Source organism: Acinetobacter sp. BZX-2 (assembly GCF_055179795.1).
In genome coordinates, this window is the sequence record NZ_CM143686.1 from 2,132,650 (window position 1) to 2,247,992 (window position 115,343).

The following is a 115,343-nucleotide window of genomic DNA, read 5'->3' on the forward strand; positions in this document are numbered from 1 at the left end:
GCATTGGGGAACAATTGCTGCAAAACCATCAATAAGGTATTTTCACGGCTGGATTTTAGAGAGCGATCAAAACCATTAATTTCAGCCATTCCCCCAACACGAATACGATCATCAAAACGGGTTAAGGCGATTTTATAGGTTTCATCGAGAATCGTTGAAACAGGTGATAATTCTGGATCAATAATTTTTGTGGTAATTGAATAACCTTTCAATGGATAAACAGGTGCATCTATTCCTAACTGTTTTAATATTTCATGGCTATAACTACCCAATGCAATCACATAAGCATCACCTTTTATTTTTGTACCATCTTTTAATTGAATGGCAGTAATTTGGTCTGCATTTTTTTCAATAGATTCTATAGTTGCATTAAATAAGAAATTTACACCCTGCTTTGCCGCCAATTCAGCAAGCTCAGTGGTAAATTTTTGACAGTCTCCTGTCTGATCATTGGGAAGACGTAAGCCACCAACAAAATCTACCGTAGCATGTGCAAGTGCAGGCTCGGCTTTGATTACACCCTGCTTATCCAATAACTCAAATGGGACACCTTCATGCTTTAAAACTTCGGTATCTTTACCTGCGACATCTAATTGCTCTTGCTTCCTAAATAATTGCAATGTGCCCAATTGACGTTCATCAAAATGAATCCCTGTTTCAGCACGTAATTCATCTAAACAATCACGACTATATTCAGAAATCCGAACCATACGTTCTTTATTGATCTGATAGCGATCGATATTACACTCAGCCAACATGCGTACCATCCACTGATATTGAAACATATCGCCTGTGAGTTTAATGGCAAGGGGTGAATGCGGTTGAAACATCCATTTAAAGGCTTTTAAAGGAATACCGGGAGCAGCCCAAGGAGAAGCATAACCGGGGGAAATTTGCCCAGCATTGGCAAAACTGGTTTCTAATGCGACATTTGGCTGACGATCAATGACTGTGACTTCATGTCCTGCTTGTTTTAAATAATATGCTGACGTTGTACCTATGACACCTGCACCAAGAACGACTATATGCATAATAAACCGATCCTTAAACGAATCATTCGTCTTATAATAAAAATTTATAACTAATGATAAATATATTTATCATTGTTTAAATTTAGCACTTTTCATCTTTTTCGCAATAAAGATTTAGTGATGAAGTGTCAAACATGATCAAGAATTATGATTATATGTAATTTTAATTTTAGAAAAAATTAAGGATATTAAACTGCCTCAATATCCTTAAAGTGCAATACTTATACTTTAATCTTTTAAATTAATAATATTTTAAATTAACGATGTGTATGGATCGACATCACAATGCCGAAACTGGCCAATAACGCAATAACCGCGGTTCCGCCATAGCTCATTAAAGGCAAAGGATCACCTGTTACAGGTAAAATACCGCTGACCATCCCCGAATTTACAAAGACATAGAAAAATAAAGATAATCCAATGGTCCCTGCCAATAAGCGACCATAGTTATGAAAGCAATTCAAACTGATCATTAAGCATCTAAAAATCATCGCTGCATAAAGTACAAATAAGAAGAAAACACCAATAAAACCAAACTCTTCAGCATAGGTCGACATAATAAAGTCAGTATGATGCTCAGGTAAATAACCCAATTGCGATTGTGTTCCTTCCAAGAAACCACGACCAGTAATCCCACCTGAACCTATGGCAATTTTTGACTGGATAATATTCCAACCTGCACCTAATGCATCCGACTCAGGATCAAATAAAGTCAAAATACGCTTCTTCTGATATGTCTGAAGAACAAAAGTCCAAATCACTGGAAATGCGAGTGCCAAAGCAGCTAAAGTTCCAATAATCAGCGTCCAAGACATTCCACTTAAAAACAGTGCAAACACGCCGCCAATGATAATACCAATCGCTAAATCGGGTTGTAATAATGCCAATACAAAAGGCACGAGCATGATGATCACAGCAACAACAATATGTCTAAACTTGGGTGGTAATGGATTACGAGCAAAGTACCAAGCCATCATCAATGGCATAGCAAACTTCATAAACTCACTCGGCTGCATACTGCCAATGCCTGGAACAGTTAACCAACGCTTAGCACCTAAACGTACATCACCAACCAGTAACACCAAAATCAGTAATAAAATGGCGAATAGATAAAACCATGGGCTGATTGCCTGATAAACTTTAGGAGGAATTTGCGCACAAATAAATAACAGTACAAATCCCACACCGAAGCTGATTCCTTGACGTATCACCATAGATACATCTTCTGACGATGCACTATAAACCATCAATAAACCAAGAACGGTATTGATCAATAGAAAACCAAGCAACCAAGGATCTAAATGTAATTTGTCCCATCTAGATACATTTTGATTAATGCTTATACCATCTCGAACAGATTGGCGTAAAAACTTATACTGGGGTGATGGCGTCATGGAAAAGATCTGTAGACATGCTTATTCAAGATAAAACGATAAGATAAATTTTAAGTAAGAAAATCTATCCACCAACAATAATTTTGATTTTACCCTATTTTCATTGCTGTGACTGTAAAATCAATTTTGCTAATTCAAGATCGTCTGGATAGGTTATTTTTATATTATCAGAACGCCCCATCACCACTTGTACAGGTTCATTGATGTACTCAAGCGCACTGGCTTCATCTGTAATGACAATATCATTCGCTAAAGCATGTTCAATTGCAGATTTGAGTTTTGCAAGTGTTGACACTTGTGGTGTCTGAGCTTGCCATAATTGGTCACGACTCACGGTTTTATCAATCTGATGTTCAGTTACTACAAATTTTAATGTATCGCGTACAGGTATCGCCAATATTGCACTGACATCTTGCTCAATTGCAGTATTCAGTAAATCGACCAAACATGCAGTTGTCACGCATGGTCGAGCTGCATCATGTACAAAAACGATATCTTGAGGATCTGCAATATGTGAAAGATAATTTAAGGCATTTAAAACCGAATCAACCCGTTCCGCACCGCCTTTGCAAAAGTGAGCAATTTCTTTATGGCTTAAATTGAGTGTTTGCGCAAAATCATCTTGTTCACCAACCGCTAAAATATAACCTGCTAATGGCAATTGATTCAGTCGGTCAATGGTATGTTCTAATACTGTTTTATTCTCAATGATTTGATATTGTTTAAGTTGTGTTTTAGAAAAACGACTCCCTGTACCAGCAGCAGGAATAATTGCCCATATTTTACGGTTGGTCTGGTGCAGGGTCGTCTTGGTCTTCATTGGTTCTTAAATCTGCATTTGGATCTATATAAATCGGTTTGTAATGGGTACTGATGGTACTCATTTGTACAAATGTTTCGTGTGGCTTCACTAGACCGAGGTCTAAACGTGCATGTTCTTCAATGGCTTCAGCACCATTTTTTAAATCATACACTTCCGCAGCGAGAATACGGTTTCTTTCTTTTAGGTCAGTGTTTACTTCAGTTTGTTGCTGAATTTGCTGAACTAAAGCTTGATGAGGGAAATAACCACCCTCACCAAACCAGAAGCGATACTGTAGGATTGCGATAATCAATATCGCAATCACTAAGATCACTTTACTTGAAGTTGTTTTAAATACTTCTAACATGAGTCATTCAAAGAATTAATTTAAACCTTTGAATTCAGCTTTACCGCGATAAGCTGCATGAGTCAATTCTTCAATACGAAGTAATTGGTTATATTTTGCAACACGGTCAGAACGGCATAGTGAACCCGTCTTAATTTGACCTGCAGCTGTACCTACTGCTAAATCAGCAATCGTAGAATCTTCAGTTTCACCTGAACGATGTGAAATTACAGTAGAGTAACCATTTGCTTTAGCAAGATAGATTGCATCTAGAGTTTCAGTCAAAGTACCGATTTGGTTATATTTGATTAAGATCGAGTTACCAACTTTCTCATCAATACCACGTTGTAAAATCTTAGGATTGGTTACGAATAAATCATCCCCCACCAATTGGATTTTATCGCCAAGGATAGATGTTAAATAAGACCAACCTTCCCAATCAGACTCATCTAAACCATCTTCGATTGAAATAATTGGATATTGATTAACTAGACCAGCTAAATAATCAGAAAATTGGTTGCTTGTGAATGCTTTGTTACCTTCACCTGCAAGAATATATTGACCATTCTTGTAGAATTCTGAAGATGCGCAATCAAGTGCAAGCATGATGTCAGAACCTGCTTTATAGCCAGTTTTGTCAATTGCTTCAAGAATAACAGTAATCGCTTCTTCGTTTGAACGTAAGTTCGGCGCAAAACCACCTTCATCACCTACAGCAGTATTTAAACCTTTTTTGTTTAAAACTGATTTTAGAGAATGGAAGATTTCAGCACCCGCACGTAACGCTTCTGCAAATGATGTAAAGCCTACTGGCTCAATCATAAATTCTTGAATATCAACATTATTGTCTGCATGTGAACCACCGTTGATGATGTTCATCATTGGCACAGGCATAGTTAATGTTGTTTGACCACGTAAGTCAGCGATATATTGGAATAATTCAGTTTTCTTTTCAGTTGCAGCAGCGCGTGCAGCAGCCAAAGAAACAGCCAAAGTCGCATTCGCACCTAATTTTTCTTTATTTTCAGTACCATCAAGCGCGATCATTTTGTCATCAAGCGCTTTTTGTTCAAATACGTTTTGACCTTTTAATAAGTCTTTGATTTGACCATTTACGTTTTGAACTGCAGTGCGAACACCTTTACCTAAGTAACGTGCTTTATCGCCATCACGAAGTTCTAAAGCTTCACGAGAACCAGTTGAAGCACCAGATGGTGCACATGCACGGCCAACAACGCCAGAGTCTAGGATTACGTCAGCTTCGATGGTTGGGTTACCACGAGAGTCCAAAATTTCACGTGCACGAATGTCAACGATTTGGCTCATGAATAATTCCTCAGTTGATTAAAAATAAGATGCCTTACTAAAAAGGCATCAATGTGTATCTAATTTTTTGAACCCTTTCACCAAGGTGTCCAATTCTTTTATTTGCGCCAAGAATGGTTCAAGTTGTGACATACGCAAAGCGCATGGTCCATCACATTTGGCTTTTTCAGGATCAGGATGACCTTCCAAGAATAGACCCGCTAAACCTGTTGCCATACCTGCACGTGCCAAAGTTGTGATTTGAGCACGACGACCGCCTGCTGAATCAGCACGACCGCCCGGTGTTTGCAACGCATGCGTCACATCAAAGAACACAGGGACATTCATTTCTTTCATGGTGTCGAAGCCTAGCATATCAACAACCAAGTTGTTGTAACCAAATGCAGAACCACGCTCACAAAGAATCAGTTTGTCATTTCCAGCTTCTAAACACTTGTTCAGAATATGACGCATTTCATGCGGTGCTAAAAATTGTGCTTTTTTGATGTTAATAATGGCTTGTGTTTTTGCCATTGCTTCAACAAGGTCAGTCTGGCGACTTAGAAATGCAGGAAGTTGAATAATATCCGCAACTTCTGCAACAGGTGCAGCTTGGTAAGGTTCATGTACATCAGTAATGATCGGTACATTGAAATGTTTCTTAATGTCAGCTAACCACTCAATTCCTTTTTCCAAGCCTGGACCACGGAATGAATGCAAACTTGAACGATTGGCTTTATCAAAACTTGCTTTAAACACATATGGGATATCTAAGCGTTTACAGATATCGACATAAGTTTCAGCAATTTCAAAAGCTAAATCTTTAGACTCGAGTACGTTCATTCCGCCGAATAATACAAATGGCAAATGATTTGCCATTTGTATATCGCCTAAACGTACAATTTCTTGTGGTTTTAATTGTGACATTTAAACTTCCTAGTTATGTTGCTACACACTTATTTACTATTTTGATGCTGTTTTTTTGCAGCGTCGATAAAGCTAGCAAATAATGGATGCCCATCACGTGGTGAACTTGTAAATTCTGGGTGGAATTGTACAGCAATAAACCAAGGATGTTCAGGAATTTCTACTGTTTCAACAAGGTGTTGTACCGCAGAGTAGCCTGAAATTTTCATGCCTGCTTGTTCAATTGCAGGAATGAAACGATCATTCATTTCATAGCGATGACGATGGCGTTCTGTGATTTCAGCTTTCGCATAAACTTCACGCGTCTTCGTGCCTTCAACCAATTCAGATGTTTGCGCACCTAAACGCATCGTTCCACCAAGATTTGACTCAGTGCTACGGTGTTGAATTTCACCACGCTCATCTAACCACTCAGTGATTAAACCAATCAATGGGAACTTCGTAGAACGATTAAATTCAGTTGATGTTGCTTCAGGCATACCCGCAACATGACGTGCAAATTCAATCACAGCCAATTGCATACCTAAACAAATACCAAGGAATGGCACACCATTTTCACGAGCAAACTGAATCGCCTTCATTTTGCCTTCAGTACCACGCTCACCAAAACCACCTGGAACTAAAATCGCATCCATATCTTTTAATACTTCAGCGACATTTTGAGTTTCAAGCTCTTCAGCATTGACATATTCAATTTGAACTTTAACGCGGTTTTGAATCCCTGCATGTAAAAGTGCTTCATTTACAGACTTATAGGCATCTGGTAATTCAACATATTTACCCACCATCGCAACACGTACAGTATATTCAGGGTTTAACAATGCTTCTACAACGTGATCCCAATCTGAAAGATCAGCTTCAGGTAAACCATCATAGCCAAAACGTTCACAGATTAAATCGTCAACATTTTGTTCATAGAATGTGCGTGGAATTTGGTAAATCGAACGTGCATCTTTACATACCACAACAGCGCGAGCTTCAACGTTTGTGAATAATGCAATTTTACGTGTCGTATCTGCATCAACATCGTGTTCAGTACGGCAAATCAAAATGTCTGGCTGAATACCAATCGACAATAATTCTTTTACAGAATGTTGTGTCGGTTTGGTTTTAAGTTCCGCCGCAGACTTGATATAAGGAAGCAAAGTCAAATGCATCAGCATGGTACGTTTATGACCAAGCTCAACCATTAACTGACGTACAGATTCCATGAATGGAAGCGATTCGATATCACCAACAGTTCCGCCAATTTCGACAATAGCAACGTCATAGCCTTCACCTGCACGAAGAACTCGTTCTTTAATATTGTCGGTAATATGTGGAATAACTTGTACTGTACCGCCAAGGTAGTCACCACGGCGTTCTTTATTTAAAACGTCTTGGTAAACACGACCTGAAGTAAAGTTATTCAGTTTGGTCATTTTTGCACGACGTAAGAAACGTTCGTAATAACCCAAGTCTAAGTCAGTTTCGGCACCATCCTCTGTGACAAAAACTTCACCGTGCTGGAATGGGCTCATAGTCCCAGGATCGACATTAATGTATGGATCCATTTTGACCATGGTTACTTTTAAACCACGGGCTTCTAAAAGTGCAGCAACTGAAGCAGCTGAAATACCTTTACCTAGTGATGATACAACACCACCAGTTACGAATATAAAATGGGTCATTAAGTTTCTCGTACAATGGAGCCTAAATTGGCCTACAATGTTGTGCGATTTTACTTTACTCTGTACCAAGAAAGCAAAGTCAATTCGCATCAATTCATAGAACAATAAACAATTGACTATTCTATCAGCATTTCCAATAAAAATTTAGCTCTTGATAAGATGATTTTCAAATATCATTTTGCTGTTATACTGCTACTATCTCTCTAATATGTATTGTTTTGAGTAATTATGAATAAGAAACTTTTAATTTGTGGTGCAATCGCGACTGTACTACTTGTATCTGCTTGTGTAAAAAAAGAAGCGCCTAAAGAAGATGAGCAAGTTGAGACCACTCAAACTGCAACATCTGAGCCTGCACAGTTCGAAAACCTACCAAGTGCTGAACAAAATAATACTCAACAGGCTGAAGCACCTTCACAAGTTGAAATTGAGCGTACACAAACTGAAAACACGACCACTGAAATTCGTCGTGAAACGCACGAAGCACATGCGACAACTCAAAATCAAGCAACTGAAACCAAACCTGCTGAAGAATCTAAGCCTGCTAAAGCTGAATCTGTAAAAGTAGAAACAAGCCAAGCTGCGCCTAAAGCAACAGCTGGCACTGCACAATCGGAAGATGATGCTGTTGCTGCTGCGATCGCTGCTGCGACACCTGCTTTGAAAAATTAATTTTAAATTTTTCATAAAAAACCAGTCATGATTGACTGGTTTTTTATTGGGTTACTCATCAGGTTGATGATTGAATTACAAATTAATACTGCTTTAAAAAATCGGCAATCAGTTTAGATGCCCACGATTTACTATTCAAACCTTCATAAAAACCGCAATGGCTTCCCTTCCTGGTCGTCACAACCATAATATTATCCATCTGTTGAATAATGTCTTTATAAGGTTCTAAATTCTTAATTGAGCATACAGGGTCATCTTCCGCATTTAAAATTAATAAAGGAATCTTCACATTTTCAAATACATAAACTGGATTAATGGCTTGGTCATAACTTTGATAATCAGTAAAACCTGCCATTTCATAATATGCAGTTTGAAATTCTTGTAAGGTCTTGGTTGTCAGTACTTTTTCAACTGAAGCAACAGCATTCCATGTGTTTTTATAAGGATAAACAAAGGCTTTGAATAACTTTTGTGTCATCATTTTACTATAAAAAGGATGTACATTTTCAAACCCAGTTTGCGTATTATAGCCTGGACACATTGCAAAAGCAGCTTCAAAAGGCGTATCTAAACCCTGCTCACCCAAATATCGTACCAATAAACCCGTACCAGCAGATGAACCAACAGCATAGAGCTTAGATTGCGGGAATACTTGTTGAATATGAGTTAATTGTTCTTTTAAGTCCGACGTTGATCCAAAAATCGACATTTGTGGAACAGGCATAGGCAAACCTGCATGTCCACGGCGTAAACACAGCGCAATTCTCCAACCTGTATATTCATGTAGATCTTTGACCAACTCACGCATACTTTCAGGAGTCCCTGTAATGGTATGCATCACCACAATTGTTGGTGTTTCTTTTGGTAAATCATAACCATACCATGCAATTGCAGTAACACCACCATCTTGCATCGTCAGTTGTTCAATACGGTCATATTTCAGCTTGATTGTTTTCTTCTTAATCACATCAAAATAAATTAAATGAATATGCTGATTACTTAACCACGGTGTAGGTCGGTATTTCTGTTGTAATTGAGGGAGTTTATCTACCAAATCTTTAAATTGCCCTTTTTGGTCATAGTACATTTTAGGCAGTTCAGCACCAGTCACCTGATCCAATACAGATTGTGCAAACTGAGTGAATTTATTGATGATTGACATGCTATAACTCTCTATTCAATACATTTAAAAATGATTCAATAACAACAATTTTATTATTACTTTGTATTTACAACAATGAAATACGCAGCAAGTTTCTCATGATCAATATTCACCATGAGAAACTTTTTTCAATCAAAATAATTATTTAGGTATAAATGCAGCCATACGTTGTCCCATTTGTGCTGCCAAAGCTTCCAAGCCACTTTTTGGACGTAACATCACTTCAAAATCAACGATTTTACCTTGCTCATTAAAACGGATCATATCAATCCCTTTTAATTTCTTTTCACCAACATTGGCAGAAAACTCAAGTACCACACTTTGCTGATCTTCTGTATAAAACTCACGGTGATACGTGAAATTTTCAAAAATCTGAATCACATTGCTTAAAATAAAAAATACCACTTGTTTGCCTTCATATGCGTTATAAGCCACAGGTGAACGGAATACCACTTCGTCTGCCAGTAACTCATTGAGAATATTCATATCACGGCTTTCTATCATCGTGTGCCATTTTTCGAGTGAAGTTTTTGTATTGATGTAGCTCATTTTTATATCCTTATTGAATCAAAATATTCACACCAAGATTAACGCAATGAATGCTCCTTATCCTTCAGGGATGAAGAATATAGTTCCGCAAGAGGATGAGAGGAAATTTGTATCTCAACTCATCATTTAATTCTAGGTACTCCTCCTTTTTTAAAGGGGGTTAGGGGGATTATTATCTAAAAAAACCTCTCCCTAACCCTCTCCTACAAGGAGAGGAAACCCATTAAATTTTCAAAGCGAATTGTCTTGGCAAATAAAATTAAATCACTGCTGCTAAATCAGCACCTTGGCGAATTGCACGTTTAGCATCCAATTCACCCGCTTCTTTCGCACCACCAATCAAATGCACAGATTTACCATCAGCTTTTAATTGATCAAACATTGCGGTGTAAGGCTCTTGCCCTGCACAAATCACCACATTATCAACATCAAGAATCATAGATTTATCACCTACAGTGATATGCAAACCTTGATCATCAATTTTGTCGTAGCTCGCACCCGGAATCATATTGACATGACGATGTTTTAAACCTGTACGATGAATCCAACCCGTTGTTTTTCCTAAGCCTGCGCCAACTGACGAAGTTTTACGCTGTAAGAGGTAAATTTCACGTGGAGACTGTTCAACTTCAGGTTGTTTCAAACCGCCCACATGTGCATAAGACGTGTCAATGCCCCATTCATCATAGAATTTTTGAGGATTCAAACTACCGCTTTCACCTTCGTGAGATAAATATTCAGCCGTATCAAAACCAATACCGCCTGCACCAATCACCGCAACTTTCTTACCAACTGGTTTACGCTCACGTAACACTTCGATATAAGTCAATACTTTAGGATGATCAATCCCTTCAATATCCAAATGACGTGGTGTGACACCTGTTGCAACCACAACATCATCAAAGTTTTCAGCACTTAATTCTTCATAAGTTGCAGTATGGTTGAGGACTAATTTAATTTTCGGTTGTAATTCAATTTTGCGTTTGAAATAACGTAAAGTTTCATAAAACTCTTCTTTACCTGGAATCGTTTTCGCAATATTGAACTGACCACCAATTTGATTCGATGCTTCAAAAATGGTGACGTTATGACCACGATCAGCCGCATAAGTTGCAAAGCTTAAACCTGCAGGGCCTGCGCCGATTACAGCAATATTTTTAGCGACTGTTGATTCTTTGAAAATAAGCTCAGTTTCGTAACATGCACGTGGATTCACCAAACATGTTGCAATTGTCATTGAGAAAATATGATCTAAACACGCTTGGTTGCAGCCGATACAGGTATTAATTTCATCTGCACGACCTTGTTCAGCTTTCAAAACAAATTGTGAATCTGCAAGCATTGGGCGTGCCATCGAAATCATATCTGCATCGCCTTGTGCTAAAACATGTTCAGCCATTTCAGGGGTATTGATACGATTTGAAGTGATTAAAGGAACATTCACAGAACCTTTTAATTTTTTAGTAACCCATGTAAATGCAGCACGAGGCACTTTAGTCGCAATGGTTGGAATACGCGCTTCATGCCAACCAATACCTGTATTGATAATGGTTGCACCAGCCTTTTCAATTTCTTTAGCAAGTTGAATGACTTCTTCTAAAGTAGAACCCCCTTCAACCAAATCCAACATTGAAAGACGATAGATAATAATGAAGTTTTCACCGACTTCTTCACGGGTACGTCTTACGATTTCGATCGGGAAACGAATACGCTTTTCATAACTTCCGCCCCATTCATCATCACGATGGTTGGTACGTGCTGCAATGAATTCATTGATCAAATAACCTTCTGAACCCATAATTTCAACGCCATCATAACCCGCGATTTGCGATAATTTTGCGCAATTAGCAAAGTCAGCAATGGTTTGATTCACTTCAGCAGAAGTTAGAGCATGTGGTTTTACTGGGTTAATCGGTGCTTGAATTGCAGAAGGTGCAACGTTTTCAGCCTGATAAGAATAACGACCTGTATGTAAAATCTGTAAAGCAATTTTACCACCTGCATCGTGTACTGCTTGGGTAATGACTTTATGTTTTTCAGCTTCTTCCAAAGTATCTAACTTAGAACCACCATGAAAAGTCACACCATGATCATTGGGTGAAATACCACCAGTAACGATCAGCCCAACACCACCAGCAGCACGTTCTGCATAAAATGCAGCCATACGATCATAACCACCTGGAACTTCCTCTAGACCAACATGCATTGAACCCATCAATACACGGTTTTTAAGTGTGGTAAAGCCCAAATCTAAAGGCGCAAGTAAATGCGGGTAATTAGACATATATACTCCTTGGCGTGCTTTCGCTGGCTGGTATGTGCATTTAATACAAAATTTAACGGATTAATTTAATGCAACAAGTTGCATAGTTTTTATATTTATAATCGAGATTTGATTTTTATGCAACATGTTGCATAATGACTCTACATCCATTTTATTTGCGAAATATTACCGAAATGTCATTAGCCCATGTTTTATTGACAAGTTTGATTGAAAAACCCAGTACAGGTTTTGAACTGGCGCGTCGTTTTGATCGTTCGATGGGCTTCTTTTGGAATGCAACACATCAACAGATTTATCGTGAACTCAACGGGATGCAAAAAAAGGGTTGGATTTCGACTTTAGAAGATCAAGCAGATACTGGACGTAAAAAAACCTATCAAGTTGAACAACTTGGGCGTATTGAACTAACAGAATGGCTGGTCAAGCAAGGACAACCTGCACAACTACGTGAAGAAATTATGGTGCGTTTACGTGTAGAAGCTCAACTCGGTGGTAATTCTGTATTACCAGAATTAGAGCGGCATTTAGAATTGCATCGTGAAAATTTAAAGCTTTATCAACAAATATTTGCCAAAGATTTTGCACATACAGATGACCAAGACCGTACTTTATATATTCATAAAATGATTTTACAATTGGGAATAGACTTAGAAAATGGTTGGATCAATTGGCTCAATCAAGTCATTCCACAACTTAAAACATTTGAAAATCAAGAAAATATATAAGGAACGCTATGCCACATTATACAATGCCTGATGGTGAGCTTTTGTTTGTACGTGAAATTGGTCAAGGTGAACCTGTCCTCGTACTTTCAGGCTTAGGTATGCAAAGTTGGCAATGGCTTCCCTTTTTATTACCCAATATAAATCACTATAAATTTCACATTCCAGATTGGCGTGGCTTTGGTGGATCGAGTCATTGTAAAATTCCACATGATCTCGATGCGATTCAAAATCATTGGCGTGATGTAGAAAGCCTAATTACACAAATCAAGCTAAAAGACTTTATTCTCATGGCTTATTCCATGGGGGCAACCACAGCCATGCATGGCATGCAATATGGAAATTTACAAGAAAAATTAAAAGCGTATTTGCACATTGACCAAACACCAAAAATTCCGACTGACGATACATGGGAGTTTGGGCTATTTGGGAATAAGTACTTTAAGTTTAGACGTTTACTTGAAGATTTTTCGGTTTTTCTACATCAATATTCAATGTACCGTTTTGTCGATGATTTACCTGCTGCGCCTAGAACTGAATTGGTTCAAATGTGGGCAAATTTTATTAAATTACAAGGGAGTAATAAAATCAGCCCTTTTATATTTAATTTGGCATTAAAACATCAACAATTACAAAAATATTTACTACCAATCAAACGTTTAGATTACCTCACATGGTATATCGATAATTACTTAAATCACGATGAAGATTATCGTGAAGCCATTTCAAAGCTTAATTGTCCAACGACTTTCTTCATTGGTGAAAAATCGACCTTGTACCCTGCGACAGGTCAAATCGAGATTTCAAACAGTATCAATCATGCAGAAAATATTATTTTCAAACGATCAGGACATACGCCATTGATCACTGAACCAGTTAAGTTTGGTCGTGAAATTTCTGCATTTTTAAAGAAAGTAACTTAAATAAGCTCGATAAAGCTTGTTTATTCTACTGTTCTATAAAAACAAATTTTGATTAGAAACAAAGCCATCAGTTAAAGGTGGCTTATAATCAAGCTCGTATAGAAATAAAATCAAAGTGTTATTTTTAATTCCATGTTTCATAAAACAAATCATTCAGCCACGCATCTACTCGCTTGCAAACTTGCTCATTCAAAACTCATATTCAGCAATACACCTAAATAATTTCTAAAATAAATATATTAAAAAATAGTAATAAACTTAAATAATTCTCACACTATGAAAATAAATACAAGAATAAATATGCATTAATTTTGAGAAAGACATGTTTTAAGCTGTATCTTTTTGTTCCAAATAAATAAGCCATAACGATTTAATCCTAAAATAAAAAAAGTTTGAAAAATCACTTTTATTTTCAAAGCGCACAAGATTGATCACAATGATAAGGATATTGTATGAGTGAAACACATAGCTATCAGCCACATGAAAAGCGTGATCGCGTCATGGCCATTGTTGGCGCGGCTTCGGGGAATTTAGTCGAGTGGTTTGATTTTTATATCTATGCCGCATTTGCGATTTATTTTACACATGCTTTAACTGCTCCAGACATGAGTGACTCCTCAAAGGCAATTTATGTATGGGGCGTTTTCGCTGCCAGTTTCTTTATGCGACCTTTGGGTAGTTGGTTATTTGGATGGATTGGGGATACTTATGGACGTAAAAAGTCGATGATTATCTCTATCACATTAATGGCAATCAGCTCATTTCTTTTTGCAGCCTTACCAACTTATGAGCAAGTTGGTATGGCCGCACCCTTTTTGCTCCTTGCTGTTCGTTTATTGCAAGGACTTTCTGTGGGTGGTGAATATGGAACTGTAGCAACCTATATGAGTGAGGTTGCACTTAAAGGACAGCGTGGTTTTTATGCTTCTTTTCAATATGTGACATTATCAGGTGGGCAGCTTTTAGCAAGTGCGCTCGGGGTAATCATGTTGGCATTTATGTCCAAAGAGCAGTTAATGGACGGTGGTTGGCGTATTCCATTTATTATAGGTGGGGTTGTTGCTATTTTATCTTTCTTTGCTCGTCGCCATTTGAAAGAAACGCTACCTGAGGATGAAGGTCAAAAAGAAGGTTCAGGTAGTTTAAAAGAGTTATTTAAACACAACTGGAAAACCTTCCTTTTGGTGGTTGGTTATACCTCTGCGGGTTCTCTTTGTTTTTATATCATCACGGTTTATTCAAAAACCTACATCACCAGTTTAGGTTTTGACGATAAAACTGTGGGTTATATGATGACCATCGCACTATTTGTGTTCATGTGTGCTCAGCCTTTGTTTGGAATGCTTTCAGACCGAATTGGACGCCGTGCTTCTATGATGCTTTTTAGTATCACTTGTGCAATTTTTATCTATCCAGTGATGGTTATTGCAATGCCGTATTTTCATGGCTCAGCTGTTATTGTGACTTTGTTATTGATATTTCTCATGTTCTTGTTGAGTTTTTATACCTCGATTAGTGGGTTGGTTAAGGCAGAAATGTTCCCGCCTTATATCCGTGCTTTAGGTGTCGGTTTTGCCTATGCTGTGGGGAATGCAATATTTGGTGGTTCAGCACCTGCTGTAGCTTTAAAACTGAAAGACTTAGGACATGAAAATACTTTCTTTGTTTATGTGATAGTTATGCTTATTATTTGTTTGTTCTGTAGTATGCAACTGCCGAAACAACCTAAATATCTACATCACGATCATTAATTTTCATACTGATCTAAATGCACTAAAGGTCTGCTTATGCAGATCTTTTTATTTATCGAATATAAATCTAGGTTGGATATATTAAGCTTCAGTATTTTTGATGAGGATTGCATGAACGCTATTCAGTTAGAGAGAAAAACTGTTTAGTTTTTGCTCAGCGCTTAAGTGAATTTCACTCGAATAATATGATAAAAATAACAATTTATTAGTCATAATAAAAACACTATTTATTATATATTTTAATTTCATATACAGCACTACAAAAGGAAATTCTATGAACGATTTATGGCTACCTACTTTAATTACAGCAAATCCACAAGAAGGCTTCGATTTAGCCGTCACATTAAGCCGTCGAAGTGTAAAAACCACGCAACCCGATGTAGAAGTACTTAAAAAACTACGTCCTGAATATTCTAACAACGCCGATTCACTGATCGCCTCTTCACAAGTTATCTCAACTTATTTTCAAACGATTGCAGCTGCAAATAACTATTGGAAATAAAGAGTAAACCGCGATTGTGAGTGCATAAACTATATTCCCTACTCAATGTAGGGAGCACAATATCTTGATGATTCAAATTTTCAATATTTATTGTTTCTTAAATAAAATTGCCATTCCTCCTATCGAAATAGGAGGGATGTTATAAAAATCAGAACTTTAAAGTAAATTAAACACTCAACATACTATTTAAAGTTTCACTGACATTTTTAGATTTCACTTGCGGTTTTAATGCTTCAAGTGCAACTTTAACTTCACTACGCTGTGGTTCTGCCAAAGTGTACCAGCGTGTTAAAGCTTGCAATAAACGAGAACCTAGAATTGGGTTTTTCTCATCTAAATACTTCGCCAAGTCTACAAAATGCTGAATACCAAAACTCCATGTATTTACAGGATTGGCATTTAAACCACCACTCACTGAACGAATACGGTTTGGTGTACCCAAATCATAGTCTGCATGTGATGTTAAATATTGAATGGTTTCAGCAGTCGCTTTCGGATGTGCAGCTTGAATCATAAACCACTGATCCATAGACAAGTCTTCATCTTTAAAACGATTGTAGAAATCTTGCAACGCATCTTTGGCTTGCGGTGCGTCATCCCAAACCAATACTTTTAATGCACCTAAACGTTCAGACATATTGCCCGTATTTTTATACTGCGCATAAGCCAAATCAAACACTTCTGTATCGCCTTGACGTGCCATAAAACTCAACATGATATTTTTTAGCGCGCGTACACCCATCGCTTGAGAAAATTCATTCTGAGTATCTGGATCAAGAGATAGATACGTTTCTTTAGCAAAATCACCTAAGATTTGAGCCAATTGATTTAACAAAGCCTCACGTGCTTCATTCACCACAACAGGATTATAATCAGTATCAATACGACTACCTAAATAGCCTTCTGTCGGCACATCGAATAGACGAGAAGCCAATAGTGGATCTTTGGCAATCACAGACGGTAAAGCTTGCTGAATCGCATTGATGTAAATTTGCGCATCATGACCGTTCAGTAATACACGCTCAAGCAAAGTTTGAGTTGCTTGCCATTGGTTAAAACCATTGGTTTCGTATTGCAATAAGAATGCAAGCTCTTCATCTGAATAGTTAAATTCAAGATTTACAGGCGCAGAAAAATTACGCAATAACGACGCAACTGGTTTTCCAGTAATACCCGTAAATTCAATCGTCGCTTCATCTTGATCAAATAGATACACACCATCTTTGACATCGTTTGCAACCAAAGCATCTGAATGAAGTGTATATTGCTCACCTGTTTCTGCATTGAATAACGCCAAAGCTACAGGAATCGGCACAGCTTTAAGGTTTGGATATTTTGGATGTTCTTTCAAACTTTGTTTAAAACTCAAACGATAAATTTGATTTGCTGCATCATATTCACCCTGCGCTTCTAGTTTTGGCGTACCCGGTTGGTTGTACCAAATGAGGAATGCAGATAAATCGACACCAGAACCCGCTGTTAAAGCTGCAACCCAATCTTCAACTGTTACAGCTTGACCGTCATGGCGTAAGAAATATTCATCTGTGCCCTTACGGAATTTTTCTTTACCCAGTAAAGTCGCCATCATACGGTTAATTTCTGCACCTTTGTCGTACACAGTCGCCGTATAGAAGTTATTAATTTCGACAAAATGATCTGGGCGTGGTGGGTGCGATAACGGGCCTGCATCTTCTGGGAATTGATGCCCTTTTAATATTGCAACATCATCAATACGTTGTACTGCAGCCGATTGTAAATCTTCTGAGAATGACTGATCACGGAAAACCGTTAAGCCTTCTTTTAAACACAATTGGAACCAATCACGACACGTAATACGGTTACCTGTCCAGTTATGGAAATACTCATGGGCAATCACAGACTGTACACGCATGATCGCCGAGTCAGTGGTATATTCTTCATCAGCTAAAACACATGCGGTATTGAAAATATTTAAACCTTTATTCTCCATTGCGCCCATGTTGAACTGGCTCGTTGCAACGATCATATAATTATCAAGATCATACGGACGTCCATAATGCTCTTCGTCCCAACGCATCGAATGTTTTAAAGCTTCCATGGCAATATGACACTTTGGAATATCTTTTTCTTCTGCATAGATTTCTAAAGCAACATCACGACCTTCTGAAGTGGTATAACGATCTTTGAGTACAGCCAAATCACCAATCACACAAGCAAATAAATAAGCAGGTTTTTTAGTTGGATCTTCCCAAATCGTATAATGACGATTGTTTTCCGCTTCACCTGCTTCGATCAAGTTACCATTCGCCAAAAGCACTGGATATTTTTTATCAGCTTCTACACGTGTGGTGAATACAGACAAAACATCTGGACGGTCTGGGTAGAACGTGATTTTACGGAAACCTTCAGGCTCATTTTGAGTAACAAATAAATCACCACCAGCAAGATACAAACCTTCAAGCTGTGTATTCGTTTCAGGATGGATCACGACACTCGTTTCAATAACAGCGTCATCAGGTGCATTTGTAATTACCAGTTGTTCAGAATCTAACGTGTACTCACTTTCAGTAAGTTGCTTACCATTGATAGAAATTGATTTTAATTCAAGATCTCGCCCCAACAAAATCAAAGCGCCAGCAGCTTGTCTTTGCATGACTAATTTCGAATTTACATTGGTGTGATCATCGTAAACTTGAATATCAAGCTGGATTGAGTCGACAAGAAAAGAAGGCTTTTGATAATCTTTTAAATATACCGTTTGATCTGCTTCAACTACTGGGTTTGCCGCAATGTTCATATAATGTCCTAATTCTGTTGTTTAGCTTAGACTTATGGTTGTGAAGTCGTTTGAGCATAAGTCAAATTTCACAATTTGTCTGTGCATCGTGCTTAATTTCTATATGGGTCTGCGTGAAATTAATTTCAATCTTGAAATGCAAAAATCATGCGAATTAAACTTTATTTATACAACTTTTTTGCAAAGAATCTCAATCATTCATACATATTCTTGTATAGATAAATCTGTTATTTTTATCTTTATTGATCATTTTTTATCTAATAGCAGATTTAACTAAAAACTTGGTATTTCACTTACTGGATATATTAACGTTAACGGATTTGATGTTAATGCAATAAAACCTAAGTTCTCGTAAAATGTCTTTGCCCTCTCATCTTTCGCATGTATCACAACAAAATTTACACCTATAATTTGAGCTACTTTTGAAATTTGCCTAAGTGCATGTGCTAAAAGCATCCTTCCGATGCCCTGACCTTGTGCCATCTGATCAACTGCAAAACGGCCAATAACAATACTAGGCAATGGGTAACGAGGTAATCGTTTAGTGTGCATATCATCCAACATATCAAAAGCAATAGAAGTACTAGATAGACAATAAAACCCTAAAACCTGTTCCTGCTGGTCAACTGCTACATACGTTTTGCTTGTACCCGTTTTTTGATGTTGAGAAGCATATTGTTTTATGAACTTATTTAAATCATCCTGCCCACAATTAAAGGTTTTTCTTTGATGATGAGCCCTTAAAACTTCAATTTTCATCGAATGAGCTCATCAGCTTTTTCATCGCCTCATTTGCAGGACGTGGATTTTCAAGTAAATTCATTAACATATCACGATCAGTATGATTTACTTTTAACTCACTCTCCGCTTTTAATAAGTCTTTTGCACGCTCAAAAGAGGATTGAATAATAAAAGAACTTACACTTAGTCCTAATAAATTAGCCGCCTGCTCAATTACATTTTTTGCATCGGCTGTTGTACGGACATTTATCCGTTCAGTTGCTAAATTTGTCATATCACACCCGCCAAAAAGTACATCATTATAACGTACAAATTATAACATACGATAATATTGCTTCAACGATTTACATTGTTTATTTTGACAAGGTTTAATTCATAAATGCAAAATCAACTTAGGCTATTTTCATTACAATATGTATATTTTCCGTACGTGTGGTGACAAAGATTTTTACAACTCATTTCCACTTCTCAAGCAACTAAAAGCGTAATACTGCAATATTGTTTAAAGTAATTTTTCCACTTTTGTCACTATTTAGTTCAACCTTGTGACAAAGAAAATTTATTTAACATTCATACTTAATATTGCTTAATTCTCACTAAGCAGAACTCGCATAAGCTAAAATTCTTATTAGAAAATATTAAATTAAGAATGATAAGTATTTATTACAAAGCTTTAATCAAGTGGGAAATTACATTAATAATCATATAAATAAATCAATAAAATTCAATTCACTAATCACCCTATAAAGAATGAATCTTGCAAAAAAGAATATGAGAGTATTACCAGAGTTCAGACCAATACTGTGAGGATATTCAATATTTTTCTCAATTTTTAGATTACATTCTTTTCAAACTGACTACATTTTGAGCACAGTTATTGCTTGTTTAAATGTGTGCAACACGCACAATAGTGAATCAAACAACATAATGAGGTGCAACATGATTTTTAAAGACCATATTGTCCGTATTGATAATATCAAAACGATGCAAATGTTGAATGCCGCAAAAATTGATCACCAAGTCATTGCCATGTTTATGACCTGTGAAGGTGTACCATTAGAAAAAGAAGATGTTTGTGCAATCTTGAGACAATATGATGCACTAGGACAGCACAAAGTATCCTATAAAAAAGCAAAAGCTTTAATTCAAGCCAAAATGAATCATTTTGAGGATTCAGAACTACCATGCCCTGCGGCTTATTAGTTCTTTATTTTTAATCATTTAATAATCAATGAACGAATGGGTAAAATCATTTAAAGGTAAATAGAATTATTCGTTGGTTCTATTTGCCGTCCTTCTATCTCATAGCTGAAAATACTTTTATTCTATATTGGCAATAGAGCCTTAAACCACTTGTATGAACAAATTTAATTGGTCATTCATTTACACTCATCAGCTTTCAACCACATAGACGTGTATAATCAAAAATTATGGTTTTTTTAATATTCAACTATGCTTCAAATTTTGCAAAAACAGCTTGATGAAAGTACCTATTGCCCACTGTGTCAGGCAAGTATGTACTATGTAGAAGCTGAAGAATTTGAAAAAGAAGTTAATTTTCATCAGTGTAGTCACTGTAGCCACCAAGTTTTTCAAAATGAACAACACACCTGTCATTGTGAAACGTGTCAAAACAAACGTAAAAAACTAATTAAAGAAACACGCCTGCAAGAAGCCCGAAAATATCAGAAAAAAGACCATTTCGAGTTTGCTTTAAATCAGTTGAGTTTTTTACATAAATTATTTTTATTGAGTATTTTAGATCATCAAATCCATGAAAATACAACACATCCCGAATTTATAGACTGGGAAGTGATTAAATATCACCCGATTACACCGAATTACTATTTTCAAAGCCAACTTTTAAATCAGTTGATCAAAGATAATGTGCTGACACCTAAAGACTTTAGTGATGATGCGCATCAATATTATATCAATGTCCGTTTAGATGGTTATTCAGAACCGAGCCTTTTTAGTATTACCACCCAGTTACGTCATTGGTTTTATGAAAATTTAAGTCTAGGGATTCCATTTAAAACTGCGGAAGAAGTCAAAAATGCGTTGTATGTGGTGTTGTATCAAGAAATTGTACAATTCACTCAACATTATTGTCGTACTTGGGGCATTCAAATTTCTGGAAATAAAAATTTCCAAGCTTTTTGCTATAAGTTAATGGATAGCTTAGCAGTGGGGCAAATCTTCTATCTCATTCAAACAGCGCTAGAATATCTGCATAAGAACAAAGCATTACAAGTTAGAAATGATAATTTTATTAATACCAATATTTTAAAAAAGACGGTTCAACAATACCGTGAGCGTGCTTTGGCTGAAAAATGGGAAACCACGACCCTACCACGACCTCCAAATATTCCTTTTAGCCGTATGAGTGAAATACTTTTTAATCGTTTTTTAGGCTACGATGAAAATATTTTCTTTCAACCTGTTTGGAAGTCTTGGAAAAAGATAGAATCGCGCTTAAATTTTTATTCACAAAAACGCTGTATGTACTGTGGTTCTAATGAATTGACGGTTGATTATGATGCAGAAAATTATGTGACTTTGTTTTGCCGCAGTTGTAAACATCAAGACCACTATTTTACACAGTAAGGACTTTCCATGAATCATCCTGAAAATATTTCGAGTTCTCAACTGGATCAGCTTCATATCCAAACTGATGTGATTTTAGAAAAAGTAGTCGAAGCATGGACTGAGCTACAAACCAAACAGCCTTTGGTTCATTGTATTACTAATAGTGTTGCAGCAAATTATGCTGCCAATGTTTTACTTGCCGCAGGTGCATCTCCTGCAATGATTGATAATCCTTTTGAAGCGGAAAGTTTTGCTTCTATTGCTGCGGCATTGAGTATCAATCTAGGAACACCAACCACTGAACAGATGCAGGCAATGCAAATTGCTGCACAAACAGTCGCTACAAAAGGCACACCGTGGGTACTTGACCCTGTCGGTTATGGTGCTTTTTTAAAATGGCGCAGTGAAATGGCAGATCAGCTGGTTTTACTCAATCCAACCATTATTCGTGGTAATGCCTCTGAAATCAGTACACTAGCAGGCAATCATGTTGAATCGAAAGGTGTAGACAGCACTATATCGAGCAATGAAGTTTATTTACAGGCTTTACCGCTTTTGGCACATTGCGAATGTGTTGCGATCTCAGGTGAATCAGACTTTTTACTTTCTAAAGAATTAAATGCTGTGATTCAAGTCAATGGTGGGAGCTATTTACAACCTAAAGTCACGGCGACAGGTTGTGCACTTGGCGCTTTAATTGCAGCGTATAGTGCGGTAACAACTCCAACAATCGCTGCAATTTCAGCTCATATTCACTTTGCGATTGCAGGAAAATTGGCTTTCGATAAATCACAAAGTGTTGGCAGTTTTAATGTCGCTTTCTTGGATGAAATCTATAGCATGACTGCTGATAAAATTGTGCAATATGCAGATATTGAAGTTTTAAAATAGTTCCAATTTCAAAAATGGATCTACTTTTCTTTCAATAGTAAAAAAATATCTGTCATTAGTTCATGTTCATCAACTTCATGAACAAAGTTTAGATATTGAAAATAGATGGGGAAATCACCTGCTTCCTCATCTTGATTAGGTAACCATTCACGGAAAATATAATATACGCTATCTTTTATCGATTCATGGCTTCCATAATGTCGAACCATTGCATATCTTCCCGCGGGCAACACCGCATTTTCAACAGAAAACTCATTTTCAGGAATACTATTCAATACGCTTCCAGCAATATCAAAGATAAAATCTTGGTGGGCTATGATTTCTGGATCTGAATATGGTATGCCATAAGTCTTACTTAATTTAACAGGTGATAAGCCTGTCTTTTTTCTCCATTCTATAAACCTTGCTGCTGTTTCCAATACTCGGTGTGGATCACCACGATGCCTTAAAAAAGCGATCTTTTCACTTGGTCTTTCAATCACATTTACAATCATATTCTTCTCAATTTTTGGGATATCATAATTAAACTGAAGATGCCAATATTGCCAATTGGGCGCTTGACGAAACTCAGTTGGGGTTTGATCGAAATGACGTTTGAATGCGCGTGAAAAACTTTCAGGACTCTCAAAACTGGCGTTTAAAGCAATTTCAATAATTCTTAAATCTTTTTCAAATGCCAATTGATATGAAGCACGTTTTAATCGAGCCATTTGAATAAATCGAATTAAAGTAATCCCTGTTTGAGCGGTAAAAATTCTGTGAAAATGGAACTTTGATAACAAAGCAATTTGACACAATTTGTCCACGTCTAATTCATCATCTAAATGTAATTGAATATAATCACAGACGAATTTGATTTTATATTCTACGTTCATTTTTCAGTTCACGTGTTTTTCGATAGATTTATTCTGTGTTTTATCGTGACTTCTATCTTGATTGAAATTGCTATTCTGATGCTCTGAATTGGCAAGAGTTAAATTTTTAGCTCTTGCCACTCACTTTATTTTGCTTTCACAATTACTTTTTTATAAATCTCTCTCGGCATTTCAGCAAATTCGACACAAAGCTGAATCTCTAAACCATCTGCTGAATAATTTTGAAAAGATTGTAAAAATTGTGATAAATTTTCAGTCATTAAGTCTTTCTGTTGCTCTGTTCGACCACTGAGACCTTGTAAACGCACAAAAATAAAGGCTTGCTTACTTTCCTCGCCATTTTCATCGCCAAAGCCAATCAAATAATCTGAAACTTCTTGGATGCGGGACTTGATATCATACTCATGTCCAACCAAGCCTGTATCAAACAAAGCATGATTTAAACCTAACATAAGCTTCTTTTTGTCTAAATTCTGAATATTGTCAGAATAATCAATAAACATTTGTGGCATGAGATTAACGGCAACTAACATGGTGAATAGTTAAAAAATTATAACAGCTCTCTACAGGAAAGAATGCTTAGGTTGGCTTTTAGCGATTAAAAAAACCACCCGAAGGTGGTTTGAATATCTCTAAGCAACCAGCCACAATTCATAAAATTCTTGTATATCGTGTTCAAGAAACTCGTCACAATCGCTGTCGTAAATAAATGTTTTTTCTTCTAATAAATATTCACCATCCTGCTCTATCAGATATCTTTTTAAAAAGACCTTGAAGCTATCGGCACGCTCAGGAAATACTTGTTCACCATCATAAATAATCATAATCGTTACCTCATTCTTTAGAGCAACTGGATTATGACTATATTTTAACTCAAAGGTAGACCACATCAAGTAAGATTTAAATAATGTTACATAAATCACACTATTGAAATTTATCCACTTCCCTTGGCAAACCAATTTATATTGCAGTGTGAGCTTGCTGATTACTCAACAAATAGCAAAGCCAAACGTACTTGGTCATAGCCCATCTTAGGATTGGTCAATTCAACGATTGGACGTAACTTAATTGCACCATCATCACTAAAATGATTTGGGTCTTGACGTTTTTTAAGTTTCTTATAAATATTCCGAATTTGTTCAACCACTTCTTCGCCAGGGTTAGCCACAGAAATATCTAAATTCTGCTCACGATGTAATCGAGCTAAATGATTAATAATTGTGGCTGGAGTAAGACCACGTTCAACAGCGATGTCTTGGATTCCATAACCATTTTCAAACAACTCACGTGTTTCATCCAATGTTGCAGAAGCATAATTGGTCTTACCTGCATTTCGAGCAATTTTCTTTTCATTACGCTCAATTTCAGTCGCATTCAATGTCCCACCACAATGGCGAATAAATGCATTGTGTTGCTGGGTTAGATCTGTATCTGCATAATGCTGTTCGGCTTCATTGGAAAGCTCTTGAAAACGGCGATCTGCTTTGATGGCTAAGCTGTCTAATTCTAAAGCTTGTTCATTAAAACCTAATAATCTCAAACCATTTATTGATTTAAGTCGTGACAGCGCAACATAGCCTTGCCCTTTTTCAAAAGTGTGGCTGAGGTTAATTTCAGCCGCTTCTAAAGTCATGCCTTGAGATTTGTGAATGGTAATCGCCCAAGCTAGGCGTAAAGGAACTTGTTGTAAACTGGCAATGGTTTTGCCACCTTCATTGTCTACAGACCATGTTTCTGGAGCAACCAATAAAGTCGTGCCATCCGTCATTTTGACTTTTGGCAACATTCCCATCTCATCATCTTCTTCAAAACCAACAACCTCACCCAGACTACCGTTGATATACCCCATATCGAAGTTGTTTTTGACAAACATCACTTTGGCATGTTTTTTAAGTGTTAATTCATCTGGAGCACGAACTGAAGACTTTAATGTTTCAATCAGTTTTTCATTGCCATCGGTCACCGCAACAAACTGATGGTCTGCACCTTCAATTGCATTTAGATGTTGAAAATTAATACTATCGACATCCATGTTATGGGTATATAAACGCGTAAACGTATCACCAATATCCTGATGACGAGTATCGTTTAAAGCTTGTATATGTTGTTGCTGAATATTTTGAGCACGGATCGCATTCAAAATATCATTCAGCGCAGAATCATCCTGACGGTGTTGTTCTGTTAAATAACACACTCGGAATTTCGCTTCGACCCATGCATTGGACATGAAGCAAAATTTATCCCGATTCTGTTCACTGTTTTTGCCTACAGGCGGCAACTGAAAGAAATCACCTGCTGCAATGACTTGAATACCACCAAAGGCTTCATCGGATTCTTTAAAGTATTTTAAAACCTGATTGACTAAATTCAGTTGCTTGGCATGTAACATCGAAATTTCATCGATAATTAACACTTGGGCATTTTCTAAATGCTCTTTTAAATATTTACGTTCTTTCATTCGTTTCAGATCATCATCTGAAAGCGTGTCTTTAATTCCAATCCCCGCCCAAGTATGAATCGTCATACCATTCATATGTGTTGCAGCAATACCTGTTGAAGCGGTGATCGCTACAGGTACTTTTCGAGCTTTTAAATAATTGATGTATTGATTCAAGGTATAGGTTTTTCCTGCACCTGCGGAACCTGTCAAAAAGACATTTTCACCCGCTTTCATCAGTTTTAGTGCAGTTTCTTGTTTCATAACAGTCTATTTTAGCTCAACAGAAGAGGACGGCTATAGCCTAACGATTTTTATCCAAAATGTTAAGTAGAATGCTACGCTCTGTTCATCATTCGTCGATGTTTACGACAGATTATGACTTTATAAAATGCCAATAGATCCTATAAATGCCCAAGCTCTTCATTGGGCTGAATGCTTGATTTCCACTTTAAATATTGATTTACATCATGAATAAAACGCATGGCTTGCAGCATATACGCATTATCGGGAATTTGATTATTCGGCAAACGGATTTGATCAAAAGACAATTGTCCGAGTTGATAATAACAGCCTAAAGTAAACTCTTGGCTTGGATCTTCAATATTCGACATATGAAAAGCCGCATATTCTTTTTCTATAATTGGTTTGGTATAGGACAAAGCTAGGCAATGTTTAAACACGATAGATTCTTGAATAATTCGTTTTAAACTATTCAACTCCTCATAACACCACCCTTCAAAATAGACTTTCTGCATGGGTGAAACACGATCCCAAGTTTCAATATCAACTTGCTGCTTAAGTCGTGATAATGTTTCATCAAAATACACTTGCTCATGCCAACGTTCAGCTTGGTGATATAGCCCTAACCATGTAACGTTTTTAGCAATGCCACGTTGTTGATTAAAGCAATCCATCAAATAATCTAAGACAAAACTATCAAAAATACTGTGTATAGGCATTCTCCGCGTTGGAACATGCTTAAACACTTTTCGGAAATCTTCGACTTTAATTTGATGTTTTTGTAATAGTCTAAAAAACTCAGGGTGTTGTTGATGTTCTGGATGAATAAAACTTAACAGTTCCTTCGGTAAATCGTGGACAATATTTTGCAAAAAAAGCATAAATGCCTGCATGACACGATTTATTTTGCTAAAAATCTTTTTGTATAACTGAGGATTTTCATTGGTCATAAAAGCGGTAAAGTCCAACCACTCTTCAACATATAAATAAGAATTGGCAATCACTTTTCGGTTTTTTTGTGGCTGAACATCTTTCTGATATAAATCATAACGATCATTTTTAGGATGATCCAACCATTGATGTTGTATTGCAAATGCATAACTTTCAGTCACAAACAATCTTGCAGAAATATTTTTAAAAAACTCCAGCACACTGACGATGACTTCCGCATCAATTTTAGAGGTATCCATAAAACTCAAAGCCGTAATGCTGATTCGAGTACTGACATGATTGACATGTGCAGCAACCCAATCATTCACCAAAGCATCTTGTTTAAACAACCAATTGACACTGCGTTTAGTCTGGCACAGTGGGAGTTTGAGAATTAAATCTTGGTCCCAGTAAGCCGTTTGCGCATTTAAAAAATGCTGTTTATTTAGTAAATCCAGATACTGCCAATAGCCTCGTTGCATCAACTTGGCATAAGCAAGCAAATGCGGTTGTTCTACTGCATGTTTAGCCAACAATTGATAACTATTAAAATGTTGCACAATATCTTTTAGTTGTAATGATTCTGAATGGAAAATCTTAAAAATTCGTAGAAAATGTGCTGGTATAAATTGATGCAATTGAAAACTCAACTGATGTAGTTTCGGCATCAATTCATATACTGCTAAAAACTCACTTCCCAATACAGAGTTAATTAAAAGCAAATGTTTGATATTGATCTCTACAGCAAGTGGAATTTCTTTGCCATGTGTTGCAAATTCAGAAACATAAGGATGATCAAAATAACCATATTTGATGAGCAATTGATCTATTTTTAAAGCTTCAGTTTGCTGAATATTATATAAATACTGCTCTACCCGATTTTCACCATCAACCCATTCAAAGACTTGTTCAATAAAAGTTTGCCTTAAAATCTGTGTTTTGGTTTTTAAATCGGTCGGATGAAAATCGTAAAATCGATTGGTATAAAAATAAATATCTTCTGTGATAAATCGAATGAGATGGTCTGCATTGAGTTGTCTATTTTCAAAGTTCAATTTAAAAACCAAACCCAAAGTCTCATCTAAAGAAACCTGCAAAAGTTGATTGGCAAGTCCTAAACTCAACTGCGTTTCATTCACTTCGAAAAAATTTTGAGGCGTAATATTTTTAAAATAATAAAGCTGATCCAAATAAATTTGACGTAAATCAGTTGAAATCAAAAGCAAATCTTGTGCAGCAAGCTGGTGGTTATTTTGCAGCTCATGCGAGATTAACTGCGCCATTTGTGCCTCGATCTTTCATATCATGCCGATGAATGGCTTATTCTATGATAACCACATCACAAGACCTATTACATTTGATTATCTTTTGCAATTTTTTGTTTATGTATCACAATATATTTTTACATTCAATGCTTTAATACAGCCACTTAAGAATCTCCCCTAACCCCTCTTTAAAAAAGAGGGGAACTACTTGATACTCCCTCCTTTGAAAAAGGTGAGGAGCATGTGCTCCGCAAGGGGGAGGATTTAAAAAGTCTTAACTGATCAGCATTCGTCTAACAAACTGCATTGACTCCCATTCGTTCTTCAATCAGGTCATAACACCATTGGAAAACAAAGGTATAAACTAGAATACAACTGGTCATCCCCAAATCCAGCAGAATCGCTTGTAGGATACTCATATCCATCGCATAAGCGACCATTGGAATGGTTGCAAGCATTAAGCCCCCCTCAAAACCAATCGCATGTAAAATACGAATTTTAATGGTTCGCTTAAACTTCTTTTTCTGCTCAATTTTTTCAAAGAAATGATTAAAAATCATGTTCCAGACGACAGATGTAACTGCCATGGCTACACCCAAAGTTCCAGTCACTTCCATTGGAACTTTAAAAATAAAACTCAATGCAATCGCTATGATCACCAATAGAATGATCTCATAGCTCAAAGCATGAATAATCCTTCTTTTAGAAATCACCATTTTAAAATACTCACTTTTCTTTACGTTGCTGACTTGTACATGAATGATTTGTTCATCATATAAAGACAGATATTGATTCGACTTCTTGCGATAAGTCGAGTTGTGATGAACATTTATTTTTAATGGAAGTTCCCTCTCCTTTATAAAGGATGAGCGTTATTACGCGCAAGAGGGAGAGGATTTATATGATAAATCTCCCTCATCCTAACCTTCTCCCAGAGGGAGAAGGGACTCTCAATCTTAATTTTCGATCATTTTGACTTTTGCAAGATATTGATTCGACAGATGCAGTATATTTTTATAATATTGATTAATCGAGTCAGATTCTTTCAGTTTTATTGAAAGATAAACAAAGATTGAAAGATAAAACCAAGCATGTCTGAGAATCATCATGAATATCAATCAAGAGCAGCTGAATATATTTAAGACCGTGATGGAAACAGGTTCATTTTCTGCTGCGGCTCGAAAATTAGGCAAAGTACCTTCCGCAGTGAGTATGTCGATTGCTAACTTAGAAATTGATTTAAACCTGAAACTTTTTAATCGAGTCGGTCGTGAACCCATTCCTACAACACATGCACATTTTTTATTTGAGAAGACTGAACAATTACTGGTTGAAATGAATCAATGGAAACAACAAGCCATTGCACTCAGCGAAGGTTTAGAATCTTCACTCAATATTGTGGTTGTTTCAGAACTCATTCATACCGATTGGACGGAATATGTTGCGCTGTTAGCTGAGCGCTTTCCAACATTGCAAATCAATATTTTTACTGCACCGCAAGAAGATGCATTGAAAATGTTGATTAACCAAACGGCGCAACTCGCACTCATGTTTGAACGTGAATTTTTGGAAAGTCGTGAACAATTTGTCGAATTTAAAAAAGAAACCTTAGTTCCTGTTGCGGCTATTGACCATGCTTTGTCACAACATAGCCAAGTCAGTTTTGAACAAATCTTACAAAGCCGACAAATTGTGGTGGCGAGTCGTGATCGAACCGTAAAACCTGAATTGCTCTATTCCAAGAACTATTGGCGAACCGATAATCATCATTCTGCATGCTCACTGATCTTAAAAAAGTTAGGTTGGGGCGTTCTACCTATACAAATGTTCAATGAAAACCCTGAACTGAGGAAGAAATTAAAAATTCTTGATTTGCTCGATTTCACACCAAAATTTGAATATTACGTCGATATTGTCTGGAATAAAGAGAGCAATCTCGGCTTAGCTGCTCGTTTTTTGATTAATCACATCAGAAAACAAAGAATTCATACAAAATAATATCGAATTCAGCCTATTTTTCACTTTTGCTAAATTTGCATTGTGTTATAAATAAATCACAAATATTTTAACTAAGAAATGAACGGCAATGACACAATCTGCATTAGATCAATTAAAACGCTTAACCACTATTGTTGCTGATACAGGTGATTTAAACGCTATTCAACAATTTCGTCCTTTAGACGCAACAACAAATCCCTCACTCATCACAGCTGCGGCACAACAACCTGAAAACCGTGAGCTGATTGAAGATGCTTATGATCAGGCTAAAAAAGAAGGTTACCAACTCGACCAACTTGTTGATCGTACCATTGATATTCTGACTGTAAAACTCGGCGTAGAAATTCTTAAACTGGTTGAAGGACGTGTTTCAACTGAAGTGGATGCTGCACTTTCTTATAATACCGATGAAACCATTAGCAAAGCCAAAGAATTATTGGCGCTGTATAAAGCATATGGTATCGACCAAGATCGTATTTTGATTAAAATTGCATCGACTTGGGAAGGCATTCAAGCCGCAAAAGTACTTGAAGCTGAAGGTATTCATTGTAATTTAACCTTATTGTTTGGTATGCACCAAGCCAAAGCCTGTGCAGATGCCAAAGTCACTTTAATCTCTCCATTTGTAGGTCGAATTTTAGATTGGTACAAAAAAGCTGAGAATGTAGAAAGTTACCCGATTGATCAAGATCCGGGTGTGCTGTCTGTTAAGCAAATTTATCATTACTACAAACAGCATCAAGTGAAAACTGAGGTGATGGGTGCGAGCTTCCGCAGTGTAGACCAAGTACTTGCATTGGCAGGTTGTGATCTACTCACTGTCGCACCTGGCTTACTTGAAAAACTTGAGCAAGATCAACGTGTGGTTGAATCTCAACTACAAACTGAACAAAACAATACTGCTGATCAGCCATACCAAGAAATTTCTAAAGCTGATTTTAAACAACAGCTTGAAAGCGATTTAATGGCGTTCCAATTGTTGCAAGGTGGTATCGATGGCTTTATCAAAGCACGTGAACAATTGGCCTTATTATTACGTCAATCTTTTGGTTTAGAAGCAGATTTTATCGACTAATGGTTTCAAGTTTGAATGTATTATTAAATCCTCAATTTAGTGGATTAATGCACTAAAATTGCTCACAATTTAAAACCGAGTTTGTTATGATACAGGCTCGGTTTTTTATTTCTTTGATCATCAAGTGAGTATTCTGTGTTTGGTATTACCGATATTGCAACCTATGTCCTAGGGGCTATTTTTATTGTAATTTTGCCGGGACCAAACTCGCTTTATGTGATGTCTATTGCCTCTCGATTTGGTGTCAAAACAGGTTATATCGGTGCTTTCGGGGTATTTACTGGGGATTTAATTCTCATTCTCTGCACAATATTTGGTGCTGCTTCATTACTGCATACATTCCCTTGGTTGTTTATTATTCTAAAAATTACAGGTGCTGCTTATCTTTCGTATCTAGGTATTCGATTGCTCATTGCCAGTGCCAAAACATGGATGAATAAACCCAAGAATATTCAAACAATTTCTGAAAATTCGACAGCTATTGAACAGTTTCATCCCTTTAGAACAGCATTGACCATTAGTTTGCTCAATCCCAAAGCGATTATGTTTTACTTGTCTTTTTTTGTTCAATTTGTAGATCCTAAATATCCTTATCCTGCAATTAGTTTTGCAGTTCTTTCAGTCATTTTACAAATCATCAGTATGGCTTATCTGACGATTCTGATTTTTTCAGGAATAAAACTGGCGAATTTCTTTAATCGTCGCTATAAAGTCGCTGCTGTAAGTGTCGCATGTGTCGGTCTATTATTCTGTGGCTTTGGGTTAAAACTGGCGACATCAACAATGTAAATCGTTGTATTGTGAATATTTCACCACATTGATTGAATTTAAAAATTAGATGATGAATGCGAATCTAAATTGATGAGCATTCAAGTTATTCAAAGCTTTTTGTAAAATAAATAATGCATGATGAATGAATACTTTAAGAATGTATAAAATGCTTTCATCATTATTATGAGAATATTTCATGTTTAAATTGCACGTTCTCGTGATTATTTGTATAAGCAGCAAATCGATCAGTGTATGATGATTAGTGTAACTTTCCACCATTTAGTCAAATTTGAAAGCTAGGGATCATGCAAAAACTACTCCAAGACTTTTCTATCCCTGCGGTATTTGCAGGTTTTATTACTTTTTTAATTGGTATCAGTGTTTCTGCTGTTCTTGTTATTCAAGCTGCGCAACTCCTAGGTGCAACAGCTGAACAAATTACCTCTTGGTTTTGGGCACTTGGTTTAGGTATTGGTCTTTCAGGGTTGATTCTGTCTTGGAAATTTAAATATCCTGTCGCAACCTCTTGGTCAACGGCTGGACTTGCTTTGATTCTTGCCACTGCAAGTGGCTACACGCTGTATGAAGCAATTGGTGCTTTTTTAGTGTGCGGCTTATTGACTGCTATTTTAGGTTTTTTAGGCATTTTTGAAAAAGTACTTGCCTACATTCCACAAAGCCTAACCAGTGCCATGCTTGCAGGTGTCTTACTCAAGTTTGGTATCGCCTTATTTGCCAGTATGCAAAATGATTGGCAATTCATTTTATCGTTGCTCGCCATTTATATTATTTCTAAACGTTTATGGACACGTTATTGCATTGTCATTACAGTTATTGCAGGAATTCTGATTTGTCCTTTATTTATGGAGTTTCATACGCCTGTTTTACATTGGAGTTTGGCAAAACCTGTATGGATGACGCCTAAATTCACATGGTCTGCTTTATTTGGGCTGGCTTTACCTTTATTTGTAATTAACATGGCTTCCCAATATTTACCGGGTATTGCCATGATTAAAAGTTATGGTTATCAACCACATGTCAATCAACTCATCGGTTGGACAGGTTTGACTCAAGCAATTTTAGCGCCGTTTGGATGTTATACCGTGAATATTGCAGCGATTAGTGCAGCTGTTAGCCTAGATGATCAAGTTCATCCTGATCCATCTAAACGCTACATTGCAGGAATCAGTTGTGGATTCTTTTATATTCTAATGGGGCTTTTTGCAGCAACATTAACCAGTTTACTGATGTCTTTTCCGCACTTATTTATTGTTGCACTTGCTGGAATTGCGCTTTTCGGAACGATTAGCCACAACATTGCCATCGCTTTCTATGAAGTAAAAGACCGTGAAGCTGCATTATTAACCTTCCTATTTAGTGCTTCAAGTGTACAATTCTTTGGTATTGGTTCAGCATTTTGGGGATTATTATTCGGATTTGTGGTGTCATTTATTTTAAATTTTAGAACTAAAAAATAAGTGATGATAACTTATGAAAAAGAAATTATTTACAGTTGGGATTTTAGCTTTAACACTAAATGCATGCACTTCAATTCAAGTAAAAAATAATGATGGATTTCAACCACAATCTGTAAAACAAATATGCGTTATTCATAACTCAAAAGTGACAATCGATGGGTTTGAACAATCTATTATTCGTAGTTTTACTCGATATGATATTCATGCACGAATTTACCCTGAAAATTCAAGACCCGTGATGTGTGAAACAACGATGAATTACACAGCGTTACGTTCATGGGATTTTGTGACGTATTTAACTTATGCAAAATTTACTCTCATGAAACAAGGACGAGTCGTTTCTGAAGCAGAATTTAGATTAAAAGGAAAAGGTGGTCTCGCTTTAAACAAATGGCGTAGCACGGATACTAAAGTTGATGAGTTGGTAAACCAATTAGTCAATCCTAAGCGTGAGTAATAAATGCTTATCTCAAGCTAATCTTTAAATACATACCAATATTACAGACAAAAAAAAAGCTTACCCTAAGATGGATAAGCTTGGAAACTTAATATTAAGTCAAATAAAGTAGAAACTACAGCTAGAATCTGAAACGCATAATACACATTGCTCATTATTTAAACAAATACATAAAAACGATTAAACACGTTATTTCGCATCAAAAAACAGATAACCCATTAAATTAATTGAATAGAAGTGTGATTATTAATACAAAAACATAAGATGTAAAAACAATTAGAACGTTATTGAAGCAAAATTCCTAGACCAAAGTTGTATACAGATTAAATTTCAGGATAAACCCCTGTTCCCTCTGGCCAAGGCGACAACAACTCAAAACCTGTATCTGTTACCGCGATCATGTGCTCCCATTGCGCAGATAAAGATTTGTCTGCAGTCACCACAGTCCAACCATCTTTAAGCTCTTTCACCTTTGCCTTACCTGCATTCACCATAGGTTCAATGGTAAATACCATGCCTTTTTTAAGCATTAAACCATGCCCTGCCTGTCCATAATGTAAAACATTCGGTTGCTCATGATAGACCTTACCGATGCCGTGACCACAATATTCACGAACAATCGAGTAACCTTCTTGCTCAGCAACGTGCTGAATTGCAGCACCTACATCGCCTAGCGTCGCTCCAGGTTTCACTGTATGAATCCCTGCCAACATGGCACGATAAGTTGTTTCCACCAATTTCTTGGCCTCAGGTTTTACAGTACCGACATAGTACATTCGACTCGTATCACCAAAATATCCATCTTTGATAATCGCAACATCGATATTGATAATATCGCCATCATTCAAAACAATACTTTTAGACGGAATACCATGACAAACCACTTCATTTGGAGAAATACAAGTGGTTTTGGTATAACCATAATAACCCACGTTTGCAGGAATTACTTTCAATGTATTGACGATGAAATCATTACACAAATCATCTAAATACTCTGTCGTCACACCCGGTTTAACGTGTTCACCTATCATCTCTAAAACCTGCGCAGCTAAACGCCCAGACACTCGTAATTTTTCAAGGTCATTTTCAGTTTTAATCGTGATAGTTGAAGCTTTCATCGTATCTGTCCGCAATGGTGAGCAAGCATTATAAGCTTTTTATTGACTGATTGCGCTTTTTCTTATCAATAACATAGAATTTTACAGTGTGAAATATCTCTCAATATTTACACAATCAGAGAAATAGACAAAAACAGCATAACAACACATTGAGAAAAATTTCCCAAGACACTTATCATGGCAATTATTTAAATTAAACCATTAATCATCTACATAAATATAACTCATATGGTTAATTGGTTAAAATTTATAAACTTCTGGAATGTTATTTATAAAATAAAATACAAAAAAAACGACTTTTCTACTAAAATCACCGTTTTTGTATCTCCAACCTCTCCTTTATGACGAATCTACGTACCAAGGATATTATTGCTTTAGGGTTTATGACCTTTGCCTTATTTATTGGGGCAGGCAATATTATCTTTCCACCTATTGTTGCTCAACAAGCAGGTGAACATGTATGGCTCGCAGCTTTGGGTTTTCTAATCACCGCTGTAGGCTTACCTGTACTCACCATCATGGCACTTTCAAAAACTGAAGGTTCTATTGCAATTTTAAGTTCACCTTTGGGTAAAGTCGCCAGTTTACTACTAACTGTCGTTTGTTATCTTTCAGTTGGGCCTTTATTTGCAACCCCACGTACTGCAACTGTTTCTTACGAAATCGGTTTTTCTACTTATTTTGGCAACAGCAGTTCATCATTACTGATTTACAGTATTATTTATTTTGCTTTTGTGACCGTTGTGTCGCTTTACCCAAATAAATTATTGGATACTGTAGGTCACATTCTTGCACCATTAAAAATTATTGCACTTGCTATTTTAGGCATTGCAGCCTTGGTCACGCCTACAGGCTCAATTTCCCCTGCAATCAATAATTATGTCAGCAGCCCAGTTTCTGAAGGTTTCGTGAACGGTTACCTCACTATGGATACTTTGGGTGCATTAGTTTTTGGTATCGTGATTATTCATGCGATTCATTCGCGTGGTGTAACCGATAAAAAACTCGTGACTAAATATGCAGTGATCGCAAGTTTAATTTCAGGTGTTGGTTTAACACTTGTTTATTTAAGTCTGTTTAAACTGGGTTTAGGCAGCCATGATGTTGCTCCAAATGCTGCAAACGGTGCTGTAATCCTACATGCCTATGTACAACATGCCTTTGGTGATTTAGGTTCATTATTCCTTACTGCTCTAATTTTTATTGCATGTATGGTCACTGCGATTGGCTTAACCTGCGCATGTGCAGAATATTTCTCTGAATTGCTTAAAATCCCTTATAAGATTTTAGTGGTCATTTTAGTTTTATTCTCATTGGTCATTTCTAATCTGGGTTTAACCAAGCTGATTGCGTTTTCAGTACCTGTTTTAAGTGCAATTTATCCGCCAGCGATTGTCGTAATTGTACTCAGTTTCTTCTGGAAAAAATTTAACCGTCCATCTTTGGTCATTGCACCAGTAACAGCAGTTTCATTTATTTTCGGTATTATTGAAGGCATTAAAGTCACCAGCTTTAAAGACAGCTTACCTGCAATCATCCAAAACTTGCCGTTAAATGAACAAAACTTAGCATGGTTGATTCCATCTTTAATTGTTTTAATTATTTGTGTCGTAATCGATAAAGTTAAAAAATAAATCTTTTTAACACGTCCTTAAAATTTGATTTTACCCAAATCATATTTTGAAAGTGATCAATAATTGTCGAGTTTACCCAACTGACTGTTATTGTTTGCGACACTTATACATCAATTTGCAAGTTTAGTTATTTCAAAAATAACAACTCAGCTCGTAGCTTTGATTAAATTTTAAGCAAATAAAACAACCACTCGCTTAAAGACACAAAATTTTACATTTACAAATCCGTTTTAATTTCTCATAATCGTTATAGCTAAGTTTTAGCCTAAATTTTTTATTAAATCATAAACTTTGGTCTTAGTTGCCTTTCATGGCTGAGCAACTTATTGTATTTTATAATGATAACTAGATCTCACTTCTCATCCAGCCCACCTTTATAATCGAATATTTATCAAACATATTTTTTAAATAAATGAAATATTCATATTTTGTCATAAATATGTCACATTTATTTATGAAAATAGTCATATTTTCACTTGAAATAATAATCAGATGTGGTACAACTAAATAAACCAATCCAGACCAAAACAATTAGGTTTTTGTCGAGCAGACAGGAGGTATGGAGATGTTACCAATACATTTCAATAAGCAAGTCTTCATTAATTCTTTGAAGGCAAACAAGAAAATGGTCACGTATCTAAGTACTACGTTGGCATTATTAGCGACATTGTTTATTCATGGGCTAATTCAAGGCAATTTAAAACCTGAATTCTTTGCTTATGCTCTAGTCGTATCAGCAGCCTTCTATGTATGGGACGTTGTCGACCATAAATCACGAAAGCTTGCAAAAATTACAGAATAAAAGATGGATGCAAAGCATCCATCTTTATCATGAAAATAAGACATCGAATAACATAAAAGCATAACAATTAAACACTTAAGCCTTATAATCATCCCTCAAAACAATCCGTTCAGCATTCCCAATAAAAGCCCTGTTGTTGCTGCAACTTCTCCAATGACCAACAAAATCATTGCCATACGCATCAGTATTTTAGGTAAATGCATTTTTCCTAATTGATGTGGTTGTTTAAATTGATTCGTTGTATCTTTTAAAAAGCCATGTAAGACATAGCTCAGAATTGCAAATGTAAAGAAAATTAAATTAATCACAATAAAAGCCAGATTGACCAATTCTGACCATGTAGAACAATATGCCATCACCGCTAAAATCAACGTTGCAGGCGCATAAAGCAAACTACTACGATGGGCAATATCGACATAATAATGCGCTCTTGCCAATTCAGAACGACTTATTTGGTAATACTTCCACACCCCTGTCAGCATTCCCACCAATAAATATATTCCACTGAATAATAAAGCTAATTTGACAGAAAGCGGTAAAAGATAAACATCCATTTTATTGTCCTATTTTATTTAACAGTCAAATCTAATACTCAAGCTATTCGAGTATAATGACTTTTTAGTCACATTTTAATTTAGTTTCTTTTTGGAACTCATTTAAAGTAAACATAACTTTAAACGTTATTGATTGACTATGAGTACTTTTGAAAATCTAACCATAAGTTGTGCAGATAGCTATGGCTTAAGCGCACGTTTTTACAAGGCGAAACATCCAACTCAGCAACTTCCTGTGTTGGTTTGCCCTGCAACAGGTATTACTCAAGGCTTTTATCACGACTTTATCGTATGGCTTACAGAACAAGATTTAGATGTTTTAGTCTTTGATTATCGTGGTATTGGAGAGTCATTACACGGCCCAATTCGTCAATCAAACGCAAGCATTCAAGACTGGGGACAACTTGATATTCCAGCGGCCATTCAAGCGCTGCTTGCGAAAACGGGTAAACAACAAGTTACCCTCATCGGTCATAGTGCGGGTGGGCAGCTACTGGGTGTTGTACCGAATTATGAGAAAGTCGCACAAGTAATTGCTATTTCAGGCTCAACAGGACATATCAAAGGCTTAAAAGGTCGTACCAAACAATTAGCGCCTGTTATGTTCAATTTGGTATTTCCAGTCTCTAGCTTATTCAAAGGCTATGGTGCAACAAAAATGTTAGGTATGGGCGAAAATCTACCTAAAAAAGTTGCACAACAATGGGCGCAATTTTGTAGCAAACCTGGTTATGTTATGAATGCGATTGGTAAAACCATTTTTGAAGATTATCACCAAGAAATTCAATGCCCTATTACTGTGTATTGGTCTTCTGATGATGAGATTGCAACCCAAGCCAATGTCCAAGACTTATTGCGTTTATACCCGAATGCAACCACTAATATGATTGAACTTAAGCCCAAAGCACATGATCATAAAGCCATTGGGCATATGTTAATGTTTAGAAAATCACATCAAAATTTATGGCCATTAATGACCGAAAACATTTTTAACTAAACCTTTTTTTGGTTTTAAGCACTTAAATACGTAATCCTGTTTAAGTGCTTTTTTTTATTTAAAAATATAAGGTTAATCAAAGTTCATCTGAATGATCGTTGAGCTAATCCTGAGAATACTTTTAGCAATCCTATGCAATTGATAAAAACGTAATTTAAGCCATACAATTCAAAAGCCTCTCTGATTCTGTGTTTTTTTAATTTCAATCTATTCTCAATAAAAGCAATTTTTACAGTATAAAATCCGTTAAATCATCTACTTTATTGATTTAAAATATTTTTAAATATCTACTTTTCACATCCATCGCTATCTTTATTCATTTATATTCTAAACTTAATTTTTAAATATGTTATGTTTAATACAAAATTTGTAGAATATACAACATGAACATTTCCTTGCTTATTTCAAGCCTCCCCACCCAAAGTACAGCAACGCGGATGAGGGTATGGCGATCTATCAAAAATTGTGGCGCAGCTACACTTAGAGATGGGGTCTATTTATTGCCATCCACACATGCAGATAAATTTGATGACATTTCTCAACACCATCAAAATGAAGAAGGCAAAGCCTATATTTTCAATTGCAACTGCCCTGAAAATATTGATTTGGTTAAATTATTTGATCGCAATGAAGAATACTTAGTATTTTTAAAGCAATTAAAAATACTTGAAAATGAACTCGATGTGACCAAAAAAAATGAACATTTAAAACACATCAGAAAATTAAAGAAAAGCTTAAATCAATTAATTCAAATCGATTATTTCCCACAGCCCATACAACAACAATCAATCAAGGTACTAAATGATCTTGAATATAAAATCACCCGTTTGGGGGAAATCGATGAACCTCAAATCAGCTTACAAACCATACAAGCATTAAAGATTGAGCATTTTCAAAATAAAGTTTGGGCAACCCGAAAACGTCCATGGATTGATCGACTTGCTTCAGCATGGTTCATTCAAAAATTTATTGATCCCTCTGCTCAATTCAAATGGTTAGACTCACCAACTGATTGCCCTACTGAGGCGATCGGTTTCGATTTCGATGGAGCAAAATTCACTCATATCGACAACTTTGTGACTTTCGAAGTTTTAATACATAGCTTTAAGCAAAGCAATTTTGCATTAAATAAAATTGCTGAAATTGTGCATTACCTCGATATCGGTGGTCACGAACCTGCTGAAGCTGTTGGTTTTGAGAAGGTTATTCATGGTTTAAAAACCACGATTTTAGACGATGACCAACTCTTAACACTCTCAAATCATATTTTTGATGGTCTATATGCAGATCTATTTGGAGAATCACTTGAGCACTGAAAATAATCAAACTCAAGCCGAAATGATCAGTTTTTGGCAAGCAGTATTGTTTTGGCTTAAACTTGGTTTCATTAGTTTTGGTGGCCCAGCTGGTCAAATTGCTGTCATGCATCAAGAACTGGTTGAGCAAAAAAAATGGATTTCTGAAAAAAGATTTATGCATGCTTTGAATTATTGCATGCTGCTGCCTGGACCAGAAGCACAACAATTGGCAACTTATATTGGCTGGCTGATGCATAAAACCAAAGGCGGTTTAATTGCAGGCATTCTATTTGTACTGCCCTCATTATTTATTTTAATTGCGCTGTCTTGGGTATATATCAAATTTGGCGATGTTCCAGTGATCGCTGGATTATTTTACGGCATCAAACCTGCTGTTACAGCAATTGTATTTCATGCAACCTATCGTATAGGCAGTAAATCATTAAAGAATAAATTTCTATGGTTTATCGCTGCACTGGCATTTATTGCGATCTTTATTTTTAATATCCCCTTTCCCATCATTGTTTTACTGGCTGCTTTAACTGGCTATTTTAGCAGTAAAAAATACCCTGAATTATTTTCAAACCAAACACATCCAACCAGTCATCAATCCTATGGCAAAGCTGTAATTGATGATGATACCCCTATTCCTGAGCATGCTGTATTCAAATGGTCACGTCTTGCAAAAATTGTAATCATTGCAGCCATTTTATGGCTTGTGCCATTCATCAGCCTGTTTTACATTTTTGGGTGGAATCACACCTATACGCAAATGGCTTTGTTTTTCACTAAAGCAGCCTTGATGACCTTTGGCGGTGCTTATGCGGTTTTACCATATGTATATCAAGGCGCTGTTAACTATTATCATTGGCTCAGCCCGACCCAAATGATTGATGGTTTAGCGCTCGGTGAAAGCACACCTGGCCCATTAATTATGGTGGTGGCATTTGTTGGTTTTATTGGCGCCTATAGCCATCAGATATTGGGAGAATCACAATTCATTACGGGAGTATTGGGCGCAGTGATCGTGACATGGTTTACCTTTATATTCTCATTTTTATTTATCTTGGCAGGTGGGCCAATCATTGAATCGACACATAATCAAATTAAATTTACCGCACCTCTCACTGCAATTACCGCTGCGGTTGTTGGGGTAATCCTGAATTTAGCATTATTCTTTGCTTATCATGTGTTATGGCCCAAAGGGTTTGCAGGCTCATTTGATTATATTGCAGCACTGATTACGATTCTGGCTATGTTCGCCTTATTTAAATTTAATCAAAGTGTTTTAAGGGTGATTGCTTTATCTGCCCTGATAGGTTTAGCCATTAAACTTTTATTTTAAAAACTGTTCTTTTAAAAATTGTTGTTTTGAAATATGTTCCAACGTTTGAATGAGTAGGAATAACTATTCCTACTCAATTAATATCAATGACAATGACGTTCACCCGTTTTGCTATTAGTGTGACAACCTTCTGAGTCTGTACCCCCTGAATGAGCATTGATATTTGTAGAGGCAAAAATAACTAAACATAGCATTAATAATTTTTTCACAATAATTCCTTTTAAATCAAATAAATATAAGAGAAATAATTTTACAATATTTTCCTACTTATTTAAAAAATTTTTAATGCAATTTAAAATCGTATGAAACCATCTTGGTTGAAAATAAATCCTAAGAATCTAAGTATTCGCTTCAAATATGTTTCTAGCAATAAAAAAAATGCCTCAATCAATGAGGCATTCTTGATACTTAAATTGTGAATATCACATCTTTGCGAATTCAAGCGAACTGTTCAGGACGAGTAATTTTGACTGTTTTGATTCGATTTTCATCCATCTCAACAACCTCAAACCAAATCCCCTCTTGTTCGATCTGCGTGCCTACTTTGGCTTCACCTTGAGTCTTATCCAAGATTAAACCTGCAACGCTGAAATAACCTGAATCTTCTTGAACCAGATCCAACATACCTAACTCCAATTCAAGCTGGTATAGATCTAACATTCCAGAAGCTTTCCAAGTGGTTTCATCTAGCTTGACCAATTCCAGTTGCTCATCCGCATCTGGGAATTCACCGGCAATCGCTTCGAACACATCCAGTGGAGAGATCAAACCTTGAATATTACCAAACTCATTACTCACCAAAACCAAAGAACCTTTTGAAGTTCTCAAGGTATGAATCGCATCAATCACCTTCATTTTCTCAAAAATAAAGATTGGACGATGACGTTTCAATAGAGTATTCAGCTGTTCAGGCTCATCCAAAACATCAATTAACTCTTTAGCACGTACCACAGTGACAACCTTATCCAATTGTCCACGACACACTGGAAATAAGCTGTGTGGCACTGCGAGTATTTGCTGGCGAATGCTTTCAGGATCATCGTCAAGGTTGATCCATGAAATCTGATTTCTCGGTGTCATGATCGATGCAACAGAACGCTCTGCAAGCGTTAAAACTCCACCAACCATATAACGCTCTTCATCACCAAAGGCTTTTTGTGCAGCCAAGGCTTCAGGCGTTTGCAACAAATCGGCGTCTAATTTACTGCCCATCATCTTGAGAATTGAATCTGCAGTGCGATGACGTAAAGGGATTTTGGACTCATGCTTTTCTGCATTTCGGCTTGAAAATTGGTTAAATGCTTCAATTAAAATCGCAACACCAATACCTGAGTAAATATAACCTTTTGGAATATGGAAGCCGAAGCCTTCTGCAATCAAACTCACACCAATTAACAATAAGAAGCTTAAACATAGAATCACCACTGTAGGATGTCTATTTACAAAGCTTGTTAATGGTTTTGAAGCAATTAACATTACGATAACAGCAATCGTTACCGCAGCCATCATCACATAAATATTATCGACCATACCAATTGCTGTAATCACTGAATCCAGTGAGAACACCGCATCAAGTACGATAATTTGTGCAACAACTGCCCAAAAACTTGCATAAACCACTGCGCCAGTGCTTTTCACTTCTGGCTTTCCTTCCATTTTTTCATGCAGTTCTGTCACTGCTTTATAAACAAGGAAGAGCCCGCCGAATAAGAGAATTAAATCTCTTCCAGAAAATGAAAAGTCAGCAAAGGAAACTAAAGGTTTGGTTAATGTAACCAACCAAGAAATGACAGACAATAAGCCTAGACGCATCAATAAAGCTAAAGACAAGCCAATAACACGCGCCTTATCTCGTTGTTCAGGAGGTAATTTATCTGCAAGAATGGCAATAAATACGAGGTTATCAATCCCCAATACAATTTCTAAAACAATCAGGGTTAAAAGACCAACCCAAATACCAGGGTCTAATAAAAATTCCATTATTAGATCTCCTGCTTTTTATTATAAAAAGAAGACAAAAATAAGTTTGACCTACACGACGACGGATCCATGAATGATACCTTTTCAACAATATTAGTTTAATTATGCACAATATCTAAGATTTGTAATTACTTTTCATGAAAAAATTACATTTTAGTCTTTTATAAATTTGGTAAAACTTGCGTAAACAATCATTGCTTATCAAAAATTATTCAACTTTAGTCTAAAAATGGCCCAAAATGACTATGACAAGTTTAACAATAAAAATTAGTATACATTGCAATGGATAAGCCCACATTTAAACGAGGCTTAATAATATTTATGAAAGATATACTTAGCCATTAATCACCTAATTTTTGTAATGATTTATTACACTTAGGGAATGTTACGTCACTCTTCAACTTTGCATCTTTTATCAATATTAAAAATGATTATTTTCAAATTGTTAAACCAATATTCACACAACAAATAAACAAACCTACACTTGTTATGACTATTGCGACAGAATTTTTTCATCATAAAGCCAAGTCTCATGCACTTAATTTTTCATTAGAATAAGACCACAGTCAGCATTGTTTAGTTATTGAACATTTTGACTCAGTCGCTTTAGTTTTTCATCACCACTAAAGCACGTAAAAGTGAATAGGATTAACCGCTATGACAAGTGTAAATGCATTGACTTTTAACAAGATTTCAAAAGCTATTGCAAATACAAGCTATGTAGGAACTTATATCAACCTTGATTCAGTCCTAGAACAGCATCTGGTCAAAGTCATGTTTACGCAAGAGAATAATCAGCAAGAATTGACCTACAATGTCTTTCTTGAAAATGCAGATCTGACAGCACAACTATCAGATACGAAAGCTACCAATTCTCAATTGCAAGAAGAAGCAACTAAATTTGCTCAAAGTATTGTTGCGTTTCATCAAGGTAACGACAGTTGTACTCTGTCTTTACTGGATGGCTCTGCTTAAGTTTATACTCCAAGGAAAATTTATATTTTATGGATTTTCCTTGTTTTTTTACTTTAAGCGATTAATCACGTGTTGATTCAACTATTCAAAATAAAATATTATTAGGCCTCAAGTTTGGCTATAATTACAAAAAATCAGGGTTACCTAATGACTAAGAAGTATTCAAAATTTTTGCCTTCCGCTGAAAATTTTAATATAGAAAGTTTTCCTTATTACTGGATTACTCAAGTACATGCGCAATACGTGTTAAACGTTGACCATGTTCTAAAGAAATATGGTGTTGACAACTCTAGACGTCGCCTATTGATTTCTTTAGAGGCAAAACCCAATGCCAGTGTTTCGGAACTGTCAGAAATGATTGTTTCTAAAATGTCGACAACCACTAAAATCGTGTATCGTTTAAAAGAAGAAGGTTTTGTTGAAACTTTTTCTTGTGAGCATGACGCACGTATTACTCGAGTCAAACTTACCGAGTCAGGCAAACAAATGACTCAAAAAATTAATGACTTAATGAGTGTGGTACTTGAGCAATCATTTGATGGTTTAACACCATTACAAATTGAAAAAATGATGGAAAGTTTAAAGCATATTTTTAAAAATCTTTCTCATTAGACCATAAAACTAGTCAAACATATTGATCTGTAGAGTGTTTTTGTTGTGCCGTTGTTTTGGGTAGTAATAACACTCAAACTCCTCTACAGGAAATCCTTCGATAAAACTCATTATATTCGGCTGTTTCAGCGACAGCCATTCTTCTAAACGGTGTTGTGGTATCACCACGATGGAACGCTTATCCGTTCTTGGTTCATGAAACTCTTTCATCATTTCGTGATGATGAGCATCCATACTCAGCATCGTTGCTGAACGTACAACTTCACCACTTTTCAATCGGGTAATTTCATACAGCGCTGCAATATAGAATGCTTGACCATCTTTACGCCTGACTGCCCAACGCTGTGGTTTACCATTGATATATTTTGATTCATAAAATTCACTTACAGGAATCACACCAAACTGACATTTAGCAAATGCTTCGCTAAAGCTTGGTTTTTCCATGACTGTTTCATTGCGAGCATTGTAGGTACGCTTAGCAACCTCCTTATCCTCTGCCCACTTCGGGATTAAACCAAAGTTTACTAAACGCCACTCTATTCCTTGGTTGGATTTGAAGAGCAATGGTGTTTGAAAGCTTGGAAATATTTCCTCTTCATATGCGAAAGGGATCATTGGCAAACGGAGTTGCTCAACTTGTATCAAATTAATCGGTTTAAAATTGGCACACATACAATTAAATAATTTTTTGTTTTCAGCTTTATCAAAGTGATACTAAAAATGGAGGCAAATCTACATTTACCTCCATTTAAATCAACCAAAAATCTTTTTCACTTTAGCACTTAAACCATGGAAAAACTTATGCTTCGCATTGGCTTTTTCGCTAGTGAGGAAGTTAATTTGAATCGACTGACGTTGCCCTTCATAAGGAATATAACCATGCCAACCATTATCTGTCACTTTAAAAGCAACCAATGAGCCGGGGCCCGCATTGATTTCCGCAACATAATTATTAATGTCTTTATCATCATTTAAAATACGTAAACGGCCATTAGGCGCATCCCACGATTCATTTAAATAAATAAGAATGGTTAATAGCTTACTTTTAGAGTCGCTATGAATACGACCATCTTTTTGACGTGAATAACCACGCAATGTAATCATCATTGGATGCTCCATCACATTCACATCAAACTTATCTGTCAAAATTTGGCGAAATTCAGGTGTATCTAATGATTTTAAGAATCGGTCAAAATTTGGCTTAATTTCAACATCTTCAATATTAAAACTTCCGCCTTGCTCAATCTTTGGAAATTCCTGAATTACAGATTGTACTTCGCTATCTGCTATTGCATTTTCAACGACAAAAAAAGGATATGGCGTGCTAGAAACTTCAGCATTTTTCAATGCATCTAATTTAAGAATTGATGACATTTATAATTCAACTTAAAGATTGATTCTTTTAAATTGTAGCAGAGATTTATGATTGTTTGAGTAATCTTACTGCTCTCACTACATAAATTCCATGACCGCAAACTAGTGCGCTCTAGTTTTATTAAAATACGATTGACTGGACGTGACTAAAAACAAAAAAACCTCCGAAGAGGCTTTTTTGACTTTATACCGCAGTGAAATTAATCACCTGTATAACCTTTTAACTTCAAACGTGAAGCATGCAATAATGGCTCAGTATAACCCGATGGTTGCTCACCACCTTTGAATACGAGGTCATATGCTGCTTTATACGCATAACCATCGAAACTTGGTGCCATTGGTGTATAAAGCGGATCGCTCGCATTTTGTTCGTCTACGATTTTCGCCATACGTTGCATAACTTCTTCAACTTGCTCTTTGCTTACGATACCGTGACGCAACCAGTTCGCAACGTGTTGTGAAGAAATACGTAAAGTTGCACGGTCTTCCATCAAACCAACGTTGTTAATATCTGGAACTTTCGAACAACCTACACCGAGATCAACCCAACGAACCACATAACCTAAAATACCTTGAAGGTTATTTTCAAGCTCTTTGGTTTTTTCTTCGTCAGTCCAATTTGTATCTGTTGCTAAAGGTGGCGTTAACAAATCATCAAGTGTCAATGCTTCAGTTTTCAACAATTCTTGTTGACGAGCTGATACGTTGCAATGGTGATAATGGATTGCATGAATTACAGCACCCGATGGTGATGGAACCCAAGCACAGCTCGCGCCCGCTTCTGGATGTTCACTCTTCGTTTTATACATGTCTAAAAGCATATCTGGTTTTGGCCACATGCCTTTACCAATTTGCGCTTTGCCACGTAAACCCGCTTGAAGACCGATCATAACGTTACGGTTTTCGTATGCTGGGAACCAAGTTTGAGACTTCACTTCGCCTTTACGAACGAATGGGCCTGCTTCCATAAATGTATGGATTTCATCACCAGTACGGTCCATGAAACCAGTATTGATGAAAATAGTACGGTCTTTTGCTTGAGCGATACAGTTTTTCAAGTTTACAGATGTACGACGTTCTTCATCCATAATACCGATTTTTAACGTTTTCGCAGGTAAGCCCAATGCTTGCTCAGCACGTTCAAATAATTCAACAGCAAATGCAACTTCTTCAGGACCATGCATTTTTGGCTTCACGATGTACATAGAACCTTTACGAGAGTTCTTGTTTTCGTTTTCGCCTTTAATATCTGCAAAAGACAATAATGGCGTGATCAACGCATCCATAATACCTTCGTAGATTTCAGCACCATCTACAAGGATCGCTGGATTCGTCATTAAATGACCAACGTTACGAAGAAGCATTAAAGAACGACCATGAAGTGTCGTTTCACCACCGATCAAGTTTTTATGCGTACGGTCTTTGTTCAATGTACGAGTAACAGTCTTGCCGTTTTTCTCGATAGATTCTTCCAAAGTACCTTTCATTAGACCTAACCAGTTACGGTAGCCTTCAACTTTTTCTTCTGCATCTACAGCAGCAATCGAATCTTCTAAATCTTGAATCGTTGTCAAAGCAGCTTCAAGAACTAAATCTTTAACACCAGCAGCATCTGTTTTACCAATTGGGCTATTCGCATCAATTTCGATAATAACGTGTAAGCCATTATTTAATAAAACGATTTCTGTTGGAGCTGACGCTTCACCATTAAAACCAACAAATTGTGCTTCTTTTGCTAAAGTCGATGTTGAACCATCTTTTAAGGTTGCAACAAGCTTTTTGCCTTCTACAGCATATTTAGTCACATCTGCATGCGCGCCAGTTGCTAATGGGAATGTTTCATTTAAGAAGTTTTTAGCAAATGCAACTACTTTATCGCCACGAACTGGGTTATAGCCTTTACCTTTTTCTGCGCCACCTTCTTCGGAGATCACATCAAAACCGTAAAGCGCGTCATAGAGTGAGCCCCAACGTGCATTTGCAGCATTTAAGCAGTAACGTGCATTACGCACAGGTACCACCAATTGCGCACCAGCCAATAATGCGATTTCTTCATCTACATTTTCTGTGCTGATGTGGAAATCTTCTACTTCTGGTACTAAGTAGCCAATTTCTTTAAGAAAAGCTTTATAAGCTTCTAGCTCAAATTTATTATTACGGTGCCATTCATCAATTTTAGCCTGAATGTCATCACGCTTAGCTAAAAGCGCTTTATTCTTAGGGCTAAGATCGACAACAACTTGCTCAAAGTTTTTCCAGTAAGTTTCACTGTCTAAACCAGAACCTGGTAGTGCTTCATTTTCGATGAAATCGTAAAGTTCTTTAGCAATCGCTAACTTGCCTTTCTGAATACGTGCAGTCATTGTCTTTCCTGATATTGCTACTTTTTATAACAAGAGTTTCTAGTATACCGATTTAAACCATGCTGAATAGTATTATCACATTGCTAAATAGTGATCATTTTAATTTAAATAAATGCGAGCATTCATTTTAAAAATAATGATTAAAAATGAGACAATATCATCAACTTGGATCGCTTTTTACAGTGTATAAAGTTTTTTAAATGTCGAAATTAGACTAAAGTGCCGAATAAGTGCTAATTGATCCATTTTTTAAATACACTTTATTTCCTCGTGCAAAGATTAAGCCACGAATACAACGAAATGTCGATAAAGCAAACTGACAATTATGTTTAAAATTATTGTCTTTTCTTGAATCAAAAAAAGCACTCATTTGAGTGCTTCCCTGCGCTAAATAACGTCGATTATTCAGCTTGTGATTCACCCGAATCTTTAATTAAACGATGTTCAGACTGCAAATACTCATCTGATTGCATTTCAAGTAGACGCGAACGAGTTCTCTCGATTTCAAAGGCCAGTTTCTCACCTTCATAGATTTTAATAATTGAATCTTCTGAGGTTAACAATAACTTCACACCACGGTCATAAAACTCATCGACTAAGTAAATAAAACGACGTGTTCCTTCTGAAAGTGTATCGGTTAAATGCGGAACATTACTCACCAAAACCGTATTATAAATATTGGCAATCTCAATAAAATCAGAAGGACTGCGTGGTTTCATACACAGTTCCCTAAATTCACACCACAACACATCTTCTGTATGTCCGATGGTTTCAACAACACGATTATTGATCTGAATCGGTTCTTCTGAAATAACTTGCGAACTGGTAAGCGCATTGAAACGTTTCGCCATCCAGACTTTATTATCATCACTTAATGGTGTTTTAAATAATTGGGCTTGTTTGAGTACACGCAACCGATAGTCCACACCTGCATCGACATTCAAAACCACGCAATGCGTATTGACCATTTCAATGGTGGGTAGAAAACGATCACGGTGAATACCATTCTTATATAAACCATCAGGTGCAATATTCGATGTTGCAATTAAAGTAATTCCACGCGTAAATAACTTTTGAAATAAGTCACTCAGGATCATGGCATCGGTTACATTAGATACAAAAAACTCATCAAAACAAATCACTACAGCTTCTTTGTAAATTTGATCTGCCACTAGATCCAATGGATTACGTTGTCCTGCAAGTTTATTCAATTCTTTATGTACATATTGCATAAAGTGGTGAAAATGCATGCGGGTTTTACGGCGAAACGGTATCGACTCGTAAAACTGATCCATCAACCATGTTTTACCACGCCCTACACCGCCCCACATATAGACACCACGTGGTGCAGTTTGGCGTCTAAAACGACGGAACGCTTTTTTCGAAGCTTTATACCGATTAATCAATTCTTGCCATACACGCTCCAACTCATGCACTGCATGTGCTTGCGCATCATCGGGTAAAAATTGCCCAGAAGATAAAGCTTTAGCGTAACGTTCTGCGGGTGATACGGGAGAAAATGCAGTATTGTTGGTTGAATTTTGATCTAACATATGGCTAAGGTACTTTTAATGGCTAGGGAGATTATATCGAATATTCATTTTTGATAAATAAAACTTTGGCATAATCTAGGTTAAATAATAAATCATCTTTTTCATACAATTTTTTCATACAATCATGGTTAGGCTATTTACCGTATTGCCTTGGGCTTTGCCCAAACCACCGTTTAAAGGCATGATTAAATGCGGCAGGTTCGGAATATCCCAACAACTCCGCAATCACTTCAATTGAATATTCTTTATATTCAATCAATCGCAAAGCTTTATGTTTTATAAGCTGCTCTCGAATTTGCTTATAACTGGTATTCAATTGTTGAAGCTGATGTCGTAATGTACGTTCTGGTAAATTTAAAGCTTGTGCAACCGCTGCCATTGAAGGAATAACGCCTTGTTGTAACTCTAAATAATCATTTACACGTTGAATTAAGGCAGGTACTTTTTCTTCTTCTGCATTTAACCGTGCCAGTTCTTCAACACATTTTACTTCATAAACCCGATGTGTAATCGGGTCTGCAGAAGGTATTTTAAGTTGCATCACATCGTGATTCAGCCAGAATGCGGCTTTGTCACAGCCAAAATGCAAGTCTGAACCATAATAGTCTTGGTATTGTTTTAACATTTCCGCATTTTGGGGTTGTGCAAAAGGTAACTCTATTCGAACACTTGGCGCAGTCAGCCCCATCATTTTATAAATATCATCTAAAAATTTATGCGTACCCGATATTTCACATTGCGCTCTTAATAGACCCATTTCTGAATCTAAATCAATTGGTTGATAAGTTAAAGCAATTTGATGTTCACTATTTTCAATACCCAATACACCATATAAATAGGTTAAACCTTGATATTGAATGCCTTTTTGAATGGCTTCATAAACAGTATTACAAGTCACTAACAGCATTAATAAAGGGCCATAACCTGCAAGAGAATAATGTTTACCAATGAATAATCCTGTTTCAGGCGCTACATCTTTACCAATAACTTTTAAAATATCCCACTCAAGACTTGGATGAATAATTGAACTTGGATCTAAAGCGTCCGCTTTGATGCCGATACTCTCAAGTCGTGAATTCACATCTATTCCTGCATTACGCATACCGTGAATTAAGTACATCAAGCCGAGTATTGATCGTTTCATCTTGTCTTCAAATATCGATTACAACAACTTTTTACTATAAAGAGCACGTTTTGGAAATTGCCGAATATATCAATATTCATGTCAAGGCAATCATTATTCTAAATGTGTATTTCAATTAATCTATGCAAAATTAAAGCATGCTGAGTTTATAACAATGGGCACAACGCAAACAACAACTGCACAGATTCAAAGCACTCAAGTCGCAATTATAGGATCAGGTTTTGGGGGATTAGCCACAGCTATACGTTTAATCCAAGCCAATATCCATGATTTTATTATTTTAGAAAAAGCCAACGATGTCGGTGGAACTTGGCGTGAAAATCAATACCCAGGTGCAGCTTGTGATGTGCAATCTCACATGTACTCTCTTTCTTTTGCGCCAAAACTAGATTGGTCAAAACGCTATGCTGAAGCGCCTGAAATTTTTGATTATATTCAAGATTTAATCCAAGAATACCGCTTAAAGCAATATATTCAGTTTAATCAAGAAGTCGTCACTGCACGCTATGATGAAGATGATTTAATTTGGCATTTGACCTTAAAAAATGGGCAACAAATCAATGCTCAATTTGTTATTTTTGCCTCTGGTCCATTGCATGTCCCACAAATTCCTAAAATCAAAGGCATTGAAAAATTCAAAGGTGAAGTTTTTCACTCCTCACAATGGAACCATCAATATAATTTAAAAGATAAAAATGTGGCTTCTATCGGCACGGGTGGCAGTGCAATTCAGTACATCCCTGAAATTGCAGATAAAGTAAAAAATCTTTATGTATTACAGCGAACTGCTGCTTGGGTCATTCCACGTGATGAACGTAGTTATAATACTTTTGATAAGAAATTATTTAATCGTTTTGATTGGTTTAGAAAAATACATCGTGCCCGCCTTTATTGGTCAAATGAGTCACGAGTTGTCCCAATCGTACAACCGCAAATCATGAAATATGGTCAAAAACTCGCAGAAGCATTTATTAAATTCCAAGTGAAAGATAAAAATATCGCGCAAAAACTTACTCCGGACTACGTCATGGGCTGTAAACGTATTTTGATTTCAAATAAATACTACCCTACTTTTAATCGTAAAAATGTTGAATTGCTTACTGATGCAATTCAAGAATTGACTGAAAATAGTATTATCTTTAAAAATGGTGAAGAACGCGCTATCGACTGCCTCATCTACGGTACAGGCTTTATCACCGACCCACGTATCTACCTAAAATCATTTGAATGTTATGGTGAAAATGGACTTGAACTTAAAGAAGCGTGGAAAGATGGTGCTGAAAGTTATTTAGGCATCAGCACCAAAGGTTTCCCAAATTTATTTCAATTACTTGGGCCAAATACAGTTTTAGGGCATAACTCTGTAATTTTTATGATTGAATCACAAGTGAATTACATTTTACAACTTATGCAAATGGTCAATAAAACCTCAACTCAAGCCATTGCTGTCAAACCTGAAGTTCAAGACCAATACAATGCGCATGTGCAACACATGCTAGAAGGAACAGTTTGGCAATCGGGCTGCGTGAGTTGGTACCAGCAAGATGGAGGCAAAAACTTTGCGCTTTGGCCAACCTATACTTGGAAATATTGGTTAAAGACACGTAAAGTTAATCCTGCCGATTTTCAATTACTTGGCAATCAACAAATCCAGCATAAAACATCCCGCGTAGCATAAACTTTGTCTATAATATGTAGGTATTTTCATATCTACATATTTTTATGCAATCTCTCTGGCTGATTTTTCAACTGTTGTTCTGCTTATTTATTGGTTTCATGTTGGCGAGACGTTTGCCGCAATGGCTAGAAAAAATTGCTTTTAAAATCCTGCCTTATTTCACCTATATTCTGTTAATTGCAATTGCGATTGAGTTTTCTCAAACCATTCATAGCCTTGCTAACCCGTCTATCATCCTAAGCAATGCCATCATCATTTCAATTGCGACTTCTATTGGCGCATTTTTATGTTGTTACCTGCTATTTAGAGGCATAGGTTACCAACCGTCTCAAGGTAAGGTTTCTGTAGCATTACTCACGAAATCTTTATTGAATATTAGTTATGCATTTCTAGCACTTGCAGCAGGTTACGGGCTTGCTGAGTTATTTAACTTATTTCACTATACTTTACATATCAGTACTTGGAATTTATTACTGATTTTTATGTTCTTGATTGGTCTGGATCTGGCTTATTCACCACTTGATCGTTCATGGCTCAATTGGAAAATTTTACTTGTACCTATCGCCTGTATTATTGGTTCAGTGCTTGGTGCAATCTTGGTTTCTTTTTTTATTCATAGCATCAGTCTTAAAGACTTGATTATGCTGTCACAAGGCTATGGTTTCTACTCTATGACAGGTATTGTCGTTACAGAATTGAAGAATGCCCAATTAGGCAGCATTGCTTTAATGAATGATTTATTTAGAGAAATTTTTGCGATTGTATTTATGTATTTAATCGGTTGGCGCTACCCTCGCTCAGCCATTTCTTCGGCAGGTGCAACAGCGATGGATGTCACCTTACCGATGGTTAAACAAGCCTGTGGTAATGAGTTTATTCCACATGCAATGGTCAGCGGTTTTGTACTTTCAGTACTCGCTCCTATTGCCGTCAGTATTTTAGCTGCATTATAGGACGCTTTTTCGTCATTTTTTGATTTTTAAGCTTTAAAATAGTTAAGCTTAAAATCTAAAACGTAACTTAATCAAAAAATGAGTGACAAAAAAATAGGGTAAATTACCCTATTTTTCATTTTAAATAAAATTATCTATTCAAAAATAAATATATATAAATTATAAGCTTGCTAAAATATCTTTCAACATTTGACTTGGATGTGCAGATTGCGTAATTGGACGACCAATCACCAAATGTGTAGAACCATCAAGCATAGCTTGTTTAGGTGTCACAATACGCTTTTGATCATCGGCATTAGCGCCCTCAGGACGAATACCAGGAGTCACTAAAGCAAAATCTTGACCTAAATCTTGACGTAGCATTTTTGCTTCTTGTGCAGAACATACGACACCATCTAAACCACTGTCTTGGGTCAATTTTGCCAAACGCTTTACCTGTTCAAAAGGTTCTACATCTAAACCTAAATCACGTAAATCTTCACGCCCCATTGAGGTTAAAACGGTCACTGCAATGAGTTGTGTCTTATAATTTCCAGCTTTTAAACGTTCAGCGCAGGTTTCCATCATTTTACGGCCACCTGATGCATGTACATTCACCATCCATACACCCAAGTCTGCCGCAGCACATACCGCTTGAGCCGTCGTGTTTGGAATATCATGAAATTTTAAATCGAGAAAAACTTCAAAACCTTTGTCATGTAAGGCTTTAACAACAGTAGGACCTTCATGCGTAAACAGTTCTTTGCCGACTTTTACACGGCAGAGTGATGGGTCAAGTTGATCCGCAATTGCTAATGCGTCATATTGGCTTTTAGCATCCAAGGCAACAATGATACTCAAGAGTCTACTTCCATCACACAAAAAGATGGCACATTATAAAGTTTTTCAAGGCGGGTACAAAGGTTTCTACAGAAGTTTCAAGCATTTTATCGCTAAATTTAGATTAACAATAAAATTCAAGTGAATATGATCTATTTTTGTAGATTTAAAATTCTGACTATTCAGGCTCAATCTTGAAACAAGGTATTATCTTTTGCTCAGGTTTACACTTCATTACTTAGAATAATTACTCTAAATATTTTTGTAATATATAATAAGGCCAATGAACGTTTAATCTATTTAAACTCATTTCATTTTGAAACATGATGAGATGAATAAATTATAAGCTAGAAATTATTTTCAATATATTGCCCTTCTATTTTCTTCTAAATCAGCAATGATTTTATTTAAAATACCTTAAATAACAGTTAAGTATATTTTAAATAATATTCAATTTTAAATTATTCCGTGATTAAATTGGCAAAAGGTGACACTTTTTGTCATTCCCTTGGAAATATATTTTAAAATGTATAATCACATAAAATATATTAAAAATTATAACTATATGTTTGTAATTACTAGATTATTTTTTCTTACAATTCGACATTAGCACAATTAACTTAGGATATAAACTAGCTTATTTACAAAAAAAGTGATTTTTATCACAATATTTATTGCCATTCGTCAGAAAAAACTTATATTAGGCATGAAATGTTTAGCTTTAAACAGAAATATTCCTTGTTAGAAATATGTGAATCAAGGAACTGTTCAATTATTTTTGAGAGAATCTCCATGAAAAAATTTCAATTAGGCTTAGCGGTAATCAGCTTAGGTTTAGCATCTTCTACTGTTTTCGCCGCGGCTGATGGAACTGTTACAATTACAGGAAAGGTTGTAGATCAAACTTGTAATGTTGGTGGTGCATCAGGCAATTATACTGTTGCTTTACCAACAGTTCTTGCATCAACATTACCTGCGAATGCAACAGCTGGTGATACTAAATTTACGATTAATTTAACCAACTGCCCTATTGGCAATGTTGGCGTATATTATGACAATACACATGCAAATATTACTGCAACAGGTCATTTAAAAAATACGATTGCAACCCCTACTGGTTCGAATGTAGAAGTTCAATTATTAAATTCTGCAAAAACTGCGATTGATCTAACTAAAGATCGTACTGGTCAAAACCTTTTAACAACAAATGTTGCAACTGCAAATGGTAGTGCAAATATTGATTTCTTTGCTCGTTATTTCGCACCTGCTGCTGCAACAAAAGGTGATGTAAATACAGCTGTAACTTATTATGTTGTTTATCCATAATAAAATTGTACTTTCAAAACATGCATAAGTCTGCTAAATAGCAGACTTATGCTTTCTACAAGGATTTGAAATGAACAAAAGACTCATCACTTCATCATTGTTGATACTCTCTAGCTTATTCTCCACTGTTCAAGCAGGTGTCGTGATTACAGGTACACGTGTGATTTATCCAAGTGATAAAGAATTTGTATCGGTACAGTTAAGCAATGTCGGTGACAAAGTTGCCTTAGTTCAGTCTTGGGTAGATACCAAAGATTCCACAGCAGATCCAACAACCACCAAAGCTCCATTTATTGTCACTCCCCCTATTACCACAATCGATGCCAATAAAGGGCAATCCTTACGTGTTATTTTCAATCAAAAAGAAAAACTTGCGACAGATAGAGAAAGTTTATTTTGGTTGAATGTTCTTGATATACCTGCTAAACCTGAAGCCGATGTGAATTATTTACAATTCGCAATTCGTAGCCGCTTAAAACTTTTTTATCGCCCAACGGGTCTTAAAATCGAACAGCAACAAGCTTTTGAAAAGGTTCAAGTACAGCGTACAGGTGATCGCTTAGAAATCAATAATCCGACGCCATACTACATAAATTTTGGTAAATCTAATTTGGTTTTAAAAAATAGTAATACGCATGAAATTACATCACTGACTTATATAGAACCTTTTGCAAAACAGCAAATTAATCTTGATCATTTAGAGAATGCTAAATCGATACAGCTTTCTTTTATCAATGATTATGGTTCACTATTTACTATAGAAAAGACTTTTTAATACCTTTTAATACTACGCAATTGGAGATCGTTTTTTGAAACATTTAAAACTTAGATATAGTGCTTTAGCGCTAAGCTTATATCTTTGTCATCAAAATGTTGTTGCGCAATCTCCTCAATTTGATAATAGTTTCTTATACGGCCAAAACAGTAAAAATATCGATGTCGAAAAATTAATTTCGAGCGATAAAGTTGCTCCCAATGATTATATTCTCGATCTTTATTTAAACGATCGCTATATCACGCGTTCTGTTGTACATATTACGGATGATCCTAACGACCCTCAAAAGCAGCGTTATTGTATTCCTAGAAATACGGTCAAGCAGTTAGATTTTAATACCAAATTGATTGATTTAGATAAAGTCACATCTGACTGTATCGACACTCGTCTAATGAATCATGTGGTTTTTTGGAAGCTTAATATTGCAGAACAACGCGTCAACATTACCAGCCCTCAAAATATGCTCAATGAAAGACCTTTAGGCTACATCGATCCATCATTATGGGAAAATGGCGGCAATAGCGGTTTTTTAAAATATTACTACAACTATTACAATTCTGATTATGGTCAGGATAATCAACAAGACTCTAGTTTTTTAAATCTTAATGCTGGAATTAACTTAGGTGAATGGCAATTCCGCCACTCAGGCAGTACCAGTTTTAGCAATGAAAATAATACTGAACAATATGTAAGCTATGAAAATAAACTCTTGCGTGTTTTACCCAGTATCAAATCACAACTGACACTTGGTGATTTTTATACCAATACTAAAACAATCAACAGTAATTCAAGTTTTGCTGTTCGTGGTGTGCAAATTGCGAGTGATGACCGCATGTTGCCAGTCTCTCTACAAAGTTATGCACCCAATATTACTGGCTATGCTAAAGGCAATGCCCTCGTTCGCGTTCGTCAAAATCAACAGATTATCCTAGAACGCACAGTACCTGCTGGTGCATTTAATATTACAGATCTACAAACACCGGGGACAGGCGGGACATTAAGTGTGGATGTGATCGAAGCCAATGGTGAAATTCATAGCTTTGACTTACCCTATAACAGCTATATACAAACCATCCGTGCCAATCAATTCAGGTACCAGCTTGCTTTAGGAAGTTTTCGCCAAAACGATAAAGCTTATGATGAACAGCTAATCAATGCATCTTTTGATTATGGTTTAAATAACTTTATGTCACTGAGCAGCGCGGGACTTATCAGCAAACATTATCAATCGTTTATTTTAGGCACAGCCTTAAATACTCAGATCGGTGGTTTTGCACTTGAAGGAAATTATGTAAAAGCTGATTTTAATGAATCCAATCAAAATTTGGATAGCTTTCTTATTAATATGCGCTACAACCTTGCACTAAATGCAGCAAAAACCAATATTAGTTTAAATAGTTCATATTATAACAATGATCAATATTATTCATTTGATGAGGTCATGCAAAGTCGTTATACACATAATAATGCATTCTCAATTGCACTGAATGGTCGCCCAAAAACTTCAAATTATATCCAATTGACACAAAACTTGGGTCAAACTTATGGCGCATTATCAGTCAATTACTCGCAATATAAATTCTGGCATACAGAGAATGAACAAAAATCATTACAGCTTAGCTATAGCAATAACTATAAAGGCATCAGTTATTACTTCGGCTTACAACGTATCGAAAATGACCAATATAAATCCGACAAAGATACTCAATACTTTTTAAATGTAAACATTCCACTTTCATTTAAAAAGCAAAATAGTAATCTTCGATTAAGCAGTGAACTCTACCCAGATAATAATGCACTCAATACCAATCAAATTGGATTATTTGGTAGTTTGGGCGAAAATCAACAGCTCGGCTACAATATAAATTATTCCAATAGCAAAGACACCGACTTATTGAGTGGCTCATTAAGTTATAAAACCAGCCCTGTCTATTTGGCATCGACGTATACCACAGATTTTGATCAACAACGCCAATACTCTGTTCAGGCGCAAGGGGCGATCGTGGCTCACCGCCATGGTATTACTTTAAGCAATGATCTAAATGATACTTATGCCATTATTCATGCAAAAGGGCTGGAAGGTATTAGTTTATTAAGTGGTAACAATATCAAAGTTGATCGTTGGGGAAATGCGATTTTACCTTACTTAAATCCATATCAATACAATAGTATTGCCTTAAACCCAAATACGATTCCTTTAAATACAGAAGTGAATGCGACAGAACTACAGGTCATACCAAAATCCAATGCCAGTATTTTAGTCGATTTTAAAGCACTGAAAAGCAATAAAGCATTAATTGAGCTCATACATAATGATTCAGTCATTCCAATGGGTGCTCAAGTGCTAAATGCATCAAATCATGTAATTGCTACCGTTGGACAAGGGCAACAAATTTTTATTTCTAGCCTTAATGCAGAAACCTATAGCATAAACTGGAATAATTCAAATGCTTGCCAATTTAACATTTCAGAGGAAATGCTAAAACAAAGTCAAAATCAAATTCCTTTTGCTAGTTTTAGCGCAGTATGCAAATAAAATCATTGGAGCGGCAGAATGTTGAAATATAAATTTTTATTTGCCTTACTTACCCTACCTGCGAGTTATTCTGCATTTGCAAATTGTAGTGTAGGAGGTAATTTTACAAATGGCTATACAATGCCAACAATGGCTGTGACGACCACCAATATCAATAAATATGAAACCAACTCTATTTTATCCAATACATCTTCACGAGGCGTAGCAACTGCGGATTCGACGATTTTTAATGTCTATTCTCCTTGTACCGTAGGGATCAATCGAACTGTTTTTGGTACTCTTTTAGGTAATAATGTTACACCTTTTAATTCAGATATTTACCGATTGAATGCTTATCCAGCACTTGGCATAAAAGTTGAAATGGGTGATGCACCTGCAGACAAGCCTTTAACAATCATTGGTACAACAGAAACTGCTATTTACTCCTATGCTGGTGATTCACATGGCGTAAAGCTAAGAGTCACTCTTTATGTTTTACCAAAAACAGCAGCAATGACGTCATATCCAACTTCAATCAATCTAAATAATTTAAGAATAGCCACGATTAGTTTAAAAAGAGTCAGTGGTGGCGCTCAAGCAGGTAATCCTATTCCAGTTTACTTGAATGCAACTGTAAATATCTCTGAAACCACTTGCACGCTTAGTCCTACCGATTATACGATCAACCTCCCTGATGTAAGCATTCGTCAATTAGGTTTACCTGGAAGTGAAACTTCACTGAGTAATAATACTGCAACGTTGAGTATTAATTGTGCCAACTTAAATAATGGTGGTGGTCGTGAAATAAAAGCTTATATGACTGATACACTCAATCAAGCCAATGCAAGCAATGTTTTACAAAATCAAACTGGTACAGGTTATGCTACAGGCGTGGGAATACGCCTACGTGATAAGAGTAATAATATTATTAGTTTAGATCCGAACCAGTCCGAAACAACAAATAAATGGACTTTTGGAAATATGAATACATCTACAATTATTCAGCACATTATTAAAGCCAATTACGTCAGAACCAACAATAACGTCACACCTGGAACTGTTCGTGCACAAGCTTATCTCAATATTGTTTATGACTAATTTATGATTTTATTTATAAAGCACTCTGAATAAAAAAGTATCTATTTTTCAGCTGTATAAAAACAAAAACTCCTTATTTTGACCAATAAGGAGTTTTTTGTTAGCACAGCGATTAAAGAGGATTAGAGTTTTTATCTTGAGCGTGTATATCTAATACCGTCTTTTCATGACGCACACTTGCAGCGGCTTCTGCTGCTGCCAATTGTGCAGTCTGAATTTGCTCTTTACGCAAATGATCAATATCTTTACGTAAGCGTCGAATTTCCCAGTTAGTTTGAAAAACACGGAAAACTTGAACACCAATCAGCAATCCTAGAACAATACCAATCGCCAAGGTCAGCAAAAGCAACAAACCTAAGCGCATAGCAGGAACTTGAGTAAACCATAAGTCTACAGGTAATTCAGTACCATTGATCAACACCAATGCTAATGAATAAACAAACACCGCTACCAATAGTAGCCCTAAGATAAAACGCATAATTACCCCATTCGAATTTTTTATTAGTTGGCAGATTCGTTTACTGCGTCACGTAGCGCCTTACCAGGTTTAAAGTGTGGCACAGCTTTTGCTGCAACTTCTACTGATTTACCTGTTTTCGGGTTACGACCGACACGTGGTTCACGGTGATGTAATGCAAAGCTACCAAACCCACGGATTTCAATTCGATCATCCGAAGATAATGATGCTATCATCTGGTCAATCATGATCTTAACAGCTTCTTCCACTAAAGGCTCTGCTAAATGTGGATTCTTAAGAGCAATTCTTTCTATTAAGTCAGACTTATTAAGTGCTTCAGTTGTCATTTATGACCTCATTAATTTTAATGCTAATTGACATACACTAGATAATATCCTTTTTAAATACAAAAAGGTAGCGCAGTAATCATATACTACGCTACCTTTTACAGTAATTGAATAAAAAATATTAATTAATTACATTAAATAATACTTCTTAACAATAACTTAGTGGTTCATTTGCGCTTTGATCAAGTCACCAATCGTCTTAGGACCATTTTCTTGACCATTTGCAGTTGTTTTCAAGTTAGCAACTGCTTCTTTCTCTTCAGCTTCGTCTTTCGCTTTAATCGACAAGTTGATAGAACGTGATTTACGATCTACATTGATGATTTTAGCTTCAACTTCTTGGCCAACTTCTAAGAATTTAGTTGCATCTTCAACGCGATCACGGTTGATTTCAGATGCTTTCAAAGAAGCTTCAACTTCGTCAGCTAACTTAACAGTAGCGCCTTTAGCGTCAACTGCAGTTACTGTACCTTTAACCAACGCACCGCGTTCGTTAGCAGCTAAGAAGTCATTGAACGGATCGTTGTTCAATTGCTTGATACCAAGGCTGATACGGTTACCTTCAGCATCTACAGATAAGATAACTGCTTCAACTGTGTCACCTTTCTTGTAACGACGAATCGCATCTTCGCCTTGTTCGTTCCAAGAAATATCAGACAAGTGAACTAGACCATCGATACCGCCTGGTAAACCGATGAAGATACCGAAGTCAGTGATTGACTTGATCGTACCAGAAACTTTTTCACCTTTGTCGTGTGACTTAGAGAATTCTTCCCATGGGTTCGCACGAGTTTGTTTGATACCAAGAGAAATACGACGACGCTCTTCATCAACTTCAAGAACCATAACATCAACTTCGTCACCGATCTGAACAACTTTAGATGGGTGGATGTTTTTATTAGTGTGATCCATTTCTGAAACGTGTACTAAGCCTTCAACGCCTTCAGCGATTTCAGCAAAACAACCGTAGTCAGTTAAGTTCGTTACACGCGCTTTAACGATAGAACCTTTAGGGTAACGGTTCATGATCGCTAACCAAGGATCTTCGCCTAATTGCTTAAGACCTAGAGATACACGGTTACGTTCTTTGTCAAATTTAAGTACTTTAACAGTAACTTCTTGACCCACTTCAACAACTTCTGAAGGGTGTTTGATGCGTTTCCAAGCCATATCTGTGATATGTAGAAGACCATCAATACCGCCAAGGTCAACGAATGCGCCGTAATCAGTAAGGTTCTTAATCGTACCTGTAACTGTTTGACCTTCTTCAAGTTGAGAAAGTAATGCTTCACGGTCAGCTGAAGATTCAGCTTCCATAACAGCACGACGAGATACAACAACGTTGTTACGTTTAGCATCAAGTTTGATTACTTTGAACTCTAACTCTTTACCTTCAAGGTGAGTCGTGTCACGGATAGGACGAGTATCTACCAATGAACCTGGTAAGAATGCACGAACTGGACCGATGTCAACAGTGAAACCGCCTTTAACCTTACCAGAAATAACACCAGTAACGATTTCGCCGTCTTCAAAGATTTTTTCAAGCTTAGTCCAAGTTTCAGCACGTTTCGCTTTTTCACGTGATAAAACTGTTTGACCCATACCGTTGTCAAGCGCTTCAACAACAACATCAACAGTATCGCCAACTTGAACTTCAAGTTCACGTTGTTCGTTTAAGAATTCAGCACGTGATACAACGCCTTCAGATTTAAGGCCAGTATCTACAGTTACCCAGTCAGAATCGATACTAACAACGATACCTTGGATGACTGCACCCTTTTCAACGTTGAGGTTTAATTCGCTTTCTTCAAAGAGGGCTGCAAAAGATTCGGTCATGATATACCTAGTAAAGTCAGCGGTCTTGGATCAGACAAGGCCGGTTTAGTTAAACATCCACATAATCCATATAAACTGATCAAGTTATGCTTCTGTTAATATTTGGTTAAATATTCGTTAGTTAGCTAATTTCGAGTCGACATAATCAGTCATTAACTGAAATACTTCATCAATATCCAAATTTGAACTATCAATGATATACGCATCAGTTGCTGGCTTGAGTGGAGCGACTGTGCGCTCCATATCTCGCTTATCTCGAGCTTGTATATTTGCTAAAATGTCGCTTATTTTAACATCCAGCCCCATAGCCTGCAACTGTTTTACTCGACGCTCAGCACGGGACTCAGCAGAAGCTGTCAAATAAATCTTCACTTGAGCTTGTGGGAAAATAGCTGTTGCCATATCTCGACCATCTGCAACCAAGCCCGGCGCTTGTGCAAATGCGTATTGACGATCGACCAAAGCCGCTCTAAGTGCAGGAATTGCAGCAACTTTTGAGGCAAACTCACCCACTCGTTCTGTACGAATTGTTTGAGTCACATCTTCACCATCAAGCAAGATTTGAGTGCCAGATTCTGAGCTTTTAAAGACAATATCTAAATTTGTTGTAATTGTAACGCTTTGTTGAAGTGTATCTTCATCATCCAAAGCATCCAAAAAACCTTTTTGATGTAATGACAATCCGAGCAATCGATATAACGCACCTGAATCAAGTAAATGAAATTGATAGTGCGCTGCAAGTTTGGCAGCAAGTGTCCCCTTGCCCGAACCACTAGGACCGTCGATCGTGATAATTTGAATTGTCATTGTATTCCCAATTAAACAAAAGATTTTGCGAGTTTCTTAAAACCAAGTGTAATCGCAAGTTTGAGCTGTGCAAGTATTAATTTACTTACAAATGGTGGACGTGCTTGTAATTCAATCGTATAGTTAACCAATGTTTTATTTGGAGAAATTTCACTAAACTCAATCATACCAATATGATGTTTAATCAGCGGATTATTGATCAATTTGTATTCAATACGCTTATTTACATCAAGCAATGTAATCTGCTCTTGAACAGGTTTAATCGGACCAAAACCCATTCGGCGAATTGAACCCAAACCATCAGGACGCTCAGGGTCTGCTGAGTCCTTTACACGTACAACTTGTACAGGTGCAAATGCAATATTATAAGTTGAGTGTTTTGAAAGTAATTCGAACACTTGCGCTACAGGTGCATCAAACGCTTGTTTCACTTGAATTGAGTTCATTTTATTCGCCTTTGCTCTATTTGCTTTTGAATGACATATTTAAAAAAATAGTTTTGACAATGATTATTGTCACTAAAAATCAGCATCATTCTAAATTATTTCTATCACTCATTTAATGACTTTTGTTGTAATTTTAGTTGTCTTTTTTGCTCACGGCGCATTTTAAAAAAGTCTGAAAGCTGCAATGAGCATTGCTCATGTAAGCATCCACCGTCAAATTTAAAAACATGATTATAGTATCCTGATTCCAACAACTGCCGGCTACTCACCAGTGAACCCGCCTTAGGTTCAGTCGCACCAAAAACTACACGCTGAACACGTGAATGAATTAATGCACCTACACACATCGTACAAGGCTCTAAGGTTACATAGAGTGTCGCATCTTCAGGAAGACGATAGTTTTGAATAGTTTGGCATGCATCTCGCAACGCCTGAATTTCAGCATGTGCTGTTGGATCATGTTGAGATATTGGATGATTATATCCTCGGCCAATGATTTGACCTTGACTCACGATCACCGCACCGACAGGAATCTCACCTATAGAAGCAGCGAATGCAGCTTGCTCGAAAGCTTGCTGCATCCATTGTTCATCAATGATGTGTTGTTGAATTTCTTCAGACATAACCGCTTAAATTACGCCATATTGACGTAATAATGCATTCCAACTCTCAATCGTAGTGACAGGTGGATTTTTGGCAAGGATTCCCGCCAATGTCATTGATTCCACTTGCTCCCATTCAGGAGATAAGTCTTTATCGACCAAACGAGCACGGACACCTTCAACAAAATCAGGATGGCGTATTTTCCAGTCAGAAATTTGCTTTTCTAACTCATAGACTTCCGCCCAAGCATGTACTTGACGCCCCCATTGCCATAACAACCATGTGATTGCTGCTGTACTTGGAGAACCTTTTTGCAAGTTTTCACTGGCTTGACGTAACCAATCACTACGCGCATCACTCAAACCAATGATTGCTTCATAGTCCTGTTGGAAATTTACACCACGGCAAACACTATGAATCACATCCAATGAGTTTTGTAACGGTCCAGGAGAAACAGGACGGTGCAAACTATTTAAAGTATCATCGATCGCACGGAAGTCTCCTGCTGGATAATGATCCCAATCGATATCAACAAGTTTTTGCAACACCACATCACGTTGCGTATCACAAATATGCGTCGCCCAACCAATTCCATAACCACCTGCTGCAGTCATGATTGAACCCGTTAAGCCAGTAAATAAACCAATTTGACCACGATCTGCTAAGAAGCGTGTCGCGCCAACATCTGGGTATAAACCAATATTCACTTCAGGCATTGCTAAGCGAGAGTACGGTGTCACTAAACGGAATGGCGCTGCCATAAACAAACCAAGCCCACCACCCATCACATAACCTTCACCCCACACCACAATCGGCTTAGCATAGTTATGTAATAACAAATCAAGTGCGTATTCTGTTTCAAAAAAGCGATTGGCAGCTTCAACCTCATTATTGATGACCAATTGACGAAGCTTACGAACATCACCACCTGCACAAAAAGCTTTTGGTGTTGTTGAATCTAACCAAATCGCTTTCACAGCATCATCATGGTGAAAATCTTCAAACAACTTCAAGAGCGCTGCAACAATTGACTCGTCAAGTGCGTGCAGAGATTTTGGGCGGTTTAAACGAATAATCCGCCATCCTTGTGCTGCTTCTTCAATAATCAGATCTGGGTGATAATCATTTGTTTCGGGAGAATTTGTCATGCGTCCAGCTGCCAGTCGATTGGCTCAATGCCATGTTGTTTCAGGTAATTATTTGTTTTAGAAAAAGCTTTACAACCAAAAAAACCACCACGATTTGCTGCCAATGGAGATGGGTGAGCAGCTTTTAATACAAGGTGTTTCGTTTGATCGATACGCTGTCCCTTTTTCTGAGCATAAGCACCCCAAAGGATAAATACGATATGCTCTCTGCGTTCGTTCAATACATCTATCACTTGATCGGTAAAATTTTCCCAACCTCGCTTTTGATGTGATGTCGGCTGTCCTGCCTCAACGGTCAGTACACTATTTAATAAAAGTACGCCTTGTTGTGCCCATTTGGTTAAATCACCATGTTTAGACACAGGTACAGCCAAATCCGTGTTCAATTCGTGAAAAATATTACGCAAAGATGGAGGTAGAGCCAATCCTTTCTGTACAGAAAAACTCAATCCATGCGCTTGATCTGGGCCATGATACGGATCTTGCCCCAAAATCACAACTTTGACATTGTACAAAGGTGTGATGTCAAAAGCATTGAAAATAAGCGAGCTTGGTGGATATATCAGCTTATTGGCATTCTTTTCTGCAATCAAAAAAGCTTTTAACTCATCCATTTGCGAACTGAGTAAAAAGTTTGCCAACCCCTCTTTCCAACTTTGATCTAATCGAACTTGATTTAATTTTGTTTGTTCGATTTCAGTCAATTGCATTTATCTTCATCCTAAATCTTTTATCAATGCGTAAAATAGTTTCTCTCTAAAACCATTCATTAAACTTTAACTTGTAAATCCACTTCAGGATTTTGGAATTGAATTCCTTGCTTTAATTTTTCATACATTTCAGGATCAGTCCATTCAGCTTGAACTTGTTCTGAAAATACGATTTGATCCAAACTCAACAAGCCCATTTGCGCATTTTCAATATCTTCTTGAAAGCTCTGCGCATAACCTGTATCTGTTTCATGCACAATGACTGAGTACACTTCTACATCACCTTCCCCGTTTTGGGTAATGGTTGATTTTAAAACTTCTTGAGCAAGAAAGAAAAACACTCTTGAAAATTGCTCTGCTGATGGGGAAACAGGTAAAGCAACCCAACGTGCGCTAAAAGTTTTACAGGCTTGGATATATTCTGCGTTATCGTCTTGCCAAAAACAGATTGCATGATCAAAACTGTCAAAAATTTCTTTGATTACACCTTTCAGCAAACCAAAGTCATAGACCATTTGACCATGATCAAGTTTCGAAGCTTTTAGCAATAACTCAACTTTATAGCTGTGCCCATGTATAGACCGTTTGCAACGATCCGAGGTGCAATTACGCACAATATGTGCATTTTCAAACTTGAATAACTTACGAATTAACATGTGCCAAATTTTACAAACAAAACTGTTTAGAATCTCGATTATAAAGCAAAAGTCACATGCTGAGCATTAAATTTACCGTTCAATGCAATAGGCAAAAGGTATTAAGTCCAAGAAAAATACATCATTCACGTTAATGATTTATTATTCCCTATACAACCAACCTTCCACCAACATTTATCAAGTTTTTGATTTGTTTTAAATATCTTGTCTAAAATGGCGCTAAACTGCGTGCATAAATAAACACTTGCCCTTTATCATTTCGCATCAAATCACTACTAAATTGACGCTTTCTGTTACTTAATAAAACGTCGATATGTGCTTTGAAATAATTGGATTTAACAGCAAAAATCTGTTCAGGGCTTTTCAATATTTCCGACTCTTTATCTTTTAAGCCGTCAAATGGTGGCATTTTTAATAGCTCACTCACGTTTGCAAAATACTCTAGCTTTGTTTGCCTCGCTTCCAACGCTGTTTTAACAGCATTTAGATCTAAGCTTTCATCCATGGCTGTCAGAACCATTGCAGGTGCAGTATTCACATTAATTTTTGTTGTAATATCAGGCAGTGCGGAAACATATTGCTCAATTAAATCAAAATTCTTTCCTTCGAAACCTCTTACCTGTTTTAATTCTTCAACATTGGCAAACTTACGATTTGCAGCCAAATATGGCTTTGTTAAACCTTGATAATAATTACTTTCAGCACCCATTGCACCGATAGTCTCTTCATCAGGATCTTGCCAATCAATCACTGATTGATACAAATCTGCAGGCAGCCCCACTCGAACCAACAGTTTAGAGAAATAAGCTTGAGCCACAGGATTAGGCTTATTTTCAGCATTTAACAAACTATTTAAATTAAACTTACCAGACTCATCAGTTAATTCTCCAGTCACATAACCATCTTCAACTGGAAATGCAGGCATCGGCTTTGCCCATGTTTCTTGTAAATAATCTGCTTCTTTACTGTTTTGACTGTCCTGTGCCAAGAGCTCTGCAAAAAAGGACTCAGCACTTTTTGCATAAAATACTGCCTGACTTTGGCGTTTTAAAAATGCTGTACTTTCATTGGTATAATTTTGTCTTTTTGCAATCGTTGCAGCAATAATAGTTGCCAATGCCACCATCACCAGTATGGTGATTAATGCAATTCCTTTTTGCTGCTTTATTTGCATAGCGATTTACCTAACGGTTTAAATACCTTAGCCTGCATTGCTAAGTGACCCAATGTTTTGAACATGCTTATATTTAAGAACTTTTATTTAAAAAATCAGTATTTAACAGATTAAAGATCCATTCATATTCCACATCTCGAATCATAACTTTAATTTTTAATCCAGCAGGTAGTTGATTGATATCATTTGCATTCTCACTTGGCCAACGCTCTAATTCATTTGGATTTAATACATCGATTTGAAACTGCTCTACATCAGTCAATAATACACTCGACAAGGGTTGCTCTGAGCGCACTCGATTAAGATTTGAATATTTTAAACGATATAATTTTTTTTCTTGTTGATTATAACTATATTCGACACGTTCGTAAGGTGATACACCTTGCTTAAGCGGGTCAGTGACACCAGCTTTACTAAACGATAAGCGCTGACGATCTAAGTACAATGCAGGTTCCATAGTGCCAGCATTGTTTGCTGTAACAGGGATCATTTGCAGTGTATCTCGCTGAATTTGTTGATAAGCACTTTGCAATTGACCTAAATTTTCTTCATGCATTGCATTGCGGTCTTTGACTTTGATCAAATAATCAAAAATTTTCCAGCCCAATGTAGAAAGTACCGCAAAAATCGCAATCGCTACCAATAGCTCGATTAAAGTAAAACCTGATCTTTTAGGTAAATATGAAGATTTTTTGTTATTTTGCATCTGTACTTTCACGATTGTTTTTCTTTAATAGGATAATTAAAAAACACCATATTGGTGATGCCCGCTTCGACTTTACCCGTATCATTATTAAAAAGACTGACTTGCACATCTATTTTTTGCACATCTGGGCTAATGGTCGCTTCCGCTGTTTTATCCACCTGCCACGTTTCGCCTTGTGCAGTAATCTGTTTAGAGGATGTTCCTGTTAACCATTCTTTATTAATGATCATTTGAGAAATTTCATTCTGTGCAACAAACTGTGCTTTGGTACGTAAAATTGAATTGGCTGTGGATTGTGTATATTGCATCGCTACTTTGGTTAGTGCCATTGCTGCAACTGCAAAGATTGCTAAAGCAACCACCACTTCAATCAAGGTAAAGCCTTTATTTTTCTTCATCTACTTTACCCAAATAATCAACACGTATTACATCACCCACAGGATTTTGATCATAATACATCTGAATGGTGACAGGTTTGGCTTCACCATTGCCAAACCAAATTAATTTAGGTGCATTATTTCCCAACAAATCAGTATTACTGGCATTTTCAAACTGATGATCTTCAGTTTCAATAACAAATGAAACATGATCAGGCAACGTTCTTTTTTGAAAATCCGTTACTTCTTTCCAAGGTTTATTTTCAACCACTTGAATTGAAGATCGTGCATCTGAACGCGTAGGAAGATACTCAACAATACCGTATTGTGCCGCAGTCACATCTGTTGCATTTTGAAAATCTAAAGCATAAATACGAGACTGATCACTGGATTCACGATTAATTTGTTTTAAATCAAGCAACAACATTTCACGTGCTTGCATTGCTTTACGTTGATCCAAACCATCGATATTGAGCACAATCAGCGATGCAATAATGCTGATAATCACAATAACAACCATCACCTCGATTAAGGTAAAACCTCGAACTGCATGAGATGACGGCAAAGACTTCATATAAATTATGCAACCTGCTCAGAAGATTGCGGATGTTTGGGGATCGCCAAAGCTTGGTCAATCAGTGCAACACGCAATGTATCACGACAACCTAAATAGCGTTGATAAAAACTTGAATTAAGAATAGCCGCAGCACCATGCGTGATTGACCAAATCGATGCCAAATAATCACGCACACTCATCAAACTTTGAATCGATTCTAAATAACTTTCAGTCATTCGAATAATAAGACGCAGACGCTGTTTACGTATTTGATAGAGTTCACTAAATAAATGATAGATACCCTGCCCAGTCGTAGACAAACGTTCCTCTATTTGATGGAACAATACCGCTCTTTCAGGATGATGTAAGTGATGCAACATAAAAAAAGCCAAATGTTCTGGAAATGCTTTTTCAGTGTCTTTAATCATTTCCAATAACATGCGTTCATTACGAATAATCAACAACATGTATAATTCATCTTTACTTTGAAAATGTTTATAAAGCGTTCCTTTTGCGAGATCAAGTTCAGCAGCGAGCGCATCTAGTGTCATCCCCGCTTCACCATTTTCTAAAAGCAATTGTTCAGCTACCTGAAAAATTAACGCTTCTCTTGCTCTAAATTGAGCCTGTCGATCCATCTTCACCCGATAAACTCTCTTCTTTATTCTATCCGTTAATCATTTGCCTACAACGCAAGCCTATTATGAAGTGTCCGCAGACGCTTCATTAGTTTTGTTTAAGCAGATTTTCAAAATTTTGTGTGGTAATAAAAGCCATTTCCTCTAGTGATTTACCATATACATCACTTAACGCTTTAGCGACATAAGGAACATACTTAGGCTCATTGGTTTTACCTCGGTACGGCATAGGCGCTAAATAAGGACTATCCGTTTCAATCAACACTCGATCCAATGGCACTTGTTTTGCCACATCTCTTAGGTCTTGAGCATTTTTAAACGAGACAATCCCTGAAAAAGAAATGTAATAGCCACAATCCAATACTGCTTTTGCAGTTTCCCAGTCTTCGGTGAAACAATGCAAAATTCCATGTGTGGATTGCTCAGCTCGAATTAAATCTACAGTATCATGCTTGGCCGAACGTGTATGCACAACCACAGGTTTTTTTACAATTTGCGAAGCATGAATATGGCGTGCGAAACATTGTTTTTGTTCAGCGATAAATTCTGTACTGTGAAAATAATCTAGGCCCGTTTCACCCAATGCCCAAGCTTTGTCTGCTTGCGCCAATTCAACTAGTTTTTCAACTGTTGCTCGTTGCATTACAGCTGGATCTTCACAAGGATGCACACCCACACTATAACCAACATCTGTATGTCGTGCTGCAATTTCAGCAAGTGCAATGTGATCATCCAAATCTACAGAAATTCCCATAAATTTAGATACACCACCCTCACGCGCTTGTTGCAATGCTGCATCAAGATTTCCATCATAAGGGCTTAGATCCAACATCGTGAGATGGCAATGCGTATCAACAAACACAATCTTTCCTAAATAGTTTTACAAATAATACTAAAACGTCTTACATGGTAAAGTTTGGACGGTCTAAAGACATACTTCCTGCAAGCATTTTTTCTGCTTCCATTTTGTAATATGTGCCTTTTTCACCTGATAATTGAATTGCAAAGCCCTGTGGTTTAATCCCATTTTGCTTTTGAGAAATCCAAATCACTTTTCCAGTTAAAGGTACTTTTTGTGATTGTTCTGGTAATCCTGCCAAAACAAACACTTCATCACCCATTTTTACTGCTTGTTTAGAGGGAACAAATAATCCGCCACCCTGAATATAAGGCATATAACTGGCTTGTAATGTCGCACGATCATTAATATTCACCTGAATTAAACCGTTCATACGTGGTGGTTGCATCATTATTTCCCTTTAATATTCAAATGCTATGACACATTCATTAACTGAATTGATAATTGATCAATAATTAGATTTGTTTGTACATTTTGCTCTACTTTTAACTTGGATTTTTGCAAATCCTCATAAATTAAAAATAAATTTTGCAAGGTATATTGCTCGGCAATGTGACTTAGATCTATATCATCATTTTTAACTGCTTGATTCAGCTTGACACAAATTATATCCGACAACAAGTATTCAAACATCTGTAGAAAATCAGAAAAGTTTAATTCTTTATTCCATTTGCTTGCAAACTGTAGTGGCATGCTCTTTTGTACAACCAGTCTTTGCCAATCCTGCAAAAATTCCGCACGGCGATTCAACCAATCTAACTGAGCAAGTGACAAAGCCTGTAAAGGCATATGATTTGACAAATTCAGCAGTAATGGAATTTTTGCATGCATTTCAACTGGGAGATACTGTTTTAAATAGGCTTCCGATTGAATAGGTAGAATACGATCCATTGCAAAATGTTGTAAACGACTACGAATCGTTGCAGGAAGTTTTAGATAATGATCGGCCAATAAGATGATCAGCACACGCTCACCCGGTTCTTCGAGTGTTTTCAAGAGTGCGTTAGCTGAAGCAATATTCAAAGCTTCTGCTGGCTCAATCACGATAACACGCCAACCATCTACAGTTTGTTGTACAAATGGCAATAAATCTCGGATCTTCTCGATCTTAATTTTGGCATTTTGTTTTTTATTATCTTCGTCGGTGGTGATATTGACATAATTAGGATGAGTATCGGACTTTAACCATTGACAACTACTACACTCACCACAAGCACCTACAGCTGTTTTATTTAAACACAGCACCCAAGACAAAAAATGCTGCGCAAAGGCATGTTTACCACACCCTTTTTTACCATAGAACAATAAGCCATGTCCCAATTGAGGGAACCGCCCTGTAAGCGTTTCCCAAACAGGCTGTTGCCATGGATAAACTTGAGAGTGCGTAGCATCCATTGATCATTAACCTACCAAAATCATTATTTAAAACCACGATGAATGTAAATACATTCATTTACATTAAAAAGATGATGATTCTTATGATGCAAAGGACGCTATATCCATTGCATTTAAACGATCCAAATCTGCCTGCGTGTCCACACCCGGTGGTAAGTTGACTTGAGCAACATCAATTGCAATACGGTGACCATTCTCCAACACACGTAATTGCTCTAGGCTTTCCAATTGTTCTAAATTTCCTACATCCCACGTGACGTATTCTTGCAACAATTTCACACGGTATGCGTACAAACCCAAATGACGATAAGCATGCTGATGCAACTTTTGCTCAACTTGTTTTGCAGCATCACGGTCATAAGGAATGGGCGAACGGCTAAAATATAGCGCTTCATTAAACTTTGACATCACCACTTTTACAATACTATCACGCTGAAATTCTTCAAGTTGATGTATCGGTTCGCACAAGGTAGACATTGAGCAATGCTGTTTTTCTTCCAACAACTGCGCGACTTGAATCACCAGTTCAGCAGGTAGCAAAGGTTCATCACCCTGTACATTAACAATAATGTCGTCTTCCGCCCAACCTTTAATTTGCGCAACTTCACTTAAACGGTCTGTACCTGAAGGATGATTTGGACTGGTAATCACCACATCAACGCCTTCCGCACGGCATAAATCCACAATACGTTGATCATCTGTAGCAACACACAAATCATCAAAGCCTTGTACTTTTCGAGCCTGATCGACAACACGTAAAATCATGGCACGACCATGGATTTCTAAAAGTGGCTTTCCAGGTAAGCGCGAGCTTGCAAAACGAGCAGGAATAACGATATGTTTCATCTAATAACCTTGTATTAAATCAATGCCAAGCTGAGTAAGTTGTTTGTTAAGTAACTGATAACATTGTTCAGATAATACCGCTTCAACTGGAACGATCCAAATTTCACGGTTAAATGAAGGATGATTTTTTAACAAAGGTAATATTTTAACAGCATCTTTTTCAGTTGTGATAATCGGTGTTAAATCTTCAAATTGTAAATCATCAATTTCATAATCATAATGATCTGGAAATTCATGGCATTGGAACTGATGTACACCAATACTTTCTAAAGTATCGTAAAACCGTTGTGGAAAACCAATCCCCACCACAGCATAAAAATCTTGATTTGCATCAAACCGTTCAGATTGATCAAAAAGTGGATTGAGCAAATAAGGTTCAGCAACTTGCAAATGCATATTTAGATCGGAATGTGGATGTTGTGCATGTTCAATTACTGTGCTGTGCTTTAAACGGCTGACAGGTTCACGCAGATAACCTTCTGGTAATATTTTCTGATTGCCTAAACCCCGGTTATTGTCCAAAACAATCCATTCAATCTGACGCTCCAAGGCCCAATGTTGCAAACCATCATCACTAATGATCAAGTCTAAATCATCGTGCTTAAGTAACAGTTCAATCGTCGCTTGGCGGTTGCCACCGACAGCCATTGGCACATTGGTGGATTGAACAATTAAACAAGGCTCATCCCCAACCACATCAGGTACAGATTCCAAACTCACTAAAGCAGGAAATGGGCCTTGCCCACCATAGCCACGACTAATAACACCGACTCGAACTTGATGTTGCTGGAGATATTTCACCAGTTGGATCAATAATGGGGTCTTACCACTACCGCCAACGGTAATATTACCAATAATCATCACAGGAACTGGTGCTTTAAATTTACGTTTTAATCCATACTGATATAATTTTTTATTAAGCGTAAACCCAAACTGATAAAGCCATGACAATGGGCGCAACACAATCAACCACTTGGCTTTCTTATTCCAAGCATCTTGAATGATTTGCGCAATAGCCATCTACAATTATTCCTCAAAATTACGTTGATGAAGCTGATAATAAGCACCTTGGCGTACCAACAACTCAGCATGTGTACCCTGTTCTACAATACGCCCTTTATCCATCACCACAATCAAATCTGCATTTTCAATTGTTGATAAGCGATGTGCGATCACGATTGTTGTACGATCTCGATCCTGCATTGCTGCATCAAAAGCTTTCTGAATAAAATGCTCAGACTCATTATCCAAAGCACTCGTTGCTTCATCCAAAATTAAGATAGGGGCATCTTTTAGAATAGCACGTGCAATCGCAATACGTTGACGCTGCCCACCTGACAAACTCAAGCCTTGAGCACCTAAAGGCGTATCATAACCTTGCGGCAAAGCCATAATAAACTCATGCGCATAGGCTGCTTTTGCAGCTGCAATGACTTGTTCATCTGTTGCTTTATTTAATTGCCCATACGCAATATTCTCACGCACAGTTCTATCAAACAGCACCACTTGCTGATTTACCATAGCGACTTGAGAACGTAAACACGTCAGTTCGATATCTTGGATTGGGATTTGATCAAGATAAATTTGCCCAGCGCTAATTTCCTGAAAGCGTACCAACATATTCACTAAAGAGGACTTTCCTGCACCTGATCGCCCAACTAAAGCGACAGTTTGCCCTGCTTGAATATCTAAATTAAAATCTTGTATTGCTTTAACATTATCTTTGTAAACCAAATCTACATGCTCAAATTTAATTGCACCATGTAAAGTCGGTTGCAGTGTTCCTGTATTCTCTTCCTGAGGCAAATCTAACAACTCAAACACTGAGTAGGCAGCAGCCATTCCACGTTGTAACTTTTCGTTAATATCAGTCAAACTTTTTACTGGCTTCGCCAATAAACCTGCCGCGGTAATAAATGCAACAAATTCACCTGCTGAAGTATCCCCTAAAATTTGTGGACGTAATGCCAACCAAATGATGATACTGAGCGCAAAAGCCATCACCAACTGCACAAGCGGACTGTTGAGGTTTTGTACCACCACCATTTTCAAGCCACGTTTTAAGTTTTCTTGAGATGATTTATAAAAACGTTGCTGTTCACTTTCCTCACCCGCAAAGCTTTTTACCACAGCATTTCCACTTACCGTTTCTTGCACGATGTGATTCACATCACCCATAGTATTTTGCACTTGCAAAGAAAGTTTGCGTAACCGCTTAGATGCTTTACGTACCAACAAACCAATAATCGGAACAAAAATAAAAATACACAGGGTTAAACGCCAATTGGTATAGAGCAGATAGCCCATTAAACCAAGTGTGATTGCACCATCACGGACCAAAATCTTTAACGATTCCGATGAAGCTGCTGTCAGTTGCTCCACGTTGTACATGATCTTTGCGGTAATATGACCCGATGAATTGTCTAAATAATATTGAGATGGAAGTTTTAAAAGTTTAGCGTAAATTTCTTGACGAATACTAAACACCAAACTTCTAGAGATGACTGCTGTAAAGTAGCCACCCATAAACAAACCTAGACCACGGAAAAAAATAAGCAACACAATTAAAACGGGAAACCAGTCCAAATCACCACGGTTACCACCTTGAATCGCATCAATGATAAATTTCAGTAATTTAGCAACAGAAACTTCCGTTGCTGCATTAATCCCAAATCCGATAACAACGAATAAGGCTATTCCCCAATATGGCTTTAAATACGATAAAAGGCGAATATAGACCTTAAAATCTTGTTTCACTGATTAATAACCTCGGGATGGAACTTTAGTACTAATATTGATATTAACGAAGCCGAGTTGTCCTGCGACATCCATAACACGTATAACATCTTGATGTGTTGCTTTTGCATCAGCAGCAATGATAAACATAAGATCGCGACGATCATTGGCTGCTTGTTTAATTGCAGTGCTTAAATCTGCACCTTCTTTACTCGAAAGTGCCTGACCATTGACAGCATAATGCCCTGTTGAGTCTACCATGACTTCAATCTTGTTTTGATATTCTTTTGGTGGAACACCTTGTGCATCTGGTAACGATAAGTTAATGCGACTCTGCTGGTTGAAAGTCGTAGTAAGCAACAAAATCACCAAAATAAACAGCAAGCAATCAATCATTGGTGTGAGATTGATATGAATATCTTCAACCGTTTTACGTCTAAATTTCATCTAAACACCCCTTATGAATGATTAACCAGCTTTCTTCTGATCTTTTTCATGGTGTTTTTGAAAAAATAAAGAGGCATGAAATAAAGTTGCTTGTTGTTCCAACTCAGCCACATATTCTTGAACTAAACGTTGGAAATAACGATACGCAAACAAAGCAGGAATTGCGATCACCATACCAGCCGCTGTGGTAATCAATGCTTTGGAAATCCCTGGAATCATCATGGTTGGATTTGCTGTAGATCCCAAATCGATGACCAAAAATGATTCAATAATTCCAACAACTGTACCTAATAACCCCAATAATGGCGCGACAGCGCTTAAGGTACCTAAAAAATTAATATTTTTTTCTAAATAACCAATTTCACGTGATGCAGTTGCTTCCATTTGCGCACGTGCATAATCCTCACCTTGAGAATAAGCATCTATGCCATCTTTAAAGATATACCCCAAAGACGTCTGACCAGCAGATTTATCTTGCTCTATAACATCCAGAACGTCATCTAAACTACGCCCTTTTTGCATCATTAACGATTTAGGGAGAACCAAAGACCGCTTTAACCGTATAAACCTCTCGATAGAGATTGCAACAGTAAAAATTGAACATAAAACCAATGGCAGCATTAACCAGCCGCCAGCCTTTACAAGTTCCCACATCTTCAGTTCCCCAATTTTATTTAAACCGTTTAAAAATTATTATTCCGCTAAGCAGATATTTAAAATGCCATCCAATTCATCCAATGAATTATAGCTAATGACTAATTTCCCTTTACCTTGTTTGTTGTAATCTAGTTTCACACTTGCACTAAAACGCTCAGACAACTTTTGTGTAAGCTGCTGTACATCAGGTGCTTGAGGATGCTTAGACTTTTCCTGTTTTGGCTCGTTCCAGTCACGAACCAATTGCTCGGTTTGACGAACGGATAAACTTTTTTCAATCACAATTTTGGCGATTTGTAATTGATCCTTGGCTTTCATGGTCAAAATTGCACGGGCATGCCCCATATCAATCTGACCTTGTTGCATCAACTCTTTAATTTCTTCTTCAAGGCTCAGTAAACGCAGTAAATTACTCACTGTTGTACGTGCTTTACCGACAGTATCTGCAATTTCTTGGTGGCTTAAACCAAATTCCTCATGGAAACGTTGCAATGCCAACGCTTGATCAATCGGATTTAAATCTTGGCGTTGAATGTTTTCAATTAATGCCAATGCGATTGCCACTTGATCTGTTAAATCACGGACAATTGCAGGAATCTCAGTGAGTCCTGCTAACTGTGCAGCTCGCCAACGACGCTCACCTGCAATAATTTCATAAGCAAATTCTTCATCATCCACAGGACGAATCACAATCGGTTGCATCACACCATGCTTTTTGATCGATGCTGCAAGCTCTTGCAAATCCTGCTCATTGATAAAGCGGCGAGGTTGATATGTCCCACGCTTCAATTGAGTGACATCAATTTGTTTAAGCTGACCATGATCAAGCGCTTGAACTTCAAGCTGTAATTTTTCTTTTTGGATTGAACCTAATAATGCATCTAAGCCACGACCCTTCGCCAAGCCTCTTTTTTTAACGGTCATGCTTTACTTCCTTTTTTCACTTTACTTTTTTTCAACATTTCAGCTGCTAAATTTAAGTACGCAATTGCACCTTTAGAGCTTTTTTCAAAATAAATAATCGGTAAACCATGTGCAGGCGCTTCTGCCAAACGCACATTCCTCGGGATCACTGTATCATAAAGCTTCTTACCGAAATATTGTTCCAACTCTGTCGAAACATCACGGGTTAAAGCATTACGTGCATCATACATCGTACGTAAAACACCAATGATTTCTAAATCTGGGTTGAGTGCTTGCTGAATTTTATCAATGGTTTGCGTTAGATCCGCCAAACCTTCCAAAGCATAATATTCACATTGCATTGGAATCATCACACTGTGTACGGCAGTCAAAGCATTGACTGTAATTAAGCTCAAACTCGGTGCACAATCGACAATGATATAGTCAAAATCTTTTTCAATTTTTTTTAATGCATCACGAAGAATAAACTCACGACCTTCTTGCTCAGCAATAACCAGCTCTACACCTGCCAAATCACGATTAGAGCCTAAAACCTTATAACCCACTTCTGCTTTACTAATCGCTGTTTCAATCGGTGTTTCACCCAATAAAACATCCGTTACAGAATATAATAGATCATTTTTTTGAATACCAGACCCCATCGTAGCATTGCCCTGAGAGTCCATATCCACCAATAACACACGTTTTTTTAAGACTGCCAAAGATGCAGCCAAATTCACTGCTGTCGTGGTTTTACCGACGCCACCTTTTTGGTTTGCGATAGCAATAATTTGAGCCATGGTAACCCCAATCCTTGTCTGTTTTTTAGATCTGTTTTAATAAAAGTAAATGACGCTGTTCATCTAATCGTGGTACATGCAACTCAATAATGTCACAACTCCATTGATCTTTTAATGCATCAATTTCATCACTTGGAATCAAACCTTTCATGGATGCAATAATACTGCTTGCATGCATATAAGGTTGTGAAGCTGCTACAAAATCAGTTAATGATGCAAATGCACGACTGGTGATCACATCAAATTGACCCAATTCATCAATGCTGTCTTCATTTTCAACACGCGTCTGAACTGCAATCACATTTTTTAATTTTAGGTCTGCAATAAACTGTTTCAGAAAACGAATTTTCTTACCATTTGAATCCAGCAACACACATTGGCGTTCAGGTTGGCATAATGCAATGATCATTCCAGGCATACCACCACCTGTACCAATATCCAGTAATCGGCCTGCTGGCAAATCATTTAAAATGCTCAAACTATCCAACAAGTGTTTAACTAACATTTCTTTTGGATCACGAATTGCTGTTAGATTATAAGCTTTGTTCCACAGTACTAGCGCATCTTGGTATTGCAACAACAATCCCAATGCTTCATCACTTAGTTTTAAGCCAAGCTTTTGACTGCCTTGCTTTAACTCTTGAAAAAATGGATGCATAATCAAATAACATCTCTAAAAAATTAGCTGGAAGTATACCGATTTCTAGCCCGTGGAACAGTAGTTAACGACGAGTTAATATGCACTTAAGCAGATTTATCTGTACTTATTAATGCAGTTAACCCTCACCCAACTTACACTTCAGCGTATTTACCCTGACGAATTTGTAAATCTAAAGCTGTTAAACGCTCAGGTGTACCTACATCAACCCAAGCCGCCTGCATTTTTTCAGCAGAAATTTTACCCTCTAACATGCCTTGTTTAAGCAATGGTGCAAGTGGTCGCTTACCAGTTTCCAAACCATCAAACATTTTAGGGTTAATCACCGCAACACCACTATAGGTGAGATTTTCACCTTGTTTTTCCTGATCAAAAGTATATGCACGATTATCTAGCAAGGTAAAATCGCCATTTGGATGCTGTTCAGGATTGCTTACAAAAACCAAGTGAGCTAAATCATCACCCAAATCTACATTTAATAATGAAGCAAAATCAAAAGTCGTCCAAACATCACCATTCACCAAAATAAAAGGCTCAACACCCAATAATGGTAATGCATTGATGATACCGCCTGCTGTTTCTAAGCCCTCGTCTTCACGTGTCCAACGAATAGTCACACCAAACTGCGAACCGTCACCTAATGTACCGATCAACTGATCCGCTAACCATGCAGAATTAATCACAATTTCCGTTACACCAATGGCTTTTAACTTTTCGATATGCCATACGATCAATGCCTTCCCACCCACTTCTAAAAGTGGTTTAGGTCGATATAAAGTTAATGGTCGCATGCGATTGCCTAAACCCGCAGCTAAAATCATTGCCTTCATTATGCTACAACCTCGTATTTTCCATATTTTTCTTCAAATTTAGGCAATACTTTAGCATTGATAAATTGCATAAAAGGTTGTAATTCTGCATATGGTTTCGATTCTTCAAGTAAATACCACATTACACGTGGTAAATCTTTGAGGTAGCCAGACTTACCATCACGTTCAAATAAACGCACAAATATGCCTAAAATTTTAATATGACGTTGAATCGCCATAAGATCTGCATCACGTTTAAACTGTTCAAAATCACGATCTTGTTTTGCAGTTGCAGGAAGTAAGTTATAAAACACTTCAAACCATTGATAAACTCGTTCCGCGTTCCACTGTACATAAGCATCACGTGTAATAGAGATCAAATCATAAGTATCTGCACCAATCACAGCATCCTGAAAATCAATCACACCTTGCTCAGTTTCGCCATTCAAAATCATCAAGTTACGACTATGAAAATCACGATGCACAATCACTTGAGGTTGTGCCAACGCTGCATTAGCAAGAATCGCAAAAGTACGTTTAATTAACGCAAGTTCTTCTGTAGTGGCTTGGATTTGTAATGAGGGCAATAACCAATCGGTCAGCAGTTCCATTTCCGAAATCAGTTTTTCATATGCATATTCAGGTAAATGCGAAGCCTCAGCGATTGATTGCAATTGCACCAATTGCTTAAAGCTTTGTGCATAATGTGCATCTACTGTTTGATCATTAAGCTGAGTCGACAGCAAAACATCACCAAAATCTTCCAACAACAGGAAACCATTTTCCAAATCTTTAGCAATAATATGTGGGACACGTACGCCATTTGTGTCAAAGAACTCATCAATAGACACAAAAGGACGACAATCTTCCTTCTCAGGAGGTGCATCCATCAGCATAAATGTTTTATTATTCAATATAATTCGTGCATAACGACGGAAACTCGCATCGCCTGCTAAAAAATGGATTTCAAATTGTTCTGAATTGAGTACTGATGTTAACCATGTTTGTATCAATTGTTCACGTTGTGTATTCATTTGCAATTTAATCTAATTCAGGCTGAATTTTTGAAGTGGTAAGTGTAGCTACTTATCGACTTTTTCTCTATGATGCGACAATAATTAATTGCGATTAGCATATTTGGTTAATGAGACAAATGAAGCATCAGTTTAAATTTAATCCTTTAGCGACTGCTATTTTGACACTTCTTTGCGGAAGTTCAGTATCCAGCTATGCAGAATCAACAAATACTGCCTCTGAAGTCAATAATACGCAACTCAATGCTGCCATCAAAGAAAGTTATGCAGGGCAAAACTTCTTTGAACAATATTATGTCGATAAAAATACCCCTGAAGCTCAATTACGCGATACGAATAGTCCAAACAATCGTTATTGTGAAGGGGTTTGGATTACCCCATTCAGCAGTGCCTCTAAAGCTGTAAATCCTCAAGATGGTTCATCTGTCATCACGGCAGATAAAGGCTATTACAATCCTAATGGCGACTCGATACTTTCAGGTGATGTGGTGATTGACCAATCTGGACGTATGATTCGTGCAGATGAAGTCACCATTGATAAAACACAAACTTTTGCCAAAGCCAAAGGTAATGTGCAGATGGCCCAAGGTGGCATCATTGCACAAAGTGATCAGATTGATTACAACCTAAAAGATGAAACAGGCCAATTAAACAATAGTTTTTATATTGCTGAAGTTACGCATGCACATGGCTATGCCAATAAAATCGAAAGAACTTCACCAACTAAAATTATTTTAGAAAATGCCAGCTATACCACTTGCCCTCCAGATGAAAAACCAACGTGGAAGATTCAAGCCAATCAAATTGAATTAGACCAAGATACGGGGCGTGGTGTAACACGTGGTACTAAACTCTATGTGAAAGATGTACCAGTTTTAGCTGTTCCTTATTTCAACTTCCCGATTGATGATCGTCGGACCACTGGCTTATTAAGTCCTGGTTTTGGTTTTACCAATGACGGTGGTTTTGAACTAGCTGTGCCTGTTTATTTGAACCTTGCACCCAATTATGACGCGACAATTACACCGAGATTGATTACAGATCGCGGCATATTCGCGCAAGGTGAATTCCGTTATCTCACTGAAAATTATGGTAAAGGTAGCGTTTGGGGAAGTTATCTTCCATCAGACCGTGAATATAACGATGAAGATCGTAAAGACTTCCACTTTTTGCATAATTGGCAAATTAACAACCAGTGGACAACCAATTTAGAATATAACTACGTATCGGATAAAGACTTCTTTTCTGATTTAGATAACAATCCAAACTCTCGCACAGAACTAAACCAAAGACGTGCATGGGAATTAAATTACGCACACGGTATTCCCGGCTTAAAAGCGCAGCTAAAAGTCGAAGATTTCCAGACTTTGGATGATACTATTCAAGATATTGATAAGCCGTATGCGCGATTGCCACAATTTTTATTAAATTATGTGACAGGTAATCCGCAAGGTTTGGAATACGAGTTTAATAACGATACCGCTTACTTCCAAAAAGATATCAATGATGCAACAGCGATCAGTCAACCCAGCGGTACGCGTTTATATAACCAATTTGCAACACGTTATAATTTCCGTAATCCATGGGCATTTGCAATTCCAGAAGTGTCTGTCCGTAGTTTAAATACATTCTACGATCAAGAAACTGAACAAAGACTCGGCTCAGACAACAAAACCAAGTCTATCGTGGTTCCACAATTCACTTTAGATACAGGATTAACCTTTGAAAAAGAAGGTAAATTCCTACAAACCATTACACCACGCGCATTCTATGCTTATGCACCGTATAAGAATCAAAAGGACAATCCTAACTTTGATTCAACCTCAGCATCTATCAGTTATGACCAATTATTTAGCCCATACCGCTTTTATGGACATGACCGTTTAGAAGACAATAACTTTTTGTCTTTGGGTTTAAGTTATAGCCTCTTTGATACTGTCGGTTTAGAACGTTTACGTGCCAGTCTTGGACAAAGTTATTATTTTGATGATCGCCGAGTGACTTTGCTGAACAGCACAGATAATATCGATACAGAGAAACGTACAGGGCCAGTGATTAGCCTTTCGAGTCAGCTCTCTCAGAATTTCACTTTGAGCACCAACTCGGCGTGGATGTCAAATGGTGATAGCGCTCAACATGATTTCCAGCTGTATTACACAGGTGAACAAGGCAATCTTTACAATGTCGGTTATTTCTATAGAAATAATCTTCCAGATCGTCAAGATAAGTACGATCAGGCTGTTGCATCATTTATGCAACCGATTAAAGACAATTGGCGCATCATGGGACATATTCAGTATGACCTTGATAATCATGTCGCACGTGAATATCTACTCGGTGTGAATTATGAGTCTTGTTGTTGGGGTGTATCTGTCTATGGTCGCTCTTATTTCAATGATCTTGACGATGTCACCGATTCTTCTGTTTCACCTAAACGTGCAGTGATGGCAGAACTAACCTTAAAAGGACTGGGTGGTCTAAACAACAAATTAAGCTCATTACTTCAAAATCGTATTTTAGGTTTTGACAAAGCAAATCAATCTTGGACACATTAATGAAGACGCAAAAATTTAAAAATTTGTTTAAAGCTTCAAGCTTGGCTTTATTCATTTCAGCTTCTACTTTCTCTTATGCTGCACCGAGCGATCAAATCGTCGCTATTGTTGGTACAACTGCAATTTTAAAAAGTGATTTGGACCAAGGTGTTGCTGAGGCAGTGCATAAACTTCAAGCACAGAAAAAAGACGTTCCGCCACAAAATATTTTACAAGTTCAAGTTTTAAATCAACTGATTACTCGTGATGCACAATTAGAACTTGTTAAAAAATACGCTTTAAAAGCAGATGAAAAAAGTTTAAATGAAGCTGTTTTAAAAATTGCTCAACAATCAGGTTCGAATTCATTAGAAGCGTTCCAACAAAAATTAGATTCTGTTGCACCAGGCACATACGAATTATTGCGTAATCGCGTTTCTGAAGACTTATTGATTCAAAAACTGAGTCAACAACAAGTGATGTCACGTATTAAAATCACTGACTTAGATGTTGAAAACTTCTTAAAATCACCTGAAGGTCAAGCGGCTGTTGGTAGTCAGGCGCATGTACTACATATGCGCATTGCAGGTGATGCACCTGTTGCTGAACTTGAAAATGTCGCTAAATCTGTTCGTGCTGACTTAAAAGACAGTAACGATGCCAATGCGATAGGTAAAAAATTTACCACAGCGCAAATTAAAGTAGATGGTGCAGATATGGGCTTCCGTCCATTATCAGACATCCCTGCTGAACTCGCTGCTCGCGTAAGCACATTACAAGCAGGACAAACCACCGACTTAATTCAAGCTAAAGATGGTATCCATGTCTTAAAGCTGATTGAAAAGAAATCTAATGATCAAAAAGCATTAATCCCGCAATTCAATACTCGTCATATTCTAATCAAAACCTCAGAAGTGGTGAGTCCTGAAAATGCTAAACAAATGATCGACAGCATTTATAATCGCTTAAAAGCGGGTGAAGATTTTGCAACCCTTGCTTCAACCTATTCAAATGATCCAGGTTCAGCACGTGATGGTGGTAGCCTAGGTTGGGTGAGTCCAGGCATGATGGTGCCTGAATTTGACAAAACAATGCAAAGTGCTACCGTTGGTGAAGTAAGCAAACCTTTTGAGACGCAATTTGGATGGCATTTACTATTGGTTTCTGAAACACGTAAGCAAGATATGACCAGCGAATACCAAAAACGTATGGCGCGTCAAATTTTAGGTGAACGTCAATTCGAATCAGAGTTTGACAGCTGGTTAAGAGAGTTGCGTGCAAATACTTATATCGAAATTAAAGATCCAAGCTTAGATCCTAAAAAGAACGAAAGTTAAAATTGAAACGTTAAAAAAACCAGTTATTTCAACTGGTTTTTTTATCACTTAAATATCATAAGCCGCCAAAACTTGACGGAGAATAAACCCAACCCAATTAAAAAATAACAGGAAAATAGCTGACCACCGATCATTTAAGTCAACCACTCGCCCATCCTATCTGAACCGCCAACTTGTAAAACACTAATTTGTTTTCACCTACTAAGCAGTGATCATCATTGATTTGTACTGTTTAAAATTAAAATACTCGATAACGTGAATAGTGACTTATTTATCCATTTTATTTACAGCTATCTCTATTTTTTATTGCACATATTCTTTAGGTATTTAAATCTCAAAACGGTCTATAACAAGATTTTAATATGCTCTATAGAGCTTTAAATCTCTCTCCAACATCTCTTTAATATCTCTTTAAAAAAGTCATATAAGCAAATATTTTGCATAAGCCAACGTTATTTGCATACTCATTTTTATTCTCATAGCACCGTTTTAGACTTAAGCCTAAGTCACATGTCGATTTAACATGAAGCTAGATAAAACAAAGCACAAAAAAAAGACGCCAATTCGGCGTCTTTTCATACAATTAGATTCTACAATCGCAAATTAACGATTGTTTTCATCATCTTGTGAATCTTCAAACTTAGTTTCGCCACCGAAGTCACCTTGACCACCGAAGCCACCTTGACCACCGAAGCCGCCTTGACCACCGAAGCCGCCTTGACCACCGAAGCCGCCTTGACCACCGAAGCCGCCTTGACCACCGAAGCCGCCTTGGCTACCGAAACCACCTTGACCACCAAAACCACCTTGTTGACCAAAGCCGCCTTGTTGACCGCCAAAGCCGCCAGTTTGACCACCGAAACCACCAGCAGCGCCGCCTTGAGCACCAGCAGGAGCACCAGCAGGACGTGGGTTACGTGCAGGAACTACAGTTGAAATGGCATGCTTATAAACCATTTGGCTTACAGTATTTTTCAACAAAACAACATATTGGTCAAAAGATTCAATATGACCTTGTAGTTTGATACCGTTTACTAAAAAGATAGAAACTGGAATGCGTTCTTTACGGAGAGAATTTAAGAACGGATCTTGTAAAGTTTGACCTTTAGACATTTTATACTCCAAAAAAAATTTTAAAATCAGCGCAAAAACTATCTTTATTTTTCAATTAAAATTTATAAAAAAGATAGTTGTTAAATTTTGCTTTATCCGTATAAGTTTCGCAAGTCTTCTTGCGCCTGCTTTATCGTAAAAAAAGTTTTAAATTGATGTAATTCTTGCAAAGAACGTAACCAAGTGTATTGACGTTTAGCTAATTGTCGTGTTGCAAATAAAGCCTTATCGCACATTTCTTGGTAATTTTCTTGACGCTTATCACTGTTTTTTAAGAAATCAATAGCTTGACGATAACCAACAGAGCGAAAAGCGGGCAAATTTTCATCGGGATCGTATTTTTTCATAAGATTCTCCACCTCATTTAAAAATCCGATTTCCCACATTTTTTCCAAACGCATCTCAATACGTTTATGTAATTCTACACGGTCTGGTAGCAATGCATAATTATGAAAATTGTAACGGTATGGTTGCTTTTGAGGTTGTTCCGCTTGTAGTTGTGTAATGGGACGTCCTGTAATCTTATAAACCTCCAATGCACGAATAATACGCTGCTTATCACTCACCTTAAATTTTTCACCTGCCAGCGCATCTACAGCTTTTAATTCATCATAAACAGCCTGCCAGCCTTCTGTTTCACCTTTAAGCTCAATCGCTGCTCGAATATCATAATCTGCGCTGGGTAAATTTGATGCCAAACCTTCCAACAAAGCTTTGAAATAGAGCATCGTTCCGCCCACCAAAATCGGTATTTTCCCACGTGCATGAATGTCATCAATCAAGCGGCACGCATCCTCAACAAATTCTGCTGCGGAATAAACTTCGAGTGGCGTAATAATATCAATCAAATGGTGTGGATAACGCGCTTGTTCTGCTTTTGAAGGTTTCGCTGTACCAATGTCCATATCTTTAAAAACCAGTGCAGAATCAACGGAAATTAGCTCATAATTGCCTTGTTCATATAGCTCACATGCCAAAGCCGTTTTACCGCTTGCAGTCGGCCCCATTAAATTGATGACAGGCAATTGATTTGACATGTACAACTACTCTCCTCGAGCAAATAATTTATCTAGTTGAGTCAATGGAAATGCACGCCATGTTGGACGACCATGATTACATTGACTCGCAAATTCTGTTTGTTCCATTTGGCGTAATAAAGCATTCATTTCAGAAAGGCTAAGCACACGATGTGCTCTCACCGCACCATGACATGCCATCCCCGCTAAAATATGATCACGCTTTTGTTGCAAAGCTTGAGCTTCATCATTTGGATCTAAATCATTGAGTAATTCAGGTACAAGTGATTCAAAATCAGCCTTATGCAATATTGCAGGTACGCCACGGACAATCACTTGTTCATCACCATATTGGTCTATATCTAGGCCCAATCTCTCTAACTGAGGTTTTAATTCATCAATACGTGTGGCTTGCATTCGGGTAATCGGAATCACTTTGGGAATAAGTAACTGTTGTGAAGTCCAAAACTCAGGTTTATCCCACGCCAATTTCATTTGTTGTAATAAAATTCGCTCATGCGCTGCATGCATATCAACAATAATTAAACCTTCAGTATTTTGTGCAAGAATATAAATTGCATGTAACTGAGCAATCGCAATCCCCAAGGGATATTCATCCACTCGAGGCGTAGCTTGCTGAGCAATGGCTTGTACTGAACGATGATAAGATTCTTGATCACTTAAACCTTGTGAGTTATCCCCTACTGCATGATTTGAATTGCTATGATCACTTTCACGTAAAGGCGCCAAATAACTTTTTAATGCATTATTAAGTTGCTGCGTACCTTTGTACTGCTGATTTGGATGGGCTTGATAATGCACAGTTTGCGGTTGCTTTGAATTAAAGTCTGTTAAACCATCATGCTGAAATTGGTTCGTGTGCAAACTATCCGCATTGCTTAGGCTATTTTCAACTTGAGCATCATTATTACCTTGTAGCTGAGTTGCGTCACGATGTAATTGAAATTGCTCTTGATAACGCGGTTGCGGTACTTGCCATGCAACAGCTTGCTCATCCTGTTTCATTGCGGATGATAATTCAACAGATGCCGTTTGAAACTGTGCCAGTGTTTCTTTGGCATAATGACGTACAAACTCATGTACTTCACGTTGATTCAGAAATCGAATTTCATGCTTTGTTGGATGAACATTGACATCGACATTTTCAGGATCAACTTCTAAAAACAATAAATAAGCTGAATGTTGATGACCATGTAGAATACCGTCATACGCCATGCGTAACGCATGTGAAATGGTTTTGTCTTTGACAATACGACCATTCACATACACATATTGCAAGTCTGCTTGCGAACGTGCATCTGAAGGATGTCCTAACCACCCCGATAAACGCATATTGATACTATCTGCATCAATCCAATAGGCATTTTCAGTAAATTGACGACCTAACAATTGCTGCACACGCTGAAAGCGCAATTCACCACTGTCTGCGATGGGTAAATTAAGTCGAATGTTTTCGTTATGTTCTAATACAAAACGGATATCGAAATGTGTTAATGCCATTCGGCGTACAATTTCTTCGATATGTCCAAATTCAGTGCTTGGCTTTTTTAAAAACTTACGTCGTGCAGGAACATTAAAAAACAAATCTTGAATACGAATATGTGTGCCTTGCTGTGCAGCAACAGCTTGAATATCTTGATGATCGAATGCAGTCCCATTCACTTCAAGTTGATAACCAACACCCGAATCATCTTGGCTGCTGGTCAATGTCAGTCGTGAAACAGCAGCAATAGAGGCCAATGCTTCACCACGAAACCCTAAACTTACAATCGCTTGCAATTCTTCCGCAGATTGAATCTTACTGGTGGCATGCCGTGTCACGGATAATGCAAGATCTTCAGCATGAATACCACGTCCATTATCAATGATTTCTATCAGCGTACTACCGCCCTGTGCAACTCGAATAATCAGCTCCGTTGCACCTGCATCGATCGAATTCTCAAGTAACTCCTTCACCACAGAAGATGGACGCTCAATCACCTCTCCTGCTGCAATCTGGTTTGCCAATGCAGGATCTAAAGTCTGGATACGTCTTAAACTGATATTTTCTCGTTGCATTCAATTAACCTAAATCATAATGATTTTAAAGAATGACAAAGACATGACTCTTGTTCATACCGTTGTATTCTATAAATCTTGTGTGCTAACAGGTGCTTCAAACTGGTTAAATCAGCTTGCTTTAATCAAATTTAATTTATTTTAAATAACATCGAAGTTAAAGAGCATTGAAGTAACGACCTCAATCTCAATAACCTTAATAACCCAAATCTTGTAATGCTGTAATCAACTTTGCTGAAATACTGCTGATCGTGACTTCACGAACCATTTCATCATCTGTTTTTTGAATATCAATCACATGATCTGCCTGCGGAATTTCTTCACCACCTTTCGATGGCCACTCAAATAAGAATAAAGCATGAGCAACATCTAAATAATCACGAATACCCATTAATTCAAGTTCATACGGATCATTTAAACGATATAAATCAAAATGAAAAATATCTTTTCCAGCAATATTATAGGGCTCAACCAATGTATAAGTTGGGCTTTTAACAGCACCCTGATGCCCTAAACTTTGTAACCAATAACGGCTCAGTGTCGTTTTACCTGCACCTAGATCACCAATAAGATAAATCACGCCTTCTGCAATATATTGCGCTAATTTTTGCGCTAGTTTTTGGGTATCTAACTCATTGCTTAGACTTAATTTACATGAATATTGCATAGCACTCACGACAGGTTTCAAACTAAGCCGTATAATAACATTGCAAAGCTTTCAATGTAAAAATAAGCGAAGAAATATCGACTTCACAATGAATCATGTAAAAAACTAAGCCAAAGAACATGAACAATATATCGATAAAACGCTCCTAATCGCGCATGCTTAGCATTTTTTTGCCACAATATCAGCGAGATCATTCACCAATTGTTCAATATTTTGCTGACTGAGCTCCGACAAAGTCATTCTTAACCCAAACTGTGTATTTTCAACAAAAAAATCCTCTCCTGTACGCACCAACCAACCTCTTTCGAGTAGTGCTTTTGCATAATATTGGGGTGTATCTAATTCCAACCACACATTTAAACCGTCAAATTGCGTAGCACATTTTAGTTGCTTTTGCTGCATCAAATGTACAAAAGCATGATTTTGATCTAAATAATACTGTTTGACCTGTTTTAAATGCTGTTCAAATTTTTCTGCGCTTAGTAATTGATAAACAATATTTTGTAATAAATGACTGACCCATGATGTGCCAGAATTCATTTTTTTGTCTAATAATGCAGAAGTATGCGGATCACAGCAAATAAAACAAAAACGTAGATCAGGACCTAAATACTTAGACACAGAGCGAAGGACTGCCCAATTTTGAGTTGTTTCAGGAATAATATGATAATACTCAGCATGAGAAATGACTGAAAAATGATCATCAATTAAAACCAATGTGTTCGGAAAACCACTTAAAATGTTTTTGATTAAAATGGCTTCATCACGATTTAAACTATAACCCGTTGGATTATGTGCACGTGGTGTAATAATCAAAGCTTTAACATTTTTATTTAATGCATTTTCAATATCGCTCAGGTTAAATCCTGCATGATTCACTTGAATTGAATGTATTTGAAAATGATTATTCTCAAGAATTTTTATACTATTTATAAATCCTGGGCTTTCAATCGCCACATGATCTTGCGCCAATAAATATGCAGAAAGAATACGCTCAATTCCATCAATCGCACCATAAGATAACGCTAAACATGCCTCTGGATGAATTGCGAAAATATCAGAAAAAATCTGAGTTTCAGCATATTTTTTGAGTTGCTGATGATAAATATCTTCACCATATAAACCTGCTCGAACATTTTTAAAGTTGATGCTTTGCAAGTTTGGAAGCATATCACGATTTGGATTTCCATGTGCAATATCAATCAGTTCAGGGCTTAAATTATGCTGACTCCCTTCACCACCTCGTGATTTGGAATAGCGAACTTGAGTGCCTAAACGTTTATTGGTTTGTATCACACCGAGTTTAGCCAACGCTGCATAGGCTGTAGAAATTGTATTTCGGTTAACGCTTAATTGCTTTGCTAATTCACGAATATTAGGCAAGGTGTCACCTTCTTGATAAACACCTTGTGAAATAAGAAACCGAATACTCTCTTGTATTTCTTTGGCATTCTTTCCTTGAATTTTCATAAAAATATCAATTCTACTTAGCAAGATTCACATTATATGTGACTTAAATTATTTAACCAATCTTTCAACATGAGCCGCCCTGCTTCGGTTAACTGTTCACCATAAGTGAATGCATCTTGCCTTAATTGATGAATATCAATATTGGCTTTATTTAACTCACAGGTATGTCCAATTAACCATTTTTCAATGTCTTTATAATTAACTTCTGGATGGAACTGAACGGCCAAGATTTGCCGACCTATGCAAAATGCCTGATTCTGATAATAATCTGAACTTGCTAAGTGTGCGCCTTGCATAGGTAAATCAAAAGTATCTCCATGCCAATGCAGAACATGTTTACCATCTAAAAACCTAAGTGGAGAAGCAAGACCTAAATCACTGATTTGCAAACGTCCCCAGCCAATTTCCTTGTGATGCCCTGCATATACATTTGCTCCCAGTGCATCAGCGATCAATTGAGCACCCAAACAAATACCAAAAGTTGCATAATTCAACGCCAAGCGTTGTTTGAGTAATGCGATTTCCGTTTCTAAAAATGGATATGTATCCACCTCATACACACCAATGGGTCCGCCCAGAATAAATAGCGGGTGCTTTGAAGCAAATGCAGGAGTTAAATCATCAACCCCTGCTTGGAAATAATGAATATCATAGCCTTCATTGTTTAAAAGCGCTGAGAATATACCTAAATCCTCAAAGCTTAGATGTTGAATCACATGAATTATTTTCATAAAAATTCCTTATTCCACGTCAATATTAAAATCTGAAAAAATTTGTATGGCTGAACCTTGATCAAAAAGACCAACGCTTTTACATAAATCAATTAAGTCGCCGCAATCAATCTTGTCCAAACCCACTTCATTGTCCTCACGACAATCATTGATTAACTCTTTATTTTTTCTAATATTGAGTTGAACTAGAATTCTGCTCCACAAATCAAAATCTTTATTTGCAAACCATAAAACTGATTGAGCCAACATTTTCACTAAAAATTCTTTTTGTGTTGCATCCAGTTTTACAATCATTTGTTTGGTGATTTCAGTGAAAATTTTGGAATGCGCTAATTCATCATTTCTATGCGCCGCAACCGTGGCTTGGTTAAAAGACTGAATGGTATTGTTCGAACTCAACTGTTCTAAATAATCACTGACAAAAATCTCTGAAACGATAGATGCTGCTAACTGAATAAGTCGTTTCTTCCATTCTTCAGGATGCTTTTGTTGTTCTCGTTTTAAATTATCGGCGAGAGAAAACTCCCCTAAATTAATATTTTTTAAATCTCGTTTATATTGGCAGATTAAATTTGCATTTTTGACCAATAATATATGATACGCTTCATCAACCAGAGTTTCACAAACCAACATATGTATAATCGGTGAAGATAATCCTGGTATTTTATTATTTAAAATATCATTACAACTCGGGGTAACGATATCGCTTTCTATACAAACTGTTTTTTCATTATAAACCAGCCAGCCACAGCTTAAAATTTTACTCTTTTCAGAACAATCTAATTCATTAAAAACATGGTGCTCAGAAAATGGTAATAACTCTTCAATAAAATCTGGTTTATTCACATCGTAACGCAAATAATCGGGAGTTTCCTTACCAACCATTGAACGTTGTCGCCAACTGTTGTGAATGGTTGATAAAATCTTAATTGAATTATTACTATCATTGGAGATATTGTCGATTAAAAAATTGTTCATTATTTTTTCTCACAAATTAAGGTTATTCTTCATGAAACAATACAAGTTATCGCAAAAATAATTGATATCACGCTCAGATAAAAAATATGAAGGCAACAATCTAATTATTTTATTTTGAGTCACATTAATTAATATCTTGTGATTAATTAATATTTGCTCTGAAATATTCACCACTTCTTCATCTAGTTCAATCGCAATCATTAAACCTATACCTCGGATAGATTTAATGCCTCGTACACTTGTAAATTTTGATTGTAATTTATTAATAAAATATTCTCCTTTTTCTCTATTTTTCTGAACAAACTGATCTCTTTCTATTATTTCTAATACTTTATATGCGACACGACAAACTAAAGGATTTCCTCCACATGTTGAACCATGCATTCCTGGTTTCAATAAGTTGTTGAGTTCTTTGCTCACTAGACATGCGCCTATGGGTAAACCATTGGCGAGACCTTTAGCCACAGTTAATACATCTGGAATAATTTCAGCTTTTTGATGATAAAACCAATAGCCTGTACGCCCTAAACCGCATTGCACTTCATCAAATATAAGCAGGCATCGATATTGATTACATAACTTTCTTAATTGTTTTAAATACAAAGTAGATGAAATATTAACCCCTGCTTCACCTTGTATGGGTTCCAACATCACTGCACATACATGATGCTGATTTAACTTGGCTTGAAGATCGTCAATATCATTAAACTGAACAAAGATAAAATCATCTAAAAGCTTTCCAAATTGTTCTTTATATTTATTATTACCTGTTGCAGATAATGCACCTATGGTTCTGCCATGAAATGCATGCTGCATGACAATAATTTTAGGGTCTTTTATCTTATTTTCATGGGCATATAATTTTGCAATTTTAATGGCTGTTTCATTGGCTTCAGCACCTGAATTACAAAAAAATGCAGCAGCTAAATTTGAGAGTTCAACTAACTTATCGCTGAGTTTTTTAGACCAGTGATTGGTAAATAGATTAGATAAATGAATATAGTGTCCAATTTGCTGATTAATTTCTCGATTGATTTCGTTATTCTTATGTCCAAGATTAGTTACACCCACTCCAGATGTCATATCTAAATATTGATTTCCAGCATCATCCCAAATATAACAACCCTCACCGTGGGTAAAATTTATATCTATTTTTTTATAGAAATTAATTAAACTACTCATTTATACCGCCTCAATATAATCATAAGGTTCTAATTCATAATTTGTTGAGAAAATCTTTGTCGTACCATTCTCAACCAAAAGAATCCTTTTTTCATTCGTGCCTTTATAAACTTTAATCTGTTGGTCTTTACCTTCTATAAGCCGAATAAATTCAGATAAATCTTTTTCTGGAAAATTATTTCCTGTAATAAATCGACCTAAAAGACGCTGTAGATGATAAATTTCTACTTGATAAACATAATCCATGCGATTCTCTTTAATCATTCAGGCCAATAATATGTATCTGGTAAATTTCTATGCCCAAAAATGGCTTGCCCAACGCGAATATCTGTTGCACCTTCCTCTATTGCGATTTCAAAATCACCCGACATGCCCATAGATAATCTTGAAACTGCTGGATAATTGGTTTGAGTTTCTATTAACAATTCTTTTAATGTTCTAAAACAACGTCTTATTTTTTGTTCTTCATGGCTATGAATAGCTAGGGTCATTAAACCTACGATATTCAAATGATTTAGTTTTTCTACTTCTGCTAAAAAATGAGTCAATTCATTGGGCGCTATGCCATATTTACTTTCCTCATTTGAAGTATTCACTTGAATAAAAACATCTAATTTTTTATCGATTGCAATCAGCTCATTGTTCAATTTATTTGCAAGTCGAATACTATCTAAGGCATGAAACTCAGAAATATATTGAACAACTTGCTTTACTTTATTGGTCTGTAAATGCCCTATTAATATCCAGTTAATTTTCTGATTCTTTAACTGCTCAGCTTTAGAAATAAGCTCTTGTACTTTATTTTCGCCAAACTGCGTCACGCCTAAGTCTATTGCATGCTGAATAGTCTCAAGTGGCTTGGTTTTGGTTACGGGAATCAGTCTGATTTGTTGTGGGCTTCTGCCCACTTTGAGACATGTACTTTGTATGCATTGCTCTAAATCAGCCAAATTCTTTCTTAAATACTGTACGTCCATTTCTTACTCAACATTTTTGACCTAGGTCAAAAATAATATAAATAATTTTTAAAAGACATCACTTCAAAACCACAAATGTAACCAAAAATTTCCAAAATTTAATCTAAAGAAAAGATTTCCGAAGGGTTTATATGAATATTATTTGAAATGATTTACTGTGCAAAAACGTGTTTTAATTTAAAATAGCGCATTTAAAATCTAAATCATTTATGAAAAAACCTTGCTTTAAATTTATTCCACCGATGATCAATGGCGTAAATGCAAGCCAAGTTTATCTACCCAAGCTGACAGAACAACCTGTTTCTTTATTTCACTTTTTATGTGAACAATTCCCACATATTTCTATAGATGAATGGCAGCAGCGTTTTGATGATGGACTCATTTTAGATATGCAAGGAAATGCGTTAAATTCATCTGCTGCATTTCAACAAAATACACATATTTTTTACTATCGCTTTTTAGCCCACGAAGTTCACGTACCATTTCAAGAAAAAATTTTATTTGAAAATAATGATTTGATGGTGATTGATAAACCACATTTCCTTACGATTAGCCCCACGGGTCAGTATGTTCAAGAAACTTTATTGGTTCGATTAAAAAAAACCACGAATAATCCTGATTTAACCCCGATACATCGTCTAGACCGTGAAACTGCGGGAATCGTCTTGATTTCTAAACAACCCGCTACGCGTGGCTTGTATCAACAAATGTTTGCAGAACGCAAAGTTCAAAAGCTTTATCACGCGATTGCGCCTTATCGTGAAACTTTAACATTTCCATGTGAGATCAGTTTACGTATGGAAAAAGGGCAACCTTTTTATACCATGCAGGTGGTAGATGGGATTGCCAACTCACAAACAGCAATTGAGATCATTGAACATGATCAATATTGGGCAAAATATCAACTCAAACCACTCACCGGTAAGCAACATCAGCTCCGTGTGCATTTGAACAGCTTAGGTATTCCCATCAAGCATGATCCTTTTTACCCCGAAGTCATGCACAAAACAGAAGATGATTTTAGCCAGCCATTGCAACTTTTAGCCAAGCAAATTGAATTTATAGACCCTGTAACACAGCAAGCAATGCGCTTTTGTTCTGAACACGAATTGACACTGTAATTCTTATGTAATGACAAATGTACGACTTTTTGATGATTAGACATTGAAATTCTAAATACTTTGATTAAAATAGACGTTCAAACTCAAATTTGTTTGGTTTAATCCATGAGAAAAACGGAAGTCTATCAAGTACGCCTTGATTCACAAGAAAAAAAACAGGCGTTTGCTGTATTCAAACAATTGGGAATCACCCCTGCCCAAGCGGTTCGTCTTTTTTTTAAGCAAGTTGTGATTACAAAATCAATCCCCTTCGCAATTGAAAATCAGAACATTAATATGGATCAATTGTTAAAATTGAGAAAAATTAAGCAAGAACAGCAAAACGGTCAGTTAAATAACACCGCTGACTTGGTCGATGACGATGAAGATCTTTTTGCGGAGCTGAATGCAATCTTGGGTGAAAGTGACAAAACTTAACAGTGTTGCATTTTAAAACAATTAATTAAGTTTACTGTTGATTTTTTTGGGTATGCTCTTTTACAAGGAAATATAAAAATTCATTGTCAGGGGTATATCAATGATCGTCAGACGAGCGACCAAAGAAGATTTAGAACAACTTGCTGTTTTATTTGATGAATACCGTCAATTTTATGGTGCTTCTTCCAATATCAAAGAATCATTCAACTTCTTAACTCAACGCTATGAAAATCAGGAAAGCGTCATTTTTATCCATGTAAAAGACGACGTTTTTACGGGTTTTGTACTTTTATATTTAGGTTTTTCTTCTGTTGCTTGCTCTACTTATTATATTTTGGATGACGTTTATGTCACACCTATTTTCCGTAGACAAGGTTCAGCAAAACAGTTGATTGACACTGCAATTTTATTTGCACGCCACGAAAATGCGCAACGTATTAGCCTAGAAACTCAAAAAAACAATTACCACTCACATCAACTTTATGAACAAATGGGTTTCGTAAAAGACAACGAATTTCAAACTTATCATTGCTTCTTAAAGTAATTCTTCAAATATACCATTTTGAAAATCGAACCATTTAATAAGCTGAATCCATTTTTCAGTATTTTAGCGTGAGATGACTTGAGCTTCTTAACCGATGTGAATTGCCGTTATGAAATAGCGTTTTACTGGATTAAATTTCCAATAATGGCTCAATACTTTGGTTCTTAGCTGCTAAAATCTGTTGTTCATTCAAGTAAATCCATTCACCTTCAGCCAATTGTGATAATTTTAATTGACCAATTTGAGCACGATGCAAACGCTCAACCTTATTCCCAACCGCTGCAAGCATACGTTTGACTTGATGATATACACCTTGATGAATGGCCATGCTCAATTCATGTTCAGCAATTTTCGTCACATCTGTTGCAGCAAAAACCCCCTTTTCATTGCGTAATTCAACACCCACTTCTAATTGCTGAATGTGTGTATCGTTGATCGGATCAGCCGTTTGCATTTGATAAACTTTCGCCACATGCTTTTTGGGATGCGTCAAAGCCTGTAAAAACTGCCCATCATCTGTAAGGAGTAACAAGCCTGTTGTATCTTGATCAAGACGCCCTACGCATTGCAAGCCCCGATTCATCAGCACATCATCAAACAAATCAAAAACACTATAATGATGTGTTGCCTGATGCGAACATTCATAACCTTGTGGCTTGTTTAAAGCAATATAGACCTTTTCACGGTACTGATACGTTTCACCGTACACTTTATATTCTAGATTTTGTAAATTCAGTTTAAATTTTGGATCTGAAACGATTTGATCTTGAATTGAAATCGCACCATTTTTGATCAGCTGCTGGCAGTGTTTTCGTGATCCAAAACCCTGTGATTGCAACATCTTTTCCAGCAACATATCTTTCACCCTATTTTCTAAGCCGATTATTTTACATGAGGATACTCAACATAGCGATGCATAAGGAATAGCAAACTCAAGATTCAAGATTCAAGATTCAAGATTCAAGATTCAAGATTCAAGATTCAAGATTCAAGATTCAAGATTCAAGATTCAAGATTCAAGATTCAAGATTCAAGATTCAAGATTCAAGATTCAAGATTCAAGATTCAAGATTCAAGATTATAGCTTGGCTTATATTATGATTGACTTTTCAATGAAATTTAACTGCTAAAAAAATACAGTGAATTCTTTTTTAATTATAAAATTCAATAGAATAAATAGTAATACTGTAGATGCTTTACAAAAGTACTGTGCCAGATTAGGATTTATTTTAAAATCCATAGCGCTATTTTCAGTATAATACAGCGGTATTTTTATTTTAAACGATGAACTTTGATGAGCTTTTCTAGCCTCGACCTTAATTTAATTGTTCTCCTGATTCTTCTCGCCTGCGGTATTTTTAGTCATAACACGGCTGTAACCATTGCAGCAGGTGTCCTGATTGTTTTTAGAATCACACCTTTAAGCCAGTTTTTTCCACTCTTACAAACACATGGTTTAGAAGTCGGCATTATTATTCTAACCATTGGTGTATTGACGCCGATCGCAAGTGGCAAGATTCCAGGTGAAGTGATTTTAAAATCGTTTATGCATTGGAAATCTTTAACAGCGATTGCCATAGGTTTATTAGTTGCATGGCTTGGTGGGCGTGGTGTCAGTTTAATGACCAATCAACCGAATGTCGTTGCAGGATTGCTCATTGGCACGGTTGCAGGTGTGGCATTATTACGCGGCGTTCCTGTTGGCCCGTTGATTGCGGCAGGAATTTTGTCGTTATTTATTGGAAAGTCTTAGTATATGGTTGAAAAAGATTGATTAAAAATATCAATGTGCAATCTTGCAAAACTGGATTAAAAAACATCACAGTTTGATTCAAAACAAGCCAATATCTACATTATTGTGTTTAAAAAAATTTCACAAATTTAATAAAAGCAATGCAGCAAAAACATTGCTTACAAACTGTAGTTCACACCTTTGCGAATACGTTTATTCTCATACATTTTCAAATCAGCAAATTCAATCAATTTATTGAGTTCTAAACCATCTTCTGGAAAGAGAGCAAGACCTACACTGGCGCCCATATCTAATTTTATATTTTCAAATATAAACGGGAGTCCACACGCTTCGACGATTCGGTTCATTGCTTTCTTGGCAATCTCTTGATTTGCAACACCGCTTAAAATCACCGCAAATTCATCACCACCCAAACGTGCTACAACATCATCTTGACGTGTCGCATTGACAATTCGTTTGCCAATTTCTTTTAAAGCTTCATCACCTAAACGATGTCCATATTGATCATTAATTGGTTTTAAACCATCCATATCAATCATTAATATGCCAAGTAATCGACCACCACGTTTGGCTTTATCCACGCCTTGTCTTAAACAATCTAGGAATAAAGCACGATTGGCAAGCCCTGTTAAATTGTCTTGTGTTGCGAGTTTATAAAGTTCTTGCGCACCATATTTAGTTGCGTGGTACATCGCTGCGGCAATCAGTTCAGACATTAAACTTAGCAAGTTAATGTCACTGTCTTTAAATGCATTGACACGTTCAGAATAAATTTTAAGGACGCCAATAGGTTCATCGCAATGAATTAACGGCACGACCGCCATTGAACGTAGCCCAACACGTCGACATGCTTCACGATCCACACGTTCATCAACTTCACTGTCTTTGCAATACAGTGTGGCATTTTGCGCTATACATAACCCTGATAGACTGGAATCCATTTTCAAACGTAAACCTAGAAAATCATTTGCACCGTTAGAAACAGCGCGATAAACCATGTCACCATCCTCAGCAAGTTCGACAATAGCGCCCTTTGCTTGGGTAATGGTTTGAATTTGTTCTGCGACAAGGGTCATCACCGCATTGATATCTAAACCCAATTTTGCAATTGCAGTTTGAGTCTGAATAACCGAGAGTAATTGTTTAGATGTCGGTTGCTTCGCTTTAGGCATACATCATCCTAGACGAGTTTAAATCATGAATTCCAATTCATATATTAAAATGATTACCACTTTATTTAAAGCACAATTCATAATTTGTATCACAGATAAATAGCGATAAAAATCAAAATTTAAAAGTTAATGCTGCATGATAAGTCAGATCTGTATGAATTTTAGCGCATTAAAATCCATACATTGTGAATAAATAGATTAACTCAAATAATATTGATGACGCTTTTGAGAGAATTTCTCTAACTGTTTTAAGAAACCCTCAAAGTAGCTTTTCTCTTTTTCTTCAATACGATAGCCTGCATATAATGTACGGCGTAAACCATTTGCAGATACACAATCCAAACGACGTGAAGTCACCCAGCCCTTTTGCTCGTATTCATTCACCACCCAATCGGGTAATGCGGCTATGCCTCGTCCACTTGCCACCAATTGAATCAACATCTGAGTTAAATCGGTCGTTCGGATTTGTTTAGGTTGAATATTTGCAGGAATAAATAACTTCGACATGATGTCCAAACGATGCTTATCTACTGGATAAGTAATCAACGTTTCTTCTGCCAACTCTTGCACAGTAATACGTTCAGCACGAACCAATGGATGCGTATTTGAAAGCACCAAACGTGATTCATATTCAAAAATTGGAAAATATTCAATTCCTTTTAAAGCAATCGGATCTGCTGTAATCAATAAATCAAATTCAGCATTTTGCAAAAGCTCGTGCGGATTCGACTCAAAACCTGAAGCAAAATCTAAGTCTACATCAGGATATTGTGAACGATATTGATTTAGTAAAGGCATTAACCAATCAAAGCAGCTATGACATTCTGAAGAAAAAATAATCCGCCCAGTCTGCCCATGCACAATTCGCGTAATGTCTGATTGTGCGATTTGGATTTGTGGAAGCACGTCATCGGCAAGTTTAAGCAAACGCTGTCCCACATTTGAAAATGACACTGGACGTGTACGGCGGTTTACAACCTCTACCCCATACCAATGATCTAACTCTTTCAATTGATGAGAAATTGCAGAAGGTGTTAAACACAGATCACCCGCAGCAGCGACCAGTGAACCATGCTCACGTAAAGCAGTTAAAGTTTTTAAATGACGAATTTCTAACATGAGTAAAGACCAGCAAAACAACGTTTTGTTCTTAAACCAAGCTTTCAAAGCTGCTGAATGTTTAAAGAACAATAAATACAAGCTTTGCTTGAACACAAAATGAGAAGCGCTACTTCAAATAAAGTTCAAGCAAAACATAATGGATAATCATTCAAACAATAAGCTCGCAAAAATTGAATGCGCATTACATTCATCTCTTCGTGTCTAAAACAATGAAAAGACAAATGAAATCACTTAAAAATGAATATAATTCACTATAACATGAATTTAATGAGTTTGTGTAATGATGAATTTTATTTAATGATTATATCAATAAATGAATTTAAATAATTTAACATCTGCACAGGGATTCAAATGTCGATTAAAACTCATATTCTTGGCTACCCTCGTATTGGTGCAAAACGTGAACTCAAGTTTGCAGAAGAAAGTTATTGGAACGGTGAAATTACACAAACTGAATTTTTAGCAAAGGCCCAAGCTGTTGAAGCTGCAAACTGGCAAGCACAAGTCGATGCAGGTCTATCGTTCATTACTGTAGGTGACTTTGTATTTTACGACAGTATTTTAACCCATGCTGTTCGTTTAGGTGTGATTCCGACACGGTTTGCCGAAGCCGCTCAACTCAACCATGTTGATCAACAATTTTACCTAGCACGCGGTCGTGCACCAGAATGTGCAGATGTTGCTGCACTTGAAATGACCAAATGGTTTGACACCAATTATCACTATCTTGTACCTGAATTAAATTCAACTCAAAAGTTTAAAGCTGATTTCTCTGACTTATTTGCACAAATTGACCGCGCAAACGCTTTCAAGCAACCGATTAAAGTTGTTGTTCCAGGTCTTGTCAGCTTCTTATACCTTTCTCGAATTGTCGACACAAATAGCACAGTGAATACAGCAACTGAAAAACATGCATGTGAATGTGCTACCGATCATGCGGAAATTGCTGCTGATCAAGCCACTTTAAAATTCATTGATGCCCTTATTCCAATCTACACAGCTTTATTTAATGAGCTAAAAGCACGTGGTGTGGAATATGTACAAGTCGATGAACCTGCATTGGTTCTCGATCTTGCCCCAGCATGGCAAGCCGCTTTTGAACGTGTTTATAATCTCTTACAACGTAAAGATGACTTAAAACTAATCATTGCCACTTATTTTGAAACGTTAGGAGCAAATTTAAACCTTGCCGTTAATCTGCCTGTCGCAGGTTTACACATTGATATCACAAGAGAAAAGCAAGGTGAATTCTTTTGGAAAAAAGTCATTGACCAACTGCCTACACATAAAATTTTATCTTTAGGTTTAATCAATGGTCGTAGTGTTTGGGCAAGTGATTTGGTTTATTTAAATCTGATTATCCAAACGGCTAAAAAATCTTTAGGTGATCGCTTATGGCTCTCTACAGGTTGCTCATTATTACATGTACCTGTAGATTTACGCTCTGAAACGATTCCTGCAGAAGTGAATGGTAAACTTGCCTTTGCCCGCCAAAAACTCAATGAATTGGCGGTATTAGCTTCTGGAAATATTTATCCAAATGAAAAATTATCTAAAGCAGCAGACAAGGCTTTTAATTTAGTCGGACAAGAACGTGCAGAAACATTTGAAGATCGCTTCAAAGTACAACAACAAAAATTCAACTTGCCATTGATACCGACCACAACCATTGGTTCATTTCCACAAACTGCGGAAATACGTGCAGCACGCTCAGCTTGGAACAATGGCGACTTAACCAACGATGCCTATGAAATCGCAATGAAGAAGGAAATTGCCTATGCAATTGAACAACAAGAACAATTAGGCTTAGATGTGTTGGTTCATGGTGAAGCTGAACGTACCGACATGGTGGAATACTTCGCGGGCTTACTGGATGGTTTTTGGCTATCTAGATTTGGATGGGTACAATCCTATGGGAGTCGTTGCGTACGCCCACCAATCATTGTAAGCGATATTACTCGTTCCAAAGCCATGACTGTGAAATGGATTAAATATGCCAATAGCTTATCTGACAAGATTGTTAAAGGCATGTTGACTGGCCCAGTCACCATTTTAAATTGGTCTTTCCCACCTGCACACCGTACACGTCGTGAAGTGTGTTTACAGCTCGCAGAAGCAATCCGTCAGGAAGTTTCAGATCTGCAAAATGCAGGGATTGAAATTATTCAAATTGATGAAGCTGCTTTCCGTGAAGGTTTACCCCTGCGCAAAGCGGAACAAGCTGAATATTGGGATTGGGCAGTTAAATCCTTCAAACACTGTTCAAGCAGTGCCAATATCGACACACAGATTCATACACACATGTGTTATTCAGACTTTAAAGACTGCTTGCCACAAATTACAGCGATGGATGCGGATGTCATTACCATTGAAACCTCACGTTCAGGTCTACAACTGTTAGAAGTATTTCATGAGCAAGGCTATCCAAATGCCATTGGCCCGGGTGTCTACGACATTCACAGTCCACGTAGCCCAACTGTAGACAATATGCGTACAGTCATTGATGGTGCATTAAAAACCATCCCTGCTGAGCGTCTTTGGGTCAATCCAGACTGTGGTCTAAAAACCCGTAACTGGGCTGAAACTAAAACAGCATTAGCTACTTTGGTAAAAATGGCCAAACAAGTTCGTGCAGAGCTTGAAGTCGCTTAACTTTGTAAATGGATTCTGAAAAATGCGTTATTAGAAAAACGATATCAATGACTTTAGAATAATAAATCCTAGAATAATAAAAATAACATCTTAGATAAATCAGCAGCCTCCATTTATGGAGGCATTTTTTTAATCTTTTAAAATTTGCTCACCTTTCAAATCAAAACCAATTCATCTACAAATAGAACAATAATTTAAGTAACCTGAGTTCGGGATAAGATATATTCCAACTATATGATACGCGAGAACGTCAGTCGCATTGTCTGAGGCATGAGGAATATATTCCGCAAGATCTGCAATATACTGTTTTTGCAATCTATTTGGTACTTGATAGTATCTGTCGAGTTGGCGACTGACAAATGGTTTTGCCCTTGCGTGGCAGTGCCACTCATCCCGAAAGCCTTGCGAGGTAGTACCTCTCAGGTCGAACCTGAACAAGATTGAAATATATTTCAAGCGAAGTGCAAGACGAAGTGGGTTAATTCTTACATTTGACTTTAAACGGTAAGACTCCGCTGTGCCTGATCTATCTTTTCAATAACTTACATCAGAATTTATCCCGAATTGGCGTTAAATAAATAAAAAACTCTAACCGCAAAAAATCTAGCAATGAATAACATGTTATTTCACTCTATCTTATTGATGAATGATAGATTTAACGATTTTAAAAATTCGGTTACATTTCAATATTGTTTATCTTTTAAGCTCAACATATTCTAAATAGGCAGGACTTAGCTCGTACTTTACAGGAGTAGAACAATGACAAGTGAAGCTATTCGTGATCCAAAAAAAGACATCTTACTTACACCTCAAAACGCTGCATTTATTTGTATCGATTATCAACCCGTCCAAGTCAACTCAATTGCCTCGATGGATCGTCAACTATTAATCAATAATATTGTAGGTTCAGCCAAAGCTGCTGTTGTCTATGGACTCCCTATTGTTCATTCAACTGTAAATGTAAAAACAGGGCTAAATAAACCGCCTATCCCTCAACTGCGCAAGGTATTACAAGATTACCCAACCTATGACCGCACCACGATTAACTCTTGGGAAGATGTAGAGTTCCAAGCCGCAGTAAAAGCAACAGGTCGTAAAAAACTGATTATGACTGCGCTTTGGACAGAAGCTTGTCTCACCTTTCCAGCTTTAGATGCCATCAATGAAGGTTTTGAAGTGTATGTGATTGCCGATGCTGTGGGCGGCACTTCTGTTGCAGCACATGAAGCCGCTCTTCGACGTATTGAACAAGCAGGTGGTAAATTAATCAGCGTAGTACAACTGTTTTGTGAATTACAGCGTGATTGGAAGCGTGCTGAGACTGTTCCGCAATTTATGAATTTGTTTATTGAAACAGGTGGTACGGCAGGGATTCAGTTCTCTTATGATAAATCAGAATAGATTTGCTTAACTATTTAAGAATATTAAGAATGATCATAAAATCAGGATGATAATACGTTTTATCTATCCTGATTTTTCATTTATGGATAATATTTTTAAAAATTATGAATAGTTTTTAAAAATTTAGAATCTAAATTTATTGCTTATTGAACAATACTCATAACATCATCATTTTTGATTGTGGCTTGTTTTACAGCAGGCTGTTCTAATGTCAATAATTTATAACTTTCAATATTGTCATTTTGATCAAAAAAGATTTCATAAGACATTTTCTTACCATTAAAAACGGTTTCCGTTGGCGTACCAATAATTTCCCATAAACCCACGGTAGCAACATCGGCCGCACCATGCCAAAAAGCACGACCGACTTTGCTTGCAGTAGAATAACCTTGTACAAAGGTATAAATCTCGTATCTCTTACCCTCTTTCATTTCAGAGATTACAGGCGCACCAAACTCTGCAACGACTAAACTTCTTGGTATTCCTGCATTTAACATTGTTGTATTCTTTTTTGAAGGTTGTTTACTTGCCATCACGACAGAACAACCCGAATTCATCAACATAGTAACTGCTACACCAGCAACAACTAATTTTTTAAACATTCTTTTTAAAATCCATGATCTACTATAAATATCGGCTTAAATATAAATGATTTAATCCATTTTTCAAGAGAATTAATCAGGCAATTTATGACCACAATGTGGGCAGAAACAGTACTTATTTTTTTCATGCTCAAGCGCTTCTTCTTTACGCTCTCGGATCAACTGCAAAATAATATCCCGTGTTTGCTCTGTGGAAAGCCCGATTTGCTTACGGATACTTTCAATTTTATCGACATCTTCAATTAAGTCTATTTCACTATTACTTAACAACTCTCTAAATCTGATCTCTAATTCTTGCTTTCTTTGTTCCAGTTCATTGGCTAATCCTGTTGCTAAAATACCTGCGGGTAAAGCAGCTAAGCCTACACCTAGAATAGTAATCAACGCACCTAAAAAACGTCCTAACGGTGTAATAGGAGTAACATCGCCATAACCCACCGTTGTTAAAGTGACCACAGCCCACCACATCGATGCAGGAATAGAACTAAATACAGTGGGCTGAGCACTACTTTCTACAACATAAATCCCTGCTGCGGCCATCACAATCATGATTAATAGAATAAAAATAACAGCCTGAAAAGATCCTTTTTCACGTTCTATTACCCGTAAAAGAATCTGTAAGGAGACAAAATAACGGGTTAATTTTAATAAACGAAGTAACCGTAAAACACGTAAGAAGCGTAAATCGATATGTACAAATAAATTGATATAAGCTGGTAAAATCGCCAATAAATCAATAATCGCTGCTCCGCTGGTAATATAATGCCAACGCTGTTTTGTCTCAGATTCTAGAGGGTTTTTCTCAACCACACTCCAAAATCTGAGCACATATTCTGCTGTAAAAATAATGATCGACAGGTTTTCAAAAATATTAAAGTAAACGTGATAAGCCTTATAAATTTCATTCACAGATTCAAGTAAAACTGCAATCACATTTCCACTAATCAGCACGATGAGAAAATAATTAATACATCGACTAAATAGTGTTTCATAATCATCATTATGCAAGTTGTTATATACAAAATGCCGTAACTTGTACCATGCCGTAATTCGCATCATTGCACTTTTTATTGGAATTAAAAGTGCATAGTAATACGCTAAGCCCTGTAAAGACAATCTTGTAAAGCTAAACAATTTGCTGCAAAACGGACTTCAAATCGTGCATCCCGAACATAGACTAATAAATTAAATTTTATAAATAGATAAAAATTTATTATATTAGTCACATATTTTTCAGCATCGCTGACTTTACAGTTTACGCACTTGTACACAGTACAACTCTCAAATATGGATCATTGATGTCTTCGCAACAAAACAGCCAGCTTAAACACGGCTTGAGCAATCGTCATATTCAATTGATTGCTTTAGGCGGTTCAATTGGCACAGGGCTTTTCTTAGGAATTTCTCAAACCATCAAACTTGCAGGGCCTTCCGTTATTTTAGGCTATGCAATTGCTGGCCTCATTGCATTTTTTATGATGCGCCAACTCGGTGAAATGGTGGTTGAAGAACCTGTCAGTGGTTCATTCAGTTATTTTGCATACAAATACTGGAGTCCATTTGCTGGTTTTATGTCAGGCTGGAATTACTGGGTGCTCAATGTCTTGGTTTGTATGGCTGAGCTGAGTGCAATTGGTCTTTATGTTCAATATTGGTGGCCCGAAATCCCAACTTGGGTGTCTGCACTCGCCTTCTTTATCTTGATCAATGTGATTAACCTTTTGCATGTTAAAGTTTTTGGTGAAATGGAGTTTTTATTTTCCATCATTAAAATTTTAGCCATTATCGCCATGATTGGTTTTGGTTCATGGTTACTGGCCAGTGGACATGCAGGTGAAACTGCTTCTATTTCAAACCTCTGGGCTTTGGGTGGATTCTTTCCGAATGGTCTGACGGGTTTAGTCATGGCAATGGCGATCATTATGTTCTCCTTTGGCGGGATTGAATTGGTGGGTATTGCAGCAGCAGAAACTCAAAACCCAACACAAACCATTCCCAAAGCTGTCAATCAGATTGTTTATCGTGTGTTATTGTTTTATGTATTAACCATCGTGGTTTTGCTGTCACTTTTTCCATGGAATCAAATTGCTGAAGGCGGTAGTCCTTTTGTGCTGATTTTTGATTCACTCGGTAGCCAAGGCGTTGCAACTGCACTTAATTTTGTTGTGCTTACTGCTGCAATTTCTGTTTATAACGGAACAAGTTATGGTACCAGTCGTATGTTGCTTGGATTGGCACAGCAAGGAAATGCACCACAATTTTTAAGCAAAATTAATAAACGTGGTATTCCTTATACAGCCATTTTGACTTCCGCTTTAGTGACTGCAATCTGTGTAGTGCTCAACTATATTTTCCCAGAGAGTGCTTTTAAGCTATTGATGAGTCTGGTGATTTCAGCAATTGTGATTAATTGGACAGTACTTTCACTGACCCATCTTAAATTTAAACGTAAAATGAATGCTTTAAATAAAGTTTCACTTTTCCCTGCGATTGCATATCCATTGGGTAATTATATTTGTGTCATTTTCATGTTGTGTATTTTGGCAATTATGTGGATGACACCTGATATGCGGATTGCTGTTATTTTAATTCCAATCTGGATTGGCTGTTTAAGTCTTGCATATTGGTTCAAAGTACGAAAAGTCTGAGGTCATGGACAGCATCTTTAATGGCACCCTTCCGCTAAAGATGCTGTCCATAGAATCAAAGCCAGTCTCCCAAATGTCTTTGATTCAATAAGATTATTTTAGCGTTTCATACAATGAAATGTTTCCCGAATTTGGTCTTGTTTTAAATACTTTCCGGAATGAAATTTCATGTTTCAGCTCATTTACGGAAAAAAATTCTGAGGTATAGCGTATGAATGACAGCCATTACAATTTAGACAAGATAGATCGCAAAATTTTATCTGCGCTTAGACAAGATGGTCGGCTTACTGTAGCTCAGCTTTCAGAAATGGTGGGTTTGTCTTCTTCACCCTGTTGGACTCGGGTTAAACGTCTTGAATCACTCAATGTTATTGAGGGCTATACCGCAACGATCAATGCTAAAGCAATTGGTATCAATGAATTGTTCTTTATTGAAATTACTTTAGAACGCCATGATGATGAAATTTTAGAGCAATTTAGTGAAGCACTCGGACAAATGCCTGAAGTTGTGGAAGCGCATTTAGTGACTGGCGATTACGATTATCTGGTTAAAGTTGCTGTAAAAAATGCTGAACACTATGAGCGCTTTTTACGTAAAAACTTATACTCGATGAAAGGCATTCGCCATACACGCTCGATTTTTGCTTTACGACCATTAAAATTAGAAAATAAATCAGATTTGATGATGATCGAATAAATAAAGCGTTCTTCTTTGTTTATTTACTCGATCTATTCAAATTGCTGTCTGCTTAGAATTGATATTGCAATGATAATGTTGCATTACGTGGTGCGCCATAATTCATACGGTTAGCACCAATACCCTCATAATATTCTTTGTCGAATAGGTTATCGATATTGAGCTGTACTTTGATATTTGGATCCACTTGATAGGCCAACATCGCACTGGCCAATACAACATCACCCTGTTCAATTTCCGTTGCTCCCGTCCCACTGGTAACTTTACTGCGATAATTTAAACCAACTCCTGCATTCCATTGATTTTGCATATATTTTACAAATAGATTTGCCATCGTTCGTGCATTATCAGTATTTACCTTAGTACCTTTGGCATCTTTAGCCTCAAAATTTGCTATACCAAAATTCACAGCCCATTGTTCGCTGATTTCGCCATCTACCTCAAATTCAAAACCTTTACTGACCACACCATCTACAGCACGATAAGCTTGCTCTGTTTTTGAATTTTCAACAAACTGACCATCAATCTTTTCTGCAACATTACTCTGCTCAATTCTAAATACAGATAATGCCGTATTTAAACGACCATCAAAAAATTCGCTTTTAACTCCTGTTTCATAATTTTTACCTAAAATAGGATCTAGATAATCACCTGTTGGCGTCCGATTATTTTGTGGTTTAAAAATATCGGTATAACTTGCATATACAGAATGTTGAGGCAACACATCATAAATAAAACCGATATAAGGTGTGAGTTCATCTTTAAACTCACGGCTTCCCGTCCCAGTTTCAATTTCATATTCCCAATTTGATAAACGCGCACCTGCAACCATTTTCAAACGATCTAATAGGTTAAATTTACCTGCTACATAAGCGCCTGATTGCGTGGTTTGATAAGGTAATAAACGATTTGTTGAGCTAATTGAACCCACAACTGAAGTATTTAAGTGATCAAAATCTAAAGTGTAGTTATCAATTATAGGATTCCCATAATAAGACTTTAACAACTCATTCCGATTCCAAGAACCACCAACAACGATTTCTTGCTCACGGTTTGCGATTGAAAATGGCATGTTTATATAGACATCAACATTATTTTCTTCTGTCGTCGCACGACTAGAATATGTTGAAGCTTTTATATTGCCCAAACCCGTTGTCTTATCTACCTTTCCACCAAAATAAAGTAATGCTGTATCTTTATCATCTCTACGGTATGAGTAGGCAACATTTAAATTCACATCATTGAATAGGTTTTGTTTCAGCGAGGCAAATACAGCCCGTGTATCAATATTCCAATAGGTCCAATCTGAAGTCACACTTAAATCACGGTCAAAATGGGTCTTTGTCCCATCTGTATAAAATGCGGGCATTCCACCCCAGCGGATACCGTTCCGTTCTAATTCTTGATATGTTGCTGCAAGTGAAAGGCTGGTACGATCTGTAACATCGTAATCTAAAGCGACATAAGCGACATTTCGTGATTTTTCATAATGATCCATAAAAGAGTCTTCATCTGAGTGTTTTACAAAAACTCGCCCTCTTAATGAACCATCCTCATTTAAACCTGATGAAAGATCGACTGAACTAGAATAATTGTCCCAAGAACCGCCAGAAGCTTGCAATGTTCCAGTCAGTTCTTTTGAATCCGCATGTTTACGGATCATATTTAGGCCCATGGCAGGATTCCCCGCGCCTGTCATTAATCCATTTGCACCTTTAACCACTTCCACACGATCAAAAATACTTAAATCTAAATCACCTTCTCCCAAACTCATGGTACTCGGCAATCCATCAATTAAATAATAATCAACCGAAAAACCACGTGCATAATTGTTTTGACGTTCGTCGGTACGTGATGCAGTAACACCTGTAATGTTATTCATTAAAGATTGAAAAGATGTAATGTTACGATCATCCAAATATTCTTTGGTATAGACTTTGACATTCTGTGGTGTTTCTCTTAACGCAAGATCAAGTTTGGTTGCTGTTTTTGCTTTATGATGTGTATAACTATTTGAGCTTTCGCTACTGCTGCTTTCTTGAGTCGCTTGCAAAGTAATGGTCTGTAATTGCTGTGTTTTATTTTCTTGTTCAGTCGAAATACTCCGATCTTCCTGCGCATCTATCGCAAAGACATTGAATGAAACTGATGTGAATGAAGATAGTATTGCGATTTTAATTGAGAGCGCCAAAGTCTTTTTAGCGTAATGTGAATAAAACATGAACAATTCCAGTCTAAAAATTTAAAGATAAAATACGGAATACATACTTAAATCCTGTACATTGCACATTACTTAGACATGGATCCAAAGATTTTGGACACACGCCACACTCCCCCGAGAACCAATAGATTAGGATAAATAATATGTTTTCTGTTTTGTGTTGTCGCAAAATAGTATAATTTTAATAATAATGCAAACCATTATCATTTATATTTAAATATAAACATGATGTTTCTACAATTTCCATGCTGTTTATTGGTTTACTTTTATGTTTTAATACGCACAGTATGAGATGAGCCTCTTACAGTATATGCCTCGATGCATATACGACTAGCCCCTAACCATGGGGCTTTTTATTGTCCAAATTTTCAATAGCATACCTTTCAAAGCATTTATTATTAAAACAAAAAAAGCGTTTACATAAGTTCACTATACCTGCTTATTTTGTACACTATTATTTAACAATAAATCGAAGTAAAAAAGGAATAACTATGAAGAAATTCTTTAAATATCTGCTCATCATCATTGCCATTCTATTTGTCATCGGATTGCTGTTTTTATTCCGCCCGATCGCCTCCAGTTCAGTAAGCACCAAAGCCGATGAACCTGTGGTAGATGTCGTGCTTGTCGGTGGCGGTATCATGAGTGCAACTTTAGGCACTTATTTGAGTGAATTGGAACCCTCATGGCAAGTACGCATGTATGAGCGTTTGGATCAAGTCGGTCAAGAAAGTTCAAAAGGCTTGAACAATGCAGGTACAGGACATTCAGGTTTTATGGAAATGAACTATACCCCTGAAAAAGACGGTAAAATTGATATCAAAAAAGCGATTGATACCGCTTCTCAGTTTGAAGTGAGTAAGCAATTTTGGTCTTATCAGGTTAAAAACGGTGTGCTCGGTCAACCGACTAGCTTCATTAATCCTGTTCCGCACATTGCATTTGTTTGGGGTGATAGCGTCAATTATATGAAAAAGCGTTATGAAGCGATGATTCAAAGTCCAATATTTGAAGGGTTAAAATATACTGATAATCCTGCTGAAATTAAACAATGGGCACCACTCGTGATGCAAGGTCGTGATGCAAATCAAAAAGTTGCTGCAACTCGTATGGATGTCGGTTCAGATGTAAATTATGGTTCTATTACCACGCAATTGGTCGATCATTTGAAAAAGCAGCCTAATTTCAAACTTGAGACATCAACTGAAGTGACTGGTATCAGTCCAAATGCAGATAAAACGTGGACAGTTTCATTTAAAAATCTTAAAACCAATGCAGAAAGTCATATCAAAACCCGTCATGTATTTATTGGTGCAGGCGGTGCTGCGATCAGATTATTGCAAATGACAGGTTTAGAAGAAACCAAACAATATGCGGGTTTCCCGATTGGTGGTATTTTCCTCATGACCGATAATCCAGCTGTCACAGCGCAGCATACTGCTAAAGTGTATGGTAAACCTGAATTAGGTGCTCCTCCAATGTCTGTACCGCACATTGATACGCGTTATATCGATGGCAAAAAATATGTGTTGTTTGGGCCATTTGCAACTTATTCAAACAAGTTCCTTAAACATGGTTCTCAGTTTGATTTGATTGATGCGACCAATAAAAATAATGTGATTCCAATGGCGACGATTGGTGCTGAAAATTTAGATTTGGTGGAATATTTGGTCAGCCAAGTGGCGATGTCAAAACAAGATCAGTTTAATGAGCTTAAAAAATATTATCCTGAGGCTAAAATTGAAGATTGGAAATTGAATCAAGGTGGTCAACGTGTTCAAATCATCAAAAAAGCACCGGGTAAAGAAGCGACTTTACAGTTTGG

General features: G+C 36.9%; 109 protein-coding genes (2 of these 109 only partly in view). 37 read left to right on the plus strand and 72 right to left on the minus strand.

The annotated features are described in order from the left end of the window. The 7 genes from ACY45D_RS10080 to ACY45D_RS10110 form a co-directional block, all read right to left on the minus strand. Positions 1-1,031: the 5' portion of a D-amino acid dehydrogenase gene (locus ACY45D_RS10080; RefSeq protein ID WP_463106625.1), read on the minus strand. It extends 238 nt beyond the left edge of the window; 1,031 of the gene's 1,269 nt are visible here — the first part of the coding sequence; it begins with the start codon at positions 1,029-1,031; its stop codon lies off the left edge, out of view. Between the two features lie 257 nt (positions 1,032-1,288). Further along, entirely contained in the window at positions 1,289-2,425 is a 1,137-nt protein-coding gene (gene rodA / locus ACY45D_RS10085; protein WP_463106626.1) for a rod shape-determining protein RodA, read from the minus strand. Positions 2,426-2,525: 100 nt separating this feature from the next. Next, positions 2,526-3,245, minus strand: a complete 720-nt coding sequence (gene ispD, locus ACY45D_RS10090; RefSeq protein WP_463106627.1) for a 2-C-methyl-D-erythritol 4-phosphate cytidylyltransferase — start codon at positions 3,243-3,245, stop codon at positions 2,526-2,528. After that, the gene (gene ftsB, locus ACY45D_RS10095; protein WP_463106628.1) at positions 3,208-3,594 is read right to left on the minus strand and encodes a cell division protein FtsB; all 387 of its coding nucleotides are present in this window, start codon (positions 3,592-3,594) and stop codon (positions 3,208-3,210) included. The genes ispD and ftsB overlap by 38 nt, the downstream gene beginning before the upstream one ends. Positions 3,595-3,609: 15 nt before the next feature. Continuing rightward, positions 3,610-4,899: a phosphopyruvate hydratase gene (gene eno / locus ACY45D_RS10100; protein ID WP_010111701.1), complete on the minus strand. Its 1,290-nt coding sequence runs from the start codon at positions 4,897-4,899 to the stop codon at positions 3,610-3,612. 48 nt (positions 4,900-4,947) lie between these two features. Then, positions 4,948-5,805 (minus strand): 3-deoxy-8-phosphooctulonate synthase, encoded by an 858-nt coding sequence (kdsA, locus tag ACY45D_RS10105; protein ID WP_010111703.1) that lies wholly within the window; start codon positions 5,803-5,805, stop codon positions 4,948-4,950. A gap of 29 nt (positions 5,806-5,834) precedes the next feature. Further along, entirely contained in the window at positions 5,835-7,475 is a 1,641-nt protein-coding gene (locus ACY45D_RS10110) for a CTP synthase (protein ID WP_463106629.1), read from the minus strand. 228 nt (positions 7,476-7,703) lie between these two features. On the opposite strand from ACY45D_RS10110, the gene ACY45D_RS10115 reads away from it, so the two are divergent. Further along, on the plus strand, positions 7,704-8,147 hold the full coding sequence (locus ACY45D_RS10115) for an internalin (protein ID WP_463106630.1): 444 nt from the start codon (positions 7,704-7,706) through the stop codon (positions 8,145-8,147). Positions 8,148-8,229: 82 nt separating this feature from the next. Here the strand turns inward: ACY45D_RS10115 and ACY45D_RS10120 are convergent, their stop codons facing one another. The 3 genes from ACY45D_RS10120 to ACY45D_RS10130 all read right to left on the minus strand — a co-directional run bounded on the left by ACY45D_RS10120 (position 8,230) and on the right by ACY45D_RS10130 (position 12,142). Then, complete coding sequence (locus tag ACY45D_RS10120; RefSeq protein WP_463106631.1) at positions 8,230-9,309, minus strand: YheT family hydrolase; 1,080 nt, start codon at positions 9,307-9,309, stop codon at positions 8,230-8,232. A gap of 141 nt (positions 9,310-9,450) precedes the next feature. Next, the gene (locus ACY45D_RS10125; RefSeq protein WP_463106632.1) at positions 9,451-9,858 is read right to left on the minus strand and encodes a nuclear transport factor 2 family protein; all 408 of its coding nucleotides are present in this window, start codon (positions 9,856-9,858) and stop codon (positions 9,451-9,453) included. Positions 9,859-10,117: 259 nt separating this feature from the next. Beyond that, positions 10,118-12,142 carry an oxidoreductase gene (locus ACY45D_RS10130; RefSeq protein WP_463106633.1) on the minus strand — a complete coding sequence of 675 codons (2,025 nt, stop codon included), beginning with the start codon at positions 12,140-12,142 and terminating at the stop codon, positions 10,118-10,120. Between the two features lie 173 nt (positions 12,143-12,315). Here ACY45D_RS10130 and ACY45D_RS10135 point away from each other — a divergent pair, with 173 nt between their 5' ends. The 4 genes from ACY45D_RS10135 (at position 12,316) to ACY45D_RS10150 (ending at position 16,040) form a co-directional block, all read left to right on the plus strand. Further along, a complete protein-coding gene (locus ACY45D_RS10135; RefSeq protein ID WP_463106634.1) occupies positions 12,316-12,867 on the plus strand; it encodes a PadR family transcriptional regulator in 552 nt (183 codons plus the stop codon). An 8-nt stretch (positions 12,868-12,875) separates the two neighbouring features. Continuing rightward, positions 12,876-13,787 carry an alpha/beta fold hydrolase gene (locus ACY45D_RS10140; protein ID WP_463106635.1) on the plus strand — a complete coding sequence of 304 codons (912 nt, stop codon included), beginning with the start codon at positions 12,876-12,878 and terminating at the stop codon, positions 13,785-13,787. A gap of 452 nt (positions 13,788-14,239) precedes the next feature. Beyond that, positions 14,240-15,538: an MFS transporter gene (locus ACY45D_RS10145; RefSeq protein WP_463106636.1), complete on the plus strand. Its 1,299-nt coding sequence runs from the start codon at positions 14,240-14,242 to the stop codon at positions 15,536-15,538. Between the two features lie 274 nt (positions 15,539-15,812). After that, complete coding sequence (locus tag ACY45D_RS10150; protein ID WP_463106637.1) at positions 15,813-16,040, plus strand: hexameric tyrosine-coordinated heme protein; 228 nt, start codon at positions 15,813-15,815, stop codon at positions 16,038-16,040. 166 nt (positions 16,041-16,206) lie between these two features. Here ACY45D_RS10150 and pepN read toward each other — a convergent pair whose 3' ends face one another. The 3 genes from pepN to ACY45D_RS10165 form a co-directional block, all read right to left on the minus strand. Beyond that, the gene (gene pepN / locus ACY45D_RS10155; RefSeq protein WP_463106638.1) at positions 16,207-18,816 is read right to left on the minus strand and encodes an aminopeptidase N; all 2,610 of its coding nucleotides are present in this window, start codon (positions 18,814-18,816) and stop codon (positions 16,207-16,209) included. 273 nt (positions 18,817-19,089) lie between these two features. Then, complete coding sequence (locus ACY45D_RS10160) at positions 19,090-19,575, minus strand: GNAT family N-acetyltransferase (RefSeq protein WP_463106639.1); 486 nt, start codon at positions 19,573-19,575, stop codon at positions 19,090-19,092. Then, on the minus strand, positions 19,565-19,831 hold the full coding sequence (locus ACY45D_RS10165) for a type II toxin-antitoxin system TacA family antitoxin (protein WP_463106640.1): 267 nt from the start codon (positions 19,829-19,831) through the stop codon (positions 19,565-19,567). Before ACY45D_RS10165 ends, ACY45D_RS10160 begins: the two co-directional genes overlap by 11 nt. 665 nt (positions 19,832-20,496) lie before the next feature. On the opposite strand from ACY45D_RS10165, the gene ACY45D_RS10170 reads away from it, so the two are divergent. The 3 genes from ACY45D_RS10170 (at position 20,497) to thiM (ending at position 23,037) form a co-directional block, all read left to right on the plus strand. Continuing rightward, complete coding sequence (locus tag ACY45D_RS10170) at positions 20,497-20,760, plus strand: hypothetical protein (RefSeq protein WP_463106641.1); 264 nt, start codon at positions 20,497-20,499, stop codon at positions 20,758-20,760. A gap of 249 nt (positions 20,761-21,009) precedes the next feature. Then, positions 21,010-22,164: a hypothetical protein gene (locus ACY45D_RS10175; protein WP_463106642.1), complete on the plus strand. Its 1,155-nt coding sequence runs from the start codon at positions 21,010-21,012 to the stop codon at positions 22,162-22,164. A gap of 9 nt (positions 22,165-22,173) precedes the next feature. After that, the gene (gene thiM / locus ACY45D_RS10180) at positions 22,174-23,037 is read left to right on the plus strand and encodes a hydroxyethylthiazole kinase (RefSeq protein ID WP_463106643.1); all 864 of its coding nucleotides are present in this window, start codon (positions 22,174-22,176) and stop codon (positions 23,035-23,037) included. 20 nt (positions 23,038-23,057) lie between these two features. Here thiM and ACY45D_RS10185 read toward each other — a convergent pair whose 3' ends face one another. The 6 genes from ACY45D_RS10185 to aceI form a co-directional block, all read right to left on the minus strand. Then, entirely contained in the window at positions 23,058-23,912 is an 855-nt protein-coding gene (locus tag ACY45D_RS10185) for an AraC family transcriptional regulator (protein ID WP_463106644.1), read from the minus strand. A 125-nt stretch (positions 23,913-24,037) separates the two neighbouring features. Continuing rightward, a complete protein-coding gene (locus ACY45D_RS10190; protein WP_463106645.1) occupies positions 24,038-24,445 on the minus strand; it encodes a 5-carboxymethyl-2-hydroxymuconate Delta-isomerase in 408 nt (135 codons plus the stop codon). Between the two features lie 99 nt (positions 24,446-24,544). Next, entirely contained in the window at positions 24,545-24,736 is a 192-nt protein-coding gene (locus ACY45D_RS10195) for a hypothetical protein (protein WP_463106646.1), read from the minus strand. Positions 24,737-24,897: 161 nt separating this feature from the next. Continuing rightward, positions 24,898-26,613: an AAA family ATPase gene (locus ACY45D_RS10200; RefSeq protein ID WP_463106647.1), complete on the minus strand. Its 1,716-nt coding sequence runs from the start codon at positions 26,611-26,613 to the stop codon at positions 24,898-24,900. A 140-nt stretch (positions 26,614-26,753) separates the two neighbouring features. Continuing rightward, positions 26,754-28,805 carry a hypothetical protein gene (locus ACY45D_RS10205; protein WP_463106648.1) on the minus strand — a complete coding sequence of 684 codons (2,052 nt, stop codon included), beginning with the start codon at positions 28,803-28,805 and terminating at the stop codon, positions 26,754-26,756. A gap of 275 nt (positions 28,806-29,080) precedes the next feature. Beyond that, positions 29,081-29,503, minus strand: coding sequence for a chlorhexidine efflux PACE transporter AceI (gene aceI, locus ACY45D_RS10210; RefSeq protein ID WP_463106649.1), 423 nt, complete (start codon positions 29,501-29,503; stop codon positions 29,081-29,083). Positions 29,504-29,894: 391 nt separating this feature from the next. Between aceI and aceR the strand changes: the two genes are divergently transcribed. The 5 genes from aceR to ACY45D_RS10235 all read left to right on the plus strand — a co-directional run bounded on the left by aceR (position 29,895) and on the right by ACY45D_RS10235 (position 34,566). Continuing rightward, on the plus strand, positions 29,895-30,785 hold the full coding sequence (gene aceR, locus ACY45D_RS10215; protein WP_463106650.1) for an HTH-type transcriptional regulator AceR: 891 nt from the start codon (positions 29,895-29,897) through the stop codon (positions 30,783-30,785). An 88-nt stretch (positions 30,786-30,873) separates the two neighbouring features. Beyond that, positions 30,874-31,860, plus strand: coding sequence for a transaldolase (tal, locus tag ACY45D_RS10220; protein ID WP_463106651.1), 987 nt, complete (start codon positions 30,874-30,876; stop codon positions 31,858-31,860). A 135-nt stretch (positions 31,861-31,995) separates the two neighbouring features. Then, positions 31,996-32,649 (plus strand): leucine efflux protein LeuE, encoded by a 654-nt coding sequence (gene leuE, locus ACY45D_RS10225; RefSeq protein WP_463106652.1) that lies wholly within the window; start codon positions 31,996-31,998, stop codon positions 32,647-32,649. A 287-nt stretch (positions 32,650-32,936) separates the two neighbouring features. Beyond that, the gene (locus ACY45D_RS10230) at positions 32,937-34,109 is read left to right on the plus strand and encodes a benzoate/H(+) symporter BenE family transporter (protein ID WP_463106653.1); all 1,173 of its coding nucleotides are present in this window, start codon (positions 32,937-32,939) and stop codon (positions 34,107-34,109) included. A gap of 13 nt (positions 34,110-34,122) precedes the next feature. Beyond that, positions 34,123-34,566 carry an Sbal_3080 family lipoprotein gene (locus ACY45D_RS10235; protein WP_463106654.1) on the plus strand — a complete coding sequence of 148 codons (444 nt, stop codon included), beginning with the start codon at positions 34,123-34,125 and terminating at the stop codon, positions 34,564-34,566. 323 nt (positions 34,567-34,889) lie between these two features. Here ACY45D_RS10235 and map read toward each other — a convergent pair whose 3' ends face one another. Further along, positions 34,890-35,684 (minus strand): type I methionyl aminopeptidase, encoded by a 795-nt coding sequence (gene map / locus ACY45D_RS10240; protein WP_463106655.1) that lies wholly within the window; start codon positions 35,682-35,684, stop codon positions 34,890-34,892. 341 nt (positions 35,685-36,025) lie between these two features. Here map and brnQ point away from each other — a divergent pair, with 341 nt between their 5' ends. Together brnQ and ACY45D_RS10250 are read left to right on the plus strand one after the other, a co-directional pair. Beyond that, entirely contained in the window at positions 36,026-37,318 is a 1,293-nt protein-coding gene (brnQ, locus tag ACY45D_RS10245) for a branched-chain amino acid transport system II carrier protein (RefSeq protein ID WP_463106656.1), read from the plus strand. 565 nt (positions 37,319-37,883) lie between these two features. Then, a complete protein-coding gene (locus ACY45D_RS10250) occupies positions 37,884-38,120 on the plus strand; it encodes a hypothetical protein (protein WP_463106657.1) in 237 nt (78 codons plus the stop codon). 95 nt (positions 38,121-38,215) lie between these two features. Here the strand turns inward: ACY45D_RS10250 and ACY45D_RS10255 are convergent, their stop codons facing one another. After that, on the minus strand, positions 38,216-38,674 hold the full coding sequence (locus tag ACY45D_RS10255; RefSeq protein WP_463106658.1) for a hypothetical protein: 459 nt from the start codon (positions 38,672-38,674) through the stop codon (positions 38,216-38,218). 139 nt (positions 38,675-38,813) lie between these two features. On the opposite strand from ACY45D_RS10255, the gene ACY45D_RS10260 reads away from it, so the two are divergent. The 3 genes from ACY45D_RS10260 to chrA all read left to right on the plus strand — a co-directional run bounded on the left by ACY45D_RS10260 (position 38,814) and on the right by chrA (position 42,314). Beyond that, positions 38,814-39,671: an alpha/beta hydrolase family protein gene (locus ACY45D_RS10260; protein ID WP_463106659.1), complete on the plus strand. Its 858-nt coding sequence runs from the start codon at positions 38,814-38,816 to the stop codon at positions 39,669-39,671. 383 nt (positions 39,672-40,054) lie between these two features. Beyond that, a complete protein-coding gene (locus ACY45D_RS10265; protein ID WP_463106660.1) occupies positions 40,055-40,987 on the plus strand; it encodes a chromate resistance protein ChrB domain-containing protein in 933 nt (310 codons plus the stop codon). Positions 40,988-41,009: 22 nt separating this feature from the next. Beyond that, complete coding sequence (chrA, locus tag ACY45D_RS10270) at positions 41,010-42,314, plus strand: chromate efflux transporter (protein ID WP_463109474.1); 1,305 nt, start codon at positions 41,010-41,012, stop codon at positions 42,312-42,314. A gap of 83 nt (positions 42,315-42,397) precedes the next feature. Here chrA and ACY45D_RS10275 read toward each other — a convergent pair whose 3' ends face one another. Beyond that, complete coding sequence (locus tag ACY45D_RS10275; RefSeq protein ID WP_463109475.1) at positions 42,398-42,508, minus strand: YHYH domain-containing protein; 111 nt, start codon at positions 42,506-42,508, stop codon at positions 42,398-42,400. Positions 42,509-42,752: 244 nt separating this feature from the next. After that, complete coding sequence (locus ACY45D_RS10280; RefSeq protein ID WP_463106661.1) at positions 42,753-44,294, minus strand: TerC family protein; 1,542 nt, start codon at positions 44,292-44,294, stop codon at positions 42,753-42,755. A 657-nt stretch (positions 44,295-44,951) separates the two neighbouring features. Here ACY45D_RS10280 and ACY45D_RS10285 point away from each other — a divergent pair. Then, positions 44,952-45,269, plus strand: coding sequence for a hypothetical protein (locus tag ACY45D_RS10285; RefSeq protein WP_463106662.1), 318 nt, complete (start codon positions 44,952-44,954; stop codon positions 45,267-45,269). Positions 45,270-45,416: 147 nt separating this feature from the next. Beyond that, entirely contained in the window at positions 45,417-45,881 is a 465-nt protein-coding gene (locus ACY45D_RS10290) for a MarR family winged helix-turn-helix transcriptional regulator (RefSeq protein WP_463106663.1), read from the plus strand. A gap of 9 nt (positions 45,882-45,890) precedes the next feature. Here ACY45D_RS10290 and ACY45D_RS10295 read toward each other — a convergent pair whose 3' ends face one another. The 5 genes from ACY45D_RS10295 to ACY45D_RS10315 form a co-directional block, all read right to left on the minus strand. Continuing rightward, positions 45,891-46,553 carry an SOS response-associated peptidase gene (locus tag ACY45D_RS10295; protein WP_463106664.1) on the minus strand — a complete coding sequence of 221 codons (663 nt, stop codon included), beginning with the start codon at positions 46,551-46,553 and terminating at the stop codon, positions 45,891-45,893. Between the two features lie 81 nt (positions 46,554-46,634). Further along, on the minus strand, positions 46,635-47,255 hold the full coding sequence (locus ACY45D_RS10300; protein WP_463106665.1) for a 2OG-Fe(II) oxygenase: 621 nt from the start codon (positions 47,253-47,255) through the stop codon (positions 46,635-46,637). A 200-nt stretch (positions 47,256-47,455) separates the two neighbouring features. Beyond that, entirely contained in the window at positions 47,456-49,618 is a 2,163-nt protein-coding gene (locus tag ACY45D_RS10305) for a malate synthase G (RefSeq protein WP_463106666.1), read from the minus strand. 401 nt (positions 49,619-50,019) lie between these two features. Beyond that, positions 50,020-51,171, minus strand: coding sequence for a cell division protein ZapE (zapE, locus tag ACY45D_RS10310; protein ID WP_463106667.1), 1,152 nt, complete (start codon positions 51,169-51,171; stop codon positions 50,020-50,022). Between the two features lie 133 nt (positions 51,172-51,304). Next, positions 51,305-52,315 carry an AraC family transcriptional regulator gene (locus tag ACY45D_RS10315; RefSeq protein ID WP_463106668.1) on the minus strand — a complete coding sequence of 337 codons (1,011 nt, stop codon included), beginning with the start codon at positions 52,313-52,315 and terminating at the stop codon, positions 51,305-51,307. Between the two features lie 154 nt (positions 52,316-52,469). Here ACY45D_RS10315 and ACY45D_RS10320 point away from each other — a divergent pair, with 154 nt between their 5' ends. Both ACY45D_RS10320 and ACY45D_RS10325 read left to right on the plus strand, forming a co-directional pair. Further along, positions 52,470-53,993 carry a flavin-containing monooxygenase gene (locus tag ACY45D_RS10320; RefSeq protein WP_463106669.1) on the plus strand — a complete coding sequence of 508 codons (1,524 nt, stop codon included), beginning with the start codon at positions 52,470-52,472 and terminating at the stop codon, positions 53,991-53,993. A gap of 44 nt (positions 53,994-54,037) precedes the next feature. Further along, positions 54,038-54,946, plus strand: coding sequence for a LysO family transporter (locus ACY45D_RS10325; protein WP_463106670.1), 909 nt, complete (start codon positions 54,038-54,040; stop codon positions 54,944-54,946). Between the two features lie 159 nt (positions 54,947-55,105). Here ACY45D_RS10325 and pyrF read toward each other — a convergent pair whose 3' ends face one another. Further along, complete coding sequence (gene pyrF, locus ACY45D_RS10330) at positions 55,106-55,786, minus strand: orotidine-5'-phosphate decarboxylase (RefSeq protein WP_463106671.1); 681 nt, start codon at positions 55,784-55,786, stop codon at positions 55,106-55,108. 771 nt (positions 55,787-56,557) lie between these two features. Between pyrF and ACY45D_RS10335 the strand changes: the two genes are divergently transcribed. From ACY45D_RS10335 to ACY45D_RS10350, 4 genes are all read left to right on the plus strand, one after another. After that, positions 56,558-57,091, plus strand: a complete 534-nt coding sequence (locus ACY45D_RS10335; protein WP_463106672.1) for a fimbrial protein — start codon at positions 56,558-56,560, stop codon at positions 57,089-57,091. A gap of 70 nt (positions 57,092-57,161) precedes the next feature. After that, the gene (locus ACY45D_RS10340; protein WP_463106673.1) at positions 57,162-57,866 is read left to right on the plus strand and encodes a fimbrial biogenesis chaperone; all 705 of its coding nucleotides are present in this window, start codon (positions 57,162-57,164) and stop codon (positions 57,864-57,866) included. 34 nt (positions 57,867-57,900) lie between these two features. Then, a complete protein-coding gene (locus tag ACY45D_RS10345; protein ID WP_463106674.1) occupies positions 57,901-60,402 on the plus strand; it encodes a fimbria/pilus outer membrane usher protein in 2,502 nt (833 codons plus the stop codon). 18 nt (positions 60,403-60,420) lie between these two features. Further along, the gene (locus ACY45D_RS10350) at positions 60,421-61,479 is read left to right on the plus strand and encodes a fimbrial protein (RefSeq protein ID WP_463106675.1); all 1,059 of its coding nucleotides are present in this window, start codon (positions 60,421-60,423) and stop codon (positions 61,477-61,479) included. 112 nt (positions 61,480-61,591) lie between these two features. On the opposite strand, the gene ACY45D_RS10355 is transcribed toward ACY45D_RS10350, so the two are convergent. The 27 genes from ACY45D_RS10355 to ACY45D_RS10485 all read right to left on the minus strand — a co-directional run bounded on the left by ACY45D_RS10355 (position 61,592) and on the right by ACY45D_RS10485 (position 83,084). Beyond that, positions 61,592-61,957, minus strand: a complete 366-nt coding sequence (locus ACY45D_RS10355) for a lipopolysaccharide assembly protein LapA domain-containing protein (protein ID WP_120382533.1) — start codon at positions 61,955-61,957, stop codon at positions 61,592-61,594. Positions 61,958-61,980: 23 nt separating this feature from the next. Continuing rightward, positions 61,981-62,283, minus strand: coding sequence for an integration host factor subunit beta (locus tag ACY45D_RS10360; protein WP_004720793.1), 303 nt, complete (start codon positions 62,281-62,283; stop codon positions 61,981-61,983). Positions 62,284-62,442: 159 nt separating this feature from the next. Then, positions 62,443-64,119 (minus strand): 30S ribosomal protein S1, encoded by a 1,677-nt coding sequence (rpsA, locus tag ACY45D_RS10365; RefSeq protein ID WP_463106676.1) that lies wholly within the window; start codon positions 64,117-64,119, stop codon positions 62,443-62,445. A 117-nt stretch (positions 64,120-64,236) separates the two neighbouring features. Continuing rightward, entirely contained in the window at positions 64,237-64,926 is a 690-nt protein-coding gene (gene cmk / locus ACY45D_RS10370) for a (d)CMP kinase (RefSeq protein WP_463106677.1), read from the minus strand. 11 nt (positions 64,927-64,937) lie between these two features. Then, entirely contained in the window at positions 64,938-65,372 is a 435-nt protein-coding gene (locus ACY45D_RS10375; protein WP_463106678.1) for an SRPBCC family protein, read from the minus strand. A gap of 104 nt (positions 65,373-65,476) precedes the next feature. Further along, complete coding sequence (gene tadA, locus ACY45D_RS10380; protein ID WP_463106679.1) at positions 65,477-65,995, minus strand: tRNA adenosine(34) deaminase TadA; 519 nt, start codon at positions 65,993-65,995, stop codon at positions 65,477-65,479. A gap of 6 nt (positions 65,996-66,001) precedes the next feature. Next, positions 66,002-67,123 carry an enoyl-CoA hydratase/isomerase family protein gene (locus ACY45D_RS10385; protein ID WP_463106680.1) on the minus strand — a complete coding sequence of 374 codons (1,122 nt, stop codon included), beginning with the start codon at positions 67,121-67,123 and terminating at the stop codon, positions 66,002-66,004. Next, complete coding sequence (gene ung, locus ACY45D_RS10390; protein WP_463106681.1) at positions 67,120-67,833, minus strand: uracil-DNA glycosylase; 714 nt, start codon at positions 67,831-67,833, stop codon at positions 67,120-67,122. The genes ACY45D_RS10385 and ung overlap by 4 nt, the downstream gene beginning before the upstream one ends. Positions 67,834-67,892: 59 nt before the next feature. Then, complete coding sequence (locus tag ACY45D_RS10395) at positions 67,893-68,489, minus strand: 6-pyruvoyl trahydropterin synthase family protein (RefSeq protein ID WP_463106682.1); 597 nt, start codon at positions 68,487-68,489, stop codon at positions 67,893-67,895. Positions 68,490-68,697: 208 nt separating this feature from the next. Continuing rightward, a complete protein-coding gene (gene gspK / locus ACY45D_RS10400) occupies positions 68,698-69,663 on the minus strand; it encodes a type II secretion system minor pseudopilin GspK (protein ID WP_463106683.1) in 966 nt (321 codons plus the stop codon). Between the two features lie 73 nt (positions 69,664-69,736). Further along, positions 69,737-70,369, minus strand: a complete 633-nt coding sequence (gene gspJ / locus ACY45D_RS10405; RefSeq protein ID WP_463106684.1) for a type II secretion system minor pseudopilin GspJ — start codon at positions 70,367-70,369, stop codon at positions 69,737-69,739. Between the two features lie 8 nt (positions 70,370-70,377). Then, a complete protein-coding gene (gene gspI, locus ACY45D_RS10410) occupies positions 70,378-70,767 on the minus strand; it encodes a type II secretion system minor pseudopilin GspI (protein ID WP_463106685.1) in 390 nt (129 codons plus the stop codon). Continuing rightward, complete coding sequence (locus ACY45D_RS10415; RefSeq protein WP_463106686.1) at positions 70,754-71,320, minus strand: prepilin-type N-terminal cleavage/methylation domain-containing protein; 567 nt, start codon at positions 71,318-71,320, stop codon at positions 70,754-70,756. Before ACY45D_RS10415 ends, gspI begins: the two co-directional genes overlap by 14 nt. A 5-nt stretch (positions 71,321-71,325) precedes the next feature. Continuing rightward, entirely contained in the window at positions 71,326-71,940 is a 615-nt protein-coding gene (locus ACY45D_RS10420; protein WP_089604952.1) for a TetR/AcrR family transcriptional regulator, read from the minus strand. 88 nt (positions 71,941-72,028) lie between these two features. Then, positions 72,029-72,802, minus strand: a complete 774-nt coding sequence (locus ACY45D_RS10425; protein WP_463106687.1) for a TatD family hydrolase — start codon at positions 72,800-72,802, stop codon at positions 72,029-72,031. A gap of 40 nt (positions 72,803-72,842) precedes the next feature. Then, positions 72,843-73,187 carry a PilZ domain-containing protein gene (locus tag ACY45D_RS10430; protein ID WP_463106688.1) on the minus strand — a complete coding sequence of 115 codons (345 nt, stop codon included), beginning with the start codon at positions 73,185-73,187 and terminating at the stop codon, positions 72,843-72,845. A 26-nt stretch (positions 73,188-73,213) separates the two neighbouring features. Further along, positions 73,214-74,194 carry a DNA polymerase III subunit delta' gene (locus ACY45D_RS10435; RefSeq protein ID WP_463106689.1) on the minus strand — a complete coding sequence of 327 codons (981 nt, stop codon included), beginning with the start codon at positions 74,192-74,194 and terminating at the stop codon, positions 73,214-73,216. Between the two features lie 81 nt (positions 74,195-74,275). Further along, positions 74,276-75,040: a 3-deoxy-manno-octulosonate cytidylyltransferase gene (gene kdsB, locus ACY45D_RS10440; RefSeq protein WP_463106690.1), complete on the minus strand. Its 765-nt coding sequence runs from the start codon at positions 75,038-75,040 to the stop codon at positions 74,276-74,278. Beyond that, a complete protein-coding gene (lpxK, locus tag ACY45D_RS10445) occupies positions 75,041-76,060 on the minus strand; it encodes a tetraacyldisaccharide 4'-kinase (protein WP_463106691.1) in 1,020 nt (339 codons plus the stop codon). A 6-nt stretch (positions 76,061-76,066) separates the two neighbouring features. After that, positions 76,067-77,797: a lipid A export permease/ATP-binding protein MsbA gene (gene msbA / locus ACY45D_RS10450; RefSeq protein ID WP_463106692.1), complete on the minus strand. Its 1,731-nt coding sequence runs from the start codon at positions 77,795-77,797 to the stop codon at positions 76,067-76,069. Between the two features lie 3 nt (positions 77,798-77,800). Further along, a complete protein-coding gene (locus ACY45D_RS10455) occupies positions 77,801-78,223 on the minus strand; it encodes an ExbD/TolR family protein (RefSeq protein ID WP_120382551.1) in 423 nt (140 codons plus the stop codon). Positions 78,224-78,244: 21 nt separating this feature from the next. Beyond that, complete coding sequence (locus ACY45D_RS10460; protein ID WP_463106693.1) at positions 78,245-78,877, minus strand: MotA/TolQ/ExbB proton channel family protein; 633 nt, start codon at positions 78,875-78,877, stop codon at positions 78,245-78,247. A 39-nt stretch (positions 78,878-78,916) separates the two neighbouring features. Continuing rightward, positions 78,917-79,804: a ParB/RepB/Spo0J family partition protein gene (locus ACY45D_RS10465; protein ID WP_463106694.1), complete on the minus strand. Its 888-nt coding sequence runs from the start codon at positions 79,802-79,804 to the stop codon at positions 78,917-78,919. Beyond that, on the minus strand, positions 79,801-80,583 hold the full coding sequence (locus ACY45D_RS10470; RefSeq protein ID WP_463106695.1) for a ParA family protein: 783 nt from the start codon (positions 80,581-80,583) through the stop codon (positions 79,801-79,803). The genes ACY45D_RS10465 and ACY45D_RS10470 overlap by 4 nt, the downstream gene beginning before the upstream one ends. Positions 80,584-80,608: 25 nt before the next feature. Further along, a complete protein-coding gene (gene rsmG, locus ACY45D_RS10475; RefSeq protein ID WP_463106696.1) occupies positions 80,609-81,241 on the minus strand; it encodes a 16S rRNA (guanine(527)-N(7))-methyltransferase RsmG in 633 nt (210 codons plus the stop codon). Positions 81,242-81,375: 134 nt separating this feature from the next. Then, positions 81,376-82,071, minus strand: coding sequence for an N-acetylmuramate alpha-1-phosphate uridylyltransferase MurU (gene murU / locus ACY45D_RS10480; RefSeq protein ID WP_463106697.1), 696 nt, complete (start codon positions 82,069-82,071; stop codon positions 81,376-81,378). After that, complete coding sequence (locus ACY45D_RS10485) at positions 82,071-83,084, minus strand: aminoglycoside phosphotransferase family protein (protein ID WP_463106698.1); 1,014 nt, start codon at positions 83,082-83,084, stop codon at positions 82,071-82,073. Before ACY45D_RS10485 ends, murU begins: the two co-directional genes overlap by 1 nt. Positions 83,085-83,203: 119 nt before the next feature. Between ACY45D_RS10485 and ACY45D_RS10490 the strand changes: the two genes are divergently transcribed. Together ACY45D_RS10490 and ACY45D_RS10495 are read left to right on the plus strand one after the other, a co-directional pair. Continuing rightward, positions 83,204-85,639 carry an LPS-assembly protein LptD gene (locus tag ACY45D_RS10490; protein ID WP_463106699.1) on the plus strand — a complete coding sequence of 812 codons (2,436 nt, stop codon included), beginning with the start codon at positions 83,204-83,206 and terminating at the stop codon, positions 85,637-85,639. Continuing rightward, the gene (locus ACY45D_RS10495) at positions 85,639-86,955 is read left to right on the plus strand and encodes a peptidylprolyl isomerase (protein WP_463106700.1); all 1,317 of its coding nucleotides are present in this window, start codon (positions 85,639-85,641) and stop codon (positions 86,953-86,955) included. Before ACY45D_RS10490 ends, ACY45D_RS10495 begins: the two co-directional genes overlap by 1 nt. Positions 86,956-87,558: 603 nt before the next feature. On the opposite strand, the gene hfq is transcribed toward ACY45D_RS10495, so the two are convergent. The 10 genes from hfq to ACY45D_RS10545 form a co-directional block, all read right to left on the minus strand. Then, positions 87,559-88,068, minus strand: coding sequence for an RNA chaperone Hfq (hfq, locus tag ACY45D_RS10500; protein ID WP_463106701.1), 510 nt, complete (start codon positions 88,066-88,068; stop codon positions 87,559-87,561). A gap of 92 nt (positions 88,069-88,160) precedes the next feature. Beyond that, complete coding sequence (gene miaA / locus ACY45D_RS10505) at positions 88,161-89,105, minus strand: tRNA (adenosine(37)-N6)-dimethylallyltransferase MiaA (RefSeq protein ID WP_463106702.1); 945 nt, start codon at positions 89,103-89,105, stop codon at positions 88,161-88,163. Positions 89,106-89,111: 6 nt separating this feature from the next. Further along, positions 89,112-91,163, minus strand: a complete 2,052-nt coding sequence (gene mutL, locus ACY45D_RS10510; RefSeq protein WP_463106703.1) for a DNA mismatch repair endonuclease MutL — start codon at positions 91,161-91,163, stop codon at positions 89,112-89,114. A 196-nt stretch (positions 91,164-91,359) separates the two neighbouring features. Next, positions 91,360-91,830 carry a tRNA (adenosine(37)-N6)-threonylcarbamoyltransferase complex ATPase subunit type 1 TsaE gene (gene tsaE, locus ACY45D_RS10515; RefSeq protein WP_463109476.1) on the minus strand — a complete coding sequence of 157 codons (471 nt, stop codon included), beginning with the start codon at positions 91,828-91,830 and terminating at the stop codon, positions 91,360-91,362. Positions 91,831-91,989: 159 nt separating this feature from the next. Next, positions 91,990-93,300, minus strand: coding sequence for an aminotransferase class I/II-fold pyridoxal phosphate-dependent enzyme (locus ACY45D_RS10520; protein ID WP_463106704.1), 1,311 nt, complete (start codon positions 93,298-93,300; stop codon positions 91,990-91,992). Between the two features lie 32 nt (positions 93,301-93,332). Further along, entirely contained in the window at positions 93,333-94,031 is a 699-nt protein-coding gene (locus ACY45D_RS10525; protein ID WP_463106705.1) for a glutamine amidotransferase, read from the minus strand. Between the two features lie 9 nt (positions 94,032-94,040). Then, positions 94,041-95,009: a diiron oxygenase gene (locus ACY45D_RS10530; RefSeq protein ID WP_463106706.1), complete on the minus strand. Its 969-nt coding sequence runs from the start codon at positions 95,007-95,009 to the stop codon at positions 94,041-94,043. A 9-nt stretch (positions 95,010-95,018) separates the two neighbouring features. Next, complete coding sequence (locus tag ACY45D_RS10535; protein ID WP_463106707.1) at positions 95,019-96,191, minus strand: aspartate aminotransferase family protein; 1,173 nt, start codon at positions 96,189-96,191, stop codon at positions 95,019-95,021. Then, positions 96,192-96,437: a hypothetical protein gene (locus ACY45D_RS10540; protein ID WP_463106708.1), complete on the minus strand. Its 246-nt coding sequence runs from the start codon at positions 96,435-96,437 to the stop codon at positions 96,192-96,194. A gap of 14 nt (positions 96,438-96,451) precedes the next feature. Then, positions 96,452-97,168 (minus strand): YggS family pyridoxal phosphate-dependent enzyme, encoded by a 717-nt coding sequence (locus tag ACY45D_RS10545; RefSeq protein ID WP_463106709.1) that lies wholly within the window; start codon positions 97,166-97,168, stop codon positions 96,452-96,454. A gap of 209 nt (positions 97,169-97,377) precedes the next feature. Here ACY45D_RS10545 and ACY45D_RS10550 point away from each other — a divergent pair, with 209 nt between their 5' ends. The 3 genes from ACY45D_RS10550 (at position 97,378) to ACY45D_RS10560 (ending at position 99,250) form a co-directional block, all read left to right on the plus strand. Further along, the gene (locus ACY45D_RS10550) at positions 97,378-98,289 is read left to right on the plus strand and encodes a pseudouridine synthase (protein WP_463106710.1); all 912 of its coding nucleotides are present in this window, start codon (positions 97,378-97,380) and stop codon (positions 98,287-98,289) included. A gap of 105 nt (positions 98,290-98,394) precedes the next feature. After that, positions 98,395-98,706, plus strand: a complete 312-nt coding sequence (locus ACY45D_RS10555) for a type II toxin-antitoxin system RelB/DinJ family antitoxin (RefSeq protein WP_463106711.1) — start codon at positions 98,395-98,397, stop codon at positions 98,704-98,706. Between the two features lie 100 nt (positions 98,707-98,806). After that, positions 98,807-99,250: a GNAT family N-acetyltransferase gene (locus ACY45D_RS10560; protein WP_463106712.1), complete on the plus strand. Its 444-nt coding sequence runs from the start codon at positions 98,807-98,809 to the stop codon at positions 99,248-99,250. A 130-nt stretch (positions 99,251-99,380) separates the two neighbouring features. Here the strand turns inward: ACY45D_RS10560 and ACY45D_RS10565 are convergent, their stop codons facing one another. Next, positions 99,381-100,106 (minus strand): pseudouridine synthase, encoded by a 726-nt coding sequence (locus ACY45D_RS10565; protein ID WP_463106713.1) that lies wholly within the window; start codon positions 100,104-100,106, stop codon positions 99,381-99,383. 438 nt (positions 100,107-100,544) lie between these two features. Here ACY45D_RS10565 and ACY45D_RS10570 point away from each other — a divergent pair, with 438 nt between their 5' ends. Then, on the plus strand, positions 100,545-101,003 hold the full coding sequence (locus ACY45D_RS10570; protein WP_089605476.1) for a DUF441 domain-containing protein: 459 nt from the start codon (positions 100,545-100,547) through the stop codon (positions 101,001-101,003). Positions 101,004-101,161: 158 nt separating this feature from the next. On the opposite strand, the gene ACY45D_RS10575 is transcribed toward ACY45D_RS10570, so the two are convergent. Both ACY45D_RS10575 and ACY45D_RS10580 read right to left on the minus strand, forming a co-directional pair. Then, entirely contained in the window at positions 101,162-102,175 is a 1,014-nt protein-coding gene (locus tag ACY45D_RS10575; RefSeq protein WP_463106714.1) for a diguanylate cyclase domain-containing protein, read from the minus strand. Positions 102,176-102,373: 198 nt separating this feature from the next. Then, the gene (locus ACY45D_RS10580; protein ID WP_089605612.1) at positions 102,374-103,294 is read right to left on the minus strand and encodes a LysR family transcriptional regulator; all 921 of its coding nucleotides are present in this window, start codon (positions 103,292-103,294) and stop codon (positions 102,374-102,376) included. A gap of 354 nt (positions 103,295-103,648) precedes the next feature. Here ACY45D_RS10580 and metE point away from each other — a divergent pair, with 354 nt between their 5' ends. Together metE and ACY45D_RS10590 are read left to right on the plus strand one after the other, a co-directional pair. Continuing rightward, positions 103,649-105,949, plus strand: coding sequence for a 5-methyltetrahydropteroyltriglutamate--homocysteine S-methyltransferase (metE, locus tag ACY45D_RS10585; RefSeq protein WP_463106715.1), 2,301 nt, complete (start codon positions 103,649-103,651; stop codon positions 105,947-105,949). 759 nt (positions 105,950-106,708) lie between these two features. Beyond that, positions 106,709-107,350 carry a hydrolase gene (locus ACY45D_RS10590; RefSeq protein WP_463106716.1) on the plus strand — a complete coding sequence of 214 codons (642 nt, stop codon included), beginning with the start codon at positions 106,709-106,711 and terminating at the stop codon, positions 107,348-107,350. Positions 107,351-107,493: 143 nt separating this feature from the next. On the opposite strand, the gene ACY45D_RS10595 is transcribed toward ACY45D_RS10590, so the two are convergent. Together ACY45D_RS10595 and ACY45D_RS10600 are read right to left on the minus strand one after the other, a co-directional pair. Next, positions 107,494-107,952 (minus strand): hypothetical protein, encoded by a 459-nt coding sequence (locus ACY45D_RS10595; protein ID WP_463106717.1) that lies wholly within the window; start codon positions 107,950-107,952, stop codon positions 107,494-107,496. A 72-nt stretch (positions 107,953-108,024) separates the two neighbouring features. Continuing rightward, positions 108,025-109,008, minus strand: a complete 984-nt coding sequence (locus ACY45D_RS10600; RefSeq protein ID WP_463106718.1) for an ion transporter — start codon at positions 109,006-109,008, stop codon at positions 108,025-108,027. Positions 109,009-109,250: 242 nt separating this feature from the next. On the opposite strand from ACY45D_RS10600, the gene ACY45D_RS10605 reads away from it, so the two are divergent. Next, on the plus strand, positions 109,251-110,600 hold the full coding sequence (locus ACY45D_RS10605) for an amino acid permease (protein WP_463106719.1): 1,350 nt from the start codon (positions 109,251-109,253) through the stop codon (positions 110,598-110,600). Between the two features lie 211 nt (positions 110,601-110,811). Then, positions 110,812-111,297 (plus strand): Lrp/AsnC family transcriptional regulator, encoded by a 486-nt coding sequence (locus tag ACY45D_RS10610; RefSeq protein WP_120384285.1) that lies wholly within the window; start codon positions 110,812-110,814, stop codon positions 111,295-111,297. A 52-nt stretch (positions 111,298-111,349) separates the two neighbouring features. On the opposite strand, the gene ACY45D_RS10615 is transcribed toward ACY45D_RS10610, so the two are convergent. Continuing rightward, positions 111,350-113,518 (minus strand): TonB-dependent siderophore receptor, encoded by a 2,169-nt coding sequence (locus ACY45D_RS10615; protein WP_463106720.1) that lies wholly within the window; start codon positions 113,516-113,518, stop codon positions 111,350-111,352. A gap of 491 nt (positions 113,519-114,009) precedes the next feature. On the opposite strand from ACY45D_RS10615, the gene mqo reads away from it, so the two are divergent. Then, positions 114,010-115,343, plus strand: the 5' portion of a protein-coding gene (mqo, locus tag ACY45D_RS10620) for a malate dehydrogenase (quinone) (protein ID WP_463106721.1). 310 nt of this gene lie beyond the right edge of the window; only the first 1,334 of its 1,644 coding nucleotides appear in the window; the start codon lies at positions 114,010-114,012; the stop codon falls past the right edge of the window.

Coding starts and splice junctions, on each gene's coding strand:
- rodA (WP_463106626.1), bottom strand. CDS start 2,425: ATGACGCCATCACCCCAGTATAAGTTTTTACGCCAATCTGTTCGAGAT.
- ispD (WP_463106627.1), bottom strand. CDS start 3,245: ATGAAGACCAAGACGACCCTGCACCAGACCAACCGTAAAATATGGGCA.
- ftsB (WP_463106628.1), bottom strand. CDS start 3,594: ATGTTAGAAGTATTTAAAACAACTTCAAGTAAAGTGATCTTAGTGATT.
- eno (WP_010111701.1), bottom strand. CDS start 4,899: ATGAGCCAAATCGTTGACATTCGTGCACGTGAAATTTTGGACTCTCGT.
- kdsA (WP_010111703.1), bottom strand. CDS start 5,805: ATGTCACAATTAAAACCACAAGAAATTGTACGTTTAGGCGATATACAA.
- ACY45D_RS10110 (WP_463106629.1), bottom strand. CDS start 7,475: ATGACCCATTTTATATTCGTAACTGGTGGTGTTGTATCATCACTAGGT.
- ACY45D_RS10115 (WP_463106630.1), top strand. CDS start 7,704: ATGAATAAGAAACTTTTAATTTGTGGTGCAATCGCGACTGTACTACTT.
- ACY45D_RS10120 (WP_463106631.1), bottom strand. CDS start 9,309: ATGTCAATCATCAATAAATTCACTCAGTTTGCACAATCTGTATTGGAT.
- ACY45D_RS10125 (WP_463106632.1), bottom strand. CDS start 9,858: ATGAGCTACATCAATACAAAAACTTCACTCGAAAAATGGCACACGATG.
- ACY45D_RS10130 (WP_463106633.1), bottom strand. CDS start 12,142: ATGTCTAATTACCCGCATTTACTTGCGCCTTTAGATTTGGGCTTTACC.
- ACY45D_RS10135 (WP_463106634.1), top strand. CDS start 12,316: ATGTCATTAGCCCATGTTTTATTGACAAGTTTGATTGAAAAACCCAGT.
- ACY45D_RS10140 (WP_463106635.1), top strand. CDS start 12,876: ATGCCACATTATACAATGCCTGATGGTGAGCTTTTGTTTGTACGTGAA.
- ACY45D_RS10145 (WP_463106636.1), top strand. CDS start 14,240: ATGAGTGAAACACATAGCTATCAGCCACATGAAAAGCGTGATCGCGTC.
- ACY45D_RS10150 (WP_463106637.1), top strand. CDS start 15,813: ATGAACGATTTATGGCTACCTACTTTAATTACAGCAAATCCACAAGAA.
- pepN (WP_463106638.1), bottom strand. CDS start 18,816: ATGAACATTGCGGCAAACCCAGTAGTTGAAGCAGATCAAACGGTATAT.
- ACY45D_RS10160 (WP_463106639.1), bottom strand. CDS start 19,575: ATGAAAATTGAAGTTTTAAGGGCTCATCATCAAAGAAAAACCTTTAAT.
- ACY45D_RS10165 (WP_463106640.1), bottom strand. CDS start 19,831: ATGACAAATTTAGCAACTGAACGGATAAATGTCCGTACAACAGCCGAT.
- ACY45D_RS10170 (WP_463106641.1), top strand. CDS start 20,497: ATGATTTTTAAAGACCATATTGTCCGTATTGATAATATCAAAACGATG.
- ACY45D_RS10175 (WP_463106642.1), top strand. CDS start 21,010: ATGCTTCAAATTTTGCAAAAACAGCTTGATGAAAGTACCTATTGCCCA.
- thiM (WP_463106643.1), top strand. CDS start 22,174: ATGAATCATCCTGAAAATATTTCGAGTTCTCAACTGGATCAGCTTCAT.
- ACY45D_RS10185 (WP_463106644.1), bottom strand. CDS start 23,912: ATGAACGTAGAATATAAAATCAAATTCGTCTGTGATTATATTCAATTA.
- ACY45D_RS10190 (WP_463106645.1), bottom strand. CDS start 24,445: ATGTTAGTTGCCGTTAATCTCATGCCACAAATGTTTATTGATTATTCT.
- ACY45D_RS10195 (WP_463106646.1), bottom strand. CDS start 24,736: ATGATTATTTATGATGGTGAACAAGTATTTCCTGAGCGTGCCGATAGC.
- ACY45D_RS10200 (WP_463106647.1), bottom strand. CDS start 26,613: ATGAAACAAGAAACTGCACTAAAACTGATGAAAGCGGGTGAAAATGTC.
- ACY45D_RS10205 (WP_463106648.1), bottom strand. CDS start 28,805: ATGGCGCAGTTAATCTCGCATGAGCTGCAAAATAACCACCAGCTTGCT.
- aceI (WP_463106649.1), bottom strand. CDS start 29,503: ATGGTGATTTCTAAAAGAAGGATTATTCATGCTTTGAGCTATGAGATC.
- aceR (WP_463106650.1), top strand. CDS start 29,895: ATGAATATCAATCAAGAGCAGCTGAATATATTTAAGACCGTGATGGAA.
- tal (WP_463106651.1), top strand. CDS start 30,874: ATGACACAATCTGCATTAGATCAATTAAAACGCTTAACCACTATTGTT.
- ACY45D_RS10230 (WP_463106653.1), top strand. CDS start 32,937: ATGCAAAAACTACTCCAAGACTTTTCTATCCCTGCGGTATTTGCAGGT.
- ACY45D_RS10235 (WP_463106654.1), top strand. CDS start 34,123: ATGAAAAAGAAATTATTTACAGTTGGGATTTTAGCTTTAACACTAAAT.
- map (WP_463106655.1), bottom strand. CDS start 35,684: ATGAAAGCTTCAACTATCACGATTAAAACTGAAAATGACCTTGAAAAA.
- brnQ (WP_463106656.1), top strand. CDS start 36,026: ATGACGAATCTACGTACCAAGGATATTATTGCTTTAGGGTTTATGACC.
- ACY45D_RS10250 (WP_463106657.1), top strand. CDS start 37,884: ATGTTACCAATACATTTCAATAAGCAAGTCTTCATTAATTCTTTGAAG.
- ACY45D_RS10255 (WP_463106658.1), bottom strand. CDS start 38,674: ATGGATGTTTATCTTTTACCGCTTTCTGTCAAATTAGCTTTATTATTC.
- ACY45D_RS10260 (WP_463106659.1), top strand. CDS start 38,814: ATGAGTACTTTTGAAAATCTAACCATAAGTTGTGCAGATAGCTATGGC.
- ACY45D_RS10265 (WP_463106660.1), top strand. CDS start 40,055: ATGAACATTTCCTTGCTTATTTCAAGCCTCCCCACCCAAAGTACAGCA.
- chrA (WP_463109474.1), top strand. CDS start 41,010: ATGATCAGTTTTTGGCAAGCAGTATTGTTTTGGCTTAAACTTGGTTTC.
- ACY45D_RS10275 (WP_463109475.1), bottom strand. CDS start 42,508: ATGCTATGTTTAGTTATTTTTGCCTCTACAAATATCAATGCTCATTCA.
- ACY45D_RS10280 (WP_463106661.1), bottom strand. CDS start 44,294: ATGGAATTTTTATTAGACCCTGGTATTTGGGTTGGTCTTTTAACCCTG.
- ACY45D_RS10285 (WP_463106662.1), top strand. CDS start 44,952: ATGACAAGTGTAAATGCATTGACTTTTAACAAGATTTCAAAAGCTATT.
- ACY45D_RS10290 (WP_463106663.1), top strand. CDS start 45,417: ATGACTAAGAAGTATTCAAAATTTTTGCCTTCCGCTGAAAATTTTAAT.
- ACY45D_RS10295 (WP_463106664.1), bottom strand. CDS start 46,553: ATGTGTGCCAATTTTAAACCGATTAATTTGATACAAGTTGAGCAACTC.
- ACY45D_RS10300 (WP_463106665.1), bottom strand. CDS start 47,255: ATGTCATCAATTCTTAAATTAGATGCATTGAAAAATGCTGAAGTTTCT.
- ACY45D_RS10305 (WP_463106666.1), bottom strand. CDS start 49,618: ATGACTGCACGTATTCAGAAAGGCAAGTTAGCGATTGCTAAAGAACTT.
- zapE (WP_463106667.1), bottom strand. CDS start 51,171: ATGTTAGATCAAAATTCAACCAACAATACTGCATTTTCTCCCGTATCA.
- ACY45D_RS10315 (WP_463106668.1), bottom strand. CDS start 52,315: ATGAAACGATCAATACTCGGCTTGATGTACTTAATTCACGGTATGCGT.
- ACY45D_RS10320 (WP_463106669.1), top strand. CDS start 52,470: ATGGGCACAACGCAAACAACAACTGCACAGATTCAAAGCACTCAAGTC.
- ACY45D_RS10325 (WP_463106670.1), top strand. CDS start 54,038: ATGCAATCTCTCTGGCTGATTTTTCAACTGTTGTTCTGCTTATTTATT.
- ACY45D_RS10335 (WP_463106672.1), top strand. CDS start 56,558: ATGAAAAAATTTCAATTAGGCTTAGCGGTAATCAGCTTAGGTTTAGCA.
- ACY45D_RS10340 (WP_463106673.1), top strand. CDS start 57,162: ATGAACAAAAGACTCATCACTTCATCATTGTTGATACTCTCTAGCTTA.
- ACY45D_RS10350 (WP_463106675.1), top strand. CDS start 60,421: ATGTTGAAATATAAATTTTTATTTGCCTTACTTACCCTACCTGCGAGT.
- ACY45D_RS10355 (WP_120382533.1), bottom strand. CDS start 61,957: ATGCGTTTTATCTTAGGGCTACTATTGGTAGCGGTGTTTGTTTATTCA.
- ACY45D_RS10360 (WP_004720793.1), bottom strand. CDS start 62,283: ATGACAACTGAAGCACTTAATAAGTCTGACTTAATAGAAAGAATTGCT.
- rpsA (WP_463106676.1), bottom strand. CDS start 64,119: ATGACCGAATCTTTTGCAGCCCTCTTTGAAGAAAGCGAATTAAACCTC.
- cmk (WP_463106677.1), bottom strand. CDS start 64,926: ATGACAATTCAAATTATCACGATCGACGGTCCTAGTGGTTCGGGCAAG.
- ACY45D_RS10375 (WP_463106678.1), bottom strand. CDS start 65,372: ATGAACTCAATTCAAGTGAAACAAGCGTTTGATGCACCTGTAGCGCAA.
- tadA (WP_463106679.1), bottom strand. CDS start 65,995: ATGTCTGAAGAAATTCAACAACACATCATTGATGAACAATGGATGCAG.
- ACY45D_RS10385 (WP_463106680.1), bottom strand. CDS start 67,123: ATGACAAATTCTCCCGAAACAAATGATTATCACCCAGATCTGATTATT.
- ung (WP_463106681.1), bottom strand. CDS start 67,833: ATGCAATTGACTGAAATCGAACAAACAAAATTAAATCAAGTTCGATTA.
- ACY45D_RS10395 (WP_463106682.1), bottom strand. CDS start 68,489: ATGTTAATTCGTAAGTTATTCAAGTTTGAAAATGCACATATTGTGCGT.
- gspK (WP_463106683.1), bottom strand. CDS start 69,663: ATGCAAATAAAGCAGCAAAAAGGAATTGCATTAATCACCATACTGGTG.
- gspJ (WP_463106684.1), bottom strand. CDS start 70,369: ATGCAAAATAACAAAAAATCTTCATATTTACCTAAAAGATCAGGTTTT.
- gspI (WP_463106685.1), bottom strand. CDS start 70,767: ATGAAGAAAAATAAAGGCTTTACCTTGATTGAAGTGGTGGTTGCTTTA.
- ACY45D_RS10415 (WP_463106686.1), bottom strand. CDS start 71,320: ATGAAGTCTTTGCCGTCATCTCATGCAGTTCGAGGTTTTACCTTAATC.
- ACY45D_RS10420 (WP_089604952.1), bottom strand. CDS start 71,940: ATGGATCGACAGGCTCAATTTAGAGCAAGAGAAGCGTTAATTTTTCAG.
- ACY45D_RS10430 (WP_463106688.1), bottom strand. CDS start 73,187: ATGCAACCACCACGTATGAACGGTTTAATTCAGGTGAATATTAATGAT.
- ACY45D_RS10435 (WP_463106689.1), bottom strand. CDS start 74,194: ATGGATGCTACGCACTCTCAAGTTTATCCATGGCAACAGCCTGTTTGG.
- kdsB (WP_463106690.1), bottom strand. CDS start 75,040: ATGAAACATATCGTTATTCCTGCTCGTTTTGCAAGCTCGCGCTTACCT.
- lpxK (WP_463106691.1), bottom strand. CDS start 76,060: ATGGCTATTGCGCAAATCATTCAAGATGCTTGGAATAAGAAAGCCAAG.
- ACY45D_RS10455 (WP_120382551.1), bottom strand. CDS start 78,223: ATGAAATTTAGACGTAAAACGGTTGAAGATATTCATATCAATCTCACA.
- ACY45D_RS10460 (WP_463106693.1), bottom strand. CDS start 78,877: ATGTGGGAACTTGTAAAGGCTGGCGGCTGGTTAATGCTGCCATTGGTT.
- ACY45D_RS10465 (WP_463106694.1), bottom strand. CDS start 79,804: ATGACCGTTAAAAAAAGAGGCTTGGCGAAGGGTCGTGGCTTAGATGCA.
- ACY45D_RS10470 (WP_463106695.1), bottom strand. CDS start 80,583: ATGGCTCAAATTATTGCTATCGCAAACCAAAAAGGTGGCGTCGGTAAA.
- rsmG (WP_463106696.1), bottom strand. CDS start 81,241: ATGCATCCATTTTTTCAAGAGTTAAAGCAAGGCAGTCAAAAGCTTGGC.
- murU (WP_463106697.1), bottom strand. CDS start 82,071: ATGAAGGCAATGATTTTAGCTGCGGGTTTAGGCAATCGCATGCGACCA.
- ACY45D_RS10485 (WP_463106698.1), bottom strand. CDS start 83,084: ATGAATACACAACGTGAACAATTGATACAAACATGGTTAACATCAGTA.
- ACY45D_RS10490 (WP_463106699.1), top strand. CDS start 83,204: ATGAAGCATCAGTTTAAATTTAATCCTTTAGCGACTGCTATTTTGACA.
- ACY45D_RS10495 (WP_463106700.1), top strand. CDS start 85,639: ATGAAGACGCAAAAATTTAAAAATTTGTTTAAAGCTTCAAGCTTGGCT.
- hfq (WP_463106701.1), bottom strand. CDS start 88,068: ATGTCTAAAGGTCAAACTTTACAAGATCCGTTCTTAAATTCTCTCCGT.
- miaA (WP_463106702.1), bottom strand. CDS start 89,105: ATGTCAAATCAATTGCCTGTCATCAATTTAATGGGGCCGACTGCAAGC.
- mutL (WP_463106703.1), bottom strand. CDS start 91,163: ATGCAACGAGAAAATATCAGTTTAAGACGTATCCAGACTTTAGATCCT.
- tsaE (WP_463109476.1), bottom strand. CDS start 91,830: ATGCAATATTCATGTAAATTAAGTCTAAGCAATGAGTTAGATACCCAA.
- ACY45D_RS10520 (WP_463106704.1), bottom strand. CDS start 93,300: ATGAAAATTCAAGGAAAGAATGCCAAAGAAATACAAGAGAGTATTCGG.
- ACY45D_RS10525 (WP_463106705.1), bottom strand. CDS start 94,031: ATGAAAATAATTCATGTGATTCAACATCTAAGCTTTGAGGATTTAGGT.
- ACY45D_RS10530 (WP_463106706.1), bottom strand. CDS start 95,009: ATGAACAATTTTTTAATCGACAATATCTCCAATGATAGTAATAATTCA.
- ACY45D_RS10535 (WP_463106707.1), bottom strand. CDS start 96,191: ATGAGTAGTTTAATTAATTTCTATAAAAAAATAGATATAAATTTTACC.
- ACY45D_RS10540 (WP_463106708.1), bottom strand. CDS start 96,437: ATGGATTATGTTTATCAAGTAGAAATTTATCATCTACAGCGTCTTTTA.
- ACY45D_RS10545 (WP_463106709.1), bottom strand. CDS start 97,168: ATGGACGTACAGTATTTAAGAAAGAATTTGGCTGATTTAGAGCAATGC.
- ACY45D_RS10550 (WP_463106710.1), top strand. CDS start 97,378: ATGAAAAAACCTTGCTTTAAATTTATTCCACCGATGATCAATGGCGTA.
- ACY45D_RS10555 (WP_463106711.1), top strand. CDS start 98,395: ATGAGAAAAACGGAAGTCTATCAAGTACGCCTTGATTCACAAGAAAAA.
- ACY45D_RS10560 (WP_463106712.1), top strand. CDS start 98,807: ATGATCGTCAGACGAGCGACCAAAGAAGATTTAGAACAACTTGCTGTT.
- ACY45D_RS10565 (WP_463106713.1), bottom strand. CDS start 100,106: ATGTTGCTGGAAAAGATGTTGCAATCACAGGGTTTTGGATCACGAAAA.
- ACY45D_RS10570 (WP_089605476.1), top strand. CDS start 100,545: ATGAGCTTTTCTAGCCTCGACCTTAATTTAATTGTTCTCCTGATTCTT.
- ACY45D_RS10575 (WP_463106714.1), bottom strand. CDS start 102,175: ATGCCTAAAGCGAAGCAACCGACATCTAAACAATTACTCTCGGTTATT.
- ACY45D_RS10580 (WP_089605612.1), bottom strand. CDS start 103,294: ATGTTAGAAATTCGTCATTTAAAAACTTTAACTGCTTTACGTGAGCAT.
- metE (WP_463106715.1), top strand. CDS start 103,649: ATGTCGATTAAAACTCATATTCTTGGCTACCCTCGTATTGGTGCAAAA.
- ACY45D_RS10590 (WP_463106716.1), top strand. CDS start 106,709: ATGACAAGTGAAGCTATTCGTGATCCAAAAAAAGACATCTTACTTACA.
- ACY45D_RS10595 (WP_463106717.1), bottom strand. CDS start 107,952: ATGTTTAAAAAATTAGTTGTTGCTGGTGTAGCAGTTACTATGTTGATG.
- ACY45D_RS10600 (WP_463106718.1), bottom strand. CDS start 109,008: ATGCGAATTACGGCATGGTACAAGTTACGGCATTTTGTATATAACAAC.
- ACY45D_RS10605 (WP_463106719.1), top strand. CDS start 109,251: ATGTCTTCGCAACAAAACAGCCAGCTTAAACACGGCTTGAGCAATCGT.
- ACY45D_RS10610 (WP_120384285.1), top strand. CDS start 110,812: ATGAATGACAGCCATTACAATTTAGACAAGATAGATCGCAAAATTTTA.
- ACY45D_RS10615 (WP_463106720.1), bottom strand. CDS start 113,518: ATGTTTTATTCACATTACGCTAAAAAGACTTTGGCGCTCTCAATTAAA.